Genomic DNA, 86,965 nt, shown 5'->3' with positions numbered 1-86,965 from the left:
CTAAGGTTTTATTTTGAGAATTATTAGATTTTTTATTTCTTAAATTAGAGGATAGTTTTGTTAGCTTTCTTGTAAGTGTGGTATTTTCTGCTAACTTAGATTTGTCAATTTTTGAGATTTTAAAATCCGTTTGGTTACTATTTTTATTTTGTTCAATTTGTATTAAATCATCCTCTTTTTGGCAACTAGATAACACAAATGCAACCCCGAAGAGCAACATTACTAATTTAAAATACTGTTTACATTTTCTTTTTTTCAATCGTTTGGTTGGTTTTAAAAATTAGTGATTTTAACTATTAAAAACCAAGTGTATAATAATAACAATCTCACAACACCTTTTTGTACCATTCATCGAAAACTACAACTTATTTGCACTTTTCGTTACGGTAAAAACCGTAATTGGAGTGAAAACGCAAATTTTGCACACAAAAAAAAGCCACTACTTGCGTAATGGCTTTTAGTTTTTATTTTTATATGCGTAAACGCGATTAGTTTATATCTGTTTTATTTTAGCATTAGACACTTAACATCTAAAGTCTTAATTAAGAATTAATTACGCCATTATTAGCTAACAGATATAGCCACGACTTCATTAATAACCCAATTTTCTTTTTCTCTCTTAAATAAAATAATACTAGAACTACCATTGAGTTTTTCTTTAAACCAACTCACATACACCATAGCCTTATTGTGCTCTTTATTAATAATCATTTTACTAAAGTAAAGTATGCCACCTACATTATTTCCACTAAATTCCTCACTTCTTTTAAAGGACTTAATATCTTTTTCCTCAATAATTTTCACCGCAAAATTATGATTAGAAAACACTGTTGTTTTCTCAGGAACATAACTAATTTCGGTACTCGAATTTTTAATTATATTTTTATAATCTTTTGGAAGATAATTCTTGTAACTTACTAAGTAATTATCTGAAGATGTTTGTACAACAAATAATTTTAACTTACTTATACTATCAGGCCTTATTAGTACTGCTTTTTTACTAAGACCATCTTTATATTCTTCGAAAGAGGGAGGCGTGTTATACCTTATATCTATTACAGATTTCGTTAAAAAGGAATCGAAAGTATCATTATAGACACTTAAGCTCTTTTGTTTTTCTTTACATCCAAAAACTAAAGTAAATAATAATAGAATAAAACATTTATAAATCACACGGGGTTGTATATTCATCATTATGTACATTTAAAGATAAGTTGGCTAAATTTTGTAGTTGAGTACTATTAGTTAATTGTCTCTGTAGACCATAGGCATTGAGACCTGTCCAAGCGAAAAACTCATAACTTGAAACAGATTGAGAATTGTTATCAAATTTTCTTTTTTTCATTAATTTGGTTGGTTTTAAAAATTATTAATTTTTACTTATTAAAAGCAAGTGTATAATAATAATAATAACAATCTCACAACACCTTTTTGTACCATTCATCGAAAACTACAACTTATTTGCACTTTTCGTTACGGTAAAAACCGTAATTGGAGTAAAAACGCAAATTTTGCACAAAAAAAAGCCACTACTTGCGTAATGGCTTTTAAATTTTATGCTAACAATAGTGTACACTATATATCTAATTCATCAGGAAATCCTTCATCTTCATCTAATCCGTCTGAGTTTGCGTCTGGGTTATACTTATCACAATCGACCGCTATAGATAAGTCTTCAGGTCTTTCAAAATCACCTTTAGAAATTTCTAAATCTTCATCTTCGTAACAGCTGCGCATATACATTCCCCAAATAGGTAATGCCATCGAGGCTCCTTGACCGTAAGTAATGGTTTTAAAGTGAACCGATCTGTCTTCTGCTCCTACCCAAACACCAGTAACTAGGTTTGGCACCATACCCATAAACCAACCGTCACTTTGGTTTTGTGTGGTTCCTGTTTTTCCGGCAATAGGGTTTGTAAATTGATAGGGATAGCCTGTAATAATTTCTTGATACATTTTATTCCATTTTTCGGCTCCTTGCGTTCTTAAGCGCGTTCCCGAGCCAGAAGTAGTAACGCCTTCCATTAATTTTACAGTAACATACGCCGATTCGGCACTTAAAACATCGCGAGTTTCTGGTGTAAACTGAAATAATACCGTACCATTTTTATCTTCAATACGCTCTATCATTACTGGCTTGGTGTACACACCCTTGTTTGCAAAAGCAGCATAGGCGCCTACCATTTCGTAAACGCTAATATCGGCCGTTCCTAGACCTATAGAAGGCACGGCAGGAATAGTAGACTCTATCCCTAATTTCTTTGCTAAATCGACTACGGGTTGGGGGCCCACCTTATCCATTAATCGTGCTGTAATAGTATTTATCGATCCCGCTAAACCTTGTTGTAAAGTTACCTCACCACCATATCTGCCACTAGCATTTTTAGGTGTCCAAGGTTCCATATTACCAAACTTACCTTTTTCGATAGTAATTTGTGAGCGCGGTAATTTATCGCATGGCGACATATGAAGCTGGTCGATGGCTGTGGCATATACAAACGGTTTAAAAGTAGAACCTACTTGACGTTTCCCTTGCTTAACATGGTCGTATTGAAAGTGTCTAAAATCGATACCACCAACCCACGCTTTTACTAGGCCTGTTTTAGGGTTCATACTCATCATTCCAGTATGTAAAAATGACTTGTAATAACGCATAGAGTCGATAGGTTTCATAATCGTATCGATTTCTCCTCCCCACGAAAACACGGTCATTTTTGTTGGCTTTTGAAAGGATTCGCGAATGTCTTTATCGGCAATTTTCAAATCATATTTCATGTGTCTCCAACGTTCCGATTGTTTCATAGAGCGTTCAATTAACGCCTCTACTTCATCGTTAGACAAGTCTAAAAAGGGGGCCGTTTTATTTCTCTCGGGTGTGTTTTGATGAAAAAATTCTGATTGTAATTTATTCATATGCTTTTTCACCGCCGCTTCAGCATAGGTTTGCATACGCGAATCAATAGTTGTATAAATTTTTAATCCGTCGTTATATAAGTTATATTTTGAACCGTCTGGTTTTGGGTTTTCATTAATCCATTCTTTCATATAACCGTCCAGATACCCTCTAAAATAAGTGGCTATCCCTTCACGGTGAGATTCTGGTGTGTAGTTTAAATCTAAGTCGGATTTTTGTAAAGAATCTTTAACGGTTTCCGAGATATACCCGTACTTTTCCATTTGCGACAATACCACATTCCTTCTGTTTTTAACTCCTACAGGGTTTCGGTTTGGTCTCGGATTGTACAATGCTGAATTTTTAAACATCCCCACTAGCATTGCCGATTCTTTAATAGATAATTCTTTAGGCTCTTTACCAAAATAAATACGCGCTGCCGAACGGATACCATCAGCATTATTATTAAAATCGTAGATATTAAAGTATTGTGTAACAATCTCTTCTTTGGTGTATTGTCGCTCTAAACGAATGGCTATAACCCATTCTTTAATTTTCTGAATGATACGCTCTGCGATGTTCGAGGACCCTTCACCGTGAAATAATTGCTTAGCTAATTGCTGCGAAATAGTACTCGCACCACCACCAGCGCCTAATTTTACAAGGGCACGAACGGTTCCCAAGCCATCAATTCCAGAGTGACCATAATACCTCGCATCTTCGGTAGCAATTAACGCCTCTACCAAATGTTTAGGAAACTCCTCGTAACTTACCGGCGTACGGTTGTCGTTAAAATAAAACTTACCTAACGTTTTACCATCACTAGAAATAATTTCTGAGGCTAAATTAGTATTCGGGTTTTCCAATTGCGTGTGATCGGGCATATCACCAAAAACGCCCCATGACGCTAACGAAAATATAAGTACAACTGCTGCAATACCAATTAAAAATAAAATCCAGAATCCGCGAACGTACTTAGCGAAACTTTGAGTGTTTTGGGCTTCTTTTTTCTTTGCCATCTATTATGTATTACTTTTTTAGTGTTCTGCTGAAAGTTCCTCAATTCTAAAGCCGATATCGGTTACCCCTTCTAAATCTAACACACCATTAACGTCACCATTCTTTCGCATAGCGTGTTGGATCTTTACAGTGTACTCGCCACTCTCCTCAAAAACCACCCCTTCTTTATACCACAATTTATTTTCTTTTACACTACTTAACCCAGTCCCTAAGAGGGTTCCATCGGGAGCGGCCATTCTATACTCTAACGTATCTTTCACCGCTTTTCCGTTAGGGAAATTCATTTCTACGATAAGATATAGATTATTAAATTTGTACGCATTGGTATTACGTAAGTTTACAAACAAATTGTAAGGACTTATAGAATCGGGCGCCGTAATATTAAAGCTTATAACATCGTTTTTATTCCACGCTTCGGGCACGGTCTTATACGTATCGAAAACAGCATTCGAATCGCACGAAAACACACACAAGCTACACACTAATACTAACAGTAATCTACTCAGCATTTTTGTTTTTATTTTTGAATTACGCGTTGTCTTGGCCTTTTATATCTCCTTTTCCTTGATCACTTTTGGTGTTGCCTTTACTAGATGCTTTGTCACTTCCTTTTTCAGCGCTTTGAGTCTTCTCTCTACTTTTCACCGGCCCCTTACTCTGGTCGATTTTTGCTGTCCTATCGTCATTTTTAGCTCTTGGCTTCGGGCGTTGTTTAGGTCTCGGTTTTGGTTTATTTTGCGTTTTTGGTTCCGCTTTATTGGCCGACTTATTATCTACTTTACTTTCCGGTTTATTCCTTGGCTTATTAGGCGCATTCCCTTTTGGTTTATCTAGAGTATTTACCTCTTTTTTATCTCCAGGTTTTCTCGTGTTTTTATTTTTTGGGTTTCGGCCTTTAGTGTTTTTACGTTTTTTTGAGCCTTTTGGACTATCAAAACGTGTTAAACTATCTTGACCTACCACGTTTTCGAAATCAGATTTAATATCTTCTTCTAATAAATCTGAAGCGTATTCTTCTAAGCTTTCTACTTTTTCTTTTTTTCGATTAAGTTCTATAATTTCTCTCGCCTGATCGGTAGTAATTTTATGCCAGTTCATCCATTCCCCTTCGTAAGCATACCACATATGTCCTTTAAAGATGTCGGTCTTTTGGCATACGGCCGTTCCTTTCTCGGTAAATAGTTTAATATCTGTTTTAGGAAATGCTTTTAAGGCATCTAAATACGAATCGAGTTCGTAATTTAAACAACATTTTAGTTTACCACATTGTCCCGCTAATTTTTGAGGATTTAATGACAATTGTTGGTAACGTGCTGCCGAGGTGCTTACCGATCTAAAATCGGTTAACCAAGTAGAGCAACACAATTCGCGACCACAAGAACCAATTCCTCCTAAACGTGCTGCTTCTTGACGAAAACCAATTTGTTTCATCTCGATTCGCGTTCTAAATTCTTTGGCAAAGAGTTTAATTAATTCTCTAAAATCAACACGATCTTCAGCGGTATAATAAAACGTCACTTTACTGGCGTCTCCTTGAAACTCTATATCTGAGATTTTCATTTGAAGATTTAAACCGATAGCAAATTGGCGTGCTTTAACCTTCATTGGCTCTTCTTTATCTCGCGCTTCCGTCCAAATATCAATATCTTTTTGCGATGCTTTTCTGTATATTTTTAAAACGTCTTCCGTTTGGCTTACCTTTTTGCGTTTCATTTGCACACGCACTAATTCGCCTGCTAAAGTTACCATTCCAATATCGTGCCCCGATTGTGCTTCGGTAGCAACAACATCCCCTATGCTTAACGATAGGTTTTCTGTATTTTTATAATAGTGTTTTCGTCCGTTTTTAAAACGTACTTCCACAAAATCGAAAGGTTTTTCTCCGTTTGGAACAGACATGTTAGATAACCAATCGAAAACAGTTAACTTATTGCAACTGTCTGTACCGCAGGTTCCGTTATTTTTGCAGCCACCAGGTTGACCGTCTTTTGTTGAGCAGCTTGTACAAGCCATATATGTATATGTTGATTCTGAACGACTTAACGCCAGAAGATGATTAATAAAATCGTCTGTTTTTTAAGTTAAAACCAGACAATACAAAGTTTTACTTTGATTTGTAAATATAAGATTATTCTAAAGACTATAAAACATAAAAAAAGCCTGATTAGTATATCAGGCTTTTGAATATTTTATAGGGAATACGATTATTTTTTGACGGGTTCAAAAATAGTCCTTAACTCTTTCTTATGGGGCAAATGATCTGCGCGCCCTTTTTTGAAAATATCGTTGCTATTTCCTTGTCCTTTACGCAATTCTTTTTGAGCTTCGAAGGGTAAGGCATGAACCTCTTTACACGCGATAGAACAGCAGTTATCTAGTTCTGTTTTGCACGATTCACATTGTATAAAAAGTAAGTGGCACGCCTGGTTTGCACAGTTTACGTGTGTATCGCAAGCGGCGCCACATTGGTGACAATTTGCAATAACGTCTTCGCTAATTTTTTCGGCCCTACGGTCGTCGAACACAAAGTTTTTACCTAAAAATTTGTTTTCTAAGTCTTGCGCTTTTACTTGGCGTGTATATTCAATAATACCCCCTTCTAGTTGGTACACATTTTTAAAGCCTTTGTGCTTAAAATACGCACTTGCTTTTTCACAGCGAATACCACCGGTGCAGTACATAACCAAGTTTTGATTTTCTTTATGCTCCTTTAAATCTTCTTCAATAATATCTAAAGATTCTCTAAAGGTATCAACATCTGGCGTAACGGCGTTTTTAAAATGGCCAATCTCACTTTCGTAATGATTGCGCATATCAACAAGCACTGTGTTTTTATCTTCTATAAGCGCATTAAATTCAGTGGCAGCGACGTGCACCCCTTTGTTGGTGACATCGAAAGCACCATCTTCCAATCCGTCGGCAACAATTTTATGGCGCACTTTCACCTTCAGCTTTAAAAACGACATGTTATCTTGTTCTACCGCGATATTTAATCTAATATCTTTAAGGAAATCGATAGTCTCTAGATGTGTTTTAAAGGCATTAAAACGATTTGCCGGTAAAGATAATTGGGCGTTAATACCTTCGGTTGCGACGTAAATTCGACCTAAGACGTCTAAGGCATCCCAGTTTAAAAATAAATGATCACGAAGCATTTGTGGGTTGCCAATTTTGGCATACTGATAAAAAGAAAGTGTTAAACGCTCTTGCCCGGCGTTTTCTATAAGTTCTACTCTCTCTTTGGCACTTAGTTTATTGTACAGTTGCATGCTATACTAATTTTTTAAGGTTAAAGACTCATTTCTGCAAAAGTACTCATTTCTACGGTTTAGGGCAAAAAAAAGTCCTTTACGCTCTGCAAAGGACTTTTAATAGACTAACTCGTTATTATTTTTTTATTGCTAAAAAAAACACGAGCTAACCACCATCGGCTCTACAGCTACTGTTAACATAAACAGAGACTGAAACACCTAATGTTTTTGACATTAAAATTCTTTTTAAATATTTCATGACTTTAATACTATTTAATTAAAGTTAGACTTATAAAACAGGTGTAAATAATCTTTTTCATAGCTAATTTTTTCCCGCTTTATTAAGTAGATGCAAAAAGAGCAAAAAGGTTGCGTCATAAAATTGTAATACTTAAAATGAAGTAGTATTTTAGCCTAACAAATACGAAAAAACAAAAAGATGAGCAGCGAAAAAGAAGCAAAATTAAAAGCGCTTAAACTAACATTAGATAAGTTAGATAAAGCGTATGGAAAAGGAACAGTAATGAAAATGAGCGACGCTGCAGTAGTAGATGTTGAGGCTATTCCGTCTGGATCTCTAGGATTAGATATCGCCTTAGGCGTTGGTGGCTACCCAAGAGGTCGTGTTATAGAAGTTTACGGGCCAGAATCTTCTGGTAAAACCACATTAACCTTACACGCTATTGCCGAAGCACAAAAATTAGGAGGTATTGCAGCATTTATAGATGCAGAGCACGCTTTCGATCGTTTTTATGCGGCAAAATTGGGCGTAGATATTGATAACTTGATTATTTCTCAACCAGATAATGGTGAGCAAGCTTTAGAAATTACAGATAATTTAATCCGTTCGGGAGCCATTGATATTGTTGTTATTGACTCGGTCGCAGCATTAACTCCAAAAAGTGAAATTGAAGGCGAAATGGGCGATTCTAAAATGGGATTACACGCGCGTTTAATGTCTCAAGCGCTGAGAAAATTAACCGCATCGATTAGCAAAACTAATTGTACCGTAATCTTTATTAACCAATTACGTGAGAAAATTGGGGTTATGTTCGGAAATCCAGAAACAACCACTGGTGGTAACGCCTTAAAATTCTATGCTTCTGTACGTTTAGATATTAGACGTTCTACTCAAATTAAAGATACCGATGGTAACGTTATGGGAAATAAAACCCGTGTTAAGGTTGTTAAAAACAAAGTAGCACCACCATTTAGATTGGCAGAATTCGACATTATGTATGGTGAAGGTATTAGTAAAGTTGGTGAAGTTTTAGACGTCGCGGTAGACAAAGAAATCGTTAAGAAAAGCGGTTCTTGGTTTAGCTATGGCGACACCAAATTAGGACAAGGTCGTGATGCTGTTAAAGCCATAATAAAAGACAACCCTGAGTTATTTGAGGAACTAGAACAGAAGATTAAAGAACTTATAAAAGAAGATTCTAAACAATAGTCTACCACTTTCTACACTTAATAAAATCCCGATCTCTTCGGGATTTTTTTTGTTTTTACACGCAACCTTTTTGCTCTTTTTGCATCTACCTATAAATACGCAATTTTTTAAGTCTATTTATTATCTATGAAAAAGCGACTATTTGCTTGTATAGCTCTACTACTGTTATCGTGTAACGTCAATGACGATTCATTGCGCAGTTACCAGACCTTACTCCCCATTGAATCTGTTACTATTCCTGACGCATTTATAATAGACGACGTCTATGCTATTACGCTATTTTATATAAAACCCACAAATTGTCATTCTTTTAGCGATATTTATTACTCAAAAGACCACAACGAACGTACCGTTTCTATTATTAGTACGGTGTACACCAACGCGAATTGTAACGAGATTAATGCGATAACTGAAGCCTCTTTTAATTTTAAAGCCACTTCTGCTGGCACTTATAAATTTATGTTTTGGAGTGGTAAAGATGAAAATAATGAAGATATTTACCTTAATTACGAGATACCAGTAATAGAATAACTAATAACTAAACCATTTAGATAATTGAGTTTAGATCGGCTCATAGAAAATTGCAAGGCCAATGATACTAAAGCACAAAGCGAACTCTACACGCTCTTTTCGAGCACATTGTTTTCGTTATGCTTAAAGTATTCGCGGTCTTATGCCGAAGCGGAAGATAATTTACAAGATGCGTTTATAACTATTTTTAAAAAAATAAATCAGTATAAAAATAAAGGATCGTTTGAAGGGTGGATAAAACGAATAACGATAAACACAGCCTTACAACGCTACCGGAAACAAAGCGGCGTATTCTCCATTATAAAAGAAGAAGATATTGCAGATGAGACCATAACGGAAGAAGACGAAAATCAAGTATCGCTACACTATTTATTGAAAATAATACAAGAATTGCCAGACCAATACCGCTTGGTTTTTAACCTTTATGTTTTAGACGGTTATTCGCATCAAGATATCGCTGAAGCACTAAAAATAAACACAGGAACCTCGAAATCTAATTTAGCGCGAGCGCGACAGATTTTAAGGACAAAAATTAAAGCATATAAAATGGGATTACAGTCCCAATCATAATATTATGGGTAACAAAAAACACATCGATAGACTTTTTCAGGAAAAGTTTAAAGACTTTGAAGCCAAACCAAGCGACGCCGTTTGGCAAAACATTAAAAAACAATTAAACCCACCAAAAGAAACCGCTAAACCAGTCGTTCCTTTATGGTCTAAATGGGCAGCGATTGCTGCGATAGTTTTAGTTTTGATGACTGCCGGTATTAACGTATTTACCAACGGCACCACAAATACCGATAGTCCATCAGGAGAAGAGACCACCAGAAGCACCACAAACTCCTCGTCTTCAACTTCAATAGGAACTAAGGAAACTGTTGGAAACGTTACCGATCACGAAAACCAAATAGTGGATTCCACAAATCAGTCTACAACCAACACTCTTTCAAACGGCACTAAACACACCCCGACAGTAACGCACTCTACTGCTCAAGAATTGAATAGTTCTTCCGTAGAGAACAAACGTAACGGCATTTATTCAAAAGGAAATCCACCGTCTAAAGCCTCTCAAGATGCAGCAGTGGCGAATCCTTCCTCAATAGTCGGCAACACTAAAAAGAAAGACAGAGGTAAGACTTCAACGCGCTTAAACACTTCAGCCACAAACACCCCATTAGCATCTACATCCTCTTCATCCCTTTCCCAATCTAAACCAAAATCTAATTCCCAACCGGCTGATAAACAAAATGCTACTACAATTACCGCAAATTCTTCAAAAAAGAATAGTAATTTATATTCTAATCCTTATAAAAAAAACACCCTCAACGTAAAAACTACTGAAGAATTATTTAATACTAAAGAGACAATAACACCTCTAGATTATACCGATTTAACAAAAAAAAAGACTACAGACGAGAGCCCAATAATCGACTCTTCGTTAGGAGAATCGATAGAAGAAGCAATTGCCAGGCTAAAAAAATTGGATGAAAAAGTAAGAGCGATCCCTTTTAACAAGTGGAGTATTACGGCTAATGTTGCACCTGTTTATTACAATTCGCTTGGCACAGGCTCATCTATAGACGAACAATTTGTAAATAACTCTAAAGACGGAGAACTTAATATGAGTTACGGTATTCAAGTAGGTTACGCTTTAAATGATAAATTAACATTAAGATCGGGCGTAAACACCCTTAAGTTAAGTTACGACACGGCTGGCGTTGTGGTGTATCAAAGCGTATCGACAGGAAACCCAGATATAAAACCACTTCGTCATATTGATTTTGAAACGACACCCAACGGCGAAAATTTATCGGTTTTAAGTACCGAAAGTTTTAATGTTCAACAAATAAACAGTATTTTTAATGATAACTTTAACGCCGCTTTAAGCCAGAGAATGAGTTATATAGAAGTGCCCTTAGAATTGGAGTACGCCCTTATTAACAAACGTATGGGCTTACATATAATTGGTGGTATGAGTACCTTTTTCTTAAGCGATAACCAAGTGGTTACCGAGTTTGATAATTATAAAACAAAAATTGGAGAAGCCAATAACATTAACGATATTAGCTTTAGCACGAATCTTGGTTTGGGGTTAGATTATAATTTTTCTAAAACGTTTACCTTTAATTTCGAGCCTACTTTTAAGTACCAAATTAACACCTACAGCGCATCTTCAGGAAATTTCAAACCCTATATTATTGGGGTTTATACTGGATTTAGCTATACATTTTAAGTAGTAAACTTAGTAGGTAGGTTTATTATTTTCTCTCGATACTATCGAGAACATATGAAAAAACTGTTCGGTGTCATGAACAGTTTTTTTGTTTTTTGTGAAACACGTGAAGTTGTTCTAAAACTATATTTCTTACCTGCTCTCTAAGGATTTTAGTCTCTTTAATAGTCAGCCCTTCAGTGTCTACAAACCGATGCATTTTAACGCGCATTCTACCAGGGCTACCGCTAAAGAAAGCGTATGAAAAGCGTTTTTTATTATCGGCAAACGTAATAGGTACAATCGGGATTTGATGATTAATGGCAAGCCTAAATGCACCATCCTTAAATTCGGCCAAATCGATATGTTCTTCGGGCACCATTCCCTCAGGAAAAATACAAATACTTAGACCTTGTTTTAAGCGTTTCTGAGCTCTTAAAAACACGGCGTGTCTACTTCTAGGACTCGTTCTATCGACTAGAATGCACGTACGTTTATAAAAGAATCCAAAGATCGGTATTTTACCAAGCTCTTGTTTGCCCACAAATACAAAAGGATTTTTCACGGTTACCAACATCAACATAATATCGGTCATCGAGGTATGGTTAGCCACAAACATGTAACTCTTGCCTTTTATAGTTTTTTGATCGCGCTTAATACGAGTTTTACACCCCATACCTATAAGAATAAATCGCGCCCAGAGTCGCGCTAACTTAAAGAAAAATGGATACCACTCTTCCTTTAATATCGAAATTAAAAGCAACGGCGATAACACTATTATCGGTATAGCGAGTAAGATATAAAACCAAACACGATAGAGAAAGGTGAAAATGTATTTAAAAAAAATCATAAGCGGTAAAAATACATAATTGAATTGACGTAAATGGTTCCATTTTATTTAAAAAAAGTACCTTTGTTTTTAGAATTGAAATTAAGTTTAATTTAATGAGACTCTCACTTTCGTGGGAAACACTATGTCAAGAATACTTACAGGAATACAAAGCACAGGAACGCCACATTTAGGAAACATTTTAGGCGCATTACTACCGGCAATCGAAATGTCTAAAAATACAGATAATGATGCGTTTTTATTTATTGCCGATTTACATTCATTAACACAGATTAAGGATGCTAAAACAATGCGTAACAACACCTATTCTACGGCTGCCACTTGGCTAGCTCTAGGTTTAGATATAGAGAAAACGGTGTTTTATAGACAAAGTGATATTCCGCAAACTACGGAGTTGACGTGGTATTTAAGTTGTTTTTTTCCTTACCAACGCTTAACATTAGCACATAGTTTTAAAGATAAGGCCGACCGTTTAGACGATGTAAACTCTGGGTTATTTAACTACCCTATGTTAATGGCTGCCGATATTTTATTATACGATGCAGACATTATCCCGGTAGGAAAAGACCAATTACAACATATAGAAATGACACGTGATGTGGCCTCTCGTTTCCACGCAAAAATGGGCGACACGTTTGTAATGCCGGAAGGAAAAACAGAAGAAAATACTAAACTTATTCCTGGAATTGATGGTGCCAAAATGAGCAAAAGTAAAGGCAATACGATTAATATTTTTTTACCAGAAAAACAATTACGCAAACAAATAATGAGTATTGAAACCGATAGCACTGCGCTTGAGGCGGCTAAAGATTGGAGCACCTGTAATTGTTTTGCTATTTATAGTTTATTAGCTTCGGATGCTGAAATTGAAACGATGAAAGCCAACTATGACAATGGTAATTATGGGTACGGTCACGCCAAACAAGCGTTATACGAATTGGTTTTAAAAACCTTTGAAACCCCTCGCGAACGCTACACTTATTATATGAATAATTTGGACGCCATAGACGACGCCTTAGCGAAAGGCGCCGAAAAAGCAAGAGTAGTTGCTACTGCCGTTTTAAAACGTGTGCGCGCAAAAATAGGGTATTAAATAATCTCAAATAATTTACCAGGTAGTGGTCTTACCACGCCTTTTAATTCCATAGTTAACAATATGCCAGCCAGTTTATAGGTTGGCATATTGCATTTTAAAGCAATAACATCCAAGAGTTCTTTATCGTGGCCTTCTAAAAATTGATATACTATCTTTTCGTTATCGTCCAATTCTACAAACAACTGTTTTTGTATTGCCGGTTTCTCGTTATCTTCTAATTGCCAATTCAATAGATAAGGAACGTCTAGTGGTGTAGATAGCAAATGGGCTTTTTGATATTTAATGAGGTTATTACAGCCGACACTTTGCGAATCGGTAGTGCGACCGGGAACGGCAAACACATCGCGATTATACGAATTGGCAATATCGGCCGTCACTAAACTCCCGCCTTTTTCGGCAGACTCGATAACTATTGTCGCTTCGCTAATGCCCGCGATAAGGCGGTTACGTTTTAAGAAATTATTTCTATCAAACACTGCTGTACTCCAAAAATCGGTATAGAAGCCCCCATTATTTTCTACGTCGGCCATATACTTTTTATGCACTTTAGGATAAATCTGATTCAGCCCGTGCGCCAAACAACCAATATTTTGAAGCTTGTTTTTAATGGCGGCCTTTTGCGCTGTAATATCAGTACCGTAAGCAAACCCCGAAACAATAACAGGATCATAAAGCGCTAGTTCTTCCACCAACCGCTCGCAGAATGCGATACCGCTCGTTGTTATTTTTCGGGCCCCTACAATACTAATAATATGTTTTTTGTTGAGGTTTATTGTGCCGGCTTCAAATAATAAAATCGGACTATCAATACAATGCTTCAATTTTTCTGGATACTTTTCAGAAGTAAAATAATGCGCCTTTATACCTTCCTCTTTAATAAATTTTAATTCTTGTTCGGCAGCTTCCAAATGGTTTCTTTCAAACAAATCATTAAGAGTGAGTGTTCCTATACCATCAATTTTTAATAAATTATGGCGTTTTTCTTTCATCACAGCCTCAGCCGATCCACAGTGATTAATCAATTTCTTAGCCGTTGTGTCCCCTATTCGAGCTACATTTTGCAACGCTAAAGTATAAAGCAAGTCATTTTCCGTCATAGCAAACCATTGATTTAGAGACTACAATAAACAAATTTTATAACTGTTAATAAAAAGTACGGCTTAAGTTTTATTCACAAACAAAAAAAATTAACTTTGTTATTATGCAATTAGAGACTTACATAAGCGATTTATTATACCGTTACGACTGTGTTATGGTGCCAGAATTTGGCGCTTTTATATCACAACGTGTATCGGCGACCGTTAATAACACAACAAACGCCTTTTATCCACCAAAAAAATTGTTGTCGTTTAATGAACAAATTCAAACCAACGATGGCTTGTTAGCACGCTATATTGCAGATGTTGAAAACATTTCGTTTGAAGACGCTTTGGTATTAATCGCTAAAGAAGTGACCGCTCTAAAATCGCTTTTAACCGAAGGCAAAATCATTACTTTTAAACATATTGGTGATTTGGTATTTAATAGTGAAGGAAAAATACAGTTTACTCCTTCGTACCATTTAAATTATTTAACTGATGCTTTTGGTTTATCTCAGTTTGTCTCTCATTCTATGGGCAGAGAAACGTACACGAAAGAAGCCGAAGCTATAGAGAAAGTCATTCCTATTGCCGATACGCCAAAAAGACGCCGTGCACGCCCTTATTTAAAGTATGCAGCAGTTGGAGTAATTGCTCTAACATTAGGTGGTTTTGGTGTCGCTAATTATTATGTAAATTCAGTGAATACACATAATGAAATCGCACAAGAAGAAGCCAACCAACAATTAGAACATAAAATACAAGAGGCTACTTTTGTAATTAGTAATCCGTTACCTGCAGTCACTCTAAAAGTTGAAAAAGAATCCGGAAATTACCATATTGTTGCCGGTGCATTTCGAGTGGAAGACAACTGTGATAAAAAGGTCGAAGAATTAAAAAATGAAGGATTTAACGCTCGTAAAATTGGCGTTAACAAATACGGATTACATCAAGTCATTTATTCTAGTTTTTCAGAAAGACGTGCCGCCATTAACGCGCTTAACGCTATTAAACGCTCAAATAACTCAAGCGCTTGGTTATTAGTAAAAGACTTAAACTAAGACTATTTTCCTTATAATTTTTAATAAAATAAAGACTATTTTCTCAAATGGTCTTACCTTTGCATTTGATTTAAACCATTTATCGGTTACAAAACGAATATAGATAGCTATTTTATGGAAGCAAAAACAGCAGAAGCATCAAAAACAATAATGACAGATTTGGTTTTACCAAGTGAGACCAATCCATTAAACAATTTATTTGGAGGTGAATTATTAGCTCGAATGGACCGTGCTGCCAGTATTGCAGCAAGACGCCACTCCCGCCGTATTGTTGTCACCGCATCGGTTAATCACGTTGAGTTTAATAGAGCTGTACCTCTAGGAAGTGTTGTTACGGTTGAAGCCAAAGTTTCTCGCGCATTTAAAACGTCGATGGAAGTCTATATTGACGTGTGGGTGGAAGACAGAGAATCTGGAATGCGTACAAAAGCGAACGAAGCCATTTATACTTTTGTTGCGGTAGACGAAACAGGAACACCAATTGCTATACCTGAAATTGTTGCAGAAAGTCCCTTAGAAATAGAACGTTACGAAGGTGCTTTAAGACGTAAACAACTAAGCTTAGTACTTGCTGGAAAAATGAAAGCTAAAGATGCTACAGAATTGAAAGCATTGTTTGCTTAAAACACCAAAAGACACCATAGTATTAAAAAAAGCTCCTGTAAATTACAGGAGCTTTTTTTACATCTTATAAATCCAAGAGGATGGATTTTGTGTGTGATTGTCTTTATAAATACTAAATTTTAATACCGTTTCTCCAGTATTAGGATTTGTAAACACCTCCCCAATATCTTGTTTTGTGGTTACCTTATCTCCAGCTTTTACATAGACTTTTCCTAAGTTATAATATACCGATATATAATTACCGTGTTTAACTAAAACCACTGGATTACTTCTTTTTTGCTGAATGATGCGCATTACTTCACCATTAAATATGGCACGTACTTTAGCGCCTTTCTCTGTAGAAATTCTTACCCCACTACTTTTAATGGTTAATGAACCATCGATGGGCGACGGCTGGTCTCCGTAACGCACTTTTACGACGCCTTTTTCTACTGGCCAAGGTAACTTACCTTTATTGCCTAAAAAGTCTTTTGCTAACGCCTTTGCTTCGGCAGTTAAGGCAAAACTTGACGAGGCTGTTGTTTTGGACGTTCCTGCCTTTTTATTGGATTTAGCAATTTCAGCTTTAATAATTTTATCGATCTCACGATCAATTCTATCGGCTTCCTGTTGCTTCGCTTTCACTTCGGCCGTGTATTTTGTTAAGTTACTTTTTATAGACTGCATGATTATTTCATGCTGTTTCATCTCGCGTTGTAAATCCTGTTGTATTTGTTTATTCTCGGCAATTAGCTTTCCTTTTTGTTCCTTTTGCTTCAATAATAAAGTGTTTGCTTCTTGTAATTCCTTTGTTTTCAACTTAATAATTTCGCCTTGTTCTTTTTGAAATTCGGCGTATTGATTTAAGTACTGCACCCGTTTATAGGCTTGTTTAAAATTGCTGGAAGACAACAAAAACATAATACGGCTTTGCTTATTTTTGTTTTTATACGACCGCTGAATCATTTTAGCATAATTGGCCTTTAAAGACGTTAATTCGTCTCTATATTCCGAAATTTGCTTTTGGTTATTATTAATTTCTCGCGTTAATAAATTGGTCTGCTGATTCGTTACTTTTATTAAATTACGCTGCACACTCACTTTGTAATTTAAGTTTTCTATTAGCGTTACTTCTGACTTCTGCTTGTCTTTATTAGAAGATACTAACGCATTAATTTTTTGGATTTCATTACGCAATTCCACACGGCGTGCTTCTAACTCTCTTTGCTTGCCAGATTGAGAAAACCCCACGTTGGCACATAATAAAAAGATTCCTAAAAGCAGCGTAAAACAGGTCGGTTGTATTCTCATTATTCTAAAGTAATTGCATCAAATCCTGAAGGAATTTTAAACGGAAAACGCAAGTCTTCATTTAAGTTTATTCCTTTCATTTCTATATTAATTTCTAATTCTTCGTCTTTTTCTAAAGCGATAATTTTTATGTGTTCGGGAAGGATTTCATTTTCGACATTTTGATAGGTTACGTAATCTATTTGAAGCAAACGCGACGTTTCTGATTGGGCAATTTGTTGCGAATCCATTTTGAAATGCGTTGGGTTTAACAATAAAAAAATCTCAAAAACATCTTCTTGTTGTTTGGGTTGTAACAAATACGACTTCTCGTAAATAGAGAGGTTATAATCACTGTGATCTAGAGGAAATAACGATTCGCCCAATAGCAGACTTTGTACTTTATTAAAGTTTAGTTCGGTACCCAACAACTCACTTAAATACGCGAAATCACCATCGAAATACGTGTTGTCTAATTTATTATAAAAAGCTACACGCGTTGGTGTAATCATAGCTTTTACGATGCCCAATTTACTCAACCAAATCACTTTACCTTTTTCCATTCGCAAAGAGAAGTTTACCGATTGCGACTTGTTTCCATTCTCTATTTCAATTTTGATTCGAGATGTTAAGGTTGTAAAGTCTGCGTTGTTTTTTGTGTTATTTTTTATAAGTTGTTTAGCCGACAAATTAGGGTTTAATGTACCGTCTGAAACTACCGTTTGAGTCGACTTACAGCCGGTAAAACTAAGCGTAATTCCTACTAGTAAAAGACCTAAAATACGTTGTATATTCATTTATTCTAAAGGTTCTAAAGATTTGGCTTTATCGCTAAACGCTTGTGCCTTTTTTAAATTATTTAAAGCCGTATGCGCCTTAGTAAGTTGCTTATAAAAATCGGCTTCCATTTTTGCGTTTTCAATAATATAATCAAATCCCATTTCCAACGTCTCAACGGCCTCTTTGTTGCGTTCTAATTGGTTTAGCGACACGCCATTAATAAGATATAAAACGGGCTGCGAAGGAAAACGCTCTAACGCTTGGGCACTTTTTTCCTGGGCAAGTTGATACTGTTTTAAATCGATATGCAAAAGTAATATATTTCTAATCAACCCGAAATTTTCAGGCTCCTTAGCTTCGGCTTGCAAATAGTACTCTAATGCTTTAGGTTTATTGTTTTTAACTAAATAATACTGCGCGAGTTCTATGAGCGTTTTTGCATTTGTAGTGGTTTGCGATATTTGCGAAGTAATAGCCACCAATTCGTTTTCGTATTGCTGGTTTTCACTTACAAAACGTACAAAATCGGCTAACACTTTTACTTTAGCTTCGGCAGCGATAGCTTTACTGCCTAACACGGTTTTCATAGACGCGATGGCCTCATCTTGCTTATTATCGTTTAAATAAAACTTGTATAAAGCTAAATGTACTAATTGCGATTCTGGGTGAATTTCTAGAAGTGTTTTAGCGGTTTCGTATGCTTTTTCCTCGTCATTATTTTCACTATAACGATAAATAAGGGCTAAGTAATTTTTTTCGACATCCGGATCTTTATCAACACGATCCTTTAAATTTTCGATTTGTTCTTTTTTTCGTCCGGTAGCCTTATAAATCCGGTTTCTGAGTTGGTCGCGATCGGAAGACAATCCTAATTCCTCATCCAATTCGTCCAAGACGTCTAAGGCGTCTTTATAATTTTGTGTTTGCACATAAATAGCGGCTAAATCTTCCTTATAATCTGGATGAAATTTAACGAGCTGTTTCACCGTTTTTATAGCTCTTCTATAATCTTTTAAATGCACATAAGCCGCATATAGTTCATCGAGATACCATTCGTTATCAGGCTCTTTACTCACTGCTTCTTTCAGCGCTTCTTCAGCTTCACCAAAATTCTTAAGCAGATTATAATTTTTTCCCAATTCGAAATACAATACAGATTCTGAATCGTCAATTTCGATACACTTTAAAAGTGCCGTGACCGATTTATCGTAATTTTCGATGGCTTTTTGTTTTAACGCTTCGAAAAAATACTCCTGAAATTCGTCGGTAACATTTCCGAGATCATCGTTTGGTGTATTTAATTCCTCTTGCGCGTAACTCGCTTGCGAAATACTGAATATTCCGAAAATTATAAGAGTTATGTAGCGCTTTAGCGTCATATTTAATTTAAAGTCAAAAATTATTCCAGTATTGAATAATCGCCAATACTTATTTTAGTGAATTCACCATTATAAGTCACGTGATTTCCAATCATTGCTTCTTCTAAATTAGCGTTTTTAATAGTGGTATGATTCTGAATTAAACTATTTTTAACGGTTGCGTTTTCAATTGTGCAATTATTTCCTATCGACACATTCGGTCCGATTGTACTATTTTTCAACACCACATTGTCACCGATAAAACACGGTTTTATAATTTCAGAATTTTCTAAAGTTACAGAATTTGAAACCAATTGTTCTTCGCCATCGGCTGTTAAAAAGCCTAACATCCGCTGGTTCGTTTCCAGGGTTACCGCTTTGTTTCCGCAGTCCATCCATTCGCTAACTTCGCCAGTTTTAAAGACTTTCCCTTTAGCCATCATTCCTTTAATACCATCGTTAATTTGGTATTCGCCACCATTAATAATGTTGTTATCCAAAACGTGTTGCAACTCTGTTTTTAAAACCGCAACATCTTTAAAATAATAAATACCGATTACGGCTAAATCACTCACAAAAGTGTTCGGCTTTTCTACAAGCTCTACAATCTCTTTATTCGCGTTTAATTTAACCACACCATAGGCTTCCGGTTTCGCGACTTGCTTTACCCAAATAACAGCATCGGCCTCTGGATCTAGGTTAAAATCGGCTCTAATTAACGTGTCGGCGTACGCAATAACGGCAGGCCCAGAAAGCGACTCTTTGGCGCACATAATAGCGTGTCCTGTTCCCAAAGGCTCGTCTTGCCTGTAAATCGTTGCTTTTGCACCTAACCCTTGGGCTAGTTCTTTTAAGCTCGATACCACATCGTCGCCAAACCACGCCCGATCTCCTAAAATGAAAGCAATTTCTTCGATAGGCTGATTTAAAACTTTAACAATGTCTTTTACTAAGCGCTGCACAATAGGCTGCCCAGCAACAGGAATTAAAGGTTTTGGTACGGTTAGACTATGCGGACGTAAACGAGATCCTCGTCCCGCCATTGGTACTATTATTTTCATATTACGCTCTGCAAAAGCAGATGGTTTTTATATTATACTTAACTCTGTTGGGAGTGCTATTTATTTCTTAAATTATTAAATCGAAATACTAATTGCGACTAATATCCAGCCAGACCGAATGTATCCCCTCTATTCTTTTCACTTTACAATTGCGACTCTCTTTTAGTAGGGTCTAATCCTAATTTATAACATTTCAGAAGACCTAAATTGTAACTGGTTGCGTTGTTAAAGATTTTGAGTGCTGCTTCAATTTAAGCTGTTTTACCCTTTCTTAAAAATTATCTGCTACACTTCTATACAAAATGCCCTTTGGCTTATTTGTGATGCTATAGATAATTTAGGTTATTTTTTCTACTGCTTACTTAACACCTGTGCTGCCAAAGCCACCGTCTCCTCTACTGGTTTCAGAAAGGGTTTCTACTTGAAGCCAATCGGCACGCTCGTGTTTTGCAATCACCATTTGCGCTATACGTTCGCCGTTTTCTATAGTAAAATCGTCGGTAGACAAATTAACTAATATTACGCCCACTTCACCTCTATAATCGGCATCGATTGTTCCCGGAGCATTAAGCACGCTAACTCCCTTTTTAATAGCCAAGCCACTTCTTGGACGTACTTGAGCTTCAATACCAATAGGGAGTTCTAAAAACAACCCTGTAGATACAATTTTTCGCTCCATTGGTTTTAAAGTAATACTTTCGCTAATATGTGCCCGTAAATCCATTCCTGCCGATGCAATAGTTTCGTAACTTGGTAGCGCGTGGCTAGATTTGTTTATAATTTTAATAGTCATTTTAAAGTTTTAATAATTGTTTTAATTCCTTTTTCTCCATAAAATATACTAGCGTTAAAAATACAATTAATGCTGAAATTCCAAAGACATAATTCCCTCTTAAATAATAGAACGAAACGATCGATAACGCAATGGAAAGCACAAGGTACACTCCTATCTTTTTTAAGTTATAAGGAATAGGATAATATTTCCTTCCAAAATAAAACGATAAAATCATCATTAAAGTATATGCCGCTAATGTGGCGACGGCCGATCCTTTATAACTATAAATGGGAATTAACCAATAATTTAAACCTAGGGTAAGCAGCGCGCCAAAGACAGAAATATAAGCACCGAATTTTGTGCGGTCTGTAATTTTATACCACACCGATAAGTTGTGATATATTCCTAAAAAGAAATTGGCTAATAAAACGACAGGTACAATCCACATCGCTTCCCAATACGCCTCACTTTGTACTATAATTACTTTTAAAACATCGACAAACACCACCACTCCTAACAGAATAACTGCGCCAAATGCCACAAAATACTCCAGAATTTTAGCGTAATTCTTTTGTGGATTCTTCGCTTTCGAGTGGCTGAAAAAATAAGGCTCTATTCCCAATCTATACGCCGTGATAAACAATGTCATAAACATTGCAATTTTATAACACGCAGAGTACATCCCAATTTCCCTCTCGGCAACATTTTCGGGTAATAATTGTTTTAGTAATATTCTATCGAAGGTTTCATTTATGGAGAATGCAACCCCTGCAATTAATACAGGAACGGCGTACTTCATCATCCGTTTCCACAATGACGTATTAAACAAGAATTTAAGCTTCGCATAAAATGGCAACATTAAAACCAATGTTATCCCACTAGCAATGAGGTTGGCAATTAATATATAATTGACTTCGAAATCGGGAATATATAACTGCTCTATAATAGCACTTTTAGGTGCTATTTTCTTTAAAGCTAGCAAAAAGAAAAAGTTTAAAGCTATGTTGGTCGCGACATTTATAAGTTTAATTATCGCATAACGCATTGGTTTAGCGTTGGCACGCAACCACGCAAAAGGAATAATAACAAGCGCATCTAGTAATAGAATCCAAATAACGAGTTGAATATATTCGACCTTAATATCAACTAGTGCTGCAATTTGATTTTGCAGCAGTAAACCAGCTCCTAAAAACAAAATAGAGCTTATTATTAATGAAATGGAAGCCGTACCAGTAACCGTTTTAGCATCGTCTTCTTTATTAAAAAATCTAAAAAAGGCTGTTTCCATCCCGTAAGCCAATACCACATTAAACAGCACGAAATAGGCAAATATATAGGACACAACACCATATTCTTCAACTGAAGATAACACGTCTTCTGTGGTGTACAGCGGCACTAATAGAAAGCTCAACATTCGCGGTAACACAGTTGCTAAACCATATATAAATGTTTGTTTAAAAAGAGATTTGAATCCGCTCAAAGTTATTGTCGTTATTTTACGCTAAAAGTATTGAATTCGTAAGACCTAAAAAAGGAAATAGCTTGCGATTAATGCTAAAAACAAATAGAATAGCTAACAATTGAATAGTTATAAAGCGATAGAAAACTAAATACTAAATCACCATTCTAATAGCATGAAGATGGTAAAAAAATACGCATAAAAAAAAGCCTTACTTTTTTAAGTAAGGCTTTAAATGTATTAACACTTAAATACTATTTATAATTGTTCAGTGCTTCAGCACCTTTTGAAAATTTGACTTCACTAACGCTACGTCTAATTGTTCAGTGCTTCAGCACCTTTTGAAAATTTGACTTCACTAACGCTACGTCTAATTGTTCAGTGCTTCAGCTCCTTTTGAAAATTTGACTTCACTAACGCTACGTCTAATTGTTCAGTGCTTCAGCACCACCCACAATTTCTAAAATTTCATTGGTGATGGACGCTTGACGAGCCTTATTGTACGTTAATTTTAATTGATCTCTTAATTCAGTGGCGTTATCGGTGGCTTTATGCATCGCTGTCATACGTGCTCCATGCTCACTGGCGAAAGAATCTCTAACGCCTTTATACAACTGTGTTTTAAGCGATTTAGGAATTAGCTCCTCAATAATTTTTACTTTAGAAGGTTCAAAGACATAATCTGTTGTATTTTCTTCATCACCTTCAACCGGAACAATCGGTAAAAACTGTTCTGTCATTACAATTTGAGTCGCCGCATTTTTAAACTTATTGTATACAATCTCTATTTTATCGTATTTATTGTTTAAAAACTCCGCCATTAGCATCCCGGCAACTTCGGCAACATTATCGAACGTTAAATCGTCGAAAAGGTCACTTCTATTTGCCATAACGATGTCATTTTTAGCAAACTTGTCATTCCCTTTTTTTCCAATTGCTAAAATGGAAACATTTTTGTCTGCGTGAACATCGTTAATTAGCCTTTGTGTTTGCTTAATAATATTAGAATTAAAAGCACCACACAAACCTCTATTTGAGGTTATGGTAACAATAAGTACGTTTTTAACCTCTCTTTGTTCTGCGTATTTACTTCCCAATTCTGAATCGTTAGAAGCACTTAAACTCTGTAAAAGTTCTGTTAACTTATCAGAATAAGGTCGCATTGCACTAATAGCATCCTGAGCCTTCTTTAACTTCGCAGCCGATACCATTTTCATAGCACTGGTAATCTGCATCGTTGAAGATACCGAAGTAATTCTATTACGTATTTCTTTTAAATTTGCCATATTTTAAAATATGAAATAAGATTCCCACTCTCGTGGGAATGTTAATTATGCTTTATATTTTCCTGATAAATCTTTTGCCACAGACATTAAAGTATCTGTAACTTCATCAGTTAATTTCCCTGCTTTTAATAAGTCTAAAACGTCTCTATGTTTCGCGTTTAAGAACTCGAGATAATCACGCTCAAACTCTTTTACTTTATTTACGGGTACGTTTCTTAATAAGTTTTTAGATCCTGCATAGATAATTGCAACTTGATCTTCGACTGTAAACGGATCGTTTTGAGCTTGTTTTAGGATTTCAACGTTACGTTTTCCTTTTTCAATTACATTTAAAGTAACGGCATCTAAATCGGACCCAAACTTAGCGAAAGCTTCTAGCTCACGGTACTGCGCTTGGTCTAATTTTAACGTTCCAGATACTTTTTTCATTGCTTTAATCTGTGCGTTACCACCAACACGTGATACCGAAATACCTACGTTAATTGCCGGACGTACACCAGAGTTAAATAAATCTCCATCTAAGAAAATTTGTCCATCTGTAATAGAAATTACGTTAGTTGGGATATATGCCGAAACATCTCCCGCTTGCGTTTCGATAATTGGTAAAGCAGTTAACGAACCTCCTCCTTTTACAATAGGCTTTAAAACGTCTGGTAAGTCGTTCATTTCTTTTGCAATAGAATCGTCATTGATGATTTTTGCAGAACGCTCTAATAATCTTGAGTGTAAGTAGAAAACATCACCTGGATACGCCTCACGACCTGGTGGACGACGTAATAATAATGAAATCTCACGATACGCTACAGCTTGTTTGGATAAATCATCAAAAACAATTAACGCTGGACGACCAGTATCTCTAAAATATTCTCCAATAGATGCGCCTGTCATTGGTGCATATACTTGCATTGCTGCTGGATCTGATGCGTTTGCTGCAACAATAGTTGTATAAGCTAAAGCGCCTTTTTCTTCCAATGTTTTTACGATTAAAGCTACTGTCGATGCTTTTTGTCCTATGGCAACATATATACAGGATACAGGATTCCCTGCATCGTAAAATTCTTTTTGATTTAAGATAGCATCGATACAAACCGTTGTTTTACCAGTTTGACGGTCACCAATAACCAACTCACGTTGTCCTCTACCTACAGGAATCATAGCGTCAATCGCTTTAATACCCGTTTGTAATGGTTCTGTTACTGGTTCACGATAAATAACTCCTGGTGCTTTACGCTCCAAAGGCATCTCATACGTTTTTCCAGCGATTGGTCCTTTACCATCGATTGGGTTACCTAATGTATCTACAACACGACCAACAATACCTTCACCAACTTTTACAGAGGCGATGCGCTCAGTACGTTTTACTATAGAGCCTTCTTTTATTCCTACAGAAGTCCCCAGTAATACAATACCGACATTGTCTTCTTCTAAGTTAAGCACAATACCTTCTGTACCACCATCGAATTCTACTAATTCTCCATATTGAGCGTTAGCTAATCCGTAAGCACGTACGATACCATCACCTACAGTTAATACTGTTCCAACTTCGTCTAAAGAAGCGCTTGCTTCAAATCCGGAAAGTTGTTGTTTTAAGATTGCTGATACTTCAGCTGGGTTTACTTCTGCCATCTTATTCTTTATTTAGATATAACTATCTTAGTTTAATGTGAATTCTCTTTTTAGTTTACTTAATTGGTTCGCTATACTAGCGTTATACTGTAGGTCTCCAACGCGTAAAATGAAACCACCTAAAATGCTTTCATCAATAATATTTATTAATTCTGCGTCTTTACCGGTAAGGGCTTTTACTTTTGCAGACACTTTTGCTGTTAACTCCTCTGTTAATGCTACAGCTGTTGTTACAGTTGCTTCTTGCATTCCTCTAGATTCGTCGTACAACTTTACGTATTGTAAAGCTACATTTTCTAAAAGTGATAAACGTCTGTTTGCAATTAAAGTATCTATTAAATTTACGGTTAACGTATTAGAGTTTTTAAAAATTTCTAATAACGCCGATTTTTTAATAGTTGCACCAATAACTGGACTTTGTAGCATATCGCTTAAGTCTTGACTTTGTGCAATAGTTTTAGCGAATAGCTTCATATCATTACTTACAGCTTCTGCTGAATTCTGATCTTTTGCTAAGCTTAACATTGCTTTTGCGTATCGTATTGCCGCTCTTGCTCCTGCCATAGTTTCCTATACTATTAACCTACATTTTGTATTTGCTTTACAAAATACAAAGTCTGAAGGTTATTTATTTGGTTATACTTAATTTAATTTTGCTTCTGCTAGCAAAGAATCAACCAATACCAATTGTTTGTCTTTGTTAGATAATTCCTGACGTACTACTTTTTCTGCGATCTCTAAAGATAAGCTTGCCACGTGGTTCTTTAATTCGGCCATCGCTGCTTTCTTCTCTCCTTCTATCGCCACTTGAGCTTGCTCGATCATAGCGTTTGCCTGTACCTGAGCTTCTTCTTTTGCAGCAGAAATCATATTATTTTTCATTTCACGCGCTTCTTTCATCATCCCATCTCTTTCAATACGTGCTTCTTGAAGTAACTTCTCATTAGAAGCGGTAAGGTTTTGCATTTCTAATTTTGCTTTTTCAGCAGCATCTAATGCATTTTGAATACCATCTTCTCTAGTTTGTAAGGCGTCTAAAATTGGTTTCCAAGCAAATTTTCTCATCAATACTATTAGTATTAATAAGATAGCGGCTTGCATAAAAAATAAGCCTATCGAAAAATCGTTTAATAAAGTTTCCATTCTATATAGATTACTTAAATTCTCTTTTTTTGTTTAATTTAAAACAGTTTCTGCAACCAACCGTTGCAGAAACGTGTTTCTTTGTTTTTTAGGAAATTCTTATTTCCCTAAGATTAATGCACCGAATGCTAAACCTTCTAATAAGGCTCCGATGATGATCATCGCTGTTTGGATCTTTCCAGCTGCTTCTGGTTGACGTGCAATACTTTCCATTGCTTTTCCTCCAATTTGACCTAGACCGATACCTCCACCGATTACGATTAATCCTGCTCCAATTAAATTGTACATACTACTTTGGTTTTATAAATATTAATTAAACAAATTCTTCTTTTATGCTAAACACGTGTTGTACCTCGCGTGCTGTCACACTATACAATGAGTACTAATTATGCACTCGTAATTTTTAATGGGCGTCGTGCTCTTCTACAGCCATACCAATAAATAACGATGATAACATCGTAAAGATAAAGGCTTGTAAGAACGCTACTAAAAGCTCAATAAACATAATAAATATAGAGAGTACTAAAGACATCCCTGTTGATGCTACTGGACCGAAAGCGGCTTTCATTGTAATCATTAATGCCATTAAACTCATTACTACAAAGTGACCTGCTGTAATGTTAGCAAATAAACGTACTAATAAAGAAAAGGGTTTTATAATTACAAAACCTACTAATTCTATCACTGCCAAAATTGGTCTTAATATATAAGGCACTCCCGGCATCCACAACGTGTGTGCCCAGAAGTCTCTGGTACCGCTAAACATATAAATTACCATTGTAAAAATAGCCAAACATGCGGTTACAGCAATCTGTCCTGTAACGTTAAATCCAAGTGGTGTTAACCCTAGTACATTTAAAATCCAGATAAAAAAGAAGACCGTTAATAGGAAGCCCATAAACTTACGGTACTTTTTCTCTCCAATATTTGGTCTTGCAATTTCGTCACGAACATAAATAACTAAAGGCTCTAACACTCTAGAAAATCCTTTCGGAATAGTTTTACCTTTTTTATATCCTCTTGCCAAGGCACCGAACCCTAGCAACATTAATAACCCTGTTAGAATCATCCCAAAAACACTTTTCGTAATTGAAAAATCAAGCACTCTATTGGCGTTGGTTGGGTGGTTATCTTCGTCAAAACTAAGTGCCGTTGCACCGTTTTCTAACTCGTATATTTTTGAATGGTATTTTAATAATTGCGCACCGTCTTTGTCTACAATAACTTCACCATCGTCATCGTGATGAAATGCCGAAGACATAAAAGTCTTTAACCCATTGCTTGTCCAAACAATAACCGGTAACGGAAACCCATAGTGCGTTCCCGATGCATTATCTGTAAAAAAATGAAAATCGTGAGAATCCTTAAGGTGATGAGCAATATACTCTCTTATTTCATCTGGTGAATCTACTAAATTGTTTTCAACAGCGTCATCTTGAGCAAAAGCCGTAAATGAAGTCAATGCTAAAACGAATACTACTAAAAACTTGATAGATTTTGTTGCTACCATCATACTTTATCTAAATAATGAAATTTATGTCCTGCAAATTTTGTGCAAATGTACGGAATAATTTCAAATCCCAAACTCTTTTTTTTTAATAGATTTTCAACTTAAAAACAAAGTTTAAAATCTACACTTATTTTACACTAACTATTTACTGTTTAACAGCTTACCCACGCCAATAGCTTCAGCCATTAAAAAAAGAAACAATGGAACCACCAGACCTATGCGCTCGGGCTGGGATAAACTCTCTTTAGAAAACACAGATTCTTGAAACATCAAGACAAAGATTCCTATTTTAAAAAACATCATCATTAAGTAGCCGTAACCGGCCTGATTAGGCAATGTAGTTGCCAAAAGCTCGATGGCCACGTACACAAGCACAGATGCAATGGCGTGAAAACTATAAACTTTTAGTAAAGAAAAAGAAAGCTCGGAAGTGGTTAAGTAACTGTGTAAACTAAAGGCTAAAGCAAATAATGCTGCGATAGCCAATACAAAATATAGTATGCGTTTGGTCATTAGTTAGTAGACTATTAATTTTAATTAAATTACTCTTTATTGGTTAAATTAATAACTTGCCTTATTACCATAAAAATGGCAATAAAAACAGAAACCAACGTAACTATTTTGTAGTATAATTGGTCGTCGTTATTAAATTTTATGTCTAGCCATTCCCCTAATTTACTCCCCAAGTAAATGGTTAACCCCATTTGCAAGGCTATGGTCGTAAATCGCACATAGGGATTAAGTGTTTTTTTTGATTTTTGAGTCACCTTTTATATCTTTTACTGTTGTTTTCATCTCGCAAGTTACATCGAATGTTGCGCCGGGATCTATAGCTAGCTTCTGGGTGATAACTTCACCTTGTATTACCGCTGTCGCTTTTAAGCTTAATGTTTCTGAAAGTTTTAATTGTCCTGAGAATGTGCCTTCGAAATACGCATTAGAACATTCTAAAGTCCCCGTTACAACTCCCGATTTACCTACAACTACTTTTCCTGGCGTTTTTACATTACCTTCTATAACACCGTCAACTCGTAGATCGCCTTCGCTGGTAAAATCTCCTACTACCGTTGTGCCCTTAGCAATAATATTTTGAATGGACGCGTGATTATCGTTTTTGTTTTTTTTGTTATCGGAAAACATTGAATTTAAATTTTTGGGATTTATTGTATGGCTTTATAAGCGTCTACGTTTTTATGAATTTGGAGCGTGCGATAGTTTTTTGAAGATATAGAGAAAAACGGACGCTTTATTTTTTTCCGGTCTTCCTTATTTAAAAGTTGCATAAAGCCTTGAGAACCTTCTATACTTTTTAGTCCGTGCACCACTACAAAAGTGGTGTCTTTATTATAAACATCTACCGAAGTGCTTAATTTAAAGTACTTCACCTTTTTAACACTTTCATCTATTGTTTTTACGAAATCTTCCAAACCGTTTTCTGGTGTGTTTTCAAATTCGTAAATCACTTTAAAGTGTTTAAAACTATCATTTTCTACAAATGCTGAAGCGCGTAGGGTTTCTAAAGAGCTATTAATAATGTCTTGTGCTTGTAAGCCTTCAGAAGTATTTGCATACGTTACTGCCACAGCATTTATCGCGTTTTCATACGCTTCAAAACCGTTAAGTCTACCAATAGCAAAGGCTTTTAGTAGTTCGAATTTAGGCACAATAGCATCACCTTCAAACGTTGAAATATGACTGTCACTTTCTAAAATTACGCGTTCAAATTCTTGATTTTGAAATAAGGCATAGACCTTTTCATAAACACTCTCCGGACTGTTTTCATCGCGCAGTGCCGCCAAGTTTGGATTATTCAAAATCTGCGCATATCGCGAGTCTGGGTAATTGGTAACAATATCGTTTTTAGCTATAGACACCGCATCACTACGACCTTGAAGTTCATAGATTTTATACAAGTTGTATTTTGATGGTAAAATTAATCGCTCTTCGGGATTGCTTTTAAGCAGCGCTAAGAATTTATTTTTAGATAAATTATACTCTTTAAACTTCTCTTTATAAATTAACCCTAACTGATAGTACGCATAATTTCTATCTTTTTGAAGCGTCGCAATCACCTCGGGTTCCGATGGAATTTGCGCGATATAGTATTCGGGATCAAACAATTCGCTTTCGGCGGCATCTATGCCACTTCCATTTTCTAAAGCCACCACGTTGCTCGACGCGCTTTTACTAGACCATCGCCAATTTTCGGCTAATTCGCGATCTCCCCAAATGCGTAGAAATTCGTTTTTACCATAGGCTACCGTTTGGTCATTATAGAAATAAAAATTTGAACTTTTACCACTGCTTTTTGCACTTTTAGCAAAACTAGAAGCATTTGTGTTTCCAGCATTGTTAACCGCTAATCCCTTTTTCTGATCTATAATAGCTTGTTTCTCTATTTCAGCTTCAGCCTGTAGTTTTAAAGTTGTAGTATAGTCTTCAAAATACTGCAGCCTCTCGGCTTTAGACAATAATACAAGATTTAAAATACTATCATTAACTACGGCGATGTCTTCATAATAAATAACAGTCTCTAAATTTTCTCTTTTACGTTTTATAATCCTAAATGGTTTGCTATTTTCTACCATATTAGTCATCGTACTATCGTAATAAGCGCCGGCTTCTTTGTAGAGATTGGTATCGAAACTTATATCTCCCAGCGTTTCGTAATTAGTGGCTACTAAAATTTTATCTGTTGAATTTTCTCGTAGTGATTTGTTGTAATATACTTGCGCTAAAGAGTCGTTACCACTCGTTAAGTAGTACTGCGCTTTTTGATGGTAAATATGATCTAAAAACGGTCTGTTTTCGCGATCTTCTTCAAGGGCTTTTAAATGCTCGGTAAACACCAATTTATCGCCAGACTGATAATTGAAGTTTTTAGCTTTTTCTAAGTGTGCGTTAATTAAGTATTTTCTCGGAATTTTCCGATTTAAGTCAATCACTTTATCGAACGCCCTATTAGCACTATCCGGCTTATTCAATGCATCATAAAGCTGTCCTTTAATAAAAAAATACCGCCCTTTTTCGTGGTCTTTTTTGGTAGATTTGGCAGCAACCGCCATTGGTATTAGTGCGCTGTCTAAGTGCTTGGTATTAATATAAGCTTGCGCGAGTATTGAAGTGGCATCGGCTAAATCCTGACCTTCCAATTCTTCTTGCTCTAATAATAGCTTTAAATTTGTTATAGCCAACGTGTTATTATCTAAGCGCATATTGGTTTTTTCGCTCCAAACTTTAGCTTGATTTATTTTATCACTTGCAGGGTATTTGTACAAAATGTAGTTGAAAGCTTCCAATGCCGGAATGAAACGCTGATCGAAATAACGCGATTTTCCTAATAGTAAATACGCTTCGTCCATTTGCGGGTTTTTCTCTTTCCCTTCAACATTCATACTGTGTTTTTGTATCGCTTTTACTGCTTTTTCTTCCGCTTTAGTAAACTCGGCATTTTTAGATTGTCCCGGTAAAAGCACCTCTTCCTCTATTTGCATTCTCTCGATGGGTAGAATCGCCCAATAGTTATCGCGATACGACGCATTTAAACTATTTCGGCCTTGCTCTAAGGCACTAAAACCATTAAATAAGGTATTGTATTCGGCTGTTATCGCGTGAAAATTTCTATTAATAAAACGGTCTTTTTTACGAGAACATCCTACTAAAATTAAAGTAACGATTACTGCTGATAATATGGGTTTTAAAGCTATTTTCAAGAGTGCTATTTTTTTATCTATTACATAACTAAGAACTTGCGAAAATATTATGTTCTTTCTACATAAGCACGTAAAAATAAGCATCTTTTTGAGTTTTTGCCAATTAAAGCAAAAAATGTGCACTTTAGAGTTATATTTTTTATTGTAAGTCTGTCGCTTTTTCTACACCCACCAGACCCGAAAAATGAGCTTCTAATTCTTTTAAGGTTGCTGGGCTCGTTTTTAAATCCTTAATTACTGCCCCTTTTTCTAGTACTACAATACGCTCGCACACATCGGTAACGTGCGATAAATCGTGACTAGAGATAAGTATGGTAACGCCTTTAGACCGGGCTAATTCTTTAATGATTTGTTTTAGTCTAATTTGCGTTGTCGGGTCTAAATTTGCGAAAGGTTCATCTAAAACAATAACCTCAGGGTTTCCGATTAATGCGGCAACAATTCCTGCTTTTTTTTGATTTCCTTTACTTAAATCTCTCAAATATTTTTTCTGTTTTAAAATCTCTCCGTTGAAAAAATCTGCAAACTGAGCCAATAATGTATCCACATCGGCTTTAGTTTGATGGCGTAAATCGCCAATAAAATAAAAATATTCTTCGGCAGTTAAATACCCTATTAAAAAACTTTCATCTATAAAAGATGACGTAAATGGTTTCCAATCTTCACTTTCGTGCACCAAGACACCATTATTCTCAATATACCCAGAAGACGGCGCGATTAAATCTAACAGCAAACTGAAATACGTTGTTTTTCCTGCCCCATTATTGCCTACCAATCCGAAACTCTGTCCTTTTGGAATCTCGATTTCCTCGATATTTAACACCGTAACATCATTATACTTTTTGGTTAAATTAACTGTTTTTATCATAAGTATTGAATTGTAATGAATTATTGTTTTTCTGAAAAAGCGGCTATAGTTTTATACTTTCCTTTTTGATATACCTGCTCTATTTTATTAAAAATATATGGTCTAAAAACAATTCCTAATACCCCAACCAAGGCTAGAGCAATAAGTCCTGCATTGAAATTAATCAATTTATAGGGCACATAAAATATTAGCATGGGTAGTAAAAATTTAGGCAGCCCAATGAGTAATTGCGTAGGATTAAACCCGTTAGTATTACTAAAGGCTTTTGCTTTCACATTTAGCTCTATGGGCACGCGGTTTAAGGCCCCACCAAATAAGGTTAAGAAGGAGTTTAAACCAATATTAAAGACCGCTCCGGCAGCAATCATACCGAAAATATCCCAGCCAAAATAAATGTAAGGCGTACTCAATATAAAGGAGAACAATACCGCCACAACCATTAAATACCATTTCGATTCTAAATAGGTTTTATACGGTATATTCTGACTCATTAACAACTTGTAATATTCACTATCCCAAGACGGCACATACTGGCCAAACGTCATTAAAAAACCACCCGTTATAAACATCGAAGCAAAGGCTAAAAGAGCTGGCATCTCGCGATAGGTGTCTTGTGTATAAAAGACTAACCCATAAAATAGAAACATAAAAGACATCATCATTACCTGACGCGGTCTTACGTTTCTTTGTATTAATTTAATATCGTTCTTTAAAAAAGGAGCCACTGCACCAAAACGGTTTAGCCACGATAAATCGGTAGTACTCACTTCTTTTACTTTTTTTGAAATGGCATCGTCTAAATAAAAGCCTTTTTTTATAAAATGAAACGTCGCATTAAATAAAGCGACTAAAGCGACAATGGGAACCACCACCAAATAGGGGTGCGCATACATATAGTTGAAAGCATAACCCATCGGTTCTGAAATTTTGAAAATAGAATAATACTCTAAAACGCCAAAGGTGGCGACAAGAGCCAGCACAACATAAAACACCACATTATTTTTATTGACTAAAAAGTTTATAAAATTAATAGATCCCGTAATCGCCACAAAACCTATAAGCCAAGCCAACACTGGTATAACGGGATAGCCTTGAACTAGTAAAACAATGGTAAAAGGAACCACTATAAAGAGCGGTAAAATATTAAAAAACGATACACTCGTCTTGCCTAACAAATAGTAAATTACGGTGTTGCGTTTTACGGGAATAATCATTAAAGGCTTTACATTCATTACCGGTAATTGCTGCATAAAGTAGCGCAACATAAAATCGAAAATAAACCAAAAGAATAAAAAGCTATTTACGGTAGTCATCGGGTCTGTTTCCGGAATTGTTTTTTTAAGAATAAAGAATAAGCTCCCCCCTAAAAGTAACGCCATTCCGCCAAAATACAACACAGCAAAAGCCAATAATATTTTTATAGCGATTCCTTTTTTGAAATAGGAAGAACGAGAAAATTGTTTCCATTCGAAACTTAAAAGGCGTTTAATCATAATAGGTTATTAGTTTGCATTATATTAAGGTTAGTGTGTTTTTTGCTTTATTTGTTACACATTACACCATTTTATATTCTGGATAAACTTGGTTTAGTAATTTCTCTGACTCTTCAGGTAGGACATTCAAAGAGATATAAGAATAAATTGAGGCCAGTGTAAAAAACAAGGCAAAACCAATAGATGACCAGGAAATAACACCTGCAGATTCCATTATTTCTAAAGACGGTCGTATATGAATTATTAAAAAGAACACGTTCATAGCTACAGCGTTAAAAATAAGGTCTTCTAATAACCAAATCCGCCCTGTTTTTATTCTCTTTATTTTTAATTTTCGTTTTAACACTATAAATTTAACGAGACTATAAATAGCAATACCTCCTGTAACTCCATAGATAAAATAACTGCCATACTGAGAGCTAAAACACATTAAAAAAACGATAAAGATAATTAAGGTAATAACGATTTTAGGCAAAGCAAACCACTCTTTTCCAAAGTCCCATAATAGTTTAGCATAACGTTTATTCATCGCCTTTAGTTTATTATCTACAACATCCATAAAGCCAAAAACTCCAAATTTTTTAAAGGCTAAATTTCGGGCTTCAATGAAACTTAAATTAGGGTTTTCTTCCCAAAACGATTCAATATCGTTAGCTAAATGGTCAACAAGTTCTGTTTGTAAATCATAGTGCTCAACGTAATGCTGCCTAGTAAACTTGTAAAGTGATTCAATTTGCTGTTCTGTAATTTTCATAGCGAATACTTACATTTATTTTTTATTGCAGATTAAAAGATGGGGACATTAACGCCTGCATAGTCTTGATATAATCATTTAATTCCTCAAGCTTACTCGTGGTTTCTGTAGCACCTTTTTCTGTTAATTTATAATATTTGCGAAATCTATTATCGACTTTAACAACCTCAACCTCCAAAAAGCCTTCAGCTTCTAATTTATGCAATGCAGGATACAAAGCGCCTTCCGTAATAGTTAATTCGCCGTGACTAAGTATTTTTACCTTTTGTGTGATCTCGTAACCATACATTTTTTCAGTCTCACTTAAAAGCTTTAAAATGATGGTTGAAAGACTTCCTTTATATAATTTTGAATTTCCCATTACAGGATAAATGTATACATAATTTTCTTAGGCATGAAGTTGAGGTGCATTTTTTTTAAAATTTAAAGTATAAACTAAATGGGCTTCACTATTTTTGTATTAAAATAAAAACTATGTCGCAATTTCATAACCTTTCAATAAAAAACATACACAGAGAGACCGCGCACTGCGTTACTTTAAGTTTTTCGATACCAGAGACTTTAAAAGACACGTTTTCCTTTATCGCTGGACAATACATTACTTTAAAAACGACGATTAACGGAAAAGAAATTAGAAGAGATTACTCGATGTGTTCGTCTCCAAAAAGTGGCGACATAAAAGTAGCCATTAAAAAAGTTGAAGACGGTACCTTTTCCGCCTATGTAAATAGCACCTTAAAAGAAGGTGACATACTAGATGTCGCCCCACCAAAAGGGCGTTTTAATTTTAAGCCGAACGATAAAATAACTAAAAACATCGCCTTATTTGCTGCTGGAAGTGGCATTACTCCTATTTTAAGTATTATTAAAAGCGCTTTGGAAGAAGAGGTGCACAGTAAAGTTATTTTAGTGTACGGTAATAAAACAACGGAAGACACTATTTTCCTTCAGGAATTATTAGACTTACATCACCAATATAAAAACCGATTTGATATTCAGTTTGTGTTTAGTCAAGCCGATGAAGAGGATGCTATCTTTGGTCGTATTGAAAAAAGCACGGTAAACTACGTTATGAAAAACAAGCATAAACATATTGATGTTGATGCTTATTATTTATGCGGACCAGAAGCGATGATCCATACCGTAAGAGATGTGTTAATTGAGCATAACACACCTAGCGACCGTATTCATTACGAATTGTTTAAGGCTGCAAAATCTGCCGATGTAGCGACGCCGGAAACCGTAAGCGACGGTAACGCTACGATTAAAGTTATTGTTGACGATGAAGAGGCTACCTTTACTATGCAAAAAAAGCAAACCATACTTGAAGCGGCGTTAGACAATGACCTAGATGCTCCTTATTCTTGTCAAGGAGGTATTTGCAGTAGTTGTATCGCTAGAGTAACTGAGGGCAAAGCAACGATGCGAAAAAACAATATTTTAACTGATGGTGAAGTTGCCGAAGGCTTAATATTAACCTGTCAAGCACATCCCGACACGGCAACAATAACGGTAGATTATGATGATGTATAATAATGCGTTTTAGTAATCTCCTATAAAAATAAAAAGCTCCGTAATTTACGGAGCTTTTTATTTGGTTATCATCACTGGTTTTAAAAAGATAGTGAGGGATTTTTCTTCGCGCCTTTCTGTTTTTCAGACCGTTCAGACCGTTTCTAATTAATTCTTAGTTCTTTATTCTTAAAAGACATGTGGTCTGCTCCCTATAATCGGCCAATACTAGTTTATAGTAAAGTGTTTATTGTAGCGATAATGTCTTTAGGTCGAATACTTCTCGCGGCTTTTTCGTAACCTTCCGGATATTTATTACCATATACGGACGTCGGTATTAGGGGGAATTCTTCTCGATTAGCCAGTAAACTATTACTTGCCGGTTGATTAAATGGTGCAAAACCTGCAAACGGATGCGTTACATTCCATACCGTCACTACTTTTTTACCTAACATTGCGGCGATATGCGCATTACCAGAATCCATAGCCAACATTACATCGGTATTAGAAATAACATCTAACTCTTCTGTAAAGGTTAGTTTTCCAGCAACATTTATAACATTATCGTATTTGCTCTCCAAGGCATTTAAAAGGCTTATTTCATCCTTACCGCCACCAAATAACAAAACGGTGTGTTGTTTAGAAAGAACAGTAATGACGTCCTCCATTAAATCGATAGGATACATTTTAGAGTCGTACTGTGCAAAAGGAGCAATCCCAATCCACTTATTTGAATCGTTCCCGATAAGCGCTAAAGCGTTTCCGCTTAAATTCTTACTATCTGGAAAAGTAGGCGCACTTAAGTCTAAGTCAAACCCTAACGCACGAAACACATCGGCGTAACGCTCGTGCGTCGTTTTTAATTGCTTAACGGCAGTCCCTTTTATTAGTGCTTCTTTTTCTTTACGCCCTTTATCAATTTGCTTAAACGGAAGTCCTTTTAAAAACCATTTTAACAATTTACTACGCAATACGTTGTGTACATCGGCTACGGCATCAATATCTAGCGTTTTTAATTCTTTCGCCAATGCATACATTCCTAAAACACCCTTATGTTTCCCTTTTAAATTAGGTGCATAAACGGTGACTTGTTTTAAGTCTTTAAAAAACGGCTTAAAAAACGCTCGTGTTAACACGGTAAGCCTCACTTGCGGGTGTTGCTCGGTAAATGCACGCAAAACCGGTACGGCCATTGCAACATCTCCCATAGCAGAGAGTCTTATTACTAAAATATGCTTTGGTTGTGTAGACATCTCGTTTCTAAATAGTATTAAAAGAGTTTTATTTCTGCCCTCTTAAAACAGGGTTTAATTCGTCGTCGTTGTACATTTTCATTTGTTTGTACACCTTCATATATTTATCGCCAGATTCTATATCTTGTAATAGATCATCGATTGCTATATTTAAATCTGCACGTTGCTCTAACAACACAGTAAGTTTTTTATGGCAGGCAGCACTATGTGCTTCAGAAGCATCTTTACGCTCTACTTCTTCATTCATGTGATAAATTTTCAAGGCTAATATAGACAGTCTATCGATTGCCCAAGCCGGACTTTCAGAGTTGATTTTAGCTGAATCTTTAGGTGTTATATTGGCAAACTTCTTTAAGAAATAACCATCAATATACTCCACCATATCGGTTCTGTCCTGATTTGACGCATCAATTTTACGTTTCAACGTTAATGCCGCAACTGGATCTATTTGTGGATCCCTAATAATGTCTTCATAATGCCATTGCACGGTATCTATCCAACATTTTCTATATAGTAAGTGCTCTATTAATTGGTCTTTTTCATCGTATATATTAGTAAACGGTTGGTCTACAGTATTTACAACGTGATAGGTATTAATTACCTCTTGAAGTATTGAATTTGCTTTGCTTGTAAAGTTCATTGTTGCCTTATTTTGAATACAAATCTAAGCAAATAAAATAAGATAATTAAGCTTAGCCACTCTGCGGGTATTCAAAATTTGGTATTCATTTTCTGTTTTTTACGCGCAACACTAGTGATATTTACCCAATAGAATATCATAGCGAACTACTTAGCAAAGGCGTCAAAGCAAAAGCTTTTGTTTATCTCTTATATTTTTGAAGGTGCGAGCGCACTATAGCTTAACTTTTAATACCTAATAACTTTCTTAGTATTTATAGTATTACTTTTTTCCATTGCTGAAAAAAGTAACCATAAAAATCTAGACTTACGAACCGCTATCTAAATTTTTCATTGTACAACTAAATATCAAAGCCCAGCCAGTATAATAGTGCCTGACGCCTCTGTATCGATTGCTCAAACAGTCTGAAATTTTAAGGCGTATTCATTTCAAATTTTACGATAGATTTCCGATAGGCCAGTAAAACACTTTTTTTTAATTTAATAATGTTTTACCAAACCTTAGATGATTAATTTTTTAAACACTTACGCAATTAACTGTCCGCATACACTCCTGACCTTCAAAAGGTATACTATTGAGGACTAGACGGCGCTCAAAACAGACAAAATAGCACAACACTATTAACTAAAATTTTGAAGGCTTTTTACATTTTTCGCATTAAGTCTATATCATTAGAAATACCTAACTTTGCGTTCTCTTAAACCCTTTTTTTATGATTGTTCACAATATTGCTTTACAAAACTCTGTCCTTAACACGTTTATTTCAGAATTACGAGAGGTGACCGTTCAAAAAGACAGTATGCGTTTTAGAAGAAATATTGAACGTATCGGCGAAATTTTAAGCTACGAAATGAGTAAAACGTTTCAATATAACAATCAAACCATTACGACCCCTTTGGGCGCATCGACCATACCACTTATAGATAATGACATTGTGTTGTGTTCCATTTTAAGGGCAGGAGTACCACTTCATAATGGCTTATTAAATTACTTTGATACCGCAGAAAACGCCTTTATTTCGGCGTATAGACACCATTTAAAAAACCCTGAATCTTTCGAAATTATAGTCGAATATTTAGCGTGTCCAGATTTGGAAGGCAAAACTTTAATTTTAGCCGATCCTATGATTGCTACCGGGCAATCATTACGCGCTACTTTTGAAGCTTTACAACCTTTTGGAACCCCTAAACATATTCATTTGGTCGCTGTAATTGGCGCACAAGAAGGCATTGATTTTGTGTCAGAACACTTTCCGGACGATACCCATTTATGGATTTCGGCAGTAGATCCAGCCCTAGACGACAACGGCTATATTGTTCCTGGCTTGGGCGATGCTGGCGATTTGGCTTTCGGTAAAAAACTACAACACTAACAATAAAAAGGGAATTATAAAGAGTACAATAACAAATAAATCTTTAAACAATTTATCTGCGATGGTTTCTATGTAATTGGTGATGACCACCGATAATGGTGCAAAGAGAAATACAAATTCGCTTCCGTCTTTATTGGGTGCAATAATTAAAATAGCCGCTGCTACTAGACAACTTACAAACACCACTTTATAAGCTGGTTTAAAGGTTCCTGTTTTCGTATTTAAGTCTTTCAAATAAAAGATAGAAGACCATAAACCAAACGATAATAGTACGGTGATTGCTACCATAAATTGAATGGAATTGTAATGACTTAAATCAAAATCTACTTGAGGCGCTAGGGTTAAATAGCCATAAAGCGTATCGTTAAACACTACGGAAGCTGTAATAGCGACTACAATTACCGCAGAAAACCCCACAAAAGGTACCAACCAGTTTTTTAAACGTTGCTCCGAAAAAAAGAATAATGCCAAAAGAATAACGATAAAAAACAGTGCAGCCCAGAAATAAATTAAGCTTGCCAAGGCCACCAAAAATCCGGCATCAAACAATTTTTTAATTACCTCTTTTTGGGTTCTTATACTTACAATACGGCGTATTGCAAGCAGGATTAAAAGATTAGAAAATAACACTTCTTGATTGGTAAAAACCTGGGGTACTAATAGCAAAAACAAGCTATATAAGAGTATTTCGTAATTACTTTTTCCGGTTAAGGAATTCTTAGTTACTATAAAATCAACGACTAAAATGGACACGTAAGACACCCCGAAAACAAGGCCTAATTTTACTATTCGCTCAAGCGTAAAAGCCCCCGATTCGTATTTAAAAACAGCTGTTAATAAGGCTATGAAAGATATAAGAAATACAATTAAAAAATTAATTGGTTTTGATTTACTAAAAAAACTTGTAATCATAAGCAGTTTTTGTATTTTTGTACTTATAAATATAAGACAGATGAAAGATTTTTTTTATGCCATTCAGGATTTTTTTGTAAATGTAGCGCTTGTTCCATTTGATGCCTTAGCAACAATAGAATTAGAGAACTGGTGGATCGCAAATTTATTTTCTTGGATCTTTATAGTAATCGCTGCTGTCGCGGTCGTATACTGGATGCTTCAATTGAAAAAACATAGTGATAATAACGAAGAAGATAAATCGGTATCTTCTCACTCCTTTTTATAAATTAAAGCGATAGGTTTCTTATAAATCGAAACCTATATCCTTACGATAATTCATCTTATCAAAATGTAGTTTATCTATATTCTGGTAAGATTTTTTTATGGCCTCTTGGTAGGTCTTTCCAAAGCTTGTAACTGCCATTACACGTCCGCCAGACGTTACCACTTTACCCTCTTTTAAATTTGCACCCGCATGAAACACTAAAGACCCTTCAATGTTTTCTAAGCCTGTTATTTCTTTTCCTTTTTCGTAAGCTTCAGGATACCCTCCAGACACCAACATAACTGTTGTTGCCGCTCTATCATCGATATCAATAGTGATGTCATTTAGCGTTTGGCTCGCAACTGCTTGAAACACCTCTACTAAATCATTCTTTAAACGCGGTAACACCACTTCGGTCTCAGGGTCTCCCAAGCGCACATTATATTCTATTACAAATGGATCATTTCCAACTTTAATTAGACCAATAAATACAAAGCCTTTATACGGTAAGTTGTCTTTTTGGAGTCCGTTAATGGTGGGTATTACCACGCGTTCCTTTATTTTAGACATAAACTCGTTATCGGCAAATGGCACTGGAGAAATGGCTCCCATTCCTCCAGTGTTTAATCCCGTATCCCCTTCTCCAATACGTTTATAATCTTTCGCCGTAGGTAAAATCTTATAGTTTTTACCGTCGGTTAGCACAAAACAACTTAATTCTATCCCGTCTAAAAACTCTTCAATAACCACTTTGGTACTTGCCGTTCCAAATTTGGCATCTACAAGCATTGCTTTTAGTTCGGTTTTAGCCTCTTCAAGATCCTTTAAAATAAGCACGCCTTTTCCGGCTGCTAACCCGTCTGCTTTTAAAACATACGGTGGTTTAAGCGTTTCTAAAAAGTCGCACCCCGCTTCAACGGTAGTGGCATCAAAACTCTGGTAAGCGGCTGTTGGTATGTTATGTCTAAATAAAAACTTTTTAGCAAACTCTTTACTCCCTTCTAATTCGGCGGCTGCTTTTTGTGGTCCAATAACCGCCACGTTCTTGAGTTGCGCGTCCGCTAAAAAGAAATCATGAACCCCTAACACCAAAGGATCTTCTGGCCCTACAATCACCATTTTAATATCGTTTTTAAGGACGACGTCTTTTATAGCCCCGAAATCGGTAACAGAAAGCGGCACATTAGTCGCAATTTCTGAAGTCCCTGAATTTCCAGGTGCTACAAATAAATGTTTACACTTTGCACTTTGTGCGATTTTCCAAGCAATTGTGTGTTCTCTTCCGCCAGAACCAAGAATTAAAATGTTCATAGTTGTTGTTGTTTCCGCAAAAATAATTATTTACTTTACAAAAACATATTTATCCGTTTTTCTTTTGAATTTATTTAACCTCTCTTTACGTTTTAAAGGTTTCCCGATGACTAAGGCGTGCTCCGATTTTGAAGCCATTTCTGCGATCTCTTCCGCGGAATATCCTTTGTACATCGAAAAACAACGTCAAAAGATTGTAACGTATCACTTAAAACACAATTCCTTTTATCGCGGTTTAACAGAAGGGATAAATACTACCGATTGGAACTCTTTGCCTATTCTAACAAAAAAAGAGGTACAACAACCGTTGCAACAGCGCTTATCTGAGGGGTTTACTTTAAGAAATTGCCATATTCATAAAACGTCGGGCTCGTCTGGCACCCCTTTTATTTTTGCTAAAGACAATTACTGTCACGCCCTAACGTGGGCAGGGTTTATAAAGCGCTATAACGTTTTTAATATCGACCTCAACCACTCTAAACAAGCGCGCTTTTATGGCATTCCTTTAGATACTCAAGGCTACTATAAAGAACGGTTAAAAGACGCGCTCAGTAATCGCTATCGGTTTTCGGTTTTTGATTTAAGCGATGCGACATTTAAAAACAACGTAAAAACCTTTTCGAATACGCCGTTCGATTATATTAATGGCTACACGAGTGCCATCGTACAGTTTGCTAAATATTTAAAACGCGAACAGATTATATTACAATCCGTTTGTCCCACTTTAAAAGCGTGTATTGTCACTTCCGAAATGCTTTTTGAAGACGACAAGCATCTTTTAGAACAGTATTTGGGTGTACCCATAATTAACGAATATGGCGCTGCCGAATTAGGATTGATAGCATTCCAAGACGCTAATGACCACTGGCGCGTAAACAGTGCGGACTTATACGTTGAAATTATTGATGATGATAATAAAGTGTTGCCCTACGGCGAAATAGGTCGTGTTGTAGTCACGTCTTTGTACAACAAGGCGCATCCTTTTATTCGTTACGACCTTGGTGATTTGGGGCGTCTTTCAAAATCCAGTACTACAAAGACACCCCTTTTAGAAACCCTTATAGGTCGAACGAGCGATATCGCAAGGCTACCCAGTGGTAAAACAGCCGCCGGACTCACCTTTTATTATATTACCAAAACGATTATTGAAGACGGCTCGATAGTAAAAGAGTTTATTATCGAGCAGCTAGAATTAAACACGTTTAAGATAAGCTATGTGAGTACCAATAGTCTTTCCGAGGATAAAAAACGAGAGATTCAACACGCATTCGACATCTATTTAGAACCAGGACTGCACCTTGTTTACAAACAAAAACAGGTGTTGCATCGGTCTAAAAGTGGGAAGTTGAAGCAGTTTGTTTCTTATTTATAGTTTTTTTTATGAATGCCTTTCTTTTGTGAATAGCTATTGGCTAATGACACTTTTAAGTATATGGTTTTGATTTCGTGTTTTTTTGAAGTTTCTACGTAATGAATAAATTACATCGAGAAACTTAAGAGTTCTATTTAATTGAAAGTGAATGGCATTCTTGATAAATTAGTGGCGCCGTTAATTAAACAAAATCTTCTATACAAGAAGACAAATATAAAATTTATAAACTCATAAAACCTGTCATATCAAAGGTAGATACTCCAAATTATAATAAACGAGTTCCTACATTTAGGTGTCGAATGAAAAGTTTAGATGACGCTTGGTAAGCCTAGATTTCTATGGTTACTTTTTTAACAATAAAAAAAAGCAACCTAATTGAAAAGGTAATTATTGTCTTTTAAGCCCAACAGGAAGTGCTGAAAACGCGAGTCTTGGTGTGCGTAATTCGTATTGGAGTGTTTTAAATTAGGAAAACGGCGTGTGTTATTAGATTGTTTTATTCTGTTTAGATTTTACTAAAAAATGTTCGTATAAAAACACTATCATTTTTAAAATGGAAGCGGGTATAGAATACCCTAAACCTTTTTTATACACCCAATAATTATACTTAATTAAACGCCACTTGCTTGCTGAAATAGATGCTTTTCGTAGGCGGTAATACGCCAGCGCGTCGTTGATACTTAGCGCTGGTTTTCCGGAGCGTTCTAGGGCATTTAACCACAGTACCCAATCTTGACGTTTTCTTAAAAGTGGCATATAGACTTTACCCAACGTTTTGGCATTATACATTCCGGTGAGATTACCAATATAGTTGCTTTTTAAGAGTTTGGCATAATTCAATATAGGTAAGGCCTCCACCTTAGTGTTAAGCGGCTGGCTGGCCTCGTTAATAAGTTCATAGCTACTAAAACAAATGTCGGTATCCTGCGTGTTTAAAAACGAAACTTGTTTATCTAATTTTTCAGGTTTCCAAAGATCGTCTGCATCCAAAAAGGCTATAAAATCACCTTTTGCCACTTGAATACCTCTATTTCGAGAATGCCCTGCTCCCCTATTTGTATCATTTATTAAGAGGAAAATATTAGGGTATTTAGCAACGAAATTATTTACAATAGTACACGTTGCATCGGTAGAGCCATCGTCGATTAACAATAGTTCCCAATGCGAATAGGTTTGATTTAGGACACTCGTTATCGTTTCGGAAATAAAAAGCTCCGAATTATAAAGCGGCGTAATAATAGAAACTAAGGCTTTCAAATAGTCAGTTAATAAGCTTCGTCTTGCCCTTTAAACATATTAATTATTGTTTGAAAAATAATTTTAATGTCTAATAACAATGACCAATTTTCGATATAAAAGATATCGTATTTAATTCGGTTTATAATATCCTCGTCGGTTTTAATTTCCCCGCGGTACCCTTTAATTTGTGCTAACCCTGTAATTCCAGGTCTTACATTGTGTCGAAAAATAAAATTGAATTTATCAATTTTTTTTGAGTAGTCTTCAGTATAAGATGGCATGTGCGGTCTTGGCCCCACCACCGACATCTCGTTTTTAATAACATTTAAAAATTGTGGTAGCTCGTCGATACTCGTTTTACGTAAAAACTTTCCGATTCTGGTCACCCGATTGTCATTTTCGGTAACATAGGTTCCTTTTATTTCGGTGGTCGTTCTTAACGATCTAAACTTGTAACACGTAAATTCTTCGTAGTTTTTACCGTTGCGTTTGTGTTTATAAAACAAAGGCCCTTTCGATTCTAATTTAATGACAAGAAACAGGATAGCGGTTACCCAAGACAGTACAAAAACAATAATAAATAATGAGAAGATAACATCGAACGCCCGTTTTATAAGCTGATTAAAATCTCTATTCAGGGCCACTTCTTCTATAGAAAGCACGGGTAAATAATTATAAAAGTCCGTTTTTAATCGCTTTGAAAATAGCTTTTTAGTATTGGGAACAAATTTTATATTACTGTGATTGATATTCGCAATTTTTACAAAATAATTCACTTGTTTTTCTGTTAGGTCGTCGATAGCGCAATACACCTCATCTACTCCCGTATTTCTCTCTAAATAGGGAAAACTATCGGCAATACTTCCGGTGTTGGATTTAATATACGTATCACTAAACGTCGCTAATACTTTATATCCTAATTGCTTTTGGCTCCTAAACAGCGCTTTTAATTCTTGGGCACTCTCGTTATTCCCTACAATAACGACACGACGCAAGTTCCCTTTAAGATACGTTCGCACCGTTTTTAATCCGTAATAACTTAATAGTTTTACCGCACCAATAATTGAAAAGGCAAAAACAATATACTCGAATATTTTGGAGGCCGGTAGCTTAACACTTCTAAACAAACCGACAAAAGCGAATATGATAATACTAAACACTAAGAATTGCTTAATAATTAGTGACAGCACTGTAATAACAGACGTGTACCTAAAAACGCGATAAAATTTTAAAATAGTCGAAGAAAATATCCAGAAAATAGCCGCATAGATTATGAAAATCAGAGTTATATTTTCGGAATATTCGGCACTAAACCGCGTAAGATCGTTTGCTTTAAAATTGAAATAATAAAAGGCAAGACCATTAACAACAGAGATGTCGAAAATAATAAGAAACGGTCTTAAAAGCCATGAATATCTTCCGCGCTTAAATTCCATAAATTACTTACTATTAAAACTCGAAAAGTCTTTGTGTTCACTTTTATACCATTCGTTTTTATTTAAACTTTTAAAATAGTTAAAGGTCGTTTCCATTCCTTGAGTTCGTGAGACTGTAGGTTCCCAGTCAAGTAATTCTTTGGCTAACGTAATATCGGGTTGGCGCTGTAGTGGATCGTCGACAGGTAATTCTTTATAAATTATTTTCTGAGTGGTTTCGGTTAGTTTTATAATCTCTTCAGCAAAATCTTTAATAGTAATTTCGTGCGGATTCCCAATATTTACGGGGTATGAATAATCGCTTAACAGCAATCTGTAAATACCTTCGATTTGGTCATCTACATAACAAAACGATCGTGTTTGCAGTCCGTCGCCAAAGATGGTTAAATCTTCACCACGCAGTGCTTGCCCCATAAATGCGGGAATGACACGCCCATCGTTAAGTCGCATTCTCGGTCCATACGTATTAAAAATACGAACGATTCTCGTTTCTAATCCGTGAAACCTATGGTAGGCCATTGTTATCGACTCTTGAAAACGCTTAGCTTCGTCGTACACCCCACGCGGGCCGATCGTGTTTACGTTACCGTAATACGTTTCTGGTTGCGGGTGCACTAGCGGATCTCCATACACCTCGGAAGTTGACGCTATCAATATTCTCGCCGCTTTTGCTTTCGCTAAACCTAATAAATTATGAGTCCCTAGCGAGCCCACTTTTAGGGTTTGAATAGGGATTTTTAAATAATCGATAGGACTTGCAGGCGACGCAAAATGTAAAATGTAATCGACATCTCGTTCAATTTTAATATACTCGGTAACATCGTGTTTTATAAACTGAAACTGGGGATGGTCTAACACGTGTGCGATGTTTTTTTTATCGCCTGTAATAAAATTATCCATACCAATAACAGCGTATCCTTCGGCGATAAAGCGATCGCATAAATGTGATCCTAAAAAGCCTGCTGCCCCTGTAATTAAAACTGTTTTCTCTTGCATTATCTTCCTATTGAAATGTAGGTTATATTTTCGTTTTCAACATCTGGAACATCGTAAAGATTTCTTCCGTCGAAAATAACGTGGCCTTTCATTTTTGCTTTCATTCTTTCGAAATTAGGCGTTCTAAAAATGCTCCACTCGGTACAAATTACTAAAGCATCGGCATTCTCTAAAGCGTCGTACATACCGTCGGCATAGGTTATTTTATCTCCTAATTTGCGTTGCACGTTCTCCATTGCCTCCGGATCGAAAGCGGTAATATTACACCCTAAATTTAGTAAGCTTTCTATAACATCTAACGCTGGTGCTTCGCGAATATCGTCGGTTTCAGGTTTAAAGGCTAAGCCCCACACCGCAATATTTTTTCCTTTGAGATCGCCCTTAAAATAGTTCTCAATTTTAGGAATAAGCACCACTTTTTGTTTTTTATTCACCTCCAAAACGGCGTCTAATATTTTAAAATCGTAATTATTATCTATTCCGGATTTATATAATGCTTTTACATCTTTAGGAAAGCAAGACCCTCCATAACCAATGCCAGGAAATAAAAACCGTTTCCCGATTCTTGAGTCGGTTCCCATTCCTATTCTCACTTTATCGACATCGGCGCCTACTTTTTCGCAAAAGTTAGCAATCTCGTTCATAAACGTAATTTTTGCTGCTAGAAACGCATTAGACGCGTATTTTGTTAATTCCGCCGATTTTTCATCCATAATAATAATCGGGTTTCCAGAGCGTACATACGGTTTGTATAATTTTTCCATTAAAGCAATAGCGCGCTCACTACGCGCTCCTATCACGATACGTTCTGGTTTAAGGAAATCGTCTACTGCAAAACCTTCTCTTAGAAACTCAGGGTTCGACACCACATCGAAATCTACCGTTGCGTGTTTTGCAATAGCTGCTTTCACTTTGTCGGACGTTCCTACAGGCACGGTACTTTTATCGACAATGACTTTATAGTCTTTAATACTTTTCCCGATGTTATCGGCAACGCCTAAAATATATTGTAAATCGGCCGAACCATCTTCATCTTCAGGGGTTGGTAAAGCTAGAAAAATAATATCACCGTGTGCTAATCCTTCCTCTAAACGCGTAGAAAATTTTAAACGGTTGGCTTTTATATTTCTTTCGAATAAAACATCAAGATGCGGCTCGTAAATAGGCACCTCACCCTGTTGCATTTTTTTTACTTTGTTTTCGTCTATATCTATACACAGCACGTCGTTACCAGTTTCTGCTAAACATGTTCCGGTAACTAACCCTACGTATCCTGTACCTATTACTGCTATTTTCATTTGTTTACTGTCTTATTATTCCGAACTCTTGCGCTTCTGCCAACGGACATACGATGGTCTATAAATCGTATAGTATAACTGCTAGATTTCAGTAATAGCAAATATAAAAGAAACCGCTTAACCGCGTATTATATTCTTACAATATGTTTAATCTAAAGCTTCGTACTCCGAATTTTTGCTTTTATAGGTTTTTAATGTTCTTTTTAGCGCTTTTACTGCGGCCAAAGCATCATACGTTTCTACTGCCTTTTGAAGGTTTTGAAACGCCCTATTTATTTCTGATAAGGGTACTGTGTTCGGTTCGTTAACCACAAAGATATCGCGATGTCTTGTCGGTTCTAAATTAGTATTTCCAGAGACTAATTCCTCGTGTAACTTTTCCCCTGGTCGCAAACCAATGGTTTCTATTTGAATATCTTGAATGTTATAGCCTGATTCTTGAATAGTTGTTGTCGCAATATCGTAAATAGATTGCGGTTTGCCCATTTCGAATACCAATATCTCACCCGTTTTTGCAAATGTTAAGCATTCGGCCAACAGCGACACTACTTTAGAAACACTAATTAAATACCGTGTTGCCTTTTTATGGGTAATCGTTAAAGGTTTGTTCTCTTTTAACTGCGCTTTAAACAACGGAATCACAGACCCATTTGAGTCTATAATATTACCGAAGCGCACGGTTATAAAGCGCGTGGCCTCCGGATGCGATTCGCTTAATATTTTAATATATTTTTCGGCTAATAGTTTAGTGGCCCCCATGACACTCGATGGATTTACCGCTTTATCTGTAGACATAAAAACAAACTGTTTTACGCCGTTTTTTAGAGCGGCATCCGCTAGTAGTTTTGTGCCTAAACTATTGACTTGAATCCCTTCAATAGGCTGTTTTTCGATGGTTGGAACGTGTTTATAGGCTGCCGTATGCAACAAAAAATCGATCGTGTTTTCGCTTAATAGTTTATTGATAAGCGCTACATTGGTAATACTTCCAAGAACACATTGGATTGTTGTAGATTCAGGAACCACACTATTTATAGCGTGCTCTAAATTAAAAAGGGGTGTTTCGGCGGTATCTAACAGAATGATTTTTTTGGGCTGAAACGGTAAAATAAAATGTGTTAGTGCCCACCCAATCGTTCCTGCCGCACCGGTAATTAAAACACATTTGTTTTTAAACATAGCTTTATTTCCTTTTTAGAAATTCAGATAACACTTCTGCGATGCGTAATCGGTCGCTTGGGGTTAAATTTGATCCCGAAGGTAAACAAACACCGCGATTAAACAAGTCTTCGCAAACGGAACCGCCGTAATAGGCGTTTGTTTTAAAAACAGGCTGTAAATGTAACGGTTTCCATAGTGGTCGCGCTTCAATAAAGTGTTTTGCTAAATGATCTATAAGAGCTGTAGGACTAAAACTAGAGGATGAGTTGATTAGAATGCAGCTTAACCAATAATTAGACTGATATTTTTGATGGGGAGATGTGAATACACTGATATCTTTGCTTCCGCTGAAGAATTCTTGATAAAACCGATGATTAGCCTGCCGTTGTGCTATTCGCGTCTCTAATACCTCCATTTGCCCTTTTCCTATGGCAGCACACACATTACTGAGTCGGTAATTAAAACCAATATGCTGATGCTCGTAATGCGCTGCCGGTTCTTTCGCTTGCGTCGCATAGAAAAGCGTGCGCTCTTGGAGTGCTTTAGTACGACTTACCAAGGCGCCACCGCCGGACGTGGTTATAATTTTATTCCCATTAAATGAAAAGATTGAAAACTGGCCAAAAGTGCCACATTTCCGCTTTTTATAAGTTGATCCCAGTGCTTCGGCGGCATCTTCAATTACAGGTATATCGTAAGCTGAGGCGACTTTCAAAAGGGCTTCTATTTTGGCTGGCATTCCATAGAGATCCACAAATATAATCGCTTTCGGTTTTTTGTTTTGTTGGATTCTGTCTTTAATTGCAGCTTCTAAAACCACCGGACACATATTCCAAGTCCCTGGTTCGCTATCAATAAAAACGGGGATTGCCCCTAGATACGTTATGGGATTCGCCGTCGCACAAAAAGTGAAACTTTGGCAAATTACCTCATCGCCAATCGTTACGTCTAATAATTTTAAGGCCAGGTGAATTGCCGCCGTCCCCGAAGAGAGCGCCGTTGAAAAGCTTGAAGCATTTAAATACACGTCTATCGCTGATTCGAACTCAGAAAGCTGCGGCCCCACTGGCGCTATCCAGTTATCCGTAAAGGCTTGTTTTACATACTGCTCTTCGGAGGTGCCTAAATGGGGAGCGGAGAGCCAAATTTTAGAAATCATAGCTTAAAAAAGGTGTTTACAAGGTAATATATATCTTTTCTAAAACTGAGCTCGTGTACATATTTTATATTTAATTCGATTTTTTTAGGCCAGATTACCGTCGCGTTATACTGCCTTGGATCTTGTTGTTTTGCTAAAAGCGCTTCTTCGTTTCTAAAATAGACTGTTGCGGGCCCAGTAATTCCTGGGCGAACACTAAGAATAATTTCTTCATCGCCTATTAACTCATCAGCAAAACCAGGAACATCTGGTCGCGGCCCTACACAGCTCATCTCTCCAATAATTATATTTAATAGTTGCGGCAGCTCGTCTAATTTCGAGCGTCTTAAAAACGCACCAATCTTAGAGATTTCTCCGTTATTTTGTACCGTTTTAATTTTAAAGATGGTAAATTTCAATTTAAAACGTCCTACTCGGGTTTGTTTAAAAACACCATAAGATTTGGTGTCTATACTCGCTATTATAATGAGTACTAAAATACACCACCATAAAATAACCAACAATAGGGTAGCACTAAATACATCAGCGACTCTTTTAATGTGTTTGTACGATTGTAGTTCGTTTGGCATTTTAACAATAGACTATAAACTGTATTTTAATACGCCTTTTCTTCTCCTCGAATCGCGTTAATGGCGGTCTGTAGTATAATTTTTATATCCATTAACAACGACCAGTTTTCGACATAAAAAATATCGAAACGTACCCGATTAATAATGTCTTTATCCGTTTCTATTTCCCCTCTAAACCCACTTACTTGTGCCAGCCCTGTAATTCCCGGTTTCACCAGATGGCGCACCATAAACTTATCCACTTTTTTAGAGTACATATTGGTATGGCTTATCATGTGCGGTCTTGGGCCTGCAACAGACATATGGCCGAGAAATACATTAAAAAACTGGGGCAACTCGTCTATACTCGTTTTTCGAATAAACTTACCCACTTTAGTAATTCGCACATCATTTTTTATGGCTTGTTCAACATTGGCATTCTTATTTACCGTCATAGAACGGAACTTATAACAACCAAAATGGGAGTGACTAAACCCACTTCTAGATTGTTTAAAAAATACAGGCCCTTTAGACTCTAATTTAATTAGAATAGCAATGATTGGTGTTAACCACGATAATAAAAACACAATAACTAAAGTTGAAAAAATAATATCGAAAACACGTTTAATAATTAAATTCAAGGGTTCATCTAAAGGAATTTCGCGTAATGATAACACCGGAATGAAATCGTAGTACTCGTATTTCAATTTTTTTGAAAACACTTCTTTATTATCAGGAATAAATTTGAGTTCTCTTAAATTATTGTCCGCAAAATTAATTAATTTATTAATCTGATTGTTCGTTAATTCTGATACTGAAAAGTAAATTTTATCAATTTTATGTTCTAAAATATAGCTGAAACACGATTCTAGAGAAAACGCTTCAGATCGCGTATTAAATTGTTTACTTACTTCGTATCCAAAATCCGATTGCTCCTTAAAGATTTTTAAAAGTTGATTCATTTTACTATTCTTACCAATAACAACGACATAGCGAATGTTACCTTTAAAAATAGCACGGTATTTTAATAAGAGTAGATAGGTTGTAATTTTAAAAGCGAACACTAAACCGAAGCAAGTTAGAAAGTACAACGCTAAATAAGAACGACTAATCTCCGGCTGTTTAAAAAAACCAATAAAAGCGTATAGTATTACGGCGTAAAAGCCCATCTGTATGCATACCAGACGTGTTAGGCGAAACAATCGAGTATGTCTTTGAATATTATAAAATCCGGTTTTTAGAGCAATTAATAACCAGAAAAAAACACTATATAGAATAAAGATATAAAGATTTGTAATACTAAGCGGAAACAAAAAGATAGTCCCTATTATAATTGCAATATCAATACTACATGCTAGCGGCTTAATTAATCCTGAAAATCGATGCTGTCTGTACTTCACTTATTCGTTGGGGATTATAAAGTCCCATTTTTAGGATTAGTAGTTATAAAATCTCTATTTTTAAGTTGAGCGTAAATGCTATAGCACTAATTTTAACCGAATTAAAACGCAGTACGTTTTAGCCCCACGTTATATATACGTTCTAAAACGTTCGTGGACCATTTTTAACAAAAAAAACGTATTGTATTATATGCTAAGATTTTGGTTAAGGGACTTATTTTATAACGATTTAACTCAGATTAACGCCTTTAGCGAGACAAAGATAATAAACTATTCATAAAATTAAGATTATTTTAACACTGCAAATCGATTTTAAAATGTCTTCGACGTCTCATTACTATAACCCCTCAAAGTAAAAATACTCAAAATCTTCCGAAAAAATTATTTAATTTTCCGTTTCTCGTTAAGCACCAAACCAATAAACTTGCTATTTCCTACTAAATAGCGTTTCCACATTCTTTGTGGCTCTTGAGAGAATCTGTAAAACCATTCCAAACCAGAATTTTGCATCCATTCTGGTGCGCGTTTCACCTTACCAGAAACGACATCAAAACTGCCACCAACGCCCATAATAAAGTTCACGTTTTTCAGCAATGCCTTATTGTCGTATAAAAAATTCTCCTTGGTTGGTGAGCTAATAGCTACAAATAAGATATTCGCACCGCTATTCGCAATTTCTCTAGCAATATCTTGCTCCTCTTCCTTTTTAAAATATCCATTTCTATAGCCTGCAATAATATCTGGAGAATAGGTTTTAGAATAGTTATCTACTACCGCTTTAACAACAGCCTCTTTTGCACCGAAGAAAAACACTTTATACTTTTTTTGATGTGCTAATGCAACTAAGTTAACCATAAGATCAATACCTGCTACGCGTTCTTTTAACGGTTTCCCTAGTATTTTTGAAGCCCACACAACAGCTTGCCCATCGGCATTAATTAAATCGCTTTCATTAACGCTTTGGCGTAATTGCAAATCGGATTGCATCGCTACAATTTTCCCCGCATTAACCACGACGTGATGTAGCTGCTCACCTTTGCTTATAGTATGGTCTACAATAGCCAAGGTTTCTTGCATTGATACATTGTGAATGTGCGTATTAAGTATGTTGATTTTGTTCATTTTACTTGAGGTATTCTCTTAAAACAACTAAATATATAGCTATTGAAGGATAACTGAAAAAATTACCAGCCAAAAGTACGATAATGAACAATACCGAGAGTAATACAGCATTATAAATTTCAAGTTTAACGACCAGAAAGGCTTTAAAAAACACGTAATAATATAATAAACCTCCTATACTTCCGAAAAAATAAAAAATATCTATAAATTCAATTTGAGATTTTGTGGCTAAGTCTGAGACTCCCCCAAACATATAATTAAACGTCGTCCAGTGTTCCTGAATGTAAGGTATAGTCCGTTCAATTAATAATTCGTTTCTATAGGACATTACCGATGAAACTAATCCATCTTTCAAGCGGATCTCGTTAAAAATACCGAACTTAAAGAAAAACACATAAGCTGTAAGCGCTCCTAAAACAATGACACCAGCTGCGATTATCTTATTATTTATTCTAGTATATTTCCAAATGTAAACGCCCAAAAAACAGCCCAAAAATAGATACCCCACTTTCGTCCCTAAACAAAACATCGACCCGATAATAATTAAATTGGGAATCTTTTTAAACACAGTAGCCTTATACTTCGCTATTAAGTAAATTAATGTAAGGCTATACACATAAGAGCTCGTAGCTGAAGTAACAAACAAACCGTTAAAACCAAATCGAGAACCTAAATACGTATTAAAAATTTTAATATCGAAAAGTAAACCGCTAAAAACGAATAACGCATTGCAAAGCATAATATATTCAAAAATCACAAATAACTTTTCTCTTTGTTTTATGGAGAGTGTATAACTATTGAAAAATAGTAACAGAATAACAGGGTATACTAATTTAGAAAAAGCAATTACGGCCTCTTTAAAAGCACCGCTATCTAAGGCAAATTGTCCCAAGACAAAAGTTAAGCAAAGCAGTCCTAATAGCCTTAGTGACTTAGGCTGCTGTATTAAAAGATAAAGACCTACACCTAATAATAAAACTCCTTTAGTGACTTGCAATATCCCTGGTGTCTCTCCTGTAGAGAATAAAACAATTTTAAAAAAAGCCTCTGTGATGAATAATAGAAGCAGTGATAACACAGCAAAATTGGAATGCAGATATTTAATACAGCTTAATCTCATTAATTTATTCCTTCTCTAAAAAATAATAACTATATGCATAAAACATCCATGACTGTGCCCAACGGATATAAGGAATTTTAGATGTTGAATACTTCTTTTTCTGGTAGTAAAAATACCCTTCTGATGATTGCATGTTTTTAGCTGTCCACAACAACACTTTGTCAATAAGTTCTTTATTTTCTTCAAAAACGCTCAACTTACTCAAAGTAACCACTAACTGAGCAGGTGCATGAATATCAATTGGAAATACCGAATCATTATAATATTTAGAAATTCCTTCACCTGTAAAAAAAGTTTTTAAGTAAAAATTTAAACCTTTTTCGATGTTTCCTTCAAACCTCCTGTCATTTGAAGACTTTTGATACTCATAAATACACTCTAAATTATAACCCGTATGGAAATTATCAATCCATTGATGGAAAGGAAGTGTGCCATAAGCCCATGAACCATCATCTGCTTGTTTTTTACAAACATAAGCCACAATTTTTTTAGCCTCTTGAATTAATAATTCATCGTTAGTTTGCGTATAGATTAAACTTAAAAGTTTTGCGCCTAATAAACCTGCATTAAAAACTTGGGTACTATCTAACGGAGAATACGAAAGTGTATAATCTCCATCATTGTCGAACGTTTTATTTAAGTCTTTTAAAACAAAATCTTTAGTACTAATTGCCGTATCCAAAAACAAACGAGTGTTTGTAATCTCATAGGCGTCTAATAGAGCCTCTGCAATAAAGGAGGTCGCTACTACTGTAGGTGTATATTTTGGTTGAAAAAATGCCCTAGCTTGCCAATCGAAATTATAGCCCCAACAAGCACCAGAATATCCCTCTGTCTTTAAATTTATTATTGTAAATGCTAAATGATTTATCTTTTCTAAATACTCGATTTTAGGTTCCACCTTATAAAGGTTGCAATACCCTATTAAAAACAAACCTAATCCTTTAGGATTATAGTCTTTTTTAATACCAAAAACAGTTCTTAAATTTATAGGGTTACGCTTAAATAATTGTATCCAGGCTAATCTAAGAAATCGAGACTTACCGAGTGGCGTTTTTTGTATTACCCAACTATTTAAACCATCATAGGGATCCCAGCCTTTAAAAGATTCCTTTTCACAAAAGTCTTTTAAGTTGTTAAACGATTTATCTAAAATATTATCCTCCATACTATTCATTTTTAATTTAGAAAAAAACATACTGATGAAGAATGTAATTCAATTTATGCATTTATCTATTATTCAACCTTAGTCGTTTGTCGCTTTTTAGAAAATAGAAAGAAAAGAAAAGAGCGTTAAAAAAACAATAAAAAACCAACCCCTTTTGTCTATAAAGTACCGACTCTGTAAACAAGCTAAATACTATCAACAAAACAAAACTAGAGTATAGAATATATTTAGCCCTTAAAGCTAATATGTAGGGTACTAATAATAATAAAATTAAAGCTATACCTGAAAAAACACCATTACTCAAAGTTTCCGTGAGATATTGATTATGTGGATCAAATCGTTTTTGAGCACCAATCAAGTAATTATTTTTCTTATATTCACGAACCAATGAATCTTTCATCTGAATAGCACCAACTCCAATTATTGGATTCCTTTTTATAACCTCCAAAGAAGAATCCCATTTCAACGTTCTATCTGATAATTTGCCGCTGTCTTCTCCCCAATTCTTTGATAATTTTGTGTCTGATTGCATCCCATAGAACGTGCTTAACAAACGATTTCTACTAACAGAGTGAAGCGAAACTAAAATCATCATTATAATAAGAGATAAAAGCATCAGCAGCATTGATTTTTTAAAAGAATATGTCTGAAAAATACTAATAATTAAGATTAAAAAAGTAGCAACCAAAGGTGTTCTAGACGTTAACATAACCTGAAACAACAATAGTATTACTATAAAAATAAGAAAATAATTTTTATTAGTATTTCTGAAAAAATAAAAAGAAATAAACACAGAAAAACCTGCAAAAATAGAGGCGTAAACCGGCTCAATATTAATAATTTTTACAAAATCATGATATGAGAATAAAAACCAGTTTATTTCATAAAAATTACCAATACTGAAAAATTGTATGTAGATAGCGTTAAATAATAATACTAAAAACATAGCAATACTACAATACAAAAAGCTCTTTAAAATCAACTCAAAACTTCGTCTATTTACAATTGGTTTTAAAAAAAAGATTAGAGGAAAAATCAGATAACTAAGGTTAGATTCTAATACTATGAAATCAAAACGTTCATTATAAACGTGAAGGAGATTAAAAAAAAATAATAAAGAAAATATAAGGATGTATTTTCTTTGATTAAATCGCTGCTTTGCTAAATAGGTAATAGAAAACAGAAAAAGCAATACAATAGCAATCGAGTTAAACTTTATATCTAAAAACATTGTTATAACGAGAATTAGATATGGAATATTAATGAAATATTTATTATTATTTATATTCATATTTTCTTAAATAATTGAATACAATTAAAATATAAAGACCATTCACTATTGACGTGAAAAAATGTCCTGAGAAAAAAGAAATCATAAAAAACAAAAAAACAACAAATAAATAATATTTATTGTTAATTACTCCGATAATATATCTTTTAAATAACATCAAATATAGAAGACCATTAAATAAGCCGAAAAATAATAATACATCAATTATGTCCATTTCAATTATTGAATATGCTTTTTCTTTTAAAGCCACATTATCCCCGATGGTTAAATATCTTATTAAATTCACAAAATTTATTTTTCCTTTAAATCGTTCTAAAAACAATTCATTTCTCCCCCCCATAAAAGTATATAACAAGCCAACATTATTAGCTTTGTATACAATAAATCCAAAAACAATTCTCAATCTTTCAATATTCATGTAAAGGATTATAGAAGAGGTCAAAATAGCGCCAAATACAATTAATAATTTTTTCAGATTAATTGTTGTTATTAAATGATAGATAATTAAAAAAAACAATCCTAAGTAGACCGCCTTAGTCCCAACTATTAAAGTAAAAAAAACAGCTAAAAAAAAATAGTGATTTTTTTTTGCTGAATAACGCCAATCGTGATATACAACAACAACTGCCAATAAATAAAATATAGAAGATTCATTTATTGCGTTTATCAGTCCATTATACCCAAATCTTAGAGAAGTTTCATGCTGTGTAAAGATGCGGAATAACCTAAGATCAAAGACGAATCCTATTAAGGCTAACCAACCATTAAAATAAAATATTTTTAAAAAAATATTTTTTACTCTATTAAGATTTTCTTTATTGTTTAAGAACTCTTCGAACAAGAAAAAAGCCATTAACAAAAAAAAGTATTTATTGAAATATATAAACTGTTCTAAAACAGAAAAACTCAAGCTAGAATCAAACTTTAAAGACAAATTGGCGATTAGAAAACAAATCAAATAATATGCAAATATTATTAAGCCATTAAGTCGTCGTCGGGAGAGAAAAATTAGTATTAAAATAAATATTAAAATCTGAAAAGAGACCCTGAAAAGTAATCCAATTCTTGATAAGTCAGGGTAATAAAGACCGAAAAATTTATTTAAAGCATCAAAAACATAATTCAAAACTAGAGCGTATATAAACACATGTTTTATAAAAAAATCTCTATTTAAACTAATTTTCATATCGTATTTAGAATCGATTTTTAATTTTCAAAATTTTCAATAAGGTTACAAAAAAAACAGGGCTCAGGTACAGCGCTAACGAACCAAAATATAAACCTAAACCTCTTCTTTTCTTTTTTAATATTGTATCCTTAATTGAAACGTACTTAAGTCTATTTATTATGTCTCTAGGCACCTTAACCTCATTATAATAAGAGTAAATAGATAGAGACAATATTAAACCAGGTAAAAATGTTGAATCAAATAAGCGTAAAGTATTATTAGGTACCTTTCCACTTAACTCATTCTTAAGAGACATCATACGAGTAATATAGTTTTGAAGTACCTCTATTGGTTTATCTATAGTACTAATAAGAGAGTTATCTCTTGCTGTGTATCCTAGTATATTAACATCAAGAAAGGTGATGCTAGTTGAATTTGTCAAAAATCTAAAATAGAATTCTATTTCCTCTCCATAAGCTCCTTTAAAATTTTTATCTCCAAAAATCAATTCTATAGAATCTATTACTTTCCTGGAATAAAAGACAGTTCCAATTACCATAACAATATTTTTCAATAGACATTGTTCTAATATGAAATTACTCGTAATATCTTCTGGTTTAGGTGTTATATATTTATCATCATAATTATACAATATTCGTCCTTCTGTATTAATTTTTTGATATTTACCAATTAAAGCATCTGGACTTTTCGAGTTTAGAATTTCTAAAACACTTGAAATAGTTCCTTCAAAAACAACATCATCACCATCTAAAAAAAACAAATACTCCCCTTTAGATTTAGATATCCCTTTATTTCTAGCCGCGACCAAACCCTGATTTTCACCAGTAAAAACAGATACTCCGTCAATATTTTTAGATTCCAGATAGTTATTAATTTTTTCTAAGGAATTATCTACAGATCCATCGTTTATAATTAATAATTCAACATCTCTCGTCATTTGTGAGCAGACTGAATCTAAAGTTCTTTCAATATAATTCTCTAAATTATATACTGGAATTATAATGCTTATTTTAAAATCCATTTTTGTAATTTACTTTTTATTAATAATCTTTCCACCTTATTCAAAACTGTAAAATAGCAGCTTATTATTGTCAAGCCCCCCAAAATTATGGCCTGAAAAAAAGCATTAAACAACGATAAAACATTTTCAGTATAATAATTCAGTAAGTCGTAAAGAACAATAACTGTAAAAAATACAAATATAAATTTTAAAATTTCTCTTAAAATTTCTCTTACCTTAATTGTTGTAAAACTAGTTGAAAAGTATGGATAAACAAATATATTTCTAATTAATAACAATGAAACAGAACTAACTATAATTGAATAAATATCAAATTTAAAAACAATAATCAAAGTACAAGATATTAAGATATGAGATAAAGCAAAAATTATAGATATTATTGCTATCTCCCTTATTTTATTATAAATAAGATATAATGATTTATAAATAGTAAATGCACAATTTATACCCCATGAGAAGATGATTAATTTTAACATACTATCGAGGTATAAGTATTCTGTTCCCAACCAATAAAAAAGAATAGTTTCAGAATAGACAAATATAACAGCACAACAAATTGTTGCTAAAATGCCTAAATATCTTAATCCTTTTAAAAATAATTTTTTAATTTTTTCATCTTCAGAATTATTAATTAACTTTAAGAAAATAGGATGAAAAACTTGTAATAATAGACCTACCAAACTATATACCAGAATCCTCCACTGTATCAAAGCGGTAAAATCTGCTGTTGAATTGTTATCCAGAAGAATACTTGCTATTATAATATCTCCATAAGAGAATACTAGAACCCCTAGTTGAAAAATTAGTGACCAACTGCCTAAATTTACTAAATTTTTTGTCACCTCTTTTTTTACATATTTATAGCTTATGAAGACATCTGGTAAAGCTTTTCTAAAAATAAAATAAGCCACTATAAGTAATGATATAGCAGAAGCCAAATAAGCATAACCTATATAAATAAGGGAGTTTGAAACAAAATATATCGCTCCTAAAATTAGGATTGTCCTTATTACATTTCTACTTGTAATTATTTGTTGACAAGTATCTACCCTATTGTTAATGTATATTGGTGTAGTTAAATAATTAGTTAAAATTATAATAGTAAATGAAAACAAATTAAGAGCTAATAATATTTTACTGTCATAGATATAAGTTTCAGATATTGAAAATATAAACTCAGAATAATAAACTATAACAAAAATGAAAGGAATAAAACTTAACACTAAGATCAAATAAATAAAAGTTGCCGAAGAATAAATTATATTTTTAGATAATTCTTTTTTTAATACTAAAATTAAACTCAAAGATTCGTTCAAACTATTAGCAAACAAAGTTGCATACATGGAAATACTAATTGTTAACTGAATAATAACAAAAGGTTCTTTCCCTAATTTAGTGAATATAAGTGGAGTTATTAATAATCCATTAATGATTGACACTAGAAAATTCAGACCATTAAAAAGAATATTTTTAACTACTTGTTTATTACTTCCTTCGAACTCCATTTAATCAAGAACTTGTATTTAATACTGATTGGTACAATTGAATAAAATCATTTATCTTATAGTGCCAACTGTATTGATTTTCTACTACATTAATAACTCTTTTTTTATCAAACGGGGTATTTAATGCTTTTTCTATTTGAGCGGCTAAATCTTCAATAGTGTCCACTTTTGGGCTATACGCTTCTCCAATATAATTTTCTTGGAAAACAATACTAAATTCATCAAAAACTCCATTAAAACCAACAATTGGAATACCAAACATTAAAGCTTCTATATATACTAAACCAAAACTTTCACTTTTACTAGGCAACACCATAACGTCACTTTGCAAATAAATCTGTCTTATCTCGTTCCAATCAAGTTTAGGAAAAAGTTCATATTTAAACTTCGTGTCAATCTTATTAATATACTTTTCTCCTTCCTCATTCACTATTGCAATTAACTTCACATTTTCACGTAAATAAGAACTGTTATTGATAGCTTCTATTAACTCAACAAATCCTTTTCTTTTGACTGATTCACTCAATCCATTAAAAAATAAAACTTTTTTAATGTTTAATACTTTAACATAATTTTGTCTTTCGAAAATAATCGGATTAGGGATTTTTTTTAACTTTTCTTCTTCACAAAATTTATATTTTTGATGATATTTGTATGCGAAATCGGATATATAGATAACTCTCTTAGCATAATTACAGTTACTCTTTAGTAGTTTTAATCTTTTATTCTTTACATCTGACTGCCAAAACCCATGATCTGATATTACTACAGGAATTTTAGAATACTTTCCTTTTAATAATTTTAAGGCTAAGGTAGAAGTGTTTTGTAAAGAATGGACGTGTATTATATCTACCTTTCTTTTTTTTAAATGGTCTCTCAAACAAACGTATTGATAACATATAATAAGACGAGATTTAAAATCCAAAAAATTTATTTTTGAGCTAAAGAACAAAGGCAAATAACTAAACATTTTAATAAAAAGAAGTAGTTTATTATCTATAATTTCTAAACCTTGAGGTAAAGGACATTTTCTAACAACTCCTTTATGATACCAAATAGATATTTTTAAATTATTACTTAAAGCTTCATTTATAAATCCATAAATATGTGTTGCTATTCCTCCTAACGCTTTCCCACCATACTGTTTAGGAATAGGCCCTATTACTAATATATTCATAATATTATTTTCTTAATATTTTGGCGGGTACGCCTACAGCTGTTGAATTATCTGGAACATCAATCAAAACAACAGCGTTTGCCCCTATTATGGCGTTATTGCCAATTTTAACTTCACCAAGAATTTTAGATCCGGTTGCCAAATAAACGTTATCTCCGATTTTAGGCAAAATAAATTGACCTTTTTTGCCGCCTATAACAACAGAGGAGCCTATAACAACATTTCTCCCTATTATAGCTTTTTTATGAATAATAACACCTATACCTCCGTAAGCAAAGACCGTTCCCTTGCCTATCCTAGCCTGAAATGGAATTGAAGAATTATAAATCAGAAAAATAAATAATTGAATTATCTTTGGGATAACAGGTACTTTTTTCAAATATAGATAATGTGATAATCTATAAAAATAATAAGCATTAATCATTGTTTTTAGTTTTACTCATTTACAATTAAATTTTTGAAATTAAAAGTAGTAATTTACCATTTTCTTTCTTCTCAAGCTCCTTAACGTAAACTAACTTATAATCTATATTGCTATTAAATTTCTCATCAAAAACACTCTTTAGTTCTTGCTCTGTCTCATTTCTGAACGATTCATTCTTAACAATTCTGACATCTAATTTTCCTTTTTCTTTTTGAAAATACTGTAATCCATCTATTTTTTCGTAAATATCACCATGTAAAACCAGCGCGGTGGCTGTGACATAATCACCATTCTTATAAAAAATTTTACTAGAACTTAACCTCCCTTTTATCCCCTTTAAAACTAAGTTTCCAAATTTAATATCGTCTACAGAGGTTTTCTGACTCAGAATAGCTTCATCCCCTGACTTATATCTTATTAAGGGCATACCTTGATTATTTAGAGTTGTTCCAACAAGCTCACCCTCTACAGTAGCATTATTTTGTGAATTAAGTATTTCTGTGTATCCGTATCGAGAATCAACATAATAATCACTGGACACACCATTAGTTGCTGCAAAAATTAATTTTTCAGTATGACCGTAAAAATCTACAAATGGAATCCCTAATATTTTATTGAAAAATGAATACATATGCGGAGACACTTGTTCCGAAGAGGAAAACATTCCTTTAATAAATGAATAATCTAAATTATGTTTAATTAAAAATTTACCAAAAAAATATAAGTTGCTTGGATAACCATGCAAAAATTCGATTTTATATTTTTTTAAACATTGATAGATCTCTAATAAATAATTATCATTTAATCTAAATCCATCAAAAATATACTCTTTAGATATCGGGTTTATTTCTAATCGCTTGTTTTTTGCAAATTGCCCCATTCTTATGACCCCCCGTTTAGAAAAATCATAACCTATTTTGGACCAGTAATGATGAAGAGTTGAGATTTCTATTGAAAACCTGTTTTTTGGTAAATACATTTTAAGGGGCACTCCTGATGTTCCGGACGTCGTTACATAATCATAATCTTCTAATTTTATTTTGTCTGAAATAAAATCATCGAAATTATTAAGAACAATGTTTTTATCGATAGGTTCAAAAGTGTCTTTGAACATCTCTATAGAGTTTATGTCCTTTCCTTTGTATAGTCTTCTATAATATGGGACATTTTTAATTGCGTTATTAACTGTATTTAATAATAAAACCTCCGTATCTCTTTTATCTGTTCTTGTGTTTAAATAATTAAGATGTTTCACATAATCCTTACCATAAATAAATGGCGCATAATTATTGTTACCAACAATTATATTATTAACTGAATTTGGTAAAATATTTTTAATGTTTTCATAAATATATCTTTTAACGTTATACATATTGACACTAATTAAAAACCTATATTTCTTATTTGAATTCTATTGCTTCCAATACTCTTATACTCCTCGTTTTCTAATAAAAACAACCAAATATCCAAACTCTTAAAACGCTTCATTTTAGTTTCAATATTATTTATTAAGTAGTGATGATTGTTTACAATTTTTAATTCAGACTTAAAATTGAACCCCTTTTTATTGTGCTCGGCCTCATAGTCTCTCAGTAACTTGTTCTCATCATCGAGAATAGCTTCTAAAGCTACAGTGTATTTCTCCACCTCCTCTTTAATTACATCATCATTGAGTTTTAAAACCACGCTGTAAGTTTCAGCCCCTGTTTTAATTATAGCAAATTTTTCCAACTCTATACCTGCAATAAGTATTTCGTTAACTGGTCGAGCACGATCGTAATCTTCCAACCCCGTTTCTAAGTGTTTAGTTAACGCGTCCTTTTTACAAGAAACGAACACTACTCCTAACATTAATACCAATAATACGCTCTTCATATTTTTCAATTACCTATTTAAAAACCCCACAAAAATCCAATACCACCTTGTCTTCCGCTATTTCTAGCGTTTTAAACTCATCGTGAGCGACTAAAAATGCTATAATATCTGCTTGTTTTGCAGCGTCTTTATACGGTGTTAATTTAAATACTTTGTGGTCTGTTATGTTGGGTTCTACAATATAATATTCTTCGTTATTTGCATTTTGTAATACTTTCTGCGCGATATATTTCGCTGGAGACTCTCTTAAATCGTCAATATTGGGTTTAAACGCTAAGCCCATTAAGGCGATACTTGGTTTACGGCCGTGTTTTAACTCGAATTCTAATTTAGCTGTTTGCACTTTTTCGGCACACCAAAACGATTTGTAATTATTTATCTCTCTGGCTGTACCAATAATTTTAGACTCCATTGGGTATTCGGCTACAATAAAATAAGGATCTACGGCGATACAATGTCCGCCCACGCCACAACCAGGTTGCAAAATATTTACACGGGGGTGTTTATTTGCTAAATCTATTAACTCCCAGACATTTATATCTGCCTTGTCACAAATTAGCGATAGCTCGTTGGCAAAGGCTATTTGTACGTCTCGCGACGCGTTTTCTACCAATTTGCACATTTCTGCGGTACGTGCATTTGTTTTATGCAACGCCCCTTTTATAAACTGCTTATAAAACGCCACTGCTTTTTCGGTCGCTTTTTCGTTTACACCACCAATAACGCGATCGTTATGGACCAACTCATACATTACATTTCCTGGTAATACGCGTTCTGGACAATAGGCGATGTTAATTTTGCCATCTAATTCTGGGCGTTCGGTATAGATTAGCTGCATCATCTTTTCGGTCGTTCCCACTGGAGATGTCGATTCTATAATATATAAATCGTCCTTCTTTAATAAAGGCACTACTGCTCTTGTTGCCGCTTCTACAAAAGAAATATCCGGTTCATTTTTAGCCTTAAATGGCGTAGGAACCACGATAAGATAGGTATTCGCTTCAACGGGAGTAGTCGCCGCTTTTAAATAGCCCTCTTTTACTGCTTTTGCTACTGCAATGTCTAGCTCCGGTTCTACAATATGTATTTTTCCTTGGTTAATTGTTTCTACAACACTAGGATTTATATCGACACCGTGTACATAGGTTTTATTTTGAGCTATTAAAGCTGCCGTTGGCAAACCAATATACCCTAAACCAATCATTACAACGCTTGGACGTTTACTCATAATTATAACTTTGAAATAAATTCAACTATTTTCTGACACGACGTTCCATCGCCATACGGATTGTGTAACGTACTCATTTCTGAATACGCTTCCGTATTGTTTAATAAACGGTTCGCTTCTGTTACTATTTTACTTTTATCTGTACCGACTAAGCATACTGTACCGGCTGCTACTGCTTCCGGTCTTTCGGTAGTCTCACGCATTACTAAAACGGGTTTCCCTAAGCTTGGCGCTTCTTCTTGCACGCCGCCACTATCGGTAATAATTAAATACGATTGGCCCATTAACCAAACAAATGCTGGATAGGATAACGGATCGATTAACTGTATATTATGGATCCCCTCTAATAATTCGTATACTGGTTTTTGCACCTTAGGGTTTAAGTGTACGGGATAAATAATTTGCACCGCTTTGTTCTGTAAGGCGATCTCTTTTAGTGCACTACAAATATTTATAAATCCCTGACCGTGATTTTCTCTACGGTGTCCCGTCACTAATACTAACTTTTTAGAACTATCGACGACACTTTTAAGGGCGTCTATTTCGATATCTGAATACGTTTCTGAAGTCACTTTTTCTGCACTAAACTGAAGCGCATCGATTACCGTATTACCGGTTACCAAAATAGCCTCTTCTTTAATGTTTTCGTTTAGTAAATTTTGTTTCGATGTCGCTGTTGGTGAAAAATGATAATCGGCAATAGCACCTGCAATACTTCTATTCACTTCCTCTGGAAACGGAGAACGCTTATTAAAAGTTCTTAACCCTGCTTCTACGTGGCATACTTTGGCTCCAGAGTAAAAGGCTGCAATACTCGCTGCCATTGTAGTTGTCGTATCACCGTGCACATACACATAATCGGGTTTAAACTCCTCAAGTATCGGTTTAAGATTCGTAATAATATCTGCCGTTAAGGAATACAAGTTTTGGTTTGGTGTCATCAAATCTAAATCGTAATCCGGTGTAATCTCAAAAAAAGACAATACCTGATCTAACATTTCTCGATGCTGAGCGGTGATACAGACTCTGGTTTCGAACGTACCGGACTGTTTTAAAAACGCTTTAACTAAAGGCGCCATTTTAATAGCCTCTGGTCGCGTACCAAAAATGATGAGGTTTTTTTTCATTATTAGAACGTAGTAAATTTATTATCTAGCTTGACATATAATTTGCAAAAGTACTATATTAAATGCTTAATATTAAAACTGAACCCGATAATCTTGATTGTATCTTAGTTTCTATCGGAAGAATAAAGAATTTATCGCCGCTTTTAAAGACTTGCAAGACAGCATTTTACATATTTATTACTTAGCCTTGAGATAGCTATGGCTTTAGGCAACACACTTTTTAAGTCAAAAATAATCGTGTTATTTTTTGAGAGTAACTCCCAGTCTAAAGGAAGAAACTCATGATGTTCAATATCAACACAATAGATTGATTGTCAAGATTTTATATTTTGTATTACATCGAGATTGTATTCTTTTTTTACCTCTGAAGCATTTGAACATCCATTCAGAAATAATAATAAAAATTCTTCCTGCTTAAATTGACTGTTATTCTGTCTCAACACAACATTTAAGATTGCATTCTTCTATTTGGCTTCAATATTACCTATACCAATAATAGCGATTATCACCCTTATTTTAAGGTATTAATAACGCGTTCAAGACTCGTTTTCCAATTATGGCAATAGCGCTCCGGGATTTTAGATTTACGCATCACGCTATATTTAGGTCGCTGTGCTTGCGTTTTAAAAGCGTCGACTGGGGTTATTTTTGCTGGATTATAGTCTTTAAAATGTGTGGCGATTTCAACGCCAAAATCGAACCACGTGACTTCTCCTTCATTACTAAAATGGTACGTCCCATAGGCTGTATTCTCTGTACGGATATTATGCAGTACAAAGTCTGCCAGGTCTACACAACTTGTAGGTGTACCTACTTCGGCCGTTGTAATTTTTAATTCGGCATGCTCTTCCATTTTTCTAGCCATCGTTTTTAAGAAATTTTTACCAAACTTAGAGTACAACCAAGACGTGCGAATAATAAAATGATTAGATAGCGTTTCTTTTACGTGCTGCTCACCCAGTAATTTTGAGGCGCCGTACACATTAATCGGTGCTGTGCTATCCGTTTCTACATACGGTGACGTTTTAGTACCGTCGAACACGTAGTCAGTGGAGATATGAATTAACGTTGTCTTAAAATCGCGACATACCTCAGCCAAATACTTTGCCCCTTCCGCATTAATTAAAAAAGCAGTCTCCCGATCTGTTTCGGCGTGCTCCACATTAGTATACGCCGCACAGTTAATACAATATTGAAAATTATGCTTGGCAAAAAATGCTTGAAGGTCCTCTTTATTAGTAATGTCTAATGCTTCTTTATCAACAAAAACAAAGGCTTCGTTAGCCTTGTGCTTCGCGTCTTTAAATGTTGAGCCCAACTGACCGTTTCCTCCTGTCACTAAAATATTTTTCATAAAATAGCATTTTCAAATGTTGACAAAATAGCATCTTTTTCAGAAATTATAAGTGCTTTCGAAGGTAATTGCCAATCGATATTTAAAGCCACATCGTTGTACATTATTCCGCCTTCAGATGCTTTATTGTAATAATTATCGCATTTGTACGAAAATATGGCGGTATCGCTAAGCACGACGAAACCGTGAGCAAAGCCGCGGGGGACAAATAATTGTTTCTTATTGTCTTCTGTTAATTCTACCGAAAAATGTTGCCCATAAGTTGGGGACTCTTTTCTAATATCTACGGCCACATCCAACACCCGACCTTTAACCACTCTTACCAACTTGGCTTGTGCCCAATTTCCCTTTTGAAAATGTAACCCTCTCAACACCCCTTTTGTAGAATACGACTCGTTGTCTTGAACAAACGTCACCGATTGCCCAATGAGCGCATTAAAGGTCTCTTGATTAAAACTTTCAAAAAAATAACCTCGCGCATCGTTAAAAACGGTTGGCTCTATAATAAAACACTGTTCTAATTGCGTTGGGACTGCTTTCATTACCTTTTAATTTTATTGCTCTAAAATACTTAATAAGTGTTTACCGTAACCACTTTTTATAAGGGGTTGTATAAGCGTTTTTAATTGTTCTTTATTGATATACCCCATTTTGTAAGCCACTTCCTCTAGTGCCCCAATTTTTAAACCTTGACGCTCTTCTATCACTTGTACAAATTGTGAGGCTTGCATTAACGAATTAAAAGTACCGGTATCTAACCAAGCGGTTCCTTTATCTAAAACACTAACGGTAAGTTTGCCTTGCTCTAAATACGCTTTATTAATATCGGTAATTTCCAATTCACCACGGTGACTCGGCTCGATACTTTTGGCAATTTCTATTACGCTATTATCGTAAAAATAGATCCCTGGAACAGCGTAATTAGATTTTGGTTTTGTTGGTTTTTCTTCAATAGAAATCACTTGCCCTTCCGTATTAAATTCGGCCACTCCGTAGCGTTCCGGATCTAAAACATGGTAGGCATAAATGATACCGCCGTCGGGATCGCTATTTGCTTGTAATAGTTTTTCTAGTCCTGTACCGTGAAAAATATTATCGCCTAAAATAAGTGCCACTTTATCGTCACCGATAAAGTCCTCACCTATAATAAACGCTTCGGCTAAACCATTAGGATGTTCTTGTACAGCATATTCAAAACGACAGCCGAATTGTGACCCATCGCCTAATAATTTTTTAAACAACGGGACATCTTGCGGTGTCGAAATAATTAAGATTTCTTTTATCCCAGACCACATTAAAGTCGATAAGGGATAATAAATCATTGGTTTATCGTAAATAGGCATTAATTGCTTACTTACCGCCAATGTTAAAGGGTGTAAACGTGTTCCTGAACCGCCTGCTAATACTATACCTTTCATTCTTGAGTGTCTGTGTTACTTAGTTATATTGTTTGCTATAATAGGTTTTATACGCCCCTGAGGTGACTTGTTCCAACCATTCTTCATTTGCCATATACCAGGCTATCGTTGCTTCTAAACCTTCCTCGAAGGTTACAGAAGGGGCCCAACCTAATTCGTTTTTAATTTTATTGGCATCGATAGCGTAGCGCACATCGTGACCCGGACGGTTCTTTACGTAGGTTATTAACGCTTCAGAAGTTCCTTTTGTTCTTCCTAACGCACTATCCATTTGTTTGCATAACAATTTTACTAAGTCGCTATTTTTCCACTCGTTAAAACCACCAATATTATACGTTTCTCCTATTGTCCCCTTATGGAATGCTATGTCTATTGCACGCGCATGGTCTAATACATACAACCAATCCCTAGTATAATTGCCATCGCCATATACGGGCAATGGTTTATTATGAATGATATTATTGATGAATAATGGAATTAATTTTTCAGGAAAATGATTTGGGCCGTAATTATTCGAGCAATTACTTATTATATAAGGCAATCCGTAGGTTTCGCCGTACGCACGCACAAAATGGTCGGAGCTTGCTTTTGAAGCGGAATATGGAGAATTAGGATCGTAGGCTGTTGTTTCGGTAAACAATCCTGTTTGGCCCAAAGAGCCATACACCTCATCGGTACTTACGTGATAAAACAATTTGTCTTCCCACGTATCTTGCCATAGGTTTTTAAACGCAGTAAGCAAAATCATCGTTCCTAAAACATTGGTTTTTGCAAACGCCATAGGATCCGCGATAGAGCGATCAACGTGACTTTCAGCGGCTAAATGTATTACTCCCTCGAATTGATGCGTTTTAAACAGCGTGTTAATCTGTTCTTCGTTGGTGATATCCGCTTTTAAAAACGTGTAGTTTTCGCAAGATTCAATATCCTTAAGGTTTTCTAAATTGCCCGCATACGTTAACACGTCTAAATTGAAAATATGGTACTGCGGATATTTATTTACAAAAAGCCGTACCACATGAGAGCCTATAAAACCGGCTCCGCCTGTGATTAGTAAAGCTTTTTTCTGTTGATTTAATTGTGGGTCTAACATAAGCGTTGCTTGTCTGTGATCAAAAAAATAATCGATTGAGTTACAATAAAACGTAAAAATAGCATTTTAAACGGAGAATCGTTCTTTTGAAACAAACAAACAAATAAGCAAACAAACGACAATTATTGAAGTAGGCTAAACCCTGATCGTGATATAAACGCCGCAAAGGACTCCAAGTAGTTACCTATACTTGGGTATGTCTGTGCTTCCAAAACAAGCATTGAATGAGTGCCATTTAAAACGCACGTATAACAACCCGTTTACTCCTTATAGTTATTTACAAAAATAACGACACGATTAATTACGAACCCTAAGCATAAAAACACAAATGCCGCCAAAGGGAATATTATGGTATACTTTTCACTTATTTTATTCACTCGGTTACCAATAGATTGAAAGGTAGAAATGACATCTACAAACACATCTTTAGAAATAATTTTTTCTTCAATTTCTTGTAAATCTGCGCGCAACGCGATCTCTTTCTCCAAAAGCTCGTATTCCCTAGTGCTTGATCGCTCCGGACTTAAAGACAACGCTCCTAATTTAACTTCTTGATTGGGTCTCTCAGCTTCTTCTCTTAAAAGATTAATATAAACGCGCTGTAAGGAATCGACTTCATTTAAGTTTTCCTGAATGTTATCACGTTGGAGGGCATAAAGCTTTTCTTCTTTAATCTTTTTTGCATTTGAAAACGCATTGGAGAATGCCGAACTAATTCCAGATTCTAAGTCTTTAAAAATATCTTTTTTGGAGGACTCTGCTACTATTGTAAGTAAATTACTGGTATAAATACTTCTGTTATCTACAAACACATCATAACTTATCGGGTCGGTGGATCGGGTGCTATCTAGCTGCACCATAAACGCTTGATAGGCCAAATATTTATCATTTTCTGATTCTGGTCCTGGTTCAATTCTAAACGCCGTTAATTTATTGACTTCTACATCGGTGCTGTCATTATCAAAAATGGTATTTAGCGCGTTATAATCTTTGTTCGCGATTAGTGCGTTAAAATAATTGATATTGGAGACCAACTGGTATTTTGAACCAAAGTAGGGCTCCACCAACATTTCTGAACTGTATATGGGTTTATTGGTGCGCTCTAACATATAGCCTAAACCAGCAAAAACAATAAGTATAATAAACACCGGTTTCCAAAAGCTAATAATGACTTTTAATATGGAAATAATAAACGACAAAATAGATTTTAAAATGCGCCCTATAAAGTTAAAAAAACGTGTAAAAGCATTACCTATTAAATTAAAAAAAACGACCAAATCGACTTCCTCTGTATTCGATTTAGGGTCTTGTTTATCTATTTCACTCATAAAAATTAATTAGTTATAACGGATGACATGCTTATAAAAGGTGAATAGCGCACTAAAAAAACCAAGAACTATTAACGCAAATAAAGGTACTATTATTTTATACTTCTTATACCATATATTCTCAACAATTCCCTTTTCTCTGAAAGACGACACTTTATCAAAAATTGTGTTTTTAAGCACCAACTCTCTCTTAATTTCATTTAATTTATTTAACGTCGCAATCTCTTGTGCTAACAGCTCATCTTCTTTCGTTTGCGTCTTCTCCACTTGCAATCCTAAGGCGTTTCCTAAGTTTGACGAGACCGACGTTTTTTCTGATTCTTTTTCTAAAACACTTAAATAGGTGTCTTTAATTTTTCTAATCGCTGCTAACGACACCTCTAAATTTTCTTTTTCTAAACGTAAAACAGAGTCTCTTTCTTGCTTTTTAAGGTCTGAATAGTCGTTATTTATAGATTGGGAGAGTCCCTTTTCTAATTTGGTAAATAATTTATTATTCTTAGTCCGTGCACGGAGTAAAAACATTTCAGCAGAGTATAAATCTCTATTGTCTAAATAAATCTCATAGTCAACTTTAGATCGCGTTACACTATCTAAATCTTTCATAAATAAACCAAACTCCTTCAATTGTTCATTTTTAGACTCCGGTGCTGCTTCGATTTCAAACTGGACAAGCGCTTCCGATTCTTTAGCAGTAATATTGAATTGTTGTGAAAGCTCCTCAGTATCTTTTAATTTAATTAGGGAATTAAAATAATTAATATTCTCTATTAAAACATATTTAGACTCAAAATTAGGCACTACAAACATCTCAGAATAATAGACTTGGTCTTTTACTTTATCTAACGTAAAACCTATTGCTAAAGCTACTATTACCACAATTGCAATGATTTTAATGTTTACAAAAATCACTTTAATACAGGCTATAAAAAAAGCGTAGAGGCCTATAAATAGGGATCCAAAAAAATTAATGACTTTTTGAATTCCATTGCCAATTAAATTGAAAAACACGATTAAATCGACTTCTTCAGATTGATTGTTATTGTTATTGTTATTGTTCGCGTTACTACCGTTGGTACTATTGTTACCTGAGTTCACTGGGGTATTGGGATTATTAGACATTAATTAATAGTTTAAGAACTTTTATTGAATATTTGCTGTAATATTTTTCTTGTTATTAAATAGGTTGGTTTTACACCCGATGTTCCTAAACCTCCAGAAGCTAAGGTGCTTCCCGTTACTAAAGGATTATCACTAGCATAATACGCATATCTTACTTTTACTTCTGGGTTTATGCTACGTCTTACTTTCGAGGCGGCTTGTATTGCCTTTTGGTAATGCGCCCCTTCCATTTCCAGTCCGATGACATTCCATGTTGAATTGTGGAAGAATTTTAAAATGTCTTTATTTTGAAGCGATGTTCCTAAAACAGAAATCATTGTTCCTTCGTACACGTCCAGACCTTCACCTTCAAAATCTGATTTACACAATTCGTTTTTAAACGGATAATTATCGGCCGTACCTTCAAAAATGTGCGCCGACGGAATCATAATATCGCCTTTCCCTCCTTCTAAAATACCTGCTTTCCCCATTATAGAGACGGATTCCACATTTAAAAGAATATCCTCCTTTTGAGACTTGTAAGGCTTTAAGAGTTCATCTATCGTTTCGTAGGCCTGCTCTCCAAAAGCATAATCCATAACAAAAAGCACGGGTGCTTCTTTATCTGCGTCGGGGTTTTTAACTCCGAGATCTAAGGCTTCTAAGTCTAATTTCGTAGTATCAAATATCTGGACATCAATGTTGGTTCCAGAGGTGTCCTTAATAAAAATCATTCCTTGCTCCAACGCTTTTACCGTTACTTTTTTTCGTAACGACTCATTTTCAGGATTACTTAAGTTCTCGTAGGTTACAAAAATATTTTTTTCGCTCTTCGTCGGTTTTAAAGCTAACGGCGCGTACAACGTGTTCATAACACTATGTAAGTTTGCACTAATAATATGTATTGGTCGCGCTAATAAATTATGCTTTTCTAAGGTTTCTTTTATCGTGTTTGCCCACATTTCTCCGTGAATATGGTGCCCTAAGCGCTCTCGTAATACCGGACTAAACGTTACCGTACGTTTATTATTAAAGACCACCTCATCGATGGCTAGTTTCCCCAACCAATAAATAATATGTAGAAAACGTTCAGGTTGCTGGGGGGTTGCAAACTTTGTATACGCCAATTTAATTTGCTCGAACGTACGACCTAAAATATTTGCGGTATGTGTAATAGCTACTTCGCGCTCTTTTAGCGTTAATTTATCTTCGGTTAAAACGGCAACTTCTAGTTTTTGCCAATCGCGTGTTGTATTTCCTTTTTCGTCAATAAGGACTCGCTTACTTATTTTATGAGACTCTATAAACAAAAAGGTTAAGTGTGTTAAAATATCGTAAATCTCAGAGCGTCCCCTGGTAATTTCAATATTCATTTGTTCGTTATCGATACGGTAACAGTTTCGTCTACGTTTTGAAGGAATAATCACTTCAAAGTGAGAGTCTGTATAGCCTTCGTTACTGGTTAAATTTATAAAACGACACTCTTCAATTCCGTAAGGCAACCTGTCTATTACATATAACAATCCTTCCAGTTCCGCTTTTTCATCGGCAATAGAGCCATAAATTTCGGGTCTCAATACCAAAAGGGCTTCGCGCAAAGTTTCGCCCGAAATCCCCATTGGTTTATAAAACCCTCTATTAAACAAATGGCGCATAGTAATATACATACGCTCAATGGCATTAGAGCTTTCTTGTGCTCTAGTTCTTACATGAAATTTTTCTTTCTTCATATACGCTGTTTAACGTGCAAATATAGTATTATTTCTCAACACTAAGTTTTTGTAAAGCATCGGCAATCTTTCGGTCGTTCGATAAACGCGGTAATTTGTTTTGCCCCCCTAATTTTCCGATAGATTTCATATACTGTTGAAACCCGTTGTTTTGCACTGTGGTTATTTTTAAAGGCTGAAGGACTTTTCCTTCAATTAAATCTCGATAATAACTATTTTGTTCTTGTAAAGCGCGGTCTATTTTTAAGGATAACACGCTTACGTTTTCTGGTGCTTTTTCAAATTCGATAAACCATTCGTGATACGGAAGTCCGGACTCCGGATTAATTTGAGGGGCTACCGTAAATTCTGAGACACTTACATTTTCTGATGCCATCGCCTCTTGCAACGCACACTCCACTTCTTTACCAATAACATGTTCACCAAACCCCGAAATGAAGTGTTTAATGCGCCCAGACACAATAATACGATACGGTTTTATACTTGTAAACTGTACAGTATCACCAATATTATAACACCATAACCCAGCATTGGAAGAGATTAGCATTACGTAATTAACGTTCACTTTAACGTCTTTAATTGTGATGCGTTTCGGTTGTTCATGAAAAAACGAATCGGCTTCAACAAATTCGTAAAACATTCCAGAATCTAGCTGCAACAGCATTCCTTTTTCTGTTTGGCAATCTTGAAACGCAAAAAAGCCTTCGCTTGCCGGATACAATTCTATGCTATCCACTTTTCTTCCGATTAAATCTTCGAATTTAGCACGATATGGTTCGTAATTGACCCCGCCATATATAAATAAATTGAAGTTTTTAAAGACGTCGCCTACTGGTTTTCCGGTTTTCTTCTGAAGTTTTTCGAAATACATTTGTACCCAAGACGGAATTCCTGAAATCACCGTTAAATCTTCAGAAAAAGTTTCATCTACAATAGCCGATACTTTCGCTTCCCAATCGTCGATACAATTAGTTTCCCAAGACGGCATTCGGTTTTTCTGAAGGTATTTAGGGACGTAATGCGCTACAATTCCAGACAATCGCCCTAACTGTACGCCGTTTTCCGTCTTTAAAACGGGACTCCCTTGTAAAAAAATCATTTTACCCTCTACAAAACTAGAGTTCCCTGTTTCGTGAATATACATTAAAATCGCATTTCTTGCGGCCTTAATATGGTTCGGCATACTTTCTTTTGTAATAGGAATATACTTCGCCCCAGACGTCGTTCCCGATGTTTTTGCAAAATACAACGGTTTTTCTGGCCATAAGATATTAGATTCGCCTGCAACAACGCGCTCTACATACGGTTTTAAATCTTCGTAATCGCGAATAGGAACCCGAGCTACAAAGTGCTCGTAGGTTGTAATTTCAGAAAACTTATGATCTTTTCCAAATTGTGTGTTTGCCGCTTGCTGGATCAAGTCTTTAAAGACTTTTTCTTGCGTTTTAAGGGGCTGTCCGGCCCACTTTTTTATGGTTAGATACGTAAAATACGCAAACGGTTTTGCGAGTAAAGATTTAATCGACATAAGTTATTTGAAATCTATAAAATTAGTTGGATTTACAGGGTAGCCGTCACTCCATAATTCGAAATGCAAATGTGGTCCTGTCGTATAATCTCCAGTATTTCCGGAGATGGCGATAACCTCTCCTGCTTTTACTAAGTCGCCTTGACTTTTAATTAACGAAGAGTTATGCTTGTAAACGGAAATAAGTCCGTGGCTGTGTTCTATAATAATAACGTATCCGGTTTCGGCCGTCCACTCAGAGAAAATAATAGTTCCATCGGCGGTTGCTTTTATTGGTGTGTCTTTGGCCACAATAATATCTACGGCATAATGTTTTATTTCGGCATTATAGGGATCGCTTAGTATACCGTTTGCAGGGGGGAAAAGTATAAAATTAGCTTTTGAAATCGCCGATTCAAAAAGGTTGTATTTATCTTCCTTTTCAACCCGTTCTCGTAATAAAGAGTCCTCTTTACTCGATTTTAAACTAATATCGGCAGCTTCAATACTAGCGGCTTCGATTATAGAATCTCTATTAAAAACAACCGTTTTTACATCGCCTTGTAACACTTTTTTTATCGACGAATAATACTGCTCGTTTAACGAAATTACTTTTTGTAACGAATCTGTTTTAAAATTAAGCTCTATGGCTTTCTTTTTTAATGCTGTTGATGAATATCCAGGAATATATTCTCGCAATGACGTAAAGGCAATTAAAAGAATAGTAAATACTATTAATAAAATAGAAGACAAGGTGCCAAGCACGAATACATTTAATCGATTAAGCTTGAATGATATGCGCTCTTCAAACGTATTTTCATTTAAAATAACTAATCTGTACTTATGCAGTAGCTTTTTAGATATTTTCTTGGATTTTTTCTTCTTTACAGCCATATTAAACAAAAGTAAATAAAATAATTACTCTAAATGTTTTACAATATGCTAAAGTTACCTATAAAAGGTTGTTTTTAAACTTAAATTATTAACTTTGCTGTCTAAATTAAAAGTTATGATTGCATCAAATATATTTTTAGGAATGATTGGTCCATGGCAAATAGCAGTTGTTGTAGTACTCGTGTTATTATTGTTTGGCGGTAAGAAAATACCAGAATTAATGAGAGGACTTGGTAGCGGAATTAAAGAATTTAAAGACGCTAGTAAAGAAGAGGAAGAAGAAAAAGCTAAAGATTCTAAATAAATAGTATTTTAAAAGCATAAAAAAACCAACGCGAAAACGTTGGTTTTTTTATGTCTTAATGTTATTATTATTATTCTAATTTGATGGATTTTATCATCGCTTCTAGCTCAAAAATATGTTCTCTTTTTGCTATGGAAGGCGCGTAAGCAAATCCTTCGGCGACAACATATCTGTTATTCGCTTTGTCTTCTATAATATACGTAATGAATGGCCCAGACATAAACGCATTCTTAACATCCCAAACGCCTTTTACTTCCCATGCTGGCTTATTGTTTAACGTTGTTTTAAATAAATGCGGTGCGTAGGCTTTTTCGGTAATCATATAACTCCCTTCGGTTGGTCCTGGAATGTATTTTTCTCCTATGGAATCTCTAATTTTAATAATTTGGCTAACGACACTATCAGACCCTTTTAACTTACTTAAGGGTATCTCGTATACTAATAAGTTGGTGTATCCTGTTGGAATGTCTTTACGCATCCAGAAAAAGTTATCTTCTTCTTTAGAAATTCGATACGCTGTGGAGTATTGAATATCGACTCCCAACTTCTCTTTTAAATGTGTTGCAGGATACATCGATTTGCGAATACGACGTTGCTTTTCGGCTATTTCTTCAACTTTAAAAGCACTAACAATCATTTTTGCGTTGTTTTGCAATTGCTGTTCGATCTCTTGAATAGTTTGCCCGCTTACAACAATAAACTTTTGTGGTCTTGCGTACACATTATCTTCAATTGTAGTCCCTGCTTTTCCTTTTTGAATTTTTATAATAATTCTATTTGTTCTAGAAAAGCCAGAAAATACTTGTGGCGGAATCTGTGTTAGCGAAAACAACGGTTCTTCTTGTGGCAACCCGTCTATTGGTGCCGCAAGAATATTTCTAACCGCTTGACCTAATTGGCCTTCCCATTTTTCATTTTCTATTACTACGGCTACTGTATTTAGCGCTCCAGAAGATTCTGGAATAATTCGCTGTCCTTTAGCGCTATCGTCTTTACAGGATAGTGCAAATACAATAATGGCAACAATTAAAAGTCCTTTTCGCATCATAAAATTTCGTTTTTAACAGGCGTTAACCTTTGGAAACCTTTAAGGTCATTCCGGGTTTTAAATTACTACCACTAATATCGTTCCAATCTTTAATATTCTGAACAGAAACTCCCGAATATTTTTGAGCGATGCTCCATAACGAGTCACCACTTTTTACTTTATAGGTTTTAGATGTGCTATTTACAGCCGATTTTTGTGAGGTAGTAACACTCGACGGATTTCTCGCGTAAATAGTAAGGCGCTGACCAACTTTTAGGTTGTTACTTCGCAAACCATTCCACTTCTTAATCTGACTGACGCGCACTCCGAACTTTCGAGCTATTTTACCTAAATAATCACCACTTCTCACCTTATAACGGGTTTTTGTATCGGCGTTTACCAATTGTGGTAGCGGTTTTTCGCGAGAGTCTAACTCTTTTTGTACAAAACCATAGATCTCTTTCTCGTTATTTACAAACGTACCCACATCTTCTCGCGGCAGTCTTAACGTGTAGTTTTTGTCTTTAATAAATGGAATCACGTCCAATTTATAAGACGGGTTTAAAAACTGCAGCGTTTCAATAGTAACGCCAGTATATTCTGAAACCTGACCTAAAGTTATGGTCTGTTTAATTCTAACAGTATCGGTTTCTATGTAATTAAATTGTGGTTTATGTTTAATAAAACCGTGTTCGTCTGCGTATTCAAAAATATACATTGTCGCTAAAAAGGCAGGCACATAACCAGCCGTTTCACGTGGCAAGTTGGGTCTAATATTCCAATAGTTTTTTGAGCCACCAGAACGCCTAATCGCTTTATTAACGTTACCGGGCCCTGAATTGTATGCCGCTAACGCCAAATCCCAATCTTCAAAAATCTCGTATAATCGCGCTAAATACTTAGCCGCCGATTCGGTTGCTTTTATAGGGTCGCTACGTTCGTCTACATAACTACTCACCTCTAATCCGTATTGTTTTCCGGTAGCATACATAAATTGCCACAATCCGGTTGCCCCTACTCTAGATTTTGCTCTAGGTTTCAAGGCCGATTCTACGATAGCGAGATACTTCATCTCTAAAGGAATATTGTAATTGTCTAATTCGCGCTCAAACATCGGGAAATAAAAATGACTTAATCCCATTAAGCGCTCCAAAGATTGGTGCCTTCTTTTTAAAAATGATTTGATTACACTTTCTAATCCTGGATTGTATTCCACATTAAAAGGGGTACGTGCATTTAAGCGTTCTAAGCGCGCTTTTAGTGTATCGGTAGATAATTCAGGATAGTCTACAACTTCGTATTTTAAGTTGGTAACATCGCGATAAATAGTATCGAATAACGAATTGCTGTACAACTCCTCCATCCACTTTTTATCGTAGTCTGAGGCTATTTTATCATCTAATAAAACCTCTGAAGGTTCCCATAATTTATCTGATTTCAACGATTTTCTAAAATACGTTTTACCATCTATAATCGTATCTAAAACATATTGCACTTCAGCAGATAATTCAGGTACTTTTAATGTGTTAACCTTTAGTGTGTCATTTTTTTTCGACACGGGTGGGGTCTCTTGTCCGTGTGCCAGAGCACCACAAAACAAAGCACCCAATAGAATACTATATAATTTCATTACAACTGTTTAATTTTAAGCCTAACGCAGCTTTAGCGATTTTCTTATCTAATCCTTTAAAATAGCAGCAATTCCTGGTAAGGTTTTGCCTTCTAAACTCTCTAACATAGCACCACCACCAGTACTTACATAGCTTACTTTTTTCTCGAAACCAAATTGTTTCACGGCAGCTACAGAGTCGCCGCCACCAACTAGTGAAAACGCGCCATTTTTTGTAGCCTCTGCAATAGACGCTCCTAAAGCAATGGTGCCTTTAGAAAAGTTTTCCATTTCGAAAACTCCTAAAGGGCCATTCCATAAAATAGTTTTGCACTGCAGTACCACGTCGTGAAATTGTTTTATAGATTCTGGCCCTACATCTAAACCTTGATACCCTTCCGGAATCGCTGAAATAGCAACCACTTTAGTATTTGCTGTGTTGTTAAAAGCATCGGCAGCAACAACATCGCTAGGAATATGAATTTTTACTTTTTTATCTTCGGCTTGTTTTAAAATCGATAACGCTAATTCCATTTTATCATCTTCACAGATAGAATCACCAATGTTTCCACCTTGTGCTTTCACGAACGTAAATGCCATTCCGCCACCAATAATAAGATGATCGATTTTATCTAAAATATTTTCGATAATTGTGATTTTTGACGATACTTTTGCACCTCCCAAAATAGCTAAAACTGGCTTTTCGCCATCTTTTAATACCTTATCAATACTTTTAATTTCTTTTTCTAAAAGACTACCAAAACATTTTTTCCCGGGAAAAAACTGAGCAATAACAGTTGTTGAAGCGTGCGCTCTGTGTGCTGTTCCAAACGCATCATTTACATAAATATCACCTAATTTAGACAGTTTTTCTGCAAAGTCTTTATCCCCCGCCGTTTCTTCCTCGTGGAAACGTAGATTTTCGAGAATTAAGAGCTCTCCCGGTTTTAAGTTTGCTGCTGCTTCTTCAGCTTCAACCCCCACACAATTGGAGACAAATTTTGTTTCTACACCAATAATATCTTCAACAGTATTTATAATATGTTTTAACGAAAACGCTTCTTGAACTCCTTTTGGTCGGCCTAAATGAGACATTAAAATACAACTCCCACCATCTTCTAAAATTTTAATTAATGTTGGTTTTGCCGAAGCAATTCTAGTCGCATCGGTGACCTTAAAATTCGCATCTAACGGCACGTTAAAATCGACACGAATTAACGCTTTTTTATCTTTAAAATTAAAATCTTGTAATGTCTTCATTATATTACTGTAGTTATTATGAATGTATATTTAAAATTCAAAACCTGATTAAATGGTCCGATTACACCATTTTTCAGTGAGTAAAAATAGGTGTAAATTGCTTCAAATATATACAAATACTATGATACTCGTTTGCCATCTGCCTTAAAAATTAAACGTCATAAACATATTGAAACCAAAAAATAGTTTTTATTTGTTATCTAAAGTATATTTGTGCTATGCAATTCAGTACTATTCTAGGTCAAACACATATAAAAAAACATCTTACGCAAAGCGTGGATAATGGTAGAATTCCTCACGCCCAATTATTTATTGGTCCAGAGGGTTCCGGTACTTTACCCATGGCGATTGCTTATGCACAGTACATTTTGTGTAAAAATACCGCGGGTGAAAACAGCAACGGAAACCCCTCTTGTAATTTAAAATTTAACTCGTTTTCTCACCCCGATTTACATTTTGCTTTTCCGGTTACCACCAACGATAAAATTAAAAAGCATCCTGTTTCTAAACATTTTTTAGAAGAATGGCGCGATTTATTAGCCAAACAACCGTATGGTAATTTATTCGATTGGTATAAGCGTTTAGGCGTAGACAATAAGCAAGGACAAATTGGTGTAGATGAAGCGCAAGACATTGTAAAATCGTTAAGTTTGAAAGCTTACGAAGGCGGCTATAAAGTTATGATTATTTGGATGGCTGAGAAGATGAATACCTCTGCTTCAAATAAACTGTTAAAACTTATTGAAGAGCCACCCAGCAAGACGGTCTTTATACTTATTGCTGAAGATGAAGAACAGATTATTACCACTATTAAATCGAGATGCCAATTATTACATTTTCCGCCCTTAGCAGAATTTGATGTTAAAGAAGCGTTGATTAAAAGCTATAGTATAAATGATGCTGAAGCAACGAAAATAGCACACCAATCTAACGGAAATTATAATAAAGCTTGCGATTTAGTCTATCAAGATAGTGAGGATATTCAATTTGAAACTTGGTTTATTCTCTGGATTCGTGCGGCATTTAAAGCTAAAGGAAATAAAGCCGCTATTCACGATTTAATTACGTGGAGCGAAGACATTGCTAAAACAGGGAGAGAAACACAAAAGCAATTTCTTAATTTCTGTATAGATTTTTTCCGACAAGCGTTATTGCTAAATTACGGTGCGCAAGATTTAGTGTTTATGGACATTAAAACGGAGAAATTTAAGTTAGAAAACTTTGCCCCTTTTGTGCATAATAACAATATTTTGGATATTTATAAAGAGTTGCAAGACGCCATTTACCATATTGAACGCAACGGAAACTCAAAAATAATTTTAACAGATTTATCGATAAAATTAACGCGTTTACTACATAAAAAATCAGAATAGAAATAGACCTCTTCCCTTATATCTTTTTGAGTGTACCCGCTTTCATATTAATATTTAGTATCCAAACTTTACTTAAAAACTCGGCTTTTATAAAGGCCTTTCGGAGCATAAATACGTCGTAAAAATTATCTGAGTTATACAAATACACATAATAAGAATCACCTTTATCTTTAAATATTTTAGAGTTGACGCCCTTCCCTTTTAGGGCATTTTGGTACCCGATCGCTTCATCAAAATCGTAGACCAAGGTGGCAATAATATAATACCCTTTATCTATGCCGTTTATAAAAGTGGTTTCTTGATTAAGAATGCGCTTAAACGTTTGGGTTTCGTAAATATAATCTTCCACCGTTAGTAGTTTTTCGTAATTATCGCGATTTAAAGCCAGTGAATTCTGAGCTGATTGCTGTAAAATGATTTGCCCAGATGGGCGATATATATTATCACGTCTAGGCTCTACTTCTTGCTTTTGTTTTAACCAAACAGGTAACGTTTTATCTTTTGTTGATTGCGAATAGTCTGCCCTTGGCAATGGATTTGTTAGTGTCTTTGCTTTAGGTATTGAGCTAGAGGTAGCTTCTTTTTCTGGACCGCCTACGTTCGTGTTCTCTGGTTTTCTCTCCCACGGTTTAATTTCTTCTCGAACCATTTCTTTAACTATTGGCTCTTGATTTTTTGTTATCTTTTCTCCCTTTTTTACTACTTCTTTCTTCGGTACTTTCTCCTTTTTCACTTTAGCATTAACCACTTGTTCTAACCCTTTAGCACTAGTAATACCGTCCTTAGTTTCGCTGTTAACATCTTCAACAATACCTTCTGCTGTCTCTTTAGCTACTGATGTATTAATAACGTTACGTTCGTCACGACTCACTTCTTTGATTATGTCTCGACTTATTTCCGTGCGTATTTTTGGCGCACTTCCCTTAATGGGTTCTTCACTACTTTTTTTCTCTAGTGCTTTAGAAACTTCTTTTTTACTTTTATCGCTAGTAATTTTCGGTGCTAATTTGTCTTCAATAAGTGCATACTCTTGTTGTTGTTCTTCGTAAAAAACGGTGCTAATCTCCGTTTGAAAAGCCGTAAAAAATAGATAAAAGCGATCTGCTCTAGTATTGAAAATAAGATCTACTTTTTCGGTATTGTTATCAATTATAGGTTGGGTTTGATTTGGAATATCTACGGTTGCGATATCGAAACCTAACGTGTTTTTACTCGCCGGATTACGTTCTGTAAATTCTGAATCGTTTGTTGTTATTTTACTATTGAAAAAATTATTACGTGGTCGGAGGTTACTACTTAGTAATGACATTCGTTTTAAAACAGGATTCGAAATCAAAATCTCGTCATCTATTAACGCCGAATCGCCTTCTAAGGCCGATAAGGTAATAGAGGTCTTAATTTCGCCTTCTTCTAAGGCTTTAAAATTATCGAAAGTAATCTTCACAGCCTCATTTCCTACGTGGGCAAACCCGTTATACATCGTGATGTATTGTGGGGTATTAACCGGTGCCTCATAAACAACATAAAGCAACCAACCGGCAGCACTACCACCCGAAACGAAACCTTTAGAAGCCGTTACATTCGCTAACGTGTACTCGCCATTAATAATACTCGCGTTTTTTAGAAGTTTGGTCACGTCTGCTTGACAAACATAAGGAGCGTTTAGAGAGAATGCAGGGTCATTAGCACCATCAAAAACGACATCGCCATTAACAGGTATATAATTTTTAGCATTGGGTAATTTAAACTTTACCTTACTAATAGCATTTCGATTTTTTACGCGTTTTCCTTGAAACAAAAACTGTTCGCCAGACTCTGTCCTATAGCCTTGTTCGTAACTATATGTTGCTGCCCAATACAGAACAGCATACTTAATTTCGGAATGATTGGCGGGTAATTGTAAGGTTGCCGAACTAGAACTAAACGTGGTATCGTCGTTGTCAACATCGGTATAGACCATATCGATATCGTCGTTGGTTAGCGAGACATCGTTAAAAGCAGCTGTAGCCTCTTTGCCTAAAATAGCGTTACCAATAACGGTAGCATTACCATAAATAAAGAACTCTTTTTGAGCTTTAAAAGGCAACGCAACCTGAGCAGACGTGTGGTTAAAAAAGGCAAAGAAAATGAGCAACAACCAAAAGGAGTTTTTCATCATCTTAAATAGAAATAATTAATAGCACTTAAATATAAGTATTAAAATTAAATCTATTGATAGATAGCATATTATAAACTAAAAAAAGCGTTAAACTGTCGTTTAACGCTTTTAATTATTGCAGCGGTACTGTTTATTTCTTGTATTCTTTATCTAAAGCAGCGATTACGGTTTGGGTTAAATCGTTTTCTTCTGCCCCATAAAGCACTGTCGAAGCGACCTCACTTGTTCCTAAAATATAAGTATAACCATTATTTTTACCGTATTCTTTTACATACGTTTTAACGCGCACGATAACACTATCTACATCTTTGCGAAACTCTTGCGTAATTTGCTGTTTCTCGAATTGCAGTTGTTGATCTTGAGTTTGTTTTTTCTGCACTAAAACTTGATAGTTTTTTTCTTGATTGGCCGGCGACATACTTTCTACTTTAGCTTGAAATTCTTTTACCTCTAATTTAATCTGTTCGTCTAAGCCGTCCGCTTTTGCATTAAAAGCATCCTCTTTAATCTTGTATTTTGCTTCTAAATCTTTTTTCTCTTGGATCTCGTTAATGACTTTTCCGTTATCCACAAAAGCAATCTTTTGTTTATTGCAAGAGGTTAGTGTTAAGAAAGCGAATGCAAGTACTATGTAATATTTCATTTGTTGGTGTTTTAAGTTTAGTCAAAAGTATAAAAGTAGGCGCGACTTTTTATTTTTTAAATTGAAATTTAAAGGAATAAGTAAAACCTATAGCAATTATGAAAATTATAAGCTTAATTTATCAAAAATAGTCGATTTAGAAGCGTTTTAAGACTGTTTCTCGTTTTACTAAACAACCAATAGGTTTGAAGCGCCAAACAGAGCCCATTCAGCTCCTAAATTGATTATTTAGCGTTTGTAATGCAATAAATCAGTGATGAATACTCCGATGACTGTTTCGCTTTCCAATTAGATATAACACCACGCCATAATGCTTTAACCGGTTGCCACTTACTTTTTTTATATTTTTCTGACAGCAAACTTACGTAATAAGCATCGAACACCATTGGTAAGGTTTTTACCACAGTCATTTCTTTTTTATTAAACAAACGAGTAATCGCTTCTTGAGAAAAATGCCATAAATGTCTTGGCACATCAAAAGCAGCCCAAAATTGTTTGTAATATATTGCGTCGTAACTTTTATAATTAGGAACTGCAATAATTAAGGTGCCTTCTTTTTTTAATAAGCGTTTAAATAATTTAATGTGTTCTTCTAAATTTGGCAAATGCTCTAAAACATGCCATAACGTAATCACATCAAAACTATGTGACGGTAACGTTTCTAAAGCATCGGTATTAACGATTTTGTTTCCAGTTTTTAAATTGGCTATAGTTCTCGCTTTTTCATTTGGTTCTATACCCGTAATGACCCACTTATTTTTTTGTGCTTCCGCTAAAAAATCTCCGGTCCCACAGCCTACATCTAATATTTTTTTTTCAGAAGACGAAAAACTATTGATTAGCTTTAATTTCCGTTTCAGCGAAATCGTCCGAACGGCGTGATACACTTTCTCAAAAA

Annotated in this window: 81 protein-coding genes (1 of these 81 running past the window's edge); 13 read left to right on the top strand and 68 right to left on the bottom strand. The window is 35.0% G+C overall.

From position 1 onward, the window contains the following. From ES676_RS08700 to trhO, 6 genes are all read right to left on the bottom strand, one after another. On the bottom strand, positions 1-259 hold a 259-nt coding region (locus ES676_RS08700; RefSeq protein ID WP_148369932.1), incomplete at its 3' end, for a hypothetical protein. Between the two features lie 305 nt (positions 260-564). After that, positions 565-1,194 (bottom strand): hypothetical protein, encoded by a 630-nt coding sequence (locus ES676_RS08695; protein WP_148369931.1) that lies wholly within the window; start codon positions 1,192-1,194, stop codon positions 565-567. Positions 1,195-1,575: 381 nt separating this feature from the next. After that, positions 1,576-3,912, bottom strand: a complete 2,337-nt coding sequence (locus ES676_RS08690) for a penicillin-binding protein 1A (protein WP_148369930.1) — start codon at positions 3,910-3,912, stop codon at positions 1,576-1,578. Between the two features lie 18 nt (positions 3,913-3,930). Continuing rightward, entirely contained in the window at positions 3,931-4,422 is a 492-nt protein-coding gene (locus ES676_RS08685; RefSeq protein ID WP_148369929.1) for a gliding motility lipoprotein GldH, read from the bottom strand. A gap of 19 nt (positions 4,423-4,441) precedes the next feature. Then, positions 4,442-5,926, bottom strand: coding sequence for a regulatory iron-sulfur-containing complex subunit RicT (gene ricT / locus ES676_RS08680; protein ID WP_148369928.1), 1,485 nt, complete (start codon positions 5,924-5,926; stop codon positions 4,442-4,444). A gap of 191 nt (positions 5,927-6,117) precedes the next feature. Further along, positions 6,118-7,182 (bottom strand): oxygen-dependent tRNA uridine(34) hydroxylase TrhO, encoded by a 1,065-nt coding sequence (trhO, locus tag ES676_RS08675; protein ID WP_148369927.1) that lies wholly within the window; start codon positions 7,180-7,182, stop codon positions 6,118-6,120. Between the two features lie 421 nt (positions 7,183-7,603). On the opposite strand from trhO, the gene recA reads away from it, so the two are divergent. The 4 genes from recA to ES676_RS08655 all read left to right on the top strand — a co-directional run bounded on the left by recA (position 7,604) and on the right by ES676_RS08655 (position 11,381). Then, entirely contained in the window at positions 7,604-8,614 is a 1,011-nt protein-coding gene (recA, locus tag ES676_RS08670; RefSeq protein ID WP_148369926.1) for a recombinase RecA, read from the top strand. Between the two features lie 126 nt (positions 8,615-8,740). After that, positions 8,741-9,145: a hypothetical protein gene (locus ES676_RS08665; RefSeq protein WP_148369925.1), complete on the top strand. Its 405-nt coding sequence runs from the start codon at positions 8,741-8,743 to the stop codon at positions 9,143-9,145. A 24-nt stretch (positions 9,146-9,169) separates the two neighbouring features. After that, on the top strand, positions 9,170-9,715 hold the full coding sequence (locus tag ES676_RS08660; RefSeq protein WP_148369924.1) for an RNA polymerase sigma factor: 546 nt from the start codon (positions 9,170-9,172) through the stop codon (positions 9,713-9,715). Between the two features lie 4 nt (positions 9,716-9,719). Continuing rightward, on the top strand, positions 9,720-11,381 hold the full coding sequence (locus ES676_RS08655) for an outer membrane beta-barrel protein (protein ID WP_148369923.1): 1,662 nt from the start codon (positions 9,720-9,722) through the stop codon (positions 11,379-11,381). Positions 11,382-11,454: 73 nt separating this feature from the next. Here ES676_RS08655 and ES676_RS08650 read toward each other — a convergent pair whose 3' ends face one another. Continuing rightward, positions 11,455-12,210, bottom strand: a complete 756-nt coding sequence (locus ES676_RS08650; RefSeq protein WP_148369922.1) for a lysophospholipid acyltransferase family protein — start codon at positions 12,208-12,210, stop codon at positions 11,455-11,457. 124 nt (positions 12,211-12,334) lie between these two features. Between ES676_RS08650 and trpS the strand changes: the two genes are divergently transcribed. Then, a complete protein-coding gene (gene trpS, locus ES676_RS08645; RefSeq protein ID WP_148369921.1) occupies positions 12,335-13,303 on the top strand; it encodes a tryptophan--tRNA ligase in 969 nt (322 codons plus the stop codon). Here trpS and dprA read toward each other — a convergent pair. Beyond that, positions 13,300-14,403 (bottom strand): DNA-processing protein DprA, encoded by a 1,104-nt coding sequence (dprA, locus tag ES676_RS08640; protein ID WP_148369920.1) that lies wholly within the window; start codon positions 14,401-14,403, stop codon positions 13,300-13,302. The two genes, trpS and dprA, sit on opposite strands and share 4 nt — an antisense overlap. 104 nt (positions 14,404-14,507) lie before the next feature. On the opposite strand from dprA, the gene ES676_RS08635 reads away from it, so the two are divergent. Together ES676_RS08635 and ES676_RS08630 are read left to right on the top strand one after the other, a co-directional pair. Then, positions 14,508-15,446, top strand: coding sequence for an HU domain-containing protein (locus tag ES676_RS08635; protein ID WP_148369919.1), 939 nt, complete (start codon positions 14,508-14,510; stop codon positions 15,444-15,446). A gap of 114 nt (positions 15,447-15,560) precedes the next feature. After that, the gene (locus ES676_RS08630) at positions 15,561-16,070 is read left to right on the top strand and encodes an acyl-CoA thioesterase (protein WP_148369918.1); all 510 of its coding nucleotides are present in this window, start codon (positions 15,561-15,563) and stop codon (positions 16,068-16,070) included. 57 nt (positions 16,071-16,127) lie between these two features. On the opposite strand, the gene ES676_RS08625 is transcribed toward ES676_RS08630, so the two are convergent. The 20 genes from ES676_RS08625 to ES676_RS08530 all read right to left on the bottom strand — a co-directional run bounded on the left by ES676_RS08625 (position 16,128) and on the right by ES676_RS08530 (position 35,526). After that, the gene (locus ES676_RS08625; protein ID WP_148369917.1) at positions 16,128-17,360 is read right to left on the bottom strand and encodes a murein hydrolase activator EnvC family protein; all 1,233 of its coding nucleotides are present in this window, start codon (positions 17,358-17,360) and stop codon (positions 16,128-16,130) included. Beyond that, positions 17,360-18,136, bottom strand: a complete 777-nt coding sequence (locus ES676_RS08620; protein ID WP_148369916.1) for a DUF4292 domain-containing protein — start codon at positions 18,134-18,136, stop codon at positions 17,360-17,362. Before ES676_RS08620 ends, ES676_RS08625 begins: the two co-directional genes overlap by 1 nt. After that, a complete protein-coding gene (locus ES676_RS08615) occupies positions 18,137-19,498 on the bottom strand; it encodes a tetratricopeptide repeat protein (protein ID WP_148369915.1) in 1,362 nt (453 codons plus the stop codon). 20 nt (positions 19,499-19,518) lie between these two features. Beyond that, on the bottom strand, positions 19,519-20,538 hold the full coding sequence (locus tag ES676_RS08610) for a sugar phosphate nucleotidyltransferase (protein WP_148369914.1): 1,020 nt from the start codon (positions 20,536-20,538) through the stop codon (positions 19,519-19,521). 358 nt (positions 20,539-20,896) lie between these two features. Continuing rightward, positions 20,897-21,331: a dUTP diphosphatase gene (gene dut, locus ES676_RS08605; protein WP_148369913.1), complete on the bottom strand. Its 435-nt coding sequence runs from the start codon at positions 21,329-21,331 to the stop codon at positions 20,897-20,899. A gap of 1 nt (position 21,332) precedes the next feature. Next, positions 21,333-22,793: an oligosaccharide flippase family protein gene (locus tag ES676_RS08600; protein WP_148369912.1), complete on the bottom strand. Its 1,461-nt coding sequence runs from the start codon at positions 22,791-22,793 to the stop codon at positions 21,333-21,335. Between the two features lie 404 nt (positions 22,794-23,197). Next, a complete protein-coding gene (gene atpG / locus ES676_RS08595; protein ID WP_148369911.1) occupies positions 23,198-24,058 on the bottom strand; it encodes an ATP synthase F1 subunit gamma in 861 nt (286 codons plus the stop codon). A 45-nt stretch (positions 24,059-24,103) separates the two neighbouring features. Next, positions 24,104-25,684, bottom strand: coding sequence for a F0F1 ATP synthase subunit alpha (atpA, locus tag ES676_RS08590; RefSeq protein WP_148369910.1), 1,581 nt, complete (start codon positions 25,682-25,684; stop codon positions 24,104-24,106). Positions 25,685-25,711: 27 nt separating this feature from the next. After that, positions 25,712-26,248, bottom strand: a complete 537-nt coding sequence (atpH, locus tag ES676_RS08585; protein WP_148369909.1) for an ATP synthase F1 subunit delta — start codon at positions 26,246-26,248, stop codon at positions 25,712-25,714. Between the two features lie 78 nt (positions 26,249-26,326). Further along, complete coding sequence (locus ES676_RS08580; RefSeq protein ID WP_148369908.1) at positions 26,327-26,827, bottom strand: F0F1 ATP synthase subunit B; 501 nt, start codon at positions 26,825-26,827, stop codon at positions 26,327-26,329. Between the two features lie 99 nt (positions 26,828-26,926). Continuing rightward, positions 26,927-27,115, bottom strand: coding sequence for an ATP synthase F0 subunit C (gene atpE / locus ES676_RS08575; RefSeq protein ID WP_054727931.1), 189 nt, complete (start codon positions 27,113-27,115; stop codon positions 26,927-26,929). Between the two features lie 115 nt (positions 27,116-27,230). Beyond that, a complete protein-coding gene (gene atpB / locus ES676_RS08570; RefSeq protein WP_148369907.1) occupies positions 27,231-28,340 on the bottom strand; it encodes a F0F1 ATP synthase subunit A in 1,110 nt (369 codons plus the stop codon). A gap of 138 nt (positions 28,341-28,478) precedes the next feature. Continuing rightward, entirely contained in the window at positions 28,479-28,850 is a 372-nt protein-coding gene (locus ES676_RS08565; RefSeq protein WP_148369906.1) for a DUF6168 family protein, read from the bottom strand. A gap of 29 nt (positions 28,851-28,879) precedes the next feature. Then, positions 28,880-29,104 (bottom strand): AtpZ/AtpI family protein, encoded by a 225-nt coding sequence (locus ES676_RS08560; protein WP_246124374.1) that lies wholly within the window; start codon positions 29,102-29,104, stop codon positions 28,880-28,882. Continuing rightward, positions 29,076-29,477, bottom strand: a complete 402-nt coding sequence (locus tag ES676_RS08555; RefSeq protein ID WP_148369905.1) for a bactofilin family protein — start codon at positions 29,475-29,477, stop codon at positions 29,076-29,078. The genes ES676_RS08560 and ES676_RS08555 overlap by 29 nt, the downstream gene beginning before the upstream one ends. A 20-nt stretch (positions 29,478-29,497) precedes the next feature. Continuing rightward, a complete protein-coding gene (gene porW / locus ES676_RS08550; protein ID WP_170234441.1) occupies positions 29,498-32,050 on the bottom strand; it encodes a type IX secretion system periplasmic lipoprotein PorW/SprE in 2,553 nt (850 codons plus the stop codon). 139 nt (positions 32,051-32,189) lie between these two features. Next, a complete protein-coding gene (locus tag ES676_RS08545; RefSeq protein ID WP_148369903.1) occupies positions 32,190-32,918 on the bottom strand; it encodes an ABC transporter ATP-binding protein in 729 nt (242 codons plus the stop codon). Positions 32,919-32,938: 20 nt separating this feature from the next. Next, positions 32,939-34,411, bottom strand: coding sequence for a DUF5687 family protein (locus tag ES676_RS08540; RefSeq protein WP_148369902.1), 1,473 nt, complete (start codon positions 34,409-34,411; stop codon positions 32,939-32,941). A 61-nt stretch (positions 34,412-34,472) separates the two neighbouring features. Next, positions 34,473-35,165, bottom strand: a complete 693-nt coding sequence (locus ES676_RS08535; protein ID WP_148369901.1) for a hypothetical protein — start codon at positions 35,163-35,165, stop codon at positions 34,473-34,475. 22 nt (positions 35,166-35,187) lie between these two features. Then, positions 35,188-35,526, bottom strand: a complete 339-nt coding sequence (locus tag ES676_RS08530; protein WP_148369900.1) for a PadR family transcriptional regulator — start codon at positions 35,524-35,526, stop codon at positions 35,188-35,190. 113 nt (positions 35,527-35,639) lie between these two features. On the opposite strand from ES676_RS08530, the gene ES676_RS08525 reads away from it, so the two are divergent. Then, positions 35,640-36,698 carry a ferredoxin--NADP reductase gene (locus tag ES676_RS08525; RefSeq protein ID WP_148369899.1) on the top strand — a complete coding sequence of 353 codons (1,059 nt, stop codon included), beginning with the start codon at positions 35,640-35,642 and terminating at the stop codon, positions 36,696-36,698. A gap of 212 nt (positions 36,699-36,910) precedes the next feature. Here ES676_RS08525 and ES676_RS08520 read toward each other — a convergent pair whose 3' ends face one another. Continuing rightward, a complete protein-coding gene (locus tag ES676_RS08520) occupies positions 36,911-37,930 on the bottom strand; it encodes a glycosyltransferase family 9 protein (protein ID WP_246130337.1) in 1,020 nt (339 codons plus the stop codon). A 28-nt stretch (positions 37,931-37,958) separates the two neighbouring features. Next, entirely contained in the window at positions 37,959-38,570 is a 612-nt protein-coding gene (locus ES676_RS08515; protein WP_148369898.1) for a DUF4254 domain-containing protein, read from the bottom strand. A gap of 712 nt (positions 38,571-39,282) precedes the next feature. Between ES676_RS08515 and upp the strand changes: the two genes are divergently transcribed. Continuing rightward, a complete protein-coding gene (upp, locus tag ES676_RS08510) occupies positions 39,283-39,942 on the top strand; it encodes a uracil phosphoribosyltransferase (protein WP_148369897.1) in 660 nt (219 codons plus the stop codon). On the opposite strand, the gene ES676_RS08505 is transcribed toward upp, so the two are convergent. Further along, positions 39,931-40,854 (bottom strand): DUF6427 family protein, encoded by a 924-nt coding sequence (locus tag ES676_RS08505; RefSeq protein ID WP_148369896.1) that lies wholly within the window; start codon positions 40,852-40,854, stop codon positions 39,931-39,933. The genes upp and ES676_RS08505 overlap by 12 nt on opposite strands. Positions 40,855-40,894: 40 nt before the next feature. Between ES676_RS08505 and ES676_RS08500 the strand changes: the two genes are divergently transcribed. Continuing rightward, positions 40,895-41,122: a DUF6341 family protein gene (locus ES676_RS08500; protein ID WP_148369895.1), complete on the top strand. Its 228-nt coding sequence runs from the start codon at positions 40,895-40,897 to the stop codon at positions 41,120-41,122. An 18-nt stretch (positions 41,123-41,140) separates the two neighbouring features. Here the strand turns inward: ES676_RS08500 and purD are convergent, their stop codons facing one another. Beyond that, on the bottom strand, positions 41,141-42,412 hold the full coding sequence (purD, locus tag ES676_RS08495) for a phosphoribosylamine--glycine ligase (RefSeq protein ID WP_148369894.1): 1,272 nt from the start codon (positions 42,410-42,412) through the stop codon (positions 41,141-41,143). A 64-nt stretch (positions 42,413-42,476) separates the two neighbouring features. On the opposite strand from purD, the gene ES676_RS08490 reads away from it, so the two are divergent. Further along, positions 42,477-43,784: a phenylacetate--CoA ligase family protein gene (locus ES676_RS08490; protein ID WP_148369893.1), complete on the top strand. Its 1,308-nt coding sequence runs from the start codon at positions 42,477-42,479 to the stop codon at positions 43,782-43,784. 486 nt (positions 43,785-44,270) lie between these two features. Here ES676_RS08490 and ES676_RS08485 read toward each other — a convergent pair whose 3' ends face one another. From ES676_RS08485 to ES676_RS08340, 30 genes are all read right to left on the bottom strand, one after another. Continuing rightward, positions 44,271-45,041, bottom strand: coding sequence for a glycosyltransferase family 2 protein (locus ES676_RS08485; protein WP_148369892.1), 771 nt, complete (start codon positions 45,039-45,041; stop codon positions 44,271-44,273). 8 nt (positions 45,042-45,049) lie between these two features. After that, positions 45,050-46,459 (bottom strand): exopolysaccharide biosynthesis polyprenyl glycosylphosphotransferase, encoded by a 1,410-nt coding sequence (locus tag ES676_RS08480; RefSeq protein ID WP_148369891.1) that lies wholly within the window; start codon positions 46,457-46,459, stop codon positions 45,050-45,052. Positions 46,460-46,462: 3 nt separating this feature from the next. Beyond that, entirely contained in the window at positions 46,463-47,455 is a 993-nt protein-coding gene (locus ES676_RS08475) for a UDP-glucuronic acid decarboxylase family protein (RefSeq protein ID WP_148369890.1), read from the bottom strand. Further along, complete coding sequence (locus ES676_RS08470; protein ID WP_148369889.1) at positions 47,455-48,753, bottom strand: UDP-glucose dehydrogenase family protein; 1,299 nt, start codon at positions 48,751-48,753, stop codon at positions 47,455-47,457. Before ES676_RS08470 ends, ES676_RS08475 begins: the two co-directional genes overlap by 1 nt. A 147-nt stretch (positions 48,754-48,900) precedes the next feature. Further along, the gene (locus tag ES676_RS08465) at positions 48,901-49,932 is read right to left on the bottom strand and encodes a polysaccharide biosynthesis protein (protein WP_148369888.1); all 1,032 of its coding nucleotides are present in this window, start codon (positions 49,930-49,932) and stop codon (positions 48,901-48,903) included. A 4-nt stretch (positions 49,933-49,936) separates the two neighbouring features. Beyond that, positions 49,937-51,073, bottom strand: a complete 1,137-nt coding sequence (locus tag ES676_RS08460) for a DegT/DnrJ/EryC1/StrS family aminotransferase (RefSeq protein ID WP_148369887.1) — start codon at positions 51,071-51,073, stop codon at positions 49,937-49,939. Then, the gene (locus ES676_RS08455) at positions 51,070-51,642 is read right to left on the bottom strand and encodes a sugar transferase (RefSeq protein WP_148369886.1); all 573 of its coding nucleotides are present in this window, start codon (positions 51,640-51,642) and stop codon (positions 51,070-51,072) included. The genes ES676_RS08460 and ES676_RS08455 overlap by 4 nt, the downstream gene beginning before the upstream one ends. A gap of 26 nt (positions 51,643-51,668) precedes the next feature. Beyond that, the gene (locus ES676_RS08450) at positions 51,669-53,021 is read right to left on the bottom strand and encodes an undecaprenyl-phosphate glucose phosphotransferase (RefSeq protein WP_148369885.1); all 1,353 of its coding nucleotides are present in this window, start codon (positions 53,019-53,021) and stop codon (positions 51,669-51,671) included. Between the two features lie 381 nt (positions 53,022-53,402). Continuing rightward, on the bottom strand, positions 53,403-54,143 hold the full coding sequence (locus ES676_RS08445) for a WecB/TagA/CpsF family glycosyltransferase (RefSeq protein ID WP_148369884.1): 741 nt from the start codon (positions 54,141-54,143) through the stop codon (positions 53,403-53,405). Between the two features lies 1 nt (position 54,144). After that, on the bottom strand, positions 54,145-55,263 hold the full coding sequence (locus ES676_RS08440) for a hypothetical protein (RefSeq protein WP_148369883.1): 1,119 nt from the start codon (positions 55,261-55,263) through the stop codon (positions 54,145-54,147). Between the two features lie 4 nt (positions 55,264-55,267). After that, a complete protein-coding gene (locus ES676_RS08435) occupies positions 55,268-56,431 on the bottom strand; it encodes a glycoside hydrolase family protein (RefSeq protein ID WP_246130335.1) in 1,164 nt (387 codons plus the stop codon). Between the two features lie 61 nt (positions 56,432-56,492). Next, positions 56,493-57,662 carry an O-antigen ligase family protein gene (locus tag ES676_RS08430; RefSeq protein ID WP_170234440.1) on the bottom strand — a complete coding sequence of 390 codons (1,170 nt, stop codon included), beginning with the start codon at positions 57,660-57,662 and terminating at the stop codon, positions 56,493-56,495. A 46-nt stretch (positions 57,663-57,708) separates the two neighbouring features. Then, positions 57,709-58,908 carry a hypothetical protein gene (locus ES676_RS08425; RefSeq protein WP_148369881.1) on the bottom strand — a complete coding sequence of 400 codons (1,200 nt, stop codon included), beginning with the start codon at positions 58,906-58,908 and terminating at the stop codon, positions 57,709-57,711. A 7-nt stretch (positions 58,909-58,915) separates the two neighbouring features. Continuing rightward, a complete protein-coding gene (locus tag ES676_RS08420; protein WP_148369880.1) occupies positions 58,916-59,932 on the bottom strand; it encodes a glycosyltransferase family 2 protein in 1,017 nt (338 codons plus the stop codon). Then, positions 59,917-61,437: an MATE family efflux transporter gene (locus tag ES676_RS08415; protein WP_148369879.1), complete on the bottom strand. Its 1,521-nt coding sequence runs from the start codon at positions 61,435-61,437 to the stop codon at positions 59,917-59,919. The genes ES676_RS08420 and ES676_RS08415 overlap by 16 nt, the downstream gene beginning before the upstream one ends. Positions 61,438-61,441: 4 nt before the next feature. Then, positions 61,442-62,614: a glycosyltransferase family 4 protein gene (locus tag ES676_RS08410; RefSeq protein WP_148369878.1), complete on the bottom strand. Its 1,173-nt coding sequence runs from the start codon at positions 62,612-62,614 to the stop codon at positions 61,442-61,444. A gap of 4 nt (positions 62,615-62,618) precedes the next feature. Beyond that, entirely contained in the window at positions 62,619-63,038 is a 420-nt protein-coding gene (locus ES676_RS08405; protein WP_215731643.1) for a serine O-acetyltransferase, read from the bottom strand. A gap of 25 nt (positions 63,039-63,063) precedes the next feature. Beyond that, positions 63,064-64,410 (bottom strand): phenylacetate--CoA ligase family protein, encoded by a 1,347-nt coding sequence (locus tag ES676_RS08400; RefSeq protein WP_148369877.1) that lies wholly within the window; start codon positions 64,408-64,410, stop codon positions 63,064-63,066. 11 nt (positions 64,411-64,421) lie between these two features. Continuing rightward, entirely contained in the window at positions 64,422-64,913 is a 492-nt protein-coding gene (locus tag ES676_RS08395; protein WP_148369876.1) for a hypothetical protein, read from the bottom strand. 13 nt (positions 64,914-64,926) lie between these two features. Next, positions 64,927-66,141: a UDP-N-acetyl-D-mannosamine dehydrogenase gene (gene wecC, locus ES676_RS08390; protein WP_148369875.1), complete on the bottom strand. Its 1,215-nt coding sequence runs from the start codon at positions 66,139-66,141 to the stop codon at positions 64,927-64,929. A 2-nt stretch (positions 66,142-66,143) separates the two neighbouring features. Further along, positions 66,144-67,268, bottom strand: a complete 1,125-nt coding sequence (gene wecB / locus ES676_RS08385) for a non-hydrolyzing UDP-N-acetylglucosamine 2-epimerase (RefSeq protein ID WP_148369874.1) — start codon at positions 67,266-67,268, stop codon at positions 66,144-66,146. Between the two features lie 511 nt (positions 67,269-67,779). Continuing rightward, positions 67,780-68,622, bottom strand: coding sequence for a dTDP-4-dehydrorhamnose reductase (rfbD, locus tag ES676_RS08380; protein WP_148369873.1), 843 nt, complete (start codon positions 68,620-68,622; stop codon positions 67,780-67,782). Then, complete coding sequence (gene rfbC, locus ES676_RS08375; protein WP_148369872.1) at positions 68,619-69,164, bottom strand: dTDP-4-dehydrorhamnose 3,5-epimerase; 546 nt, start codon at positions 69,162-69,164, stop codon at positions 68,619-68,621. Before rfbC ends, rfbD begins: the two co-directional genes overlap by 4 nt. A gap of 12 nt (positions 69,165-69,176) precedes the next feature. Further along, positions 69,177-70,040, bottom strand: coding sequence for a glucose-1-phosphate thymidylyltransferase RfbA (gene rfbA, locus ES676_RS08370; RefSeq protein WP_148369871.1), 864 nt, complete (start codon positions 70,038-70,040; stop codon positions 69,177-69,179). A 19-nt stretch (positions 70,041-70,059) separates the two neighbouring features. Beyond that, complete coding sequence (gene rfbB / locus ES676_RS08365; protein ID WP_148369870.1) at positions 70,060-71,133, bottom strand: dTDP-glucose 4,6-dehydratase; 1,074 nt, start codon at positions 71,131-71,133, stop codon at positions 70,060-70,062. A gap of 260 nt (positions 71,134-71,393) precedes the next feature. Then, the gene (locus ES676_RS08360; RefSeq protein ID WP_148369869.1) at positions 71,394-72,461 is read right to left on the bottom strand and encodes a DUF2273 domain-containing protein; all 1,068 of its coding nucleotides are present in this window, start codon (positions 72,459-72,461) and stop codon (positions 71,394-71,396) included. A gap of 9 nt (positions 72,462-72,470) precedes the next feature. Next, positions 72,471-73,583 (bottom strand): hypothetical protein, encoded by a 1,113-nt coding sequence (locus tag ES676_RS08355; protein ID WP_148369868.1) that lies wholly within the window; start codon positions 73,581-73,583, stop codon positions 72,471-72,473. 11 nt (positions 73,584-73,594) lie between these two features. Continuing rightward, a complete protein-coding gene (locus ES676_RS08350; protein WP_148369867.1) occupies positions 73,595-75,292 on the bottom strand; it encodes a DUF6909 family protein in 1,698 nt (565 codons plus the stop codon). Between the two features lie 28 nt (positions 75,293-75,320). Next, positions 75,321-76,820: a GH3 auxin-responsive promoter family protein gene (locus ES676_RS08345; RefSeq protein WP_148369866.1), complete on the bottom strand. Its 1,500-nt coding sequence runs from the start codon at positions 76,818-76,820 to the stop codon at positions 75,321-75,323. Between the two features lie 3 nt (positions 76,821-76,823). Further along, on the bottom strand, positions 76,824-77,693 hold the full coding sequence (locus tag ES676_RS08340) for a M23 family metallopeptidase (protein ID WP_148369865.1): 870 nt from the start codon (positions 77,691-77,693) through the stop codon (positions 76,824-76,826). Positions 77,694-77,808: 115 nt separating this feature from the next. On the opposite strand from ES676_RS08340, the gene tatA reads away from it, so the two are divergent. Beyond that, on the top strand, positions 77,809-77,997 hold the full coding sequence (gene tatA, locus ES676_RS08335; protein WP_148369864.1) for a twin-arginine translocase TatA/TatE family subunit: 189 nt from the start codon (positions 77,809-77,811) through the stop codon (positions 77,995-77,997). A 70-nt stretch (positions 77,998-78,067) separates the two neighbouring features. Here tatA and ES676_RS08330 read toward each other — a convergent pair whose 3' ends face one another. The 3 genes from ES676_RS08330 to ES676_RS08320 are packed head-to-tail and all read right to left on the bottom strand — an operon-like array spanning position 78,068 to position 81,893. Next, positions 78,068-79,045 (bottom strand): DUF4837 family protein, encoded by a 978-nt coding sequence (locus tag ES676_RS08330; RefSeq protein ID WP_246130333.1) that lies wholly within the window; start codon positions 79,043-79,045, stop codon positions 78,068-78,070. A gap of 22 nt (positions 79,046-79,067) precedes the next feature. Next, the gene (locus ES676_RS08325; RefSeq protein ID WP_148369863.1) at positions 79,068-80,654 is read right to left on the bottom strand and encodes a LysM peptidoglycan-binding domain-containing protein; all 1,587 of its coding nucleotides are present in this window, start codon (positions 80,652-80,654) and stop codon (positions 79,068-79,070) included. Positions 80,655-80,702: 48 nt separating this feature from the next. Next, positions 80,703-81,893 carry a phosphoglycerate kinase gene (locus ES676_RS08320; RefSeq protein WP_148369862.1) on the bottom strand — a complete coding sequence of 397 codons (1,191 nt, stop codon included), beginning with the start codon at positions 81,891-81,893 and terminating at the stop codon, positions 80,703-80,705. A 218-nt stretch (positions 81,894-82,111) separates the two neighbouring features. Here ES676_RS08320 and ES676_RS08315 point away from each other — a divergent pair, with 218 nt between their 5' ends. Beyond that, positions 82,112-83,266: a DNA polymerase III subunit gene (locus tag ES676_RS08315; protein WP_148369861.1), complete on the top strand. Its 1,155-nt coding sequence runs from the start codon at positions 82,112-82,114 to the stop codon at positions 83,264-83,266. Between the two features lie 16 nt (positions 83,267-83,282). On the opposite strand, the gene ES676_RS08310 is transcribed toward ES676_RS08315, so the two are convergent. The 3 genes from ES676_RS08310 to ES676_RS08300 all read right to left on the bottom strand — a co-directional run. Continuing rightward, on the bottom strand, positions 83,283-85,424 hold the full coding sequence (locus ES676_RS08310; RefSeq protein WP_148369860.1) for a hypothetical protein: 2,142 nt from the start codon (positions 85,422-85,424) through the stop codon (positions 83,283-83,285). A 130-nt stretch (positions 85,425-85,554) separates the two neighbouring features. Beyond that, positions 85,555-86,067, bottom strand: a complete 513-nt coding sequence (locus ES676_RS08305; RefSeq protein WP_148369859.1) for an OmpH family outer membrane protein — start codon at positions 86,065-86,067, stop codon at positions 85,555-85,557. A 224-nt stretch (positions 86,068-86,291) separates the two neighbouring features. Next, on the bottom strand, positions 86,292-86,965 hold the 3' portion of the coding sequence (locus ES676_RS08300; protein ID WP_246130331.1) for a class I SAM-dependent methyltransferase. It continues 190 nt past the right edge of the window; the window shows 674 of its 864 coding nt (coding positions 191-864); the start codon falls outside the window, past its right edge; its stop codon occupies positions 86,292-86,294.

Source organism: Bizionia saleffrena, from assembly GCF_008086175.1.
GTDB classification, from domain to species: Bacteria; Bacteroidota; Bacteroidia; order Flavobacteriales; family Flavobacteriaceae; genus Bizionia; species Bizionia saleffrena.
Note: the sequence above shows the minus strand (reverse complement) of the source record. Positions and strands in the feature narration are given on the sequence as shown.

Coding starts and splice junctions, on each gene's coding strand:
- ES676_RS08455 (WP_148369886.1), bottom strand. CDS start 51,642: ATGCCAAACGAACTACAATCGTACAAACACATTAAAAGAGTCGCTGAT.
- ES676_RS08305 (WP_148369859.1), bottom strand. CDS start 86,067: ATGAAATATTACATAGTACTTGCATTCGCTTTCTTAACACTAACCTCT.
- ES676_RS08350 (WP_148369867.1), bottom strand. CDS start 75,292: ATGAAGAAAGAAAAATTTCATGTAAGAACTAGAGCACAAGAAAGCTCT.
- trhO (WP_148369927.1), bottom strand. CDS start 7,182: ATGCAACTGTACAATAAACTAAGTGCCAAAGAGAGAGTAGAACTTATA.
- atpA (WP_148369910.1), bottom strand. CDS start 25,684: ATGGCAGAAGTAAACCCAGCTGAAGTATCAGCAATCTTAAAACAACAA.
- ES676_RS08515 (WP_148369898.1), bottom strand. CDS start 38,570: ATGAACTTTACAAGCAAAGCAAATTCAATACTTCAAGAGGTAATTAAT.
- ES676_RS08325 (WP_148369863.1), bottom strand. CDS start 80,654: ATGAAATTATATAGTATTCTATTGGGTGCTTTGTTTTGTGGTGCTCTG.
- ES676_RS08470 (WP_148369889.1), bottom strand. CDS start 48,753: ATGAAAATAGCAGTAATAGGTACAGGATACGTAGGGTTAGTTACCGGA.
- ES676_RS08345 (WP_148369866.1), bottom strand. CDS start 76,820: ATGTCGATTAAATCTTTACTCGCAAAACCGTTTGCGTATTTTACGTAT.
- ES676_RS08620 (WP_148369916.1), bottom strand. CDS start 18,136: ATGAATATACAACGTATTTTAGGTCTTTTACTAGTAGGAATTACGCTT.
- ES676_RS08445 (WP_148369884.1), bottom strand. CDS start 54,143: ATGAACAAAATCAACATACTTAATACGCACATTCACAATGTATCAATG.
- ES676_RS08695 (WP_148369931.1), bottom strand. CDS start 1,194: ATGATGAATATACAACCCCGTGTGATTTATAAATGTTTTATTCTATTA.
- ES676_RS08400 (WP_148369877.1), bottom strand. CDS start 64,410: ATGTATAACGTTAAAAGATATATTTATGAAAACATTAAAAATATTTTA.
- ES676_RS08650 (WP_148369922.1), bottom strand. CDS start 12,210: ATGATTTTTTTTAAATACATTTTCACCTTTCTCTATCGTGTTTGGTTT.
- ES676_RS08355 (WP_148369868.1), bottom strand. CDS start 73,583: ATGTCTAATAATCCCAATACCCCAGTGAACTCAGGTAACAATAGTACC.
- ES676_RS08480 (WP_148369891.1), bottom strand. CDS start 46,459: ATGGAATTTAAGCGCGGAAGATATTCATGGCTTTTAAGACCGTTTCTT.
- ES676_RS08440 (WP_148369883.1), bottom strand. CDS start 55,263: ATGAGATTAAGCTGTATTAAATATCTGCATTCCAATTTTGCTGTGTTA.
- atpE (WP_054727931.1), bottom strand. CDS start 27,115: ATGTACAATTTAATTGGAGCAGGATTAATCGTAATCGGTGGAGGTATC.
- ricT (WP_148369928.1), bottom strand. CDS start 5,926: ATGGCTTGTACAAGCTGCTCAACAAAAGACGGTCAACCTGGTGGCTGC.
- atpH (WP_148369909.1), bottom strand. CDS start 26,248: ATGGCAGGAGCAAGAGCGGCAATACGATACGCAAAAGCAATGTTAAGC.
- ES676_RS08415 (WP_148369879.1), bottom strand. CDS start 61,437: ATGGAGTTCGAAGGAAGTAATAAACAAGTAGTTAAAAATATTCTTTTT.
- ES676_RS08340 (WP_148369865.1), bottom strand. CDS start 77,693: ATGGCTGTAAAGAAGAAAAAATCCAAGAAAATATCTAAAAAGCTACTG.
- wecB (WP_148369874.1), bottom strand. CDS start 67,268: ATGAAAAAAAACCTCATCATTTTTGGTACGCGACCAGAGGCTATTAAA.
- wecC (WP_148369875.1), bottom strand. CDS start 66,141: ATGAGTAAACGTCCAAGCGTTGTAATGATTGGTTTAGGGTATATTGGT.
- ES676_RS08525 (WP_148369899.1), top strand. CDS start 35,640: ATGTCGCAATTTCATAACCTTTCAATAAAAAACATACACAGAGAGACC.
- ES676_RS08475 (WP_148369890.1), bottom strand. CDS start 47,455: ATGCAAGAGAAAACAGTTTTAATTACAGGGGCAGCAGGCTTTTTAGGA.
- tatA (WP_148369864.1), top strand. CDS start 77,809: ATGATTGCATCAAATATATTTTTAGGAATGATTGGTCCATGGCAAATA.
- purD (WP_148369894.1), bottom strand. CDS start 42,412: ATGAACATTTTAATTCTTGGTTCTGGCGGAAGAGAACACACAATTGCT.
- trpS (WP_148369921.1), top strand. CDS start 12,335: ATGTCAAGAATACTTACAGGAATACAAAGCACAGGAACGCCACATTTA.
- ES676_RS08535 (WP_148369901.1), bottom strand. CDS start 35,165: ATGAAAATTACAGAACAGCAAATTGAATCACTTTACAAGTTTACTAGG.
- ES676_RS08630 (WP_148369918.1), top strand. CDS start 15,561: ATGGAAGCAAAAACAGCAGAAGCATCAAAAACAATAATGACAGATTTG.
- ES676_RS08395 (WP_148369876.1), bottom strand. CDS start 64,913: ATGAAGAGCGTATTATTGGTATTAATGTTAGGAGTAGTGTTCGTTTCT.
- ES676_RS08310 (WP_148369860.1), bottom strand. CDS start 85,424: ATGATGAAAAACTCCTTTTGGTTGTTGCTCATTTTCTTTGCCTTTTTT.
- ES676_RS08690 (WP_148369930.1), bottom strand. CDS start 3,912: ATGGCAAAGAAAAAAGAAGCCCAAAACACTCAAAGTTTCGCTAAGTAC.
- upp (WP_148369897.1), top strand. CDS start 39,283: ATGATTGTTCACAATATTGCTTTACAAAACTCTGTCCTTAACACGTTT.
- ES676_RS08320 (WP_148369862.1), bottom strand. CDS start 81,893: ATGAAGACATTACAAGATTTTAATTTTAAAGATAAAAAAGCGTTAATT.
- rfbD (WP_148369873.1), bottom strand. CDS start 68,622: ATGAAAAATATTTTAGTGACAGGAGGAAACGGTCAGTTGGGCTCAACA.
- ES676_RS08530 (WP_148369900.1), bottom strand. CDS start 35,526: ATGGGAAATTCAAAATTATATAAAGGAAGTCTTTCAACCATCATTTTA.
- atpB (WP_148369907.1), bottom strand. CDS start 28,340: ATGATGGTAGCAACAAAATCTATCAAGTTTTTAGTAGTATTCGTTTTA.
- ES676_RS08540 (WP_148369902.1), bottom strand. CDS start 34,411: ATGATTAAACGCCTTTTAAGTTTCGAATGGAAACAATTTTCTCGTTCT.
- ES676_RS08685 (WP_148369929.1), bottom strand. CDS start 4,422: ATGCTGAGTAGATTACTGTTAGTATTAGTGTGTAGCTTGTGTGTGTTT.
- recA (WP_148369926.1), top strand. CDS start 7,604: ATGAGCAGCGAAAAAGAAGCAAAATTAAAAGCGCTTAAACTAACATTA.
- ES676_RS08360 (WP_148369869.1), bottom strand. CDS start 72,461: ATGAGTGAAATAGATAAACAAGACCCTAAATCGAATACAGAGGAAGTC.
- ES676_RS08405 (WP_215731643.1), bottom strand. CDS start 63,038: ATGATTAATGCTTATTATTTTTATAGATTATCACATTATCTATATTTG.
- dut (WP_148369913.1), bottom strand. CDS start 21,331: ATGACTATTAAAATTATAAACAAATCTAGCCACGCGCTACCAAGTTAC.
- rfbB (WP_148369870.1), bottom strand. CDS start 71,133: ATGTTAGACCCACAATTAAATCAACAGAAAAAAGCTTTACTAATCACA.
- ES676_RS08465 (WP_148369888.1), bottom strand. CDS start 49,932: ATGTTTAAAAACAAATGTGTTTTAATTACCGGTGCGGCAGGAACGATT.
- ES676_RS08500 (WP_148369895.1), top strand. CDS start 40,895: ATGAAAGATTTTTTTTATGCCATTCAGGATTTTTTTGTAAATGTAGCG.
- ES676_RS08580 (WP_148369908.1), bottom strand. CDS start 26,827: ATGGAAACTTTATTAAACGATTTTTCGATAGGCTTATTTTTTATGCAA.
- ES676_RS08425 (WP_148369881.1), bottom strand. CDS start 58,908: ATGAAAATTAGTTTAAATAGAGATTTTTTTATAAAACATGTGTTTATA.
- ES676_RS08430 (WP_170234440.1), bottom strand. CDS start 57,662: ATGTTTTTAGATATAAAGTTTAACTCGATTGCTATTGTATTGCTTTTT.
- ES676_RS08460 (WP_148369887.1), bottom strand. CDS start 51,073: ATGATTTCTAAAATTTGGCTCTCCGCTCCCCATTTAGGCACCTCCGAA.
- ES676_RS08330 (WP_246130333.1), bottom strand. CDS start 79,045: ATGATGCGAAAAGGACTTTTAATTGTTGCCATTATTGTATTTGCACTA.
- ES676_RS08615 (WP_148369915.1), bottom strand. CDS start 19,498: ATGACGCTAAAGCGCTACATAACTCTTATAATTTTCGGAATATTCAGT.
- ES676_RS08635 (WP_148369919.1), top strand. CDS start 14,508: ATGCAATTAGAGACTTACATAAGCGATTTATTATACCGTTACGACTGT.
- ES676_RS08505 (WP_148369896.1), bottom strand. CDS start 40,854: ATGATTACAAGTTTTTTTAGTAAATCAAAACCAATTAATTTTTTAATT.
- ES676_RS08545 (WP_148369903.1), bottom strand. CDS start 32,918: ATGATAAAAACAGTTAATTTAACCAAAAAGTATAATGATGTTACGGTG.
- ES676_RS08410 (WP_148369878.1), bottom strand. CDS start 62,614: ATGAATATATTAGTAATAGGGCCTATTCCTAAACAGTATGGTGGGAAA.
- ES676_RS08655 (WP_148369923.1), top strand. CDS start 9,720: ATGGGTAACAAAAAACACATCGATAGACTTTTTCAGGAAAAGTTTAAA.
- ES676_RS08520 (WP_246130337.1), bottom strand. CDS start 37,930: ATGTCTACACAACCAAAGCATATTTTAGTAATAAGACTCTCTGCTATG.
- ES676_RS08610 (WP_148369914.1), bottom strand. CDS start 20,538: ATGAAAATAATAGTACCAATGGCGGGACGAGGATCTCGTTTACGTCCG.
- ES676_RS08625 (WP_148369917.1), bottom strand. CDS start 17,360: ATGAGAATACAACCGACCTGTTTTACGCTGCTTTTAGGAATCTTTTTA.
- dprA (WP_148369920.1), bottom strand. CDS start 14,403: ATGACGGAAAATGACTTGCTTTATACTTTAGCGTTGCAAAATGTAGCT.
- atpG (WP_148369911.1), bottom strand. CDS start 24,058: ATGGCAAATTTAAAAGAAATACGTAATAGAATTACTTCGGTATCTTCA.
- ES676_RS08315 (WP_148369861.1), top strand. CDS start 82,112: ATGCAATTCAGTACTATTCTAGGTCAAACACATATAAAAAAACATCTT.
- ES676_RS08420 (WP_148369880.1), bottom strand. CDS start 59,932: ATGGATTTTAAAATAAGCATTATAATTCCAGTATATAATTTAGAGAAT.
- ES676_RS08665 (WP_148369925.1), top strand. CDS start 8,741: ATGAAAAAGCGACTATTTGCTTGTATAGCTCTACTACTGTTATCGTGT.
- ES676_RS08555 (WP_148369905.1), bottom strand. CDS start 29,477: ATGTTTTCCGATAACAAAAAAAACAAAAACGATAATCACGCGTCCATT.
- rfbC (WP_148369872.1), bottom strand. CDS start 69,164: ATGAAAGCAGTCCCAACGCAATTAGAACAGTGTTTTATTATAGAGCCA.
- rfbA (WP_148369871.1), bottom strand. CDS start 70,040: ATGAAAGGTATAGTATTAGCAGGCGGTTCAGGAACACGTTTACACCCT.
- ES676_RS08435 (WP_246130335.1), bottom strand. CDS start 56,431: ATGGAGGATAATATTTTAGATAAATCGTTTAACAACTTAAAAGACTTT.
- ES676_RS08565 (WP_148369906.1), bottom strand. CDS start 28,850: ATGACCAAACGCATACTATATTTTGTATTGGCTATCGCAGCATTATTT.